Source organism: Rhodococcus sp. TAF43, assembly GCF_052113525.1.
Classification (GTDB): Bacteria; Actinomycetota; Actinomycetes; order Mycobacteriales; family Mycobacteriaceae; genus Prescottella.
In genome coordinates this window covers 1-115,343 of record NZ_JBFRDL010000006.1, presented here as the reverse complement: position 1 = coordinate 115,343, position 115,343 = coordinate 1, and the positions used below count along the sequence as shown (strand labels likewise).

General features: G+C 69.1%; 103 protein-coding genes, 1 tRNA gene and 1 pseudogene (1 of these 105 running past the window's edge). 70 read left to right on the top strand and 35 right to left on the bottom strand.

The features are described 5' to 3' along the window. The 3 genes from AB4Z09_RS06365 to AB4Z09_RS06355 form a co-directional block, all read left to right on the top strand. Positions 1–312, top strand: the 3' end of a protein-coding gene (locus tag AB4Z09_RS06365) for a CoA transferase subunit B (protein WP_114721912.1). 336 nt of this gene lie to the left of the window's left edge; 312 of the gene's 648 nt are visible here — the last part of the coding sequence; its start codon lies beyond the left edge, outside the window; its stop codon occupies positions 310–312. A gap of 611 nt (positions 313–923) precedes the next feature. After that, complete coding sequence (locus tag AB4Z09_RS06360; RefSeq protein ID WP_442239378.1) at positions 924–1,763, top strand: hypothetical protein; 840 nt, start codon at positions 924–926, stop codon at positions 1,761–1,763. Continuing rightward, positions 1,753–2,376: a ribonuclease D gene (locus AB4Z09_RS06355; RefSeq protein WP_442239377.1), complete on the top strand. Its 624-nt coding sequence runs from the start codon at positions 1,753–1,755 to the stop codon at positions 2,374–2,376. The genes AB4Z09_RS06360 and AB4Z09_RS06355 overlap by 11 nt, the downstream gene beginning before the upstream one ends. A 535-nt stretch (positions 2,377–2,911) precedes the next feature. Here AB4Z09_RS06355 and AB4Z09_RS06350 read toward each other — a convergent pair. From AB4Z09_RS06350 to cofD, 3 genes are all read right to left on the bottom strand, one after another. After that, positions 2,912–3,469 (bottom strand): NUDIX hydrolase, encoded by a 558-nt coding sequence (locus AB4Z09_RS06350; protein ID WP_442239376.1) that lies wholly within the window; start codon positions 3,467–3,469, stop codon positions 2,912–2,914. After that, positions 3,470–4,816 (bottom strand): coenzyme F420-0:L-glutamate ligase, encoded by a 1,347-nt coding sequence (locus AB4Z09_RS06345; RefSeq protein ID WP_442239375.1) that lies wholly within the window; start codon positions 4,814–4,816, stop codon positions 3,470–3,472. A 115-nt stretch (positions 4,817–4,931) separates the two neighbouring features. Beyond that, positions 4,932–5,936 (bottom strand): 2-phospho-L-lactate transferase, encoded by a 1,005-nt coding sequence (cofD, locus tag AB4Z09_RS06340; RefSeq protein ID WP_442239374.1) that lies wholly within the window; start codon positions 5,934–5,936, stop codon positions 4,932–4,934. Positions 5,937–6,401: 465 nt separating this feature from the next. Here cofD and AB4Z09_RS06335 point away from each other — a divergent pair, with 465 nt between their 5' ends. Next, complete coding sequence (locus tag AB4Z09_RS06335) at positions 6,402–6,635, top strand: WhiB family transcriptional regulator (RefSeq protein WP_174914882.1); 234 nt, start codon at positions 6,402–6,404, stop codon at positions 6,633–6,635. 7 nt (positions 6,636–6,642) lie between these two features. Here AB4Z09_RS06335 and AB4Z09_RS06330 read toward each other — a convergent pair whose 3' ends face one another. Then, positions 6,643–7,134, bottom strand: coding sequence for a metallopeptidase family protein (locus AB4Z09_RS06330; RefSeq protein WP_442239373.1), 492 nt, complete (start codon positions 7,132–7,134; stop codon positions 6,643–6,645). 131 nt (positions 7,135–7,265) lie between these two features. Between AB4Z09_RS06330 and AB4Z09_RS06325 the strand changes: the two genes are divergently transcribed. The 18 genes from AB4Z09_RS06325 (at position 7,266) to secA (ending at position 28,130) form a co-directional block, all read left to right on the top strand. After that, complete coding sequence (locus AB4Z09_RS06325; RefSeq protein ID WP_114721917.1) at positions 7,266–7,664, top strand: DUF3499 domain-containing protein; 399 nt, start codon at positions 7,266–7,268, stop codon at positions 7,662–7,664. A gap of 209 nt (positions 7,665–7,873) precedes the next feature. After that, on the top strand, positions 7,874–9,256 hold the full coding sequence (locus AB4Z09_RS06320) for a phosphomannomutase/phosphoglucomutase (RefSeq protein ID WP_114721918.1): 1,383 nt from the start codon (positions 7,874–7,876) through the stop codon (positions 9,254–9,256). A 78-nt stretch (positions 9,257–9,334) separates the two neighbouring features. After that, on the top strand, positions 9,335–10,474 hold the full coding sequence (locus tag AB4Z09_RS06315) for a tobH protein (RefSeq protein WP_114721919.1): 1,140 nt from the start codon (positions 9,335–9,337) through the stop codon (positions 10,472–10,474). Then, on the top strand, positions 10,474–11,721 hold the full coding sequence (gene manA, locus AB4Z09_RS06310) for a mannose-6-phosphate isomerase, class I (RefSeq protein ID WP_174911961.1): 1,248 nt from the start codon (positions 10,474–10,476) through the stop codon (positions 11,719–11,721). Before AB4Z09_RS06315 ends, manA begins: the two co-directional genes overlap by 1 nt. Before the next feature lie 47 nt (positions 11,722–11,768). Next, complete coding sequence (locus AB4Z09_RS06305; RefSeq protein WP_174911958.1) at positions 11,769–12,689, top strand: cation diffusion facilitator family transporter; 921 nt, start codon at positions 11,769–11,771, stop codon at positions 12,687–12,689. Positions 12,690–12,764: 75 nt separating this feature from the next. Further along, positions 12,765–14,270, top strand: a complete 1,506-nt coding sequence (locus AB4Z09_RS06300; RefSeq protein WP_174911954.1) for an amino acid permease — start codon at positions 12,765–12,767, stop codon at positions 14,268–14,270. A gap of 108 nt (positions 14,271–14,378) precedes the next feature. Beyond that, on the top strand, positions 14,379–15,599 hold the full coding sequence (locus AB4Z09_RS06295; RefSeq protein ID WP_174911951.1) for an alkane 1-monooxygenase: 1,221 nt from the start codon (positions 14,379–14,381) through the stop codon (positions 15,597–15,599). Beyond that, positions 15,596–15,763, top strand: a complete 168-nt coding sequence (locus AB4Z09_RS06290; RefSeq protein WP_174911949.1) for a rubredoxin — start codon at positions 15,596–15,598, stop codon at positions 15,761–15,763. The genes AB4Z09_RS06295 and AB4Z09_RS06290 overlap by 4 nt, the downstream gene beginning before the upstream one ends. 2 nt (positions 15,764–15,765) lie before the next feature. Beyond that, positions 15,766–15,948, top strand: a complete 183-nt coding sequence (locus tag AB4Z09_RS06285) for a rubredoxin (protein WP_174911946.1) — start codon at positions 15,766–15,768, stop codon at positions 15,946–15,948. A gap of 75 nt (positions 15,949–16,023) precedes the next feature. Further along, positions 16,024–16,632 carry a TetR family transcriptional regulator gene (locus AB4Z09_RS06280; RefSeq protein ID WP_174911944.1) on the top strand — a complete coding sequence of 203 codons (609 nt, stop codon included), beginning with the start codon at positions 16,024–16,026 and terminating at the stop codon, positions 16,630–16,632. 78 nt (positions 16,633–16,710) lie between these two features. Further along, positions 16,711–18,189: an adenosylhomocysteinase gene (ahcY, locus tag AB4Z09_RS06275; protein ID WP_442239372.1), complete on the top strand. Its 1,479-nt coding sequence runs from the start codon at positions 16,711–16,713 to the stop codon at positions 18,187–18,189. Between the two features lie 165 nt (positions 18,190–18,354). Next, on the top strand, positions 18,355–19,017 hold the full coding sequence (locus AB4Z09_RS06270; RefSeq protein WP_174911938.1) for a dTMP kinase: 663 nt from the start codon (positions 18,355–18,357) through the stop codon (positions 19,015–19,017). Between the two features lie 96 nt (positions 19,018–19,113). Further along, a complete protein-coding gene (gene mtrA, locus AB4Z09_RS06265) occupies positions 19,114–19,791 on the top strand; it encodes an MtrAB system response regulator MtrA (protein ID WP_114721928.1) in 678 nt (225 codons plus the stop codon). Further along, a complete protein-coding gene (mtrB, locus tag AB4Z09_RS06260) occupies positions 19,788–21,596 on the top strand; it encodes an MtrAB system histidine kinase MtrB (protein ID WP_114721929.1) in 1,809 nt (602 codons plus the stop codon). The genes mtrA and mtrB overlap by 4 nt, the downstream gene beginning before the upstream one ends. After that, on the top strand, positions 21,593–23,392 hold the full coding sequence (gene lpqB, locus AB4Z09_RS06255; RefSeq protein ID WP_442239371.1) for an MtrAB system accessory lipoprotein LpqB: 1,800 nt from the start codon (positions 21,593–21,595) through the stop codon (positions 23,390–23,392). The genes mtrB and lpqB overlap by 4 nt, the downstream gene beginning before the upstream one ends. 77 nt (positions 23,393–23,469) lie before the next feature. Then, positions 23,470–24,144, top strand: coding sequence for a ComF family protein (locus tag AB4Z09_RS06250; protein ID WP_114721930.1), 675 nt, complete (start codon positions 23,470–23,472; stop codon positions 24,142–24,144). A gap of 317 nt (positions 24,145–24,461) precedes the next feature. Further along, the gene (gene hpf / locus AB4Z09_RS06245) at positions 24,462–25,139 is read left to right on the top strand and encodes a ribosome hibernation-promoting factor, HPF/YfiA family (protein ID WP_442239370.1); all 678 of its coding nucleotides are present in this window, start codon (positions 24,462–24,464) and stop codon (positions 25,137–25,139) included. A 177-nt stretch (positions 25,140–25,316) separates the two neighbouring features. Further along, positions 25,317–28,130, top strand: a complete 2,814-nt coding sequence (gene secA / locus AB4Z09_RS06240; protein WP_442239369.1) for a preprotein translocase subunit SecA — start codon at positions 25,317–25,319, stop codon at positions 28,128–28,130. Between the two features lie 8 nt (positions 28,131–28,138). On the opposite strand, the gene AB4Z09_RS06235 is transcribed toward secA, so the two are convergent. Further along, positions 28,139–28,669 carry an Rv3235 family protein gene (locus tag AB4Z09_RS06235; RefSeq protein ID WP_442239368.1) on the bottom strand — a complete coding sequence of 177 codons (531 nt, stop codon included), beginning with the start codon at positions 28,667–28,669 and terminating at the stop codon, positions 28,139–28,141. 230 nt (positions 28,670–28,899) lie between these two features. Between AB4Z09_RS06235 and AB4Z09_RS06230 the strand changes: the two genes are divergently transcribed. The 7 genes from AB4Z09_RS06230 to AB4Z09_RS06200 all read left to right on the top strand — a co-directional run bounded on the left by AB4Z09_RS06230 (position 28,900) and on the right by AB4Z09_RS06200 (position 35,871). Further along, positions 28,900–29,358 carry an HAD-IA family hydrolase gene (locus AB4Z09_RS06230; protein ID WP_442239367.1) on the top strand — a complete coding sequence of 153 codons (459 nt, stop codon included), beginning with the start codon at positions 28,900–28,902 and terminating at the stop codon, positions 29,356–29,358. A 69-nt stretch (positions 29,359–29,427) separates the two neighbouring features. Continuing rightward, on the top strand, positions 29,428–30,801 hold the full coding sequence (locus AB4Z09_RS06225) for a WS/DGAT/MGAT family O-acyltransferase (RefSeq protein WP_254623019.1): 1,374 nt from the start codon (positions 29,428–29,430) through the stop codon (positions 30,799–30,801). Positions 30,802–30,876: 75 nt separating this feature from the next. Beyond that, positions 30,877–31,389: a DUF6912 family protein gene (locus AB4Z09_RS06220; protein ID WP_174914878.1), complete on the top strand. Its 513-nt coding sequence runs from the start codon at positions 30,877–30,879 to the stop codon at positions 31,387–31,389. A gap of 118 nt (positions 31,390–31,507) precedes the next feature. Beyond that, positions 31,508–32,623 (top strand): ferredoxin reductase, encoded by a 1,116-nt coding sequence (locus AB4Z09_RS06215; protein ID WP_114721937.1) that lies wholly within the window; start codon positions 31,508–31,510, stop codon positions 32,621–32,623. A 143-nt stretch (positions 32,624–32,766) separates the two neighbouring features. Beyond that, positions 32,767–34,020, top strand: a complete 1,254-nt coding sequence (locus AB4Z09_RS06210; RefSeq protein ID WP_174911930.1) for a fatty acid desaturase family protein — start codon at positions 32,767–32,769, stop codon at positions 34,018–34,020. Between the two features lie 67 nt (positions 34,021–34,087). Beyond that, positions 34,088–35,326: a fatty acid desaturase family protein gene (locus AB4Z09_RS06205; protein WP_114721939.1), complete on the top strand. Its 1,239-nt coding sequence runs from the start codon at positions 34,088–34,090 to the stop codon at positions 35,324–35,326. Between the two features lie 155 nt (positions 35,327–35,481). Beyond that, positions 35,482–35,871 (top strand): SHOCT domain-containing protein, encoded by a 390-nt coding sequence (locus AB4Z09_RS06200; protein ID WP_174911927.1) that lies wholly within the window; start codon positions 35,482–35,484, stop codon positions 35,869–35,871. 7 nt (positions 35,872–35,878) lie between these two features. Here the strand turns inward: AB4Z09_RS06200 and rsgA (AB4Z09_RS06195) are convergent, their stop codons facing one another. Next, positions 35,879–36,934 carry a ribosome small subunit-dependent GTPase A gene (gene rsgA, locus AB4Z09_RS06195; RefSeq protein WP_441346829.1) on the bottom strand — a complete coding sequence of 352 codons (1,056 nt, stop codon included), beginning with the start codon at positions 36,932–36,934 and terminating at the stop codon, positions 35,879–35,881. Further along, positions 36,868–38,208, bottom strand: a complete 1,341-nt coding sequence (aroA, locus tag AB4Z09_RS06190; protein WP_174911924.1) for a 3-phosphoshikimate 1-carboxyvinyltransferase — start codon at positions 38,206–38,208, stop codon at positions 36,868–36,870. Before aroA ends, rsgA (AB4Z09_RS06195) begins: the two co-directional genes overlap by 67 nt. A gap of 105 nt (positions 38,209–38,313) precedes the next feature. Here aroA and AB4Z09_RS06185 point away from each other — a divergent pair, with 105 nt between their 5' ends. Then, complete coding sequence (locus AB4Z09_RS06185) at positions 38,314–39,072, top strand: SOS response-associated peptidase (RefSeq protein ID WP_114721942.1); 759 nt, start codon at positions 38,314–38,316, stop codon at positions 39,070–39,072. On the opposite strand, the gene AB4Z09_RS06180 is transcribed toward AB4Z09_RS06185, so the two are convergent. Further along, complete coding sequence (locus AB4Z09_RS06180; protein WP_441346779.1) at positions 39,059–40,078, bottom strand: LLM class flavin-dependent oxidoreductase; 1,020 nt, start codon at positions 40,076–40,078, stop codon at positions 39,059–39,061. The genes AB4Z09_RS06185 and AB4Z09_RS06180 overlap by 14 nt on opposite strands. Positions 40,079–40,147: 69 nt before the next feature. Next, positions 40,148–40,642, bottom strand: coding sequence for a Cys-tRNA(Pro) deacylase (gene ybaK / locus AB4Z09_RS06175; RefSeq protein ID WP_114721944.1), 495 nt, complete (start codon positions 40,640–40,642; stop codon positions 40,148–40,150). A 120-nt stretch (positions 40,643–40,762) separates the two neighbouring features. Between ybaK and AB4Z09_RS06170 the strand changes: the two genes are divergently transcribed. Together AB4Z09_RS06170 and rsrA are read left to right on the top strand one after the other, a co-directional pair. Then, on the top strand, positions 40,763–41,548 hold the full coding sequence (locus tag AB4Z09_RS06170; protein ID WP_397484709.1) for a sigma-70 family RNA polymerase sigma factor: 786 nt from the start codon (positions 40,763–40,765) through the stop codon (positions 41,546–41,548). After that, positions 41,545–41,844: a mycothiol system anti-sigma-R factor gene (gene rsrA, locus AB4Z09_RS06165; RefSeq protein ID WP_114721945.1), complete on the top strand. Its 300-nt coding sequence runs from the start codon at positions 41,545–41,547 to the stop codon at positions 41,842–41,844. Before AB4Z09_RS06170 ends, rsrA begins: the two co-directional genes overlap by 4 nt. Positions 41,845–41,930: 86 nt before the next feature. On the opposite strand, the gene AB4Z09_RS06160 is transcribed toward rsrA, so the two are convergent. Continuing rightward, positions 41,931–42,005, bottom strand: coding sequence for a 50S ribosomal protein bL37 (locus AB4Z09_RS06160; protein ID WP_022597109.1), 75 nt, complete (start codon positions 42,003–42,005; stop codon positions 41,931–41,933). 72 nt (positions 42,006–42,077) lie between these two features. Between AB4Z09_RS06160 and AB4Z09_RS06155 the strand changes: the two genes are divergently transcribed. Further along, a complete protein-coding gene (locus AB4Z09_RS06155; protein WP_174914874.1) occupies positions 42,078–42,329 on the top strand; it encodes a biotin/lipoyl-binding carrier protein in 252 nt (83 codons plus the stop codon). A gap of 28 nt (positions 42,330–42,357) precedes the next feature. Continuing rightward, on the top strand, positions 42,358–43,878 hold the full coding sequence (locus tag AB4Z09_RS06150) for a sensor histidine kinase (protein WP_174911916.1): 1,521 nt from the start codon (positions 42,358–42,360) through the stop codon (positions 43,876–43,878). Positions 43,879–43,989: 111 nt separating this feature from the next. On the opposite strand, the gene AB4Z09_RS06145 is transcribed toward AB4Z09_RS06150, so the two are convergent. Further along, on the bottom strand, positions 43,990–44,244 hold the full coding sequence (locus AB4Z09_RS06145; RefSeq protein WP_031937408.1) for a WhiB family transcriptional regulator: 255 nt from the start codon (positions 44,242–44,244) through the stop codon (positions 43,990–43,992). A gap of 340 nt (positions 44,245–44,584) precedes the next feature. After that, positions 44,585–45,541, bottom strand: coding sequence for a diacylglycerol/lipid kinase family protein (locus AB4Z09_RS06140; RefSeq protein ID WP_174911913.1), 957 nt, complete (start codon positions 45,539–45,541; stop codon positions 44,585–44,587). 46 nt (positions 45,542–45,587) lie between these two features. Here AB4Z09_RS06140 and AB4Z09_RS06135 point away from each other — a divergent pair, with 46 nt between their 5' ends. Then, positions 45,588–46,004 carry a hypothetical protein gene (locus tag AB4Z09_RS06135; RefSeq protein WP_114721949.1) on the top strand — a complete coding sequence of 139 codons (417 nt, stop codon included), beginning with the start codon at positions 45,588–45,590 and terminating at the stop codon, positions 46,002–46,004. 9 nt (positions 46,005–46,013) lie between these two features. Here the strand turns inward: AB4Z09_RS06135 and AB4Z09_RS06130 are convergent, their stop codons facing one another. Both AB4Z09_RS06130 and AB4Z09_RS06125 read right to left on the bottom strand, forming a co-directional pair. Continuing rightward, positions 46,014–46,508, bottom strand: a complete 495-nt coding sequence (locus AB4Z09_RS06130) for a GNAT family N-acetyltransferase (RefSeq protein WP_174914873.1) — start codon at positions 46,506–46,508, stop codon at positions 46,014–46,016. Positions 46,509–46,534: 26 nt separating this feature from the next. Next, complete coding sequence (locus tag AB4Z09_RS06125) at positions 46,535–47,149, bottom strand: acid phosphatase (RefSeq protein WP_114721950.1); 615 nt, start codon at positions 47,147–47,149, stop codon at positions 46,535–46,537. Between the two features lie 55 nt (positions 47,150–47,204). Between AB4Z09_RS06125 and AB4Z09_RS06120 the strand changes: the two genes are divergently transcribed. Beyond that, positions 47,205–48,008 (top strand): ParA family protein, encoded by an 804-nt coding sequence (locus tag AB4Z09_RS06120; protein WP_114721951.1) that lies wholly within the window; start codon positions 47,205–47,207, stop codon positions 48,006–48,008. 12 nt (positions 48,009–48,020) lie between these two features. Here AB4Z09_RS06120 and AB4Z09_RS06115 read toward each other — a convergent pair whose 3' ends face one another. Genes AB4Z09_RS06115 through AB4Z09_RS06100 form a run of 4 tightly spaced genes read right to left on the bottom strand, consistent with a single transcriptional unit; the run spans position 48,021 to position 53,057 of the window. Further along, complete coding sequence (locus AB4Z09_RS06115; protein WP_174911911.1) at positions 48,021–49,256, bottom strand: amidohydrolase; 1,236 nt, start codon at positions 49,254–49,256, stop codon at positions 48,021–48,023. Positions 49,257–49,302: 46 nt separating this feature from the next. Then, positions 49,303–50,127 carry an SDR family oxidoreductase gene (locus AB4Z09_RS06110; RefSeq protein WP_174911908.1) on the bottom strand — a complete coding sequence of 275 codons (825 nt, stop codon included), beginning with the start codon at positions 50,125–50,127 and terminating at the stop codon, positions 49,303–49,305. A gap of 50 nt (positions 50,128–50,177) precedes the next feature. After that, positions 50,178–51,392, bottom strand: coding sequence for an Rv3212 family protein (locus AB4Z09_RS06105; RefSeq protein WP_174911906.1), 1,215 nt, complete (start codon positions 51,390–51,392; stop codon positions 50,178–50,180). Between the two features lie 21 nt (positions 51,393–51,413). After that, positions 51,414–53,057, bottom strand: coding sequence for a DEAD/DEAH box helicase (locus tag AB4Z09_RS06100; RefSeq protein ID WP_442239366.1), 1,644 nt, complete (start codon positions 53,055–53,057; stop codon positions 51,414–51,416). Between the two features lie 382 nt (positions 53,058–53,439). On the opposite strand from AB4Z09_RS06100, the gene AB4Z09_RS06095 reads away from it, so the two are divergent. Beyond that, positions 53,440–54,120 (top strand): ferritin-like fold-containing protein, encoded by a 681-nt coding sequence (locus AB4Z09_RS06095; protein WP_114721956.1) that lies wholly within the window; start codon positions 53,440–53,442, stop codon positions 54,118–54,120. Positions 54,121–54,226: 106 nt separating this feature from the next. Continuing rightward, on the top strand, positions 54,227–54,460 hold the full coding sequence (locus AB4Z09_RS06090) for a DUF3107 domain-containing protein (RefSeq protein WP_174911900.1): 234 nt from the start codon (positions 54,227–54,229) through the stop codon (positions 54,458–54,460). Between the two features lie 77 nt (positions 54,461–54,537). Here AB4Z09_RS06090 and AB4Z09_RS06085 read toward each other — a convergent pair whose 3' ends face one another. After that, on the bottom strand, positions 54,538–55,209 hold the full coding sequence (locus AB4Z09_RS06085; RefSeq protein WP_114721958.1) for a TetR/AcrR family transcriptional regulator: 672 nt from the start codon (positions 55,207–55,209) through the stop codon (positions 54,538–54,540). 398 nt (positions 55,210–55,607) lie between these two features. Between AB4Z09_RS06085 and AB4Z09_RS06080 the strand changes: the two genes are divergently transcribed. The 4 genes from AB4Z09_RS06080 to AB4Z09_RS06065 all read left to right on the top strand — a co-directional run bounded on the left by AB4Z09_RS06080 (position 55,608) and on the right by AB4Z09_RS06065 (position 59,567). Next, positions 55,608–56,615, top strand: a complete 1,008-nt coding sequence (locus tag AB4Z09_RS06080; protein WP_397484714.1) for a DUF3152 domain-containing protein — start codon at positions 55,608–55,610, stop codon at positions 56,613–56,615. A gap of 28 nt (positions 56,616–56,643) precedes the next feature. Beyond that, a complete protein-coding gene (locus AB4Z09_RS06075) occupies positions 56,644–57,414 on the top strand; it encodes an HAD family hydrolase (protein WP_442239365.1) in 771 nt (256 codons plus the stop codon). A 41-nt stretch (positions 57,415–57,455) separates the two neighbouring features. Next, entirely contained in the window at positions 57,456–58,643 is a 1,188-nt protein-coding gene (gene moeZ, locus AB4Z09_RS06070) for an adenylyltransferase/sulfurtransferase MoeZ (RefSeq protein ID WP_114721960.1), read from the top strand. A gap of 69 nt (positions 58,644–58,712) precedes the next feature. Beyond that, entirely contained in the window at positions 58,713–59,567 is an 855-nt protein-coding gene (locus AB4Z09_RS06065) for a TIGR02569 family protein (protein ID WP_442239364.1), read from the top strand. On the opposite strand, the gene AB4Z09_RS06060 is transcribed toward AB4Z09_RS06065, so the two are convergent. Further along, positions 59,564–60,238, bottom strand: a complete 675-nt coding sequence (locus AB4Z09_RS06060) for a FadR/GntR family transcriptional regulator (RefSeq protein WP_442239363.1) — start codon at positions 60,236–60,238, stop codon at positions 59,564–59,566. The genes AB4Z09_RS06065 and AB4Z09_RS06060 overlap by 4 nt on opposite strands. A 146-nt stretch (positions 60,239–60,384) precedes the next feature. Between AB4Z09_RS06060 and AB4Z09_RS06055 the strand changes: the two genes are divergently transcribed. From AB4Z09_RS06055 to AB4Z09_RS06020, 8 genes are all read left to right on the top strand, one after another. Then, on the top strand, positions 60,385–61,644 hold the full coding sequence (locus tag AB4Z09_RS06055; RefSeq protein ID WP_442239362.1) for a CynX/NimT family MFS transporter: 1,260 nt from the start codon (positions 60,385–60,387) through the stop codon (positions 61,642–61,644). 132 nt (positions 61,645–61,776) lie between these two features. After that, positions 61,777–63,225, top strand: a complete 1,449-nt coding sequence (locus tag AB4Z09_RS06050) for an MFS transporter (protein ID WP_114721964.1) — start codon at positions 61,777–61,779, stop codon at positions 63,223–63,225. Beyond that, positions 63,222–65,336, top strand: coding sequence for a molybdopterin oxidoreductase family protein (locus AB4Z09_RS06045; protein WP_442239361.1), 2,115 nt, complete (start codon positions 63,222–63,224; stop codon positions 65,334–65,336). The genes AB4Z09_RS06050 and AB4Z09_RS06045 overlap by 4 nt, the downstream gene beginning before the upstream one ends. After that, positions 65,333–66,850 carry an FAD-dependent oxidoreductase gene (locus tag AB4Z09_RS06040; protein ID WP_442239360.1) on the top strand — a complete coding sequence of 506 codons (1,518 nt, stop codon included), beginning with the start codon at positions 65,333–65,335 and terminating at the stop codon, positions 66,848–66,850. The genes AB4Z09_RS06045 and AB4Z09_RS06040 overlap by 4 nt, the downstream gene beginning before the upstream one ends. Next, positions 66,847–69,372 carry a nitrite reductase large subunit NirB gene (gene nirB / locus AB4Z09_RS06035; protein WP_442239359.1) on the top strand — a complete coding sequence of 842 codons (2,526 nt, stop codon included), beginning with the start codon at positions 66,847–66,849 and terminating at the stop codon, positions 69,370–69,372. The genes AB4Z09_RS06040 and nirB overlap by 4 nt, the downstream gene beginning before the upstream one ends. 64 nt (positions 69,373–69,436) lie before the next feature. Next, positions 69,437–69,865, top strand: coding sequence for a nitrite reductase small subunit NirD (nirD, locus tag AB4Z09_RS06030; protein ID WP_442239358.1), 429 nt, complete (start codon positions 69,437–69,439; stop codon positions 69,863–69,865). Continuing rightward, positions 69,862–71,034, top strand: a complete 1,173-nt coding sequence (locus AB4Z09_RS06025; protein WP_114721968.1) for a uroporphyrinogen-III synthase — start codon at positions 69,862–69,864, stop codon at positions 71,032–71,034. Before nirD ends, AB4Z09_RS06025 begins: the two co-directional genes overlap by 4 nt. Beyond that, positions 71,031–71,732, top strand: a complete 702-nt coding sequence (locus tag AB4Z09_RS06020; protein WP_114721969.1) for a sirohydrochlorin chelatase — start codon at positions 71,031–71,033, stop codon at positions 71,730–71,732. Before AB4Z09_RS06025 ends, AB4Z09_RS06020 begins: the two co-directional genes overlap by 4 nt. Here the strand turns inward: AB4Z09_RS06020 and AB4Z09_RS06015 are convergent. Next, on the bottom strand, positions 71,686–72,492 hold the full coding sequence (locus tag AB4Z09_RS06015) for an acyl-CoA thioesterase domain-containing protein (protein ID WP_114721970.1): 807 nt from the start codon (positions 72,490–72,492) through the stop codon (positions 71,686–71,688). The genes AB4Z09_RS06020 and AB4Z09_RS06015 overlap by 47 nt on opposite strands. A 250-nt stretch (positions 72,493–72,742) precedes the next feature. Between AB4Z09_RS06015 and AB4Z09_RS06010 the strand changes: the two genes are divergently transcribed. From AB4Z09_RS06010 to AB4Z09_RS06000, 3 genes are read left to right on the top strand one after another with little or no spacing between them, the layout of a single operon-like run. Continuing rightward, positions 72,743–73,714 carry a R2-like ligand-binding oxidase gene (locus AB4Z09_RS06010; RefSeq protein WP_442239357.1) on the top strand — a complete coding sequence of 324 codons (972 nt, stop codon included), beginning with the start codon at positions 72,743–72,745 and terminating at the stop codon, positions 73,712–73,714. A gap of 55 nt (positions 73,715–73,769) precedes the next feature. Further along, entirely contained in the window at positions 73,770–74,798 is a 1,029-nt protein-coding gene (locus AB4Z09_RS06005; protein ID WP_442239356.1) for a hypothetical protein, read from the top strand. 29 nt (positions 74,799–74,827) lie between these two features. Then, entirely contained in the window at positions 74,828–75,949 is a 1,122-nt protein-coding gene (locus tag AB4Z09_RS06000) for a poly(ethylene terephthalate) hydrolase family protein (protein WP_114721972.1), read from the top strand. Positions 75,950–76,117: 168 nt separating this feature from the next. On the opposite strand, the gene AB4Z09_RS05995 is transcribed toward AB4Z09_RS06000, so the two are convergent. Both AB4Z09_RS05995 and rsgA (AB4Z09_RS05990) read right to left on the bottom strand, forming a co-directional pair. Beyond that, positions 76,118–76,633 (bottom strand): GNAT family N-acetyltransferase, encoded by a 516-nt coding sequence (locus tag AB4Z09_RS05995; protein WP_442239355.1) that lies wholly within the window; start codon positions 76,631–76,633, stop codon positions 76,118–76,120. A gap of 33 nt (positions 76,634–76,666) precedes the next feature. Next, positions 76,667–77,779, bottom strand: coding sequence for a ribosome small subunit-dependent GTPase A (rsgA, locus tag AB4Z09_RS05990; RefSeq protein WP_442239354.1), 1,113 nt, complete (start codon positions 77,777–77,779; stop codon positions 76,667–76,669). A 386-nt stretch (positions 77,780–78,165) separates the two neighbouring features. Here rsgA (AB4Z09_RS05990) and AB4Z09_RS05985 point away from each other — a divergent pair, with 386 nt between their 5' ends. The 3 genes from AB4Z09_RS05985 to AB4Z09_RS05975 all read left to right on the top strand — a co-directional run bounded on the left by AB4Z09_RS05985 (position 78,166) and on the right by AB4Z09_RS05975 (position 82,136). After that, entirely contained in the window at positions 78,166–78,516 is a 351-nt protein-coding gene (locus tag AB4Z09_RS05985; RefSeq protein WP_114721975.1) for a PLD nuclease N-terminal domain-containing protein, read from the top strand. Positions 78,517–78,797: 281 nt separating this feature from the next. Then, positions 78,798–80,468, top strand: coding sequence for an ABC-F family ATP-binding cassette domain-containing protein (locus AB4Z09_RS05980; protein WP_442239410.1), 1,671 nt, complete (start codon positions 78,798–78,800; stop codon positions 80,466–80,468). A gap of 129 nt (positions 80,469–80,597) precedes the next feature. Then, positions 80,598–82,136: an FAD-binding protein gene (locus AB4Z09_RS05975; protein WP_429519758.1), complete on the top strand. Its 1,539-nt coding sequence runs from the start codon at positions 80,598–80,600 to the stop codon at positions 82,134–82,136. 7 nt (positions 82,137–82,143) lie between these two features. On the opposite strand, the gene AB4Z09_RS05970 is transcribed toward AB4Z09_RS05975, so the two are convergent. The 3 genes from AB4Z09_RS05970 to AB4Z09_RS05960 are packed head-to-tail and all read right to left on the bottom strand — an operon-like array spanning position 82,144 to position 85,051. Continuing rightward, complete coding sequence (locus tag AB4Z09_RS05970; protein WP_254622597.1) at positions 82,144–83,922, bottom strand: NTP transferase domain-containing protein; 1,779 nt, start codon at positions 83,920–83,922, stop codon at positions 82,144–82,146. Between the two features lie 43 nt (positions 83,923–83,965). Further along, positions 83,966–84,262 carry an MGMT family protein gene (locus AB4Z09_RS05965; protein ID WP_442239353.1) on the bottom strand — a complete coding sequence of 99 codons (297 nt, stop codon included), beginning with the start codon at positions 84,260–84,262 and terminating at the stop codon, positions 83,966–83,968. 12 nt (positions 84,263–84,274) lie between these two features. Next, on the bottom strand, positions 84,275–85,051 hold the full coding sequence (locus AB4Z09_RS05960) for an alpha/beta fold hydrolase (protein ID WP_442239352.1): 777 nt from the start codon (positions 85,049–85,051) through the stop codon (positions 84,275–84,277). 56 nt (positions 85,052–85,107) lie between these two features. Here AB4Z09_RS05960 and AB4Z09_RS05955 point away from each other — a divergent pair, with 56 nt between their 5' ends. Next, positions 85,108–88,434, top strand: a complete 3,327-nt coding sequence (locus tag AB4Z09_RS05955; RefSeq protein WP_174911867.1) for an ATP-dependent helicase — start codon at positions 85,108–85,110, stop codon at positions 88,432–88,434. Further along, the gene (locus AB4Z09_RS05950) at positions 88,431–91,841 is read left to right on the top strand and encodes an ATP-dependent helicase (RefSeq protein WP_442239351.1); all 3,411 of its coding nucleotides are present in this window, start codon (positions 88,431–88,433) and stop codon (positions 91,839–91,841) included. Before AB4Z09_RS05955 ends, AB4Z09_RS05950 begins: the two co-directional genes overlap by 4 nt. Positions 91,842–91,853: 12 nt before the next feature. Here AB4Z09_RS05950 and AB4Z09_RS05945 read toward each other — a convergent pair whose 3' ends face one another. Further along, positions 91,854–92,249 carry a DoxX family protein gene (locus AB4Z09_RS05945; RefSeq protein WP_442239350.1) on the bottom strand — a complete coding sequence of 132 codons (396 nt, stop codon included), beginning with the start codon at positions 92,247–92,249 and terminating at the stop codon, positions 91,854–91,856. A 184-nt stretch (positions 92,250–92,433) separates the two neighbouring features. On the opposite strand from AB4Z09_RS05945, the gene AB4Z09_RS05940 reads away from it, so the two are divergent. Further along, positions 92,434–93,501, top strand: coding sequence for a potassium channel family protein (locus tag AB4Z09_RS05940; RefSeq protein WP_114721983.1), 1,068 nt, complete (start codon positions 92,434–92,436; stop codon positions 93,499–93,501). A 13-nt stretch (positions 93,502–93,514) separates the two neighbouring features. Continuing rightward, positions 93,515–94,480, top strand: a complete 966-nt coding sequence (gene nudC / locus AB4Z09_RS05935; RefSeq protein ID WP_441346777.1) for an NAD(+) diphosphatase — start codon at positions 93,515–93,517, stop codon at positions 94,478–94,480. Here nudC and AB4Z09_RS05930 read toward each other — a convergent pair. Continuing rightward, positions 94,477–94,701, bottom strand: coding sequence for a mycoredoxin (locus tag AB4Z09_RS05930; RefSeq protein WP_114721985.1), 225 nt, complete (start codon positions 94,699–94,701; stop codon positions 94,477–94,479). The two genes, nudC and AB4Z09_RS05930, sit on opposite strands and share 4 nt — an antisense overlap. A gap of 125 nt (positions 94,702–94,826) precedes the next feature. Here AB4Z09_RS05930 and AB4Z09_RS05925 point away from each other — a divergent pair, with 125 nt between their 5' ends. Further along, positions 94,827–96,989, top strand: coding sequence for an ATP-dependent DNA helicase UvrD2 (locus tag AB4Z09_RS05925; RefSeq protein ID WP_442239349.1), 2,163 nt, complete (start codon positions 94,827–94,829; stop codon positions 96,987–96,989). A gap of 505 nt (positions 96,990–97,494) precedes the next feature. Beyond that, the gene (locus AB4Z09_RS05920; RefSeq protein WP_397484712.1) at positions 97,495–97,830 is read left to right on the top strand and encodes a WhiB family transcriptional regulator; all 336 of its coding nucleotides are present in this window, start codon (positions 97,495–97,497) and stop codon (positions 97,828–97,830) included. Positions 97,831–97,916: 86 nt separating this feature from the next. Here the strand turns inward: AB4Z09_RS05920 and AB4Z09_RS05915 are convergent, their stop codons facing one another. Next, positions 97,917–99,278, bottom strand: a complete 1,362-nt coding sequence (locus AB4Z09_RS05915) for an ABC1 kinase family protein (RefSeq protein WP_114721987.1) — start codon at positions 99,276–99,278, stop codon at positions 97,917–97,919. Between the two features lie 7 nt (positions 99,279–99,285). Then, positions 99,286–100,179 carry a hypothetical protein gene (locus tag AB4Z09_RS05910; protein ID WP_174911856.1) on the bottom strand — a complete coding sequence of 298 codons (894 nt, stop codon included), beginning with the start codon at positions 100,177–100,179 and terminating at the stop codon, positions 99,286–99,288. A 158-nt stretch (positions 100,180–100,337) separates the two neighbouring features. Here AB4Z09_RS05910 and AB4Z09_RS05905 point away from each other — a divergent pair, with 158 nt between their 5' ends. After that, positions 100,338–100,940 carry a M48 metallopeptidase family protein gene (locus AB4Z09_RS05905; protein WP_442239348.1) on the top strand — a complete coding sequence of 201 codons (603 nt, stop codon included), beginning with the start codon at positions 100,338–100,340 and terminating at the stop codon, positions 100,938–100,940. Here AB4Z09_RS05905 and AB4Z09_RS05900 read toward each other — a convergent pair. Next, entirely contained in the window at positions 100,937–102,376 is a 1,440-nt protein-coding gene (locus AB4Z09_RS05900) for a zinc-dependent metalloprotease (protein ID WP_442239347.1), read from the bottom strand. The two genes, AB4Z09_RS05905 and AB4Z09_RS05900, sit on opposite strands and share 4 nt — an antisense overlap. 112 nt (positions 102,377–102,488) lie before the next feature. Between AB4Z09_RS05900 and AB4Z09_RS05895 the strand changes: the two genes are divergently transcribed. Further along, positions 102,489–103,532 carry a YlbL family protein gene (locus AB4Z09_RS05895; protein ID WP_442239346.1) on the top strand — a complete coding sequence of 348 codons (1,044 nt, stop codon included), beginning with the start codon at positions 102,489–102,491 and terminating at the stop codon, positions 103,530–103,532. A 64-nt stretch (positions 103,533–103,596) separates the two neighbouring features. Here AB4Z09_RS05895 and AB4Z09_RS05890 read toward each other — a convergent pair whose 3' ends face one another. Continuing rightward, the gene (locus AB4Z09_RS05890; protein ID WP_258557888.1) at positions 103,597–104,181 is read right to left on the bottom strand and encodes a PPA1309 family protein; all 585 of its coding nucleotides are present in this window, start codon (positions 104,179–104,181) and stop codon (positions 103,597–103,599) included. Positions 104,182–104,409: 228 nt separating this feature from the next. Between AB4Z09_RS05890 and AB4Z09_RS05885 the strand changes: the two genes are divergently transcribed. Then, positions 104,410–107,337 (top strand): UPF0182 family protein, encoded by a 2,928-nt coding sequence (locus AB4Z09_RS05885; RefSeq protein ID WP_442239345.1) that lies wholly within the window; start codon positions 104,410–104,412, stop codon positions 107,335–107,337. Positions 107,338–107,418: 81 nt separating this feature from the next. On the opposite strand, the gene AB4Z09_RS05880 is transcribed toward AB4Z09_RS05885, so the two are convergent. Continuing rightward, positions 107,419–107,994: a transglycosylase family protein gene (locus tag AB4Z09_RS05880; protein WP_114721993.1), complete on the bottom strand. Its 576-nt coding sequence runs from the start codon at positions 107,992–107,994 to the stop codon at positions 107,419–107,421. Between the two features lie 452 nt (positions 107,995–108,446). Here AB4Z09_RS05880 and AB4Z09_RS05875 point away from each other — a divergent pair. Then, positions 108,447–108,523 (top strand) — tRNA-Met (locus AB4Z09_RS05875). Positions 108,524–108,583: 60 nt separating this feature from the next. Here AB4Z09_RS05875 and AB4Z09_RS05870 read toward each other — a convergent pair. Next, positions 108,584–110,227 carry an acyl-CoA synthetase gene (locus tag AB4Z09_RS05870; protein WP_442239344.1) on the bottom strand — a complete coding sequence of 548 codons (1,644 nt, stop codon included), beginning with the start codon at positions 110,225–110,227 and terminating at the stop codon, positions 108,584–108,586. 140 nt (positions 110,228–110,367) lie between these two features. On the opposite strand from AB4Z09_RS05870, the gene AB4Z09_RS05865 reads away from it, so the two are divergent. The 4 genes from AB4Z09_RS05865 to AB4Z09_RS05850 all read left to right on the top strand — a co-directional run bounded on the left by AB4Z09_RS05865 (position 110,368) and on the right by AB4Z09_RS05850 (position 114,084). Then, positions 110,368–110,904, top strand: a complete 537-nt coding sequence (locus AB4Z09_RS05865) for a hypothetical protein (RefSeq protein ID WP_442239343.1) — start codon at positions 110,368–110,370, stop codon at positions 110,902–110,904. Positions 110,905–111,084: 180 nt separating this feature from the next. Then, on the top strand, positions 111,085–112,569 hold the full coding sequence (locus AB4Z09_RS05860; RefSeq protein ID WP_174911836.1) for a PepSY-associated TM helix domain-containing protein: 1,485 nt from the start codon (positions 111,085–111,087) through the stop codon (positions 112,567–112,569). Further along, positions 112,566–113,042 (top strand): Rv2732c family membrane protein, encoded by a 477-nt coding sequence (locus tag AB4Z09_RS05855; RefSeq protein ID WP_114721997.1) that lies wholly within the window; start codon positions 112,566–112,568, stop codon positions 113,040–113,042. Before AB4Z09_RS05860 ends, AB4Z09_RS05855 begins: the two co-directional genes overlap by 4 nt. Before the next feature lie 133 nt (positions 113,043–113,175). Then, positions 113,176–114,084, top strand: a complete 909-nt coding sequence (locus AB4Z09_RS05850) for a TIGR03564 family F420-dependent LLM class oxidoreductase (protein WP_442239342.1) — start codon at positions 113,176–113,178, stop codon at positions 114,082–114,084. 258 nt (positions 114,085–114,342) lie between these two features. Here the strand turns inward: AB4Z09_RS05850 and AB4Z09_RS05845 are convergent. Then, positions 114,343–115,343, bottom strand: a pseudogene (locus AB4Z09_RS05845) (thioesterase domain-containing protein); the annotation flags it as partial.

Below are 115,343 nucleotides of genomic sequence, written 5' to 3'. Positions count from 1 at the left end.
GTCAGCGCCAAGGGTGATCTCGCCAACTGGATGATCCCCGGCCACATGGTCAAGGGCATGGGCGGCGCGATGGACCTCGTCCACGGCGCCAAGCGCGTCATCGTGATGATGGAGCACGTGTCCAAGAAGGGCGAGTCGAAGATCCTCGACGAATGCACCCTGCCGCTCACCGGCAAGGCGTGCGTGCAGCGGATCATCACCGACATGGCCGTCCTCGACGTCACCGACGAGGGCCTGCGCCTGGTCGAGACCGCCCCCGGCATCAGCGTCGACGAAGTCGTCGCCGCGACCGCCGCGAAGCTGCTGGTCTGAGAACACGCCACCCCGGATCGAGCCGGCCGCACGCCCCAGCGGGCTGCGGCCGGCTCACCCGTTTTCGGGGCCCGTCGGTCGGCTACGCCTCACCGTGAGCACGACCGCAGCGGCGACGACGGCAGCCGCAGCCACGAGCACCGCGACGGGCGGCGGTGAGAGGACCGCCGCGAGCGGGTGATCAGCGTCGTCCGGGGCATCGTTCGGTCGGTCGAACGAACGTTCGACCGGTGACGGCGTTGTTGCTGGAACGGCCCCACTGTGGAACCAGTGACCGAGGTTCAGATTGGGGCTGAGTTACGTGCGGCTGGCGAGCGTGTCGCTCTGGCGATGCAGGCGTGCTTTAGGGCGCTGAGATGCCAAAGCTGCAGAGGGGATTCTGTGATGACGTTGTGCAAGAAGGGACGCTGGCTGGCGATACTCGATGACGAGGACCGGGTCGCATTCGCCCAACAAATTGCTGGTGGTGCGGTAGCGAGGTTGCACGAGGTGTGTGTGCAGGCAGGGTTCGAGGGCGGGTTGACATCCACGAAGAATCACGCGAAGGGCCGGTGCTGCTGTGAGCAACGCTGACCCCTAACCTGTCGTACCCCTGCCTTAGGGTGTACGCCATGGAACTGAGGCGGGGGAAGAGTGCAAGTAAGGGTGACTCAACCACAGAGAATGCGACCACCAGTAAGACCTGGGCCATTGGGCTTGCGGTCGCACTCGGAGGCGTACTTCTACTGTGGATTTCAAGTACATCTTGGCTCGACGAATTGCCCGCGCTCGAAACCACGATTACCCAACTCGGCGGCCTATTGGTCACGACAGGTGTCCTGGCAGTCATTTGGGAACTGATCGGTAAGCGCGAAATCATGGACGAGATCCTTGAGAAAACGAAGGTGTCATCAGATGTCCACTCGGCCGGCATTCAACGTGCAACCACCGACTGGACAGAGCCTCCGTGGGAGACGCTCTTCAAAGAAGCCCGAACGCTCTCGATCTTCATTTCATATGGCAGCGGTTGGCGGAGCGCCCACTGGCCGAAACTTCGGGAGTTCACGCAAGACAAGAGCAAAGTCCTTCGTGTGTATCTGCCGGACCCTGACGATGCCCTGACGATGGAAATCCTCGCTAGCCGATACAACTACTCGCTCGACATGATCCGGTCGAAAGTGACTGAAGCGGCGCAGGTTTTCGCCAGCCTGTCGGCCAAGGACTCGGCTGACATCAGGGTTCACTACAGGGCTGGCGACCACACCTACGCCTGCTACAAGTTCGACGAGAAGATCATCGCCACTCTCTACTCGAACGCTCGCGAACGCGGCGAAGTTCCGGTGATGCTCGTGAGTAGCGGAACGTTCTACGACTTCTTCGCTAAAGACCTTGACGCAATCGAGCGCCAAAGCATCGAGATTCCGCTTGGCGACATAACAAAAACAGGAGAGGCGAACAAAGTTGAGTCCTAAGACGGCGGTCGTAGAGGGTGATATCTCGCCAGGATTCGAGACAATCGTTCGCGAATCCCGGCAGGTAGCATGGGACATTGAAACGAGCGGCCTCGATTGGTCTACCGAACGAATCGCCACATGCCAACTACACGTCCCTGGCGTCGGAACTGAGATCATCCGCGTTGGGAGCAGCGTTCCGGACAGGTTGCGGGACGTGCTTATCTCTGAGCATGTTGCAAAGATCTTCCACCACGCCCCATTCGACCTCAGATTCATGAGGCATCACTGGAACGCCTCCGCGCGGAACGTGTTCTGCACGAAGATCCTTTCAAAGATCGTTCGACCCGACGTCGATCCCCGGCAACACAGCTTGAAGCCTGTGCTCAAGGAGTTCCTCGGTGTCGAGATCGACAAGGCGCAACGGACCTCGGACTGGTGTGCTGACGAGTTGAGTGCGGAGCAACTGGAGTACGCGGCACGGGACGTCGAGTACCTAGTGCCGCTGCTTCACCAGCTCATGGATGAGGCCAGGGCGCGTGGTGTGGCGGATATCGCTGAACGCACCTTCGATTATCTACCCACACGGATAGAGACAGACATTCGAGGATGTGGTGACGTTTTCGCGTACTAACACAATCAACTGAAGAACCAACAGAAGCGGTGGGAGCACTCAGGCGCCCCGCCGCTTCTTGTTTCTCGAAGAACTTCAGTGAGGGGCTGAACGTGGGCAAACTAGCGGTACTCATCAACGGCACAGCCCCTACACGCAGGACGGGCGAGCGCGCACCATCCAGGGAAGGCGAGCATGCATCCGACAGCCGGGAGGGGATACGAGATGCGCGCAGGCATGATCCTTCCCTGGTCAGCTTTGCTGCACTCCCGTGCGTTTACACGCGTTGCCCCAATGACGGCGAGAAGGTTACGACGTACCGGTGCGGAGGCCGCGAAGAGGGTGACCGTGAGCGGCATCAGCGCACCGGTGACGTGCCGGAGTGGTGGTGTAGAGGGTCCTAACGTGTAGGGCGGAGGCGTCGGGCCCGGGATCGGGTGACCACAGCCTGGTGAGGGCAGCGGTGAGCAGTGCGATACCGGTGTGCGACATCGGTGGGGTGGTTCCGAGGGCTAGACCGCGACAACGCCGCTGTTCGTCTTTCGTCGGCCCGCGCTCAGCGCGCGGCGGCAAGCCGGACCAGGTGGTCGATCGTCTCCTTCTCGGCCCCCTCGGGCAGGTCGTCCACCGGCCACCACCGCAGATCCTGCGACTCGTCGCTGATCACGGCCGGCACCGCCGAGGCGGGCCCGGGCGCCCGGACCAGGAACCGCAGGTCCAGGTGGCGCGTCGGAACACCCAGCGAGCACGTGATGGGGTGCGTGTGCGCCGACAGCAACCGCGGATCGATCCGTAGCCCCTCGATCCCCGACTCCTCGCGTGCCTCCCGCAGCGCCGAGTCGACGACGGTGCCGTCCCCGGGCTCGCAGTGCCCGCCCAGCTGGATCCACCGGCCCACCCTCGGGTGCAACGTCAGCAGGACGTGGGAGCCGTCCTCGTCCAACACCAGCGACGAGGCCGTGATGTGCCCGGGCACATGCGAACGCAGACAACCGTCGGGTGCGGAATCGAGGAACGCGAGCATCGTGTGCCGCAGCGACTCCGCATCGTCGGAATCGGTGTCCCAGTTCCAGAGTGAGTCCACCGCCGACGCGTGCAGTGACTGTGCCGACATCTACAGCTCCAGCAGCGCGTCGCCGGGCGCGACGGGGTCGCGCGGCGTGAGCGCCTCGAGGGGATGTCCGACGGCGATCGCACCCAGCGGCTGCCAGTCGTCCGGCAGACCGAGCTCGGTCCGGACCGTGTCGGCCGCGAAGATCGTCGACCCGATCCAGCAGCTCCCGACGCCGCGGGTCGCGAGCGAGACGAGCAGACCCTGCACGGCCGCGCCGACCGCGACGGTGAACATCGTCGACTCGGCCCGGGTGCGCCACTCATCCGGGTAGTCGTGCGCACCGTCCGGCACACAGAACGGGATCACGACCTCGGGGGCGCGGAAGAGGATGCCGCCCCGGCCCACTCGACGCTCGATCCGCTCGGCGCTCATCCCGTCGGCGGCGAGGTCGTCCCGCCAGCGCTGCTGCATGGCGTCGAGCACACGCTTGCGGGTCTCGGGTGTGCGCAGCCACACGAACCGCACCGGACGCGTGTGATGCGGCGCGGGCGCCGTGAGTGCCTCGGCGATCGACTCGCGCAGCACCTCGGGGTCCACCGGCTCGTCGGAGAACGCGCGCACCGACCGTCGCAGCAGCAGTGCCTCGCGGCGGCCCTGTTCCATCGACTCCGCAGTGCCGAGCCAGAACAGGTCCTCCGGACCGCGGCGGATCAGCTTGTCGGCGACGGAACCGTCGTCGTCGAGCCTGATCCCACGGACCACCGCGACCGGCATGCCGCCGAGCTTGCCTTTCACGAGGTCGCCCGCGGCCGCGATCTCGTCGGCCACCGCGACCTCGGTGACCATCAATTCGTTGCCCTGACCGTCGACCGCGCCGGCATACGCGTGCAGGACCGGGACTCCCGACGCGCCGATCGCGACGTCGATCTGGCCGATCCGCCACGCGCGACCCATCGTGTCCGTCACGACCACCGCGACGTCGACACCGAGGCGGTCCCGGATCTGCTCGCGCAGCCTCCGGGCACTTCCGTCCGGATCCTCCGGCAGCAGGGCGAGTTCCGCGCCGTCGACGTTCGATCCGTCGATCCCCGACGCGGCCTGCACGATGCCCAACCGGTTCTCGGTGATGAGCGTGCGTCCCTTGCGGGCCACCACCCGCACCGCCTCCTGGTCGACCAGACGTCGACGCGCGGCGTCTCGTTCCTCGGGGTCGGTGGGCGACGCGACGATCCGGCCCTCGACCTTCGAGAAGACCTTGCTCGTGACGACGAGGACATCGCCGTCGGCCAGCCACGGTGCCGCGCCGACGATCGCCGCGGCCAGGTCGTCGCCCGGACGGAACTCGGGCAGCCCGGGGACCGGCAGGATCTCGATCGCGCGCCCCGCCCCGTGATCACGCACCGTCACGAGTTCACTACCGCGACATTCGTCGTTCACAAGTTCACTACCGCGACATTCGTCGTTCACAAGTTCACTACCCGACATTCGTCGTTCACAAGTTCACTACCGCGACACTCGTCGTTCACAAGTTCACTCCGGCCAGGTCGAATGCGGCACGGACCATCTCGGCGGTCGCATCGGGATCGGTCATGAGCAGCGGGACGCTGCGCACCTCGACACCGGGCACGTCGGCCTCGTCGGTGGAGTGGATCAGCCAGCCGTCGAGGATGCCCGTGCCGGACCGCGCGCCGTAGTGGCGGCCGATCGCCTCCGCCGAGGTCTCGACTCCGATCACCTCGAGGCACTCATCGGCCATGCCGCGCAACGGCTTTCCACCGATGATGGGGGAGAGGCCGACAACCTTGGCCTTCGTGGTCCGCAGCGCGCCGCGGATGCCGGGCACCGCCAGGATGGCGCCGATGCTGACGACCGGATTCGACGGTGCGAGCAGCACGACGTCCGCGGACTCGATCGCCTCGAGGACTCCGGGAGCCGGTTTCGCCTGTTCCGCACCGACATACGCAAAACTGTGCGTGGGAACCTGTGCGCGGTAACGGACCCACCACTCCTGGAAGTGGATCGCTCGCTGCTGCTCGCCGGTGGGGTTTTCGGGATCGGTTACGACGACATGTGTTTCGCTGCGATCGTCCGACACGGGTAACAGGGCCACGCCGGGCTTCCAGCGGTTGCACAGGGCCTCGGTGACCGCCGAGAGCGGGTAGCCGGCGCGCAGCRTCTGACTGCGGATGAGGTGTGTCGCGATGTCCCGGTCGCCCAGGCCGAACCAATCCGGCTGCGCACCGTACGCCGCGAGTTCCTCTTTCGCATTCCAAGTTTCGCCGATGTGGCCCCATCCGCGCTCGGGATCGATGCCGCCGCCGAGGGTGTACATGCAGGTGTCGAGGTCCGGGCAGATGCGCAGGCCGTGCATCCACACGTCGTCTCCGACATTGACCACCGCGGTGATCCGATGGTCGTTCGCAGGGCCGGAGTTCGCGTCTCCGGTGTCGAGGCCGCCGAGCAGACTTCGAACTCCCTGGAGGAAACGGGCCCCTCCGACGCCGCCAACCAATACAGTCACGTTCACAACTCGAAGCCTATGCGGTCCCGCCGCGTGCTGGTCGACGCCGTCTCATCGGCCGGGTTGTACCACGCTGTGCGACGGGCGGCGGATGGTAAACGACTTTTCGGTTTCAGCTTGACCCGACACGCCAGGGCATGTCTAATCACATGTATGTCATTCCAAGTTCGAGGGGCGAGTTCACTTGGAGCGGCCCTCGACTCGAACCATCGTTCGGGCGGTTGTCAGGACGGGTGTCGGGGTGGGAACGACAGCACGGAATTCGAGATCAATCGACATTTTCTGCGCTAATACAGGTGAGGAGGCGGAGCGATGCCCTATCAGCAATACGAGTTCGAAACTCCTCTGAGCGTGGTCGGCGACGAACCGCGGACCGATTCCGAAGCGGGCGCAGCAGTAGGCGTCAGCTACGACGAGTTCGAGCTCGGAGTGACAGTGCCGCAGCTCAGTCTGATCCCAGGTTTCGACGAGATGTTCGACTCCATCGAGGATCAGTGGCAGGACCGCGCGCTGTGCGCGCAGACCGATCCCGAGGCGTTCTTCCCTGAGAAGGGTGGATCCACCCGCGAGGCCAAGCGCATCTGCATGGGGTGCGAGGTGCGCGGGGAATGCCTCGAGTACGCGCTCGCCAATGACGAGCGATTCGGCATCTGGGGTGGGCTCTCCGAGCGGGAGCGCCGGCGCCTCAAGCGCGGAATCGTCTAGTTCGTCACTACTCGTCGGCCTCCGGGAGTTCGGGGTCGACAACGTCGGGGTCGACCCCGAGATACGTCGACACCTGCTCCACGAGCACGTCGTGAACCAGATCCTCGAGGTCGTGAGGATCCTTGGCGCGCAACTCGATCGGGCGCCGGAACAGCACGATACGTGCCCGCGTCGCGGTCCCGTGACGATCGATGCCGGCCGGAATGAGCCGCGACAGCGGCACCGGACCGTCCGCCACCACCTCCGGCGGCCAGTTCACCGAATCCGGATCGATCGCGCGTATCCGTGGCACGTCGTCCACCGCAATGTCGAGCTTCGTCAAGCGATCGTGCCAACGCGCGTCGATGGGCTCGAACGCGCCCAGAACCAGCTGATCGAACTTCTCTGCGCGCGTCCGCGCCGCCGGTAGATCCGGCGGAAACAATGGACCGCGGATTCCGCGACCTCGCCGCGCGACCGAACGTGACGTCAGCGGGCGGGGACGACGAGCTCTGGCCATGAAGGGGACATTACAGCGGTGCCCCGACATCCCCACCGCGTCACGTTCCGGCCCGCCCTCCGCATCACGTCTCGGTCGCGTCGGTGTGTCCGAGTAGGCCAACCGGACACATGGGGTTAGTCTCCTTCCTTGTGAGATCACTGCGTCGATGCTGCCGGCCTGGGTGCAAGAACCCTGCTGTCGCGACCTTGACGTACGTCTACTCCGATTCGACCGCTGTGGTCGGCCCGTTGGCCACCGTCGCCGAGCCCCATTCGTGGGATCTGTGCGAGACCCACGCATCGCGGATAACCGCCCCCAAGGGCTGGGAACTCGTGCGGTACGAGGGCGGATTCTCCTCCAGCACACCCGACGAGGACGACCTCACCGCGCTTGCGGAAGCGGTCCGGGAGGCCGGCCTCGGCGAGCGTCCCCGCAACGACGGATCCGCATCCGATTCGCGCTCCGGCGCAGCCTCTCCGTCGGCACCGCCCACCGCCCGCACCGGGCGTCGCGGGCACCTCCGGGTCTTACCCGACCCCGCGAACTGATCGGTTCCATCGGGGCTTCGGCCCGTGCCTGATCTGTCCTTTTCCTRCTCGACCTCGGCCGACGTATCCGGACATCTCGCTCAGGAAGCGCGGTTGGCCTGCTCCCCACTAGGCTCTGTGGGACGGCCAAGTCGAACCAACTCGGTCGGCGAACAAACCTCAGTGGACGAACTATGTGTCGCATCTACGAAAAGCAGGAGTAACCAGAAGTGGCTCGATCTGTCGAATCCGTGAATGCCGTGATCAAGGCCTACGACGTCCGTGGCGTCGTGGGAGAACAGATCGATACAGACTTCGTGCGTGACGTGGGCGCCTCGTTCGCCCGACTGGTGCGTGACGAGCAGTCCGGTGCCGAGGCCGTGACCCGGGTAGCGATCGGCCACGACATGCGTGAGTCGTCACCCGAACTGTCCCGTGCCTTCGCGGAGGGCGTCGTCGCGCAGGGCCTCGACGTGATCCACATCGGCCTGGCGTCCACCGACCAGCTGTACTTCGCGTCCGGAATCCTCGACTGCCCGGGTGCGATGTTCACCGCGAGCCACAACCCCGCCAAGTACAACGGCATCAAGCTGTGCCGCGCCGGTGCCAAGCCCGTCGGCCAGGACACCGGCCTCGGCGTGATCACGCGCGAGGTCGCCGAGGGCGTCCCCGCGTACGACGGTCCGGTCGGACAGGTCTCCGAGGAGGAGCTCCTCGACCAGTACGCCAGTTTTGTCCGCGGCCTGGTCGACCTTGCCGAGCTGCGGCCGCTGAAGATCGCCGTCGACGCCGGCAACGGCATGGGCGGACACACCGTCCCGGCCGTCTTCGGGCCGATGCCCGTCACCGTGCTTCCGCTGTACTTCGAGCTCGACGGCAGCTTCCCCAACCACGAGGCCAACCCCCTCGATCCCGCCAACCTGGTGGATCTGCAGGAACACGTGCGTGCCACGGGCGCGGACATCGGTCTGGCCTTCGACGGCGACGCCGACCGCTGCTTCGTCGTCGACGAGAAGGGCAACCCGGTCTCGCCGTCCGCGGTGACCGCGCTCGTCGCCGACCGCGAGCTCGCGAAGGAGCCCGGGGCCACGGTGATCCACAACCTGATCACGTCCCGTTTCGTGCCGGAACTGGTCGAGAAGCTCGGCGGCACCGCCGTGCGCACCCGCGTCGGTCACTCCTTCATCAAGCAGCAGATGGCCGAGACGGGTGCGGTGTTCGGCGGCGAGCACTCCGCCCACTACTACTTCCGTGACTTCTGGGGCGCCGATTCGGGCATGCTGGCGGCCCTGCACGTACTGGCGGCCCTCGGCGAACAGGATCGTCCGCTGTCGGAGCTGATGCAGTCGTACGAGGCCTACGCCGCGTCCGGGGAGATCAACTCGACGGTCGCCGACGCCGCCGAACGGACGGCCGCCGTCGTCGACCTCTTCGCGGACCGGACCGTCTCCGTCGATCGCCTGGACGGCGTCACGGTCGACCTCGGCGACGGGGCATGGTTCAACCTGCGCGCGTCCAACACCGAGCCGCTGCTGCGCCTCAACGTCGAGGCGCGCACGTCGGCCGATGTCGACGCTCTCGTTGCCGAGATCCTCGGAGCAGTCCGCGCCTAGTCATCGAATTGCTGGGATACTCGAGGCACCTGATCTCGTCGGGGAACAGGGACTCGGGGAAAGGGAGGTGAGTTCGTGATGACAGCTCCGTCGTCTCTGCTCGATCTCGATGACGCCGATGCTCTGCTGGCCGCCGACGTCGACGGCGTGCTCCGTTTCGCCGCGCTCGGCGGCGCTCAGATTCGTGCCACCCAAGCCGCCGTCGAGGAGGACGGGCTGGTCAGGCTGCGCGGCCTGCAGCCGCGCAGCATCGTGTTCGTCACCGGTGACGGAAGTGCGTCGCGGGCCGCCGAGATCGTCGTGGCGGCCCTCGGCGGCCGGACCGGCATGCCGCTGGTCGTCAGCGTCGGTGCGCCGCCGTGGGTCGGGCCACTCGACGTCCTGGTCGTCGCCGGTGACGACGCCGGCGATCCACGGCTCGTCGAGTCCGTGGACAGTGCGTTGCGCCGAGGCGCGGAAGTGGTCGTCGCCGCACCCGACGAGGGCCCCCTCCGTGCCGCCGGCGCGGGTCGTGCGACGGTCCTCCCGCCGCGGATCGCGGTTCCGGATCATCATGGCCTGCTGCGGTACCTCGCAGCGTTCCTCGCGGTGCTGATCGCGGTCGAGGGGGAACGGACCGCCAAGGTGTGCCCCGACCTGGGTCGGCTCGCGGACGCGGTCGACGAGGAGGCACTCCGCGACCACCCCCGCAACGAGGTCTTCCACAATCCGGCCAAATCCCTGGCGGCGCGCATGCAGGGCCGCCGGGTGGTCTTCAGCGGCGACACCCGCGCCACCACCCACCTCGCGCGCCACGGGAGCGAGACCCTGCTCCGCATGGGTGCGGGCGTGGCCGCGGCTGCGGAGCTGGCCGACGTCGTCTCCGGGGTGCGGAAGTTCTCGGCGGCGAATCCGGCTGCACCGGCCGGATACGACCCGTTCTTCCACGACGATCAGCTCGACGGCCCGCCACCGGGCGCGCCGCTGCGGGTGCTGGTGTTCGCCGCGGAGGCGAATCGGCCGCTCGTCGAGCGTCGCGTCGCGGCACTACCGGATGTCGACCTCGTCGTCGCGGAATCGGAAGCGGCGACGGCCGGTCCCCGATACGACGCGCCGCCCGGATCACCGGCCGATTCCCCGGCGGTGTCCGCGACTCGGACGGAGATCGAGCAGATAGCAGTACTCGTCGGTCGGCTCGAGATGAGCGCGGCCTACCTACGTTTGATCGGTGGTAACTAGTGCGCCAACTCGAAGGTGCGCTCCGGTCCTACGCCTGGGGGTCACGGACCGCGCTCGCGGAACTGTGCGGACGTCCGAGCCCCAGCGCACATCCGGAGGCAGAACTGTGGCTGGGAGCGCATCCCGGTGATCCCGCGCGAGTGATCGAGGACGGCGACAGCCGTTCCTTGCGCGACGTCGTCGACGACAACCCGGCCCGGGAACTGGGCGAGCGGAGCATCGCTGCGTTCGGGGAGCGGCTGCCCTTCCTGCTCAAGGTGCTCGCCGCCGACGAGCCGTTGTCCTTGCAGGCTCACCCGAGCGCCGAGCAGGCCCGCGAGGGCTTCGCGCGCGAGGAGGCGTCCGGTATCCCCGTCGACTCGGCGGAACGGAACTACCGCGACGCGAGCCACAAGCCCGAACTCGTCGTGGCGCTCACCCGGTTCGAGGCGCTCGCCGGCTTCCGTGATCCGCACCGGACGGTGCGCCTGCTGAGCGCCCTGAACGTGCCGGAGCTCGAGCCCTACGCGGGTCTGCTCGCCGGGCAGCCCGACCCGGACGGCCTGCGGGCCCTGTTCACGACGTGGATCACGTTGCCGCCGCACGCGCTCGCGGCTCTGCTGCCGGCGGTGCTCGACGGGTGCGTCGCGTACCTGTCGGCCACGGGGTCGGGGACGGCGGAGTTCGCACAGGAGGCGCGGACGGCGCTGGAGCTGAGCGAGGGCTATCCCGGGGACGCGGGGGTCATGGCGTCCCTGCTGCTCAACCGGGTGACCCTCGAGCCGGGGCAGGGACTCTTCCTGGACGCCGGCAACCTCCACGCCTACCTGCACGGGACCGCGGTGGAGATCATGGCGAACTCCGACAACGTGCTGCGCGGTGGCCTCACGCCCAAGCACGTCGACGTCCCGGAACTGTTGCGGGTGTTGGATTTCGAGTCGGTGGACGTTCCCGTTCTGACGTCGGTCGCGACCGGCCGGGTGGGGGAGTCGACGTACCGGACGCCGGCCCCGGAGTTCGTACTGTCCCGGATCGACCTCGATGCGTCGGGGGCGGGTCCGGACGCGGCCACCATGTTCGAACCGGACGGTCCGCAGATCCTGCTGTGCACGTCGGGTGCCGCGAAACTGGAGTGCGATTCGCAGTCGCTGATGCTCGAGCGGGGTGCAGCCGCGTGGATCTCCGCGTCGGACAACGCGGTTCACATTCAGGCATGTGCCGACGACACCCAGATCTTCCGTGCTGCCGTCGGCGATGTGACCCACTGAGTGCCCGTAGCGTGTGATCCACTCGAATTCGACGAGAGGAGAAGCCGGTGTCGGCTCACGGGGGCAAGAGGGCGATCCTCGCGGCACTGACCGCGAATGCGGGAATCGCGGTCGCCAAGTTCACTGGCTTCCTCATCACGGGGTCGTCCTCGATGCTGGCCGAATCGGTTCACTCGGTCGCCGATACGTCCAATCAGGGGCTGCTGCTGTTCGGTCAGAACCGTGCCGAGAAGCAGGCCGACCAGCTCCACCAGTTCGGCTACGGGCGCAACCGGTACTTCTACTCGTTCGTCGTGGCGCTCGTGCTGTTCACCCTCGGTTCGCTGTTCGCGATCTACGAGGGCATCCACAAGATCCAGCAACCGGAGGGCCTGTCGTCGCCGATGGTGGCGATCGTGATCCTGCTGGTCGCGATCGGACTCGAGTCGTACAGCTTCCTCACCGCGGTCAAGGAATCCCGCCCGCTGAAGGGGAAGGCGACCTGGTGGGGTTTCATCCGCACGTCGCGCACCCCCGAACTGCCGGTCGTACTGCTCGAGGACTCCGGTGCCCTCATCGGTCTGGTTCTCGCGCTCGGCGGCGTCGGGTTGACGATGGCCACCGGCGATCCGGTGTGGGACGGCGTCGGCACCCTCTGCATCGGTGCCCTGCTGGGCATCATCGCGATCGTGCTCATAGTCGAGATGAAGAGCCTGCTGATCGGTGAGGGCGCGACGCAGGACGAGGAGAACCGGATCCTGTCAGCGCTCGTCGACGGTGTCCGGATCGATCGTGTGATCCACTGCCGGACCCAGTATCTGGGGCCCGAGGAGATCCTGGTCGCGGCCAAGGTCGCGATCACGCCGGGCGCCGACATCGAGGACGTCGCGACCGCGATCGACGAGGCCGAAGCACGGGTACGGGCCGCGGTTCCGGCCGCTCGCCTGATCTATCTCGAACCCGACCTGTACCGCGCCACCGCGGGATAGCCGATCCGGAAACCGTGCTGCGGTCCGCGTCCGGGCATAGGCTGACGACCATCCCTACCTCCCGAGGAGTACGTGATGGTGACACCCGACCGGAAGGCGGCGAAGCCCCGCTCCGGGCTGTTTCGGACCAAGTCGATCGAACAGTCGATTCTCGAGACCGACGAACCGGAGACCAAACTCCGCAAGGACCTGACCGCGTGGGACCTGACGGTGTTCGGAGTCGCGGTCGTGATCGGCGCCGGCATCTTCACCTTGACGGCCCGCACCGCCGGCAACGTTGCGGGACCCTCGGTGTCGCTCGCGTTCGCCTTCGCCGCAGTCTCGTGCGCACTGGCCGCGCTGTGTTACGCCGAGTTCGCGTCGACCGTGCCCGTCGCGGGCAGTGCATATACCTTCTCGTACGCGACATTCGGTGAGTTCGTCGCGTGGATCATCGGCTGGGATCTCATCCTCGAGTTCGCGCTCGCGGCCTCGGTGGTTGCGAAGGGCTGGTCGCTGTATCTCGGTGAGGTCCTCGGAAGTGCCACGCCGATCGTGCATGTCGGGTCGCTGAAGATCGACTGGGGTGCGGTCCTGATCGTCGCGGTCATCACGGTGCTGTTGGCGACGGGCACGAAGTTGTCGTCGCGGGTCTCGGCGGTGATCACCGCGATCAAGGTGGCGGTCGTGCTCTTCGTGGTGGTGGTCGGGGCCTTCTTCATCAAGGCCTCCAACTACTCGCCCTACATTCCGCCGTCCGAGTCCGGCTCCACCGGGGAGGGCATCCACCAGTCGCTGTTCTCGTACGTCACGGGCGCCGGTGGCAGCACGTTCGGTTGGTACGGCCTGCTCGCCGCCGCCAGTCTGGTGTTCTTCGCGTTCATCGGTTTCGACGTGGTCGCGACCACCGCGGAGGAGACCAAGGATCCGCAGACCGCCTTGCCGCGAGGCATTCTCGGCTCGCTCGCGATCGTGACGGTGCTGTACGTGGCGGTCTCGCTCGTGCTCACCGGGATGGTGAACTACACCGAACTGGCGGGCGACAACTCCACGCTCGCGACGGCGTTCGCACTCAACGGAATGGACTGGGCCAAGAACCTCATCTCGTTCGGCGCGCTGGCGGGCCTCACGACGGTGGTGATGGTCCTGATGCTGGGGCAGACACGCGTGTTGTTCGCGATGTCCCGCGACGGCCTGATGCCCCGGTCGCTCGCGCCCACCGGCAAGCACGGGACGCCGGTGCGGATCACGGTGCTCGTCGGCGTCATCGTCGGACTCCTCGCGGCCTTCTTCCCGATCGGCACGCTCGAGGAGATGGTGAACATCGGCACGCTGTTCGCGTTCGTGTTGGTGTCGATCGGCGTCGTGGTGCTGCGGCGGACCCGTCCCGACCTGCCGCGCGGATTCCGGGTGCCCCTCGTGCCGCTGGTCCCGATCCTCGCGGTCATCGCGTGCGTGTGGCTCATGGTGAATCTGTCGGTAGAGACGTGGCTGCGGTTCGTCGTCTGGATGGCGATCGGCGTGGTCGTGTACTTCGCCTACAGTCGCCGGCACTCGATGCTGAGCATCCGTGCCCGTGCGGCGAAAAGCGACACCACCTGATCGTTTTACAAATCGACGTGATTGTCTAGACGTCATACGTATCGACGCGTATCGTCCATTTCATGGTGATCCTGCTCATAGTGGGCGGGCTCGTGGAAGGGGACGTCGATGGCGACGCATGCGACCGCGGACGCTGGGGTCTGGCGGGACAAGAAGCGTTATCTGTGGCTACTGGGGCTCATCCCGCCCACCGCGATCTTCCTGGCGCTGGGCTTGGTGTGGCTGACGAACCGGGTGGGTCTGGAGGCGGTGGCGCCCATCTGGTGGTGGATCGGTCCGCTGCTGGTGTACGTGCTACTGCCGATCCTCGACCTGGCCTTCGGTGCGGACGGGCAGAACCCGCCGGACGAGGTGATGGAGCAACTCGAGAACGACCGGTACTACCGCTGGTGTACCTACGCCTACATCCCGCTGCAGATCGTGACGGTGGTGGTCGCCTGTTACCTGTGGTCGGCCGACGATCTGAGCTGGCTCGGTATCGACGGCGGGCTGGGGCTGGTGTCGAAGATCGGCCTGGCCATCAGTGTCGGGTGTGTGGCCGGCATCGGAATCAACACCGCGCACGAGCTGGGGCACAAGAAGGACGATCTCGAGCGGTGGCTGTCGAAGATCACCCTCGCGCAGTCCTTCTACGGACACTTCTACATCGAGCACAACCGTGGCCATCACGTCCGGGTCGCAACGCCGGAGGATCCCGCGAGTTCCCGCCTGGGCGAAAGCTTCTGGGCCTTCCTGCCGCGCAGCGTTTGGGGGAGTCTGCGGTCGTCCTGGGCGCTGGAGAAGGTTCGTTTGGAACGGCTCGGCAAGGGGCCGTGGACGATTCGCAACGACGTCCTCAACGCCTGGTTGATGTCGGTCGTGCTCTTCGGCGCGATGATCGCGATCTTCGGTTGGGAGGTGGCCCCGTTCCTGTTGCTGCAGGCGGTGTTCGGATTCTCCCTGCTCGAGACGGTGAACTATCTCGAGCACTACGGCCTGCTCCGGCAGCGCACCGACAGTGGACGTTACGAGCGCTGCACGCCGGCGCACAGCTGGAACAGCGATCACATCTGCACCAACATCTTCCTCTACCACCTGCAGCGGCACAGCGATCACCACGCGAACCCGACACGGCGCTATCAGACGTTGCGCAGCATGGACATTGCGCCGAACCTGCCCAGCGGGTACGCGAGCATGATCATGCTCGCGTACGTGCCGCCGCTGTGGCGGGCGGTGATGGATCGCCGCGTGCTCGCGCACTACGACGGCGACGTCACGCGGGTCAACCTGCAGCCGGCCAAGCGTGAGAAGTTGCTGGCGCGGCACGGAGCGGGCGGAGGCCGGGCATGAGTGCGTTTCGGTGTCCCGTGTGCGGGTTCGTGTTCGACGAGTCCGTCGGCGCCCCGCGGGAGGGATTCCCGGCCGGCACGGCGTGGGATTCGGTGCCGGACGATTGGTGCTGCCCCGACTGCGGTGTCCGCGAGAAGATCGATTTCGAGCCCGTAGGAGGGTGATCGTGAACGAGTACAAGCTCTACCAGTGCGCACAGTGCGGATTCGAGTACGACGAGGCGGAGGGCTGGCCCGACGAGGGCATCGCCCCCGGCACGCGCTGGGGGGACATCCCCGACGACTGGCGTTGCCCGGACTGCGGGGCGGCGAAGGAGGACTTCTTCATGGTCGAGGTCGAGCGGAGCTGAGCCGTGTGCCGGTCGAGCGGAGCTGAGCCGTGTGCCGGTCGAGCGCAGCCGAGCAGTGTCACTAGGGTCGGTGGCATGACCGAGTCGCAACCCCGCGTGCCCTATCAGGAGGCCTCGCGGCTGCTGCTGCGCGAGTCGATCCTCGGCGCCGTCCACGACCTGCTGCTCGAGCGGGACTGGTCGAAGGTGACGATGACCGATGTCGCCGCGGTCGCCGGGATCAGTCGGCAGACGCTGTACAACGAGTTCGGGTCGCGTCAGGGGCTCGCGGAGGGGTATGCGCTGCAATTGGTCGACCGGTTCGTCGATGCGGTGGCGTCGGCGGTGTACGCGCACGTCGGGGATGCCCGCGCGGCCCTCGTGGACGGGTTCGCCGCGTTCTTCCAGGCGAGCGCCGAGGACCCGCTGGTGTGCTCGTTGCGGACCGGTGCCGCCAAACCGGACCTGCTGCGGATCGTCACGACCGACAGCGCCCCGCTCATCGAGCGGGCGTCGGGGCGTCTGGCGGAGACGTTCCGGCGGAGTTGGATTCAGGCGTCCGAGGCCGATTCGGTGATCTTGGCGCGGGGTGTCGTACGAGTCGCGCTGAGTTACGTTTCGATGCCTCCCGCGTCCGATGGTGACGATGCGCGTGACCTTGCCGCGCTGCTGGCCCCGTTCGTGGACGTCGTCGCACACGTGTGACGGGGTACGGCACGTCCCCGGGTGGGATCGGTACCCGATAACCTGGGTGTCATTCCAGACAGCGAACAGGAGAGACACATGACGTCCTCAGTTTCAGCGGCGCCCGTGGCCGAGCACCGTAACGGTATCGATTTCAAGGTGGCGGATCTGTCGCTCGCCGAGTTCGGACGCAAGGAGATCCGGCTGGCCGAGCACGAGATGCCGGGTCTGATGGCACTGCGTCGTGAGTACGCAGACGTGTTGCCGCTCAAGGGCGCTCGCGTGTCCGGCTCGCTGCACATGACCATCCAGACCGCGGTCCTGATCGAGACGCTGGTCGCTCTCGGTGCTGAAGTTCGATGGGCGTCGTGCAACATCTTCTCGACGCAGGATCACGCGGCCGCGGCCGTCGTCGTCGGCCCGCACGGCACCGTCGAGGAGCCCAAGGGCGTCCCCGTGTTCGCATGGAAGGGCGAGACCCTCGAGGAGTACTGGTGGGCGGCTGAGCAGATGCTCACATGGCCCGGTACCACCGCCAACATGATCCTCGACGACGGTGGTGACGCGACGATGCTGGTGCTGCGCGGTGCACAGTACGAGAAGGCCGGCGTCGTCCCGCCCACCGACGACGAGCACGACTCGGACGAGTACAAGGTGTTCCTGGCGCTGCTGCGCAAGTCGCTCGAGGCCGACGGCGGCAAGTGGACGGCCATCGCGGAGAACGTCAAGGGCGTCACCGAGGAGACCACCACCGGCGTGCTGCGGCTGTACCAGTTCGCCGCCGCGGGTGAGCTGGCGTTCCCGGCCATCAACGTCAACGACTCGGTCACCAAGAGCAAGTTCGACAACAAGTACGGCACCCGCCACTCGCTGCTCGACGGCATCAACCGCGGCACCGACGTGCTGATCGGTGGCAAGGCTGCGCTGGTGTGCGGCTACGGCGACGTCGGCAAGGGCTGCGCCGAGGCGCTGCGCGGCCAGGGCGCCCGCGTCACGGTCACCGAGGTCGACCCGATCAACGCCCTCCAGGCGCTGATGGACGGCTTCAACGTCAAGACCGTCGAGGAGTTCATCGGCGAGGCCGACATCGTGATCACCGCGACCGGCAACAAGGACATCATCTCCTTCGAGCACATGAAGCAGATGAAGCACCAGGCCATCCTCGGCAACATCGGTCACTTCGACAACGAGATCGACATGGCCGGCCTCGAGCGCGCCGCCGACGTCACCCGCGTCAACATCAAGCCGCAGGTCGACGAGTTCACCTTCGCCGACGGCCACAGCATCATCGTGCTGTCCGAGGGGCGCCTGCTGAACCTGGGCAACGCCACCGGCCACCCGTCGTTCGTGATGTCGAACTCGTTCGCGAACCAGACGATCGCGCAGATCGAGCTGTGGACCAAGCCGGACGAGTACGACAACGAGGTCTACCGCCTGCCCAAGCACCTCGACGAGAAGGTCGCGAAGATCCACGTCGAGGCGCTCGGTGGCTCGATCACCAAGCTGACCAAGGATCAGGCCGAGTACATCGGCGTCGACGTCGAGGGCCCGTWCAAGCCGGAGCACTACCGCTACTGACCCGAGTCGTAGGACCGCGTCGGTCGCACTGACGACGGTGGCCGGGGATCGTGACACGATCCCCGGCCACTGCTGTTCGCCCCGGATGATCCGGACAGCGCTGTGACGGCCCTCGCAGGGCCGGATCCGCGGGCGCGGCCGCGGGCACCGATAGGCTCGGCGATCGTGGGAACTCTGATCGCCCTGGAAGGGCTCGACGGTGCCGGCAAGCGGACACTGGTCGGAAAGGTCGTCACGCTGCTCGAGCAGGACGGTCTGACGGTCGCAACGCTGGATTTCCCGCGCTACGGTGCGTCGATCCATGCCGATCTCGCGTCGGAGGCGCTCAAGGGGGAGCACGGCGACCTGAGCGAGTCGGTCCACGCGATGGCGGTGATGTTCGCGCTCGACCGTGCCGGTGCCGCACCGCAACTGCGGGATCTGGTCGCCCGCCACGACGTGGTGATCCTGGACCGCTACGTCGCCTCCAACGCGGCGTACGGCGCGGCCCGGCTACACCAGCACGGGGACGGCGAGTTCGTCACCTGGATCGAAGAGCTCGAGTTCGACCGATTGGGTCTGCCACGGCCGGACCTGCAGATGTACCTCGACGTGCCCGTGGCGCTCGCGGAGGAACGGGCGCGTCGGCGCGAGGCCGCGGACAGTTCGCGCGCGCTGGACGCCTACGAGAAGGACAGCGGCCTGCAGGCTCGCACGGGGGAGGTGTACCGGGAGCTGGCCGCCGCGGACTGGAACTCGCCGTGGTTGTCCGTCGCGCCCGATGTGGATCCGGGCACTCTCGCCGATAAACTGGCACTCTTGCATAAGCGGCGCGGCGCGGCCCAGTAATACCGGGCGGTCCGTGACGGCAACATTGAGCGGCACGCCGCGGCAGTGAACGCGCCTTTCCGCATTTAGCAGCCTCAGAGATGTAACGATAGGGATATGAAGCCAAGGATTCTGGTTGTCGACGATGACACGGCGCTCGCCGAGATGCTCACCATCGTGCTCCGCGGTGAGGGATTCGAACCCTTCGTGGTCGGTGACGGCAGCCAGGCGTTGTCGGCCGTTCGTGAGACCCGACCGGATCTGGTGCTCCTCGACCTCATGCTGCCGGGCATGAACGGTATCGACGTGTGCCGGGTGCTGCGGGCCGAATCGGGTGTCCCGATCGTCATGCTCACCGCCAAGACGGACACGGTCGACGTCGTCCTGGGCCTCGAGTCCGGCGCGGACGACTACATCATGAAGCCGTTCAAGCCGAAGGAACTGGTTGCCCGGGTGCGCGCTCGCCTGCGCCGCACGGAGGAGGAGCCGGCCGAGGTCCTGAGCATCGGCGACATCATGATCGATGTGCCGGCGCACAAGGTGACCCGCGACAACGCGCTCATCTCGCTCACGCCGCTCGAGTTCGACCTGCTGGTCGCCCTCGCACGCAAGCCGCGGCAGGTGTTCACCCGTGAGGTCCTGCTCGAGCAGGTCTGGGGATACCGTCACGCGGCGGACACCCGACTGGTGAACGTGCACGTGCAGCGTCTGCGCGCCAAGGTCGAGAAGGATCCCGAGAATCCCGAGGTGGTGCTTACCGTCAGGGGGGTCGGCTACAAGGCCGGACCGCCGTGATCGGTGCCCGCCGGAACCGGCGGCGAGCCAGCCGGGCTTTCTCGCCGCTGATCCGCTGGTGTCGAGCGTGCGGCAACTGGCTTGCCCACGCATGGCGCCGGTCTTTGCAGCTCCGCGTCGTCGTGTCGACGTTGTCGCTGTCGCTGATCGTGATCACGATTCTGGGTGTGGTGTTGACCAGCCAGATCACCGATCGGCTCCTCGAGGCGAAGATCACCGCCGCCACCGAGGAACTCGATCGTGCGCGCAGCACGGTCGAGGCGCAGCTCTCCGGCGCCGACGACAGCGGCTCGCTCCAGGTGCGGCTCGACGCTGCCCGCCTGGCGCTCACGAACCGCCAGCCCGACGGTGGTCAGACGTCCGGATCCGCAGGTACCTTCGATCCGGTGCTCATCGTGCCAGGGGACGGCCCACGGGAACCGACCACGAGCGGGCCGGCGAACCAGATCCCGGCGAGCCTGCGCGACTTCGTTCGCGCCAACCAGATCAGCTACCAGTTCGCGACGGTGTCCGACCCCAACGGGTACTCGGGTCCGGCGCTGATCATCGGCAGCCCCACGGCGTCGGACATCTCGACTCTCGAGCTGTACCTCGTGTTCCCCCTCGCCAGCGAGGACCGCAGCCTGTCCCTGGTGCGGGGCACGATGCTGATCGGTGGTGCGGTGCTGGCGGTGCTGCTCGCCGCGATCTCCATGCTCGTCGCACGCCAGGTCGTCATGCCGATCCGGTCGGCGTCCCGGATCGCGGTGCGGTTCGCGGACGGCCGGCTCAAGGAACGCATGCCGGTTCGCGGCGAGGACGACATGGCCCGGCTCGCGATGTCGTTCAACGAGATGGCCGAGAGTCTGTCGAAGCAGATCACGCAGCTCGAGGAGTTCGGCAATCTGCAGAAACGGTTCACGTCGGACGTGAGCCACGAGCTGCGCACCCCGCTCACCACGGTCCGGATGGCCGCGGACCTGATCCACGACAGCAGCGACGAGCTCGACCCCATCCTGAAGCGGTCGTCCGAGCTGCTCGTCGCGGAGCTGGACCGGTTCGAGAGCCTGCTCGGGGACCTGCTCGAGATCTCCCGGCACGACGCCGGTGTCGCGGAGCTGGCGGCCGAACAACTGGACCTGCGGATGTGTGCGCGTGCGGCGGTCTCGACCGTTCGCCACCTCGCGAAGGAGACCTCGACGGAACTGATCGTGGATCTGCCGGACGAGGCAGTGATCGCGGAGGTCGATCCGCGCCGTGTGGAGCGCATCCTGCGGAACCTGCTCGCGAACGCGATCGACCACGGCGAGGGCAAGCCCGTCCTGTTGCGGTTGCGGGCCGACGACGACGCGGCCGCCTTCATCGTCCGCGACCAGGGTGTGGGACTGCGCCCTGGGGAGGAGAAGTTGGTGTTCAACCGGTTCTGGCGGTCGGACCCGTCCCGCGTCCGGCGTTCCGGCGGAACCGGGCTGGGCCTGGCGATCAGCGTGGAGGACGCGAACCTGCACAACGGCACGCTCGAGGCGTGGGGCGAACCCGGCGAGGGCGCGTGCTTCCGCCTGACGTTGCCGCGTGTGCGCGGGCGCAAGGTCACCCGGAGCCCGCTCCCGCTGAAGCCGTCGACCAAGAAGCTCGTCCAGGGACAACCGCTGCCTCCGACCAAGCCCGAACCTGAGCCCGCGGCCGCGTCGTCGGCCGGTGACGAGATGGCGCCCGCCGGGTCGGGCGCTGCCCAGTCGGCGACGCAGCCGGTTGAGCGGCCTCCCCGGCAGCTGGACCCGGACGAGTCCCCGACGGTGCCCCGGGTGCGGGAGCGTGAGTCGTGACCGGCATTCGGGTGCGCCACGGCAGGCGCTCCCGGACGCTAGTGGCCGCGGCGTCGCTGGCCGCGCTGCTGCTCGGCACGGCGGGCTGTGCGAATCTGCCGGACTCGTCGACACCGCAGGCGATCGGGACCATCGAGCGTGCGCCGGTCAGTACGAGCGTGGAGGCCCCGGCGCCCGGACGCGAGCCGGATCTGCTGTTGCGGGATTTCGTCAAAGCCAGCACCGACCCGGCCAATCGGCATCTTGCCGCCCGGCAGTACCTGACCAAGGACATGTCGGCGCGGTGGGACGATGCCGCGAGCGCGACGATCGTCGACAAGATCGATCTCATCCTCGAGTCACGCACCGCCGACCGCGCGGTCTACACGATTCGCGCCAACCGGGTGGGCCAGCTCGAACCGGGCGGTTTGTACCAGGCGCAGGAGGGCACGTTCGAGGCCAAGTTCAGCTGGGCCAAGGTGGACGGTGAATGGCGGATCGACGATCTGCCCAACGGCGTGATCATGGACCGTCCCCAGTTCCTCAATTCGTATCAGCGCAAATCGTTGTACTTCCTCGATCCGACGGCTCAGACGGTCGTCCCCGACCCTCGCTGGATCGCGGCGAGCCCGGACCAGATGGTCACGCAGCTGATCGGTCTCCTCATCGACGGTCCCAAACCGTCGCTGGCCGGTGCGGTGCGAAACGAACTGGGTTCGGGGGTCTCCGTGCTCGGCACCATCACCAAGGCCGACGGCCGAGCCTCCCAGGTCGGGGTGGGGCTGGGCGGTGTGAGCGTCGACTTCCAGGGCCTCGGGCGGATGAACACGCAGTCGCGCGAACTCCTTGCCGCGCAGGTGGTCTGGACGTTGGCAAACGCCGACGTCTCCGGTCCGTACGTCCTGTTGGCCGACGGCCAGCCGCTCGACGAGCGGTACCCCGAAGGATGGACGACGGCGGACGTGGCGTCGCTCAATCCGCTCGCGACGACCAGCGCGACCGTCGGCCTCCACGCGCTGCGCGGCGGCGGGCTGGCCTCCGTGAACGACGGGGTCGTCGCGCCGGTCCCCGGGTACTTCGGTGCGTCGGACAATCTCCGGTCGATCGCGTTGTCGCGGGACGGCACGCTCACGGCCGCGGTGGCCGAGACACGCCGGCCGGCGCCGGAGCCGCAGACCGCGCTGGTCGTGGGGACCTACGACGGAAACGTGGCGACCGCGCTCGAGGCGCAGTCGATCACCCGGCCGTCGTGGGCGTTCGACGGCTCCACCGTGTGGGCCGCCGTCAACGGCTCGACCGTCGTGCGGGTGGTTCGCGAGACCGGAACGGGAAAGCTCACGACGATGAACGTCGAGACCGGCGCGATCAATGCGATCGGCGGGCCGATCACCGAGCTGCGGCTGTCCCGCGACGGGGTCCGGGCGGCGTTGATCGTCGACGGCAAGGTCTATGTGGCGACGGTGATGCAGCAGCCGGACGGCGAGTTCTCGCTCACCAATCCACGCGCCATCGCGCACGGTCTCGGCAGTCCCGCGGTGTCGCTCGACTGGAGCACCGGGGACACGGTGGTCGTGGCCCGTTCGGGTTCGGACGTGCCGGTCGTGCAGCTGGCCGTCGACGGTTCGCGGATGGACTCGCTGCCGAGCCGCAACCTCACCTCGCCGGTGGTGGCGGTGGACGCGTCGTCGACCACCGAGTTCGTCGCGGACTCGCGAGCGGTGTTCCAGCTCAACAACAACGACCCGGCCGGCGACCGGTACTGGCGTGAGGTTCCGGGCCTGACCGGGACGAATGCGGTCCCGGTGCTGCCGGGCTGACCCCGCCGCCGTCGGTGCTCGAGGGTGTCTGCCGGTGCCTGTCGGCGCTTGTCGGGGGCACGGGGCACACTCCCGGCATGCGCGCGCTCCTCGACCTGGTCCTCCCCGCCGAGTGCGGGGGTTGCGGTGAACCCGGTTCGGGGTGGTGCGACCGGTGCAGGCGCACCCTGTCCGACGACCCGGTGGCGGTGCATCCTCGGGTGGATCCCGGCGTCCCGGTGTGGGCGCTGGGACCGTATGCGGGTCCACGGCGGCGTGCGGTGATCGCGGCGAAGGAACGGGGTCGGCGAGATCTCGCAGCCCCGCTGGGCGCTGCGCTCGCGGACGCGGTCGACACGCTGCGGCGCTGGGGCGAGTTGGATCCGCCGCAGCTGGCGCCGCTGGTGCTCGTTCCGGCCCCGACGCGGGCCCGCACGGCGCGCACCCGTGGTGGAGACCCGGTGCTGCGGTCCACGCAGGCCGCCGCGCGTCTGCTGGAGACCGGTTGCCACGTCTGTCCGGCGCTGTCGATGCGACGTGGTGTGCGTGACTCCGTCGGGCTGTCGGCGGCGCAGCGGCAGGACAATCTGGCGGGCCGGATTTGCGTGTCCGCTTCCCGTCGCGACGAGATCGTCAGGCTCGGTTGCATGGGTGCCGAGGTCGTTCTCGTGGACGACGTCGTCACCACCGGGGCAACCTCGGCGGAGGCGGTTCGGGTTCTCGAATCGGAAGGTGTGCAGGTCGGGGCGGTATTGGTTGTCGCCGCGGCCTGATCGGACAATTCCGGCGGCGATCCCGGGCGGATATCGCGACGGCTTCCGGAGGCTTGCGCGGTCCGTCCGAGTCCTTCCGGGGGCTTCTCTGGGCGCGACGAATTCGCGGGATCGGGACAGATGTCACAGACGACACACCGGTGAAATATGGCTGAACAGTGGCACACGGAGCGGTTACGTACTAGCGTCGCGTTCACACCCGAAGTCACAGGTGGGAGGTGATATTTCACGTTCTGAGCCGGGTGGTTCCCCGCCCGGTCGAGATCGAACTCGCCGGTCTCCATCAATGTGAGCCGGCCGTTTATCGGGAGGTACGAGTGACGACCCCTACGCAAGCCTCGGTTTTCGTCGACGAAGACACCGCAAACGCGGAGGCTCCAAGTACTACGGGCGCGAACAACGCCGAAATCGTCGTCAAAGGACGCAACGTGGAAGTGCCGGATCATTTCCGGGTCTACGTTTCCGAGAAGCTCGCACGACTCGAGCGTTTCGATCCCACCATCTTCCACTTCGACGTGGAACTCCAGCACGAACGTAATCGCCGACAGGCGAAGAGTTGCCAGCGAGTCGAGATCACGGCTCGCGGCAAGGGCCCTGTCGCCCGCGCCGAAGCGAGCGCGGACAGTTTCTACGCGGCATTCGAATCCGTGACTGCCAAACTGGAAAGTCGATTGCGTCGAACCAAGGATCGCCGCAAGGTCCACTACGGAGAGAAGACTCCCGTCTCCGTCGCGCAGGCTACAGCCGCGCTGGCACAGGACGACTCGCTGGCGATCGATCGCGATTTGTCCCTGGACGGCGAGGCTCCGCCCGGTCCGGGTCAGATCGTGCGCACGAAGGTCCACTCCGCCGAGCCGATGACCGTCGACGACGCGCTGTACGAGATGGAGCTGGTCGGGCACGACTTCTATCTGTTCCACKACAAGGAGACCGATCGGCCTTCTGTCGTGTATCGACGCCACGCGTTCGACTACGGGTTGATACGTCTGGCGTGACGTCGCGGACGGTCGGTCTACTCGCCCGACCGTGATTGCGCATACCATGGGATCCGGCTGGGGTCACCCGACCTCGGCCGGATTCCGTTTGTCATTACCTGACACCGAGGATTGAGGACAAAGAGGACCGTGCCGTCACTGTCGCTATCGAAGCTGCTCCGTGTAGGTGAAGGTCGCATGGTCAAGCGGCTCAAGCACATCGCCGACCATGTCTCCTCCCTCTCTCCCGAGGTCGAGAAGCTGTCCGACGAACAACTCCGGGCCAAGACCGACGAATTCCGGAAGCGTTACGCCGACGGCGAGACGCTCGACGAGATGCTGCCCGAGGCATTCTCCGTGGCCCGGGAGGCCGCGAGCCGCGTGCTCGGCCAGCGCCACTTCGACGTCCAGGTCATGGGTGGCGCGGCGCTGCACTTCGGCAACGTCGCCGAGATGAAGACCGGCGAGGGCAAGACCCTGACCTGTGTGCTGCCGGCGTACCTCAATGCGATCTCCAGTGACGGCGTGCACGTCGTCACCGTCAACGACTACCTCGCCAAGCGCGACTCGGAGTGGATGGGCCGTGTCCACCGCTTCCTGGGTCTCGAGGTCGACGTGATCCTGTCCGGGATGACTCCCGCGCAGCGTCGCAAGGCGTACGCCGCCGACATCACCTACGGCACCAACAACGAGTTCGGTTTCGACTACCTGCGCGACAACATGACGCACAGCCTCGACGACCTTGTCCAGCGTGGCCACAACTTCGCCGTCGTCGACGAGGTCGACTCGATCCTCATCGACGAGGCCCGCACCCCGCTCATCATCTCGGGTCCGGCCGACGCGTCCAGCAAGTGGTACAGCGAGTTCGCGCGGATCGCGCCGCTGCTCAAGAAGGACGTCCACTACGAGGTCGACATCCGCAAGCGCACCATCGGCGTGCACGAGGCCGGTGTGGAGTTCGTCGAGGACCAGCTCGGTATCGACAACCTGTACGAGGCCGCGAACTCGCCGCTGGTGAGCTACCTCAACAACGCCATCAAGGCGAAGGAGCTCTACCAGCGGGACAAGGACTACATCGTCCGCGACGGCGAGGTCATCATCGTCGACGAGTTCACCGGCCGTGTGCTGGTGGGCCGCCGCTACAACGAGGGCATGCACCAGGCGMTCGARGCCAAGGAGAAGGTCGAGATCAAGGCCGAGAACCAGACCCTCGCCWCGATCACGYTSCAGAACTACTTCCGCCTGTACGACCGGCTGTCGGGCATGACCGGTACGGCCGAGACCGAGGCCGCCGAGCTGCACCAGACCTACGGCCTGGGCGTCATCCCGATCCCGACCAACCGTCCGCTGATCCGTGTCGACAACGGCGACCTGATCTACAAGAGCGAAGAGGCCAAGTTCGACGCCGTCGTCGACGATGTCGTCGAGCGGCACCAGAACGGCCAGCCGGTCCTGATCGGTACCACCAGCGTCGAGCGCTCGGAATACCTGTCGAAGCAGTTCACCAAGCGCGGCGTGGTCCACAGCGTGCTCAACGCCAAGTTCCACGAGCAGGAGGCGACGATCGTCGCCGAGGCCGGACGCTCCGGCGCCGTGACCGTGGCGACCAACATGGCGGGTCGTGGCACCGACGTCGTGCTGGGCGGCAACCCCGACATCATCGCCGACCTGGTGCTGCGCAAGCAGGGCCTCGACCCGGTGCACAACCCGGACGAGTACGAGGCGGCGTGGGAGGGCGTCCTCGACAAGGTCAAGGCCGAGGTCAAGGCGGACGCGGAGAAGGTTCGCGCCGCCGGCGGCCTGTACGTGCTCGGCACCGAGCGGCACGAGTCGCGTCGTATCGACAACCAGCTGCGTGGTCGTTCCGGCCGTCAGGGCGATCCCGGTGAGTCGCGCTTCTACCTGTCGCTCGGCGACGAACTGATGCGGCGCTTCAACGGTGCGGCGCTCGAGTCGATCATGACGCGCCTGAACCTGCCCGACGACGTCCCGATCGAGGCCAAGATGGTCTCGAAGGCGATCAAGAGCGCACAGACGCAGGTCGAGCAGCAGAACTTCGAGATCCGCAAGAACGTCCTCAAGTACGACGAGGTGATGAACCAGCAGCGCACCGTCATCTACGAGGAGCGCCGCCGCATCCTCGAAGGCGAGGATCTCGAGGGCCAGGTCGAGTCGATGATCACGGACGTGGTCACCGCGTACGTCAACGGCGCCACCGCCGAGGGGTATGTCGAGGACTGGGATCTGGACCAGCTCTGGACGGCCCTGAAGACGCTGTACCCGGTCGGAATCGACTACAAGGAGCTCGTAGGCGCGGCCGAGGCCGGGGAGTCGGACCTGGGCCGGGAGGAGCTGCTCGAGGCGTTGCTGGAGGACGCCAGGGACGCGTACGCCAAGCGTGAGCAGCAGATTGACGAGATCGCCGGCGCGAACGGAATGCGTGAGCTCGAACGCCGCGTGCTGCTGTCCGTGCTGGACCGCAAGTGGCGTGAGCACCTCTACGAGATGGACTACCTCAAGGAGGGCATCGGCCTGCGCGCGATGGCGCAGCGCGATCCGCTGGTCGAGTACCAGCGCGAGGGCTACGACATGTTCATCGCGATGCTCGAAGGCCTCAAGGAAGAGTCCGTCGGGTTCCTGTTCAACCTCCAGGTGGAGGCCGGCACCCCGCAGGGCGGCGGCTCCCCGGTGAGCGTCACCGCGGCCTCGGCGGCAGCCACCGCGGGTGGCGGGCCCTCGCTCGCCAAGCAGCAGGCGCAGCCGCTCCCGTCCCAGCAGGCAGCCCAGGACGCGGCCCGTTCGGCGGCCCCGTCAGCGCTCAAGGCGAAGGGGCTCGACGAGATGCAGCCGCGTGGGCTCACCTTCTCCGGTCCCGCCGAAGACGGTAGCGCCCAGGTCAGTCGCTCTGCGGACGAGCAGGACGGGGCCCCGGGCACGCGCCGCGAGCGCCGCGAGGCCGCCCGCCAGGATTCGAAGGCGAAGAAGGCCCCGCGCTCCAAGCGCAAGCGCTGACGCTGACCTCAGGCGATTCGCAGTGACGTGATCGCCCAACCGGCCGGGTGTCTGCTGTTGCCGCGTTCGATACGCGCGGCAACAGCGAACACCCGGCCGCCGCGGTTGTAGGTGCCGAACACCTCGAACGCCTCGAACACCTCGGTCGCGGCCGTGTGGACCCGTTGCACGCGGACGCGCGCGAGGGTGGCCGTACCCAGTCGGCTGCCGACCGGGGCCGACCGCACGAGCGCGTGGACGAGATCCAGCACGGTCGGGGTGACGATCGAGCGCAGCTGGGCCGGGGCGCGGCGGCGGTCGAGGACCTCGAGGGTCAGGCGCAGCGCGCTCTCCGCGAACTGTCGCGCGTCGGGCGACGCGACCGAATCCGGTGCCGCGGACGGGGCGCGGCGTGGTGACCGGCCGTCGTGGGGTGAGCGCTGTGCGGACCGGACGGATGCGGACCGCGGCGCAGGCGAGCACGCCGAAGAGCCCGGGGCATCGGATGTCGGTGGTTCGAACTGCGGTGCACGGGACAGGAACCGGTGCGGTGCGGACATGATCTGGCCTCTCCGGTATCGCGCGGTCGCCGGGAAGCGGCGGGAGCCGATACGCAATGTCGACAGGTGCTGCTACAGGTCGACTCCGCGGAGAGGTACGGAATCTGGCGGACAGCATGGCACGTTCGATTCCGAAAAGCGAGGGGGTGCGCGCGATCGGTTTCGGTCCGACTCGTGTTGTCCGTGTCGCCTGTGTCGCCAGCGGGGGCGGCGAGTTCTAGGGTGAGCGTGTGCGCGGACTGGTGTTGGACTTCGGCGGGGTGCTGGCGGGTCCCGGCGCGGACGCGGACCTGATGGCCCGCGTCGTGGGTGACGCGCGTCGACGGGGAATCCGCACCGCGATCCTCAGCAACGATCCCGGCGGTCCGGGGGCACAGGGACTGCGCGACCTGGCGGGCCCGTTCGTGGACGAGGTCGTGCTGTCCGGTGACGTGGGAATGGCGAAGCCGAACCGGCGGATCTACGAATTGACCGCGGCTCGGCTCGGGCTCGATCCCCTCGAGTGCGTCTTCGTCGACGACCTCGTGGGGAACGTGCGCGCGGCGGCCGCGGCGGGCATGGTGGGGGTGCACCACGTCGACCCGTCGGCGGCGGTGGAAGAGATTGCGATTCTTCTCGATTCGGGAATCTGCCCGGAATCGGACGGTGGGGATCCGGCGGGCGAGGATCTCCGGGGCAGGGGGCGATAGGTGGCCAGGGCGACCAGACTGACGACGCAGGACGCGTCGTTCTACTTTCTCGACGCGAGCAACACGCCGATGCATCTGGGTTCACTCGCGATCCTCCAGCTACCCGAGTCGGGTCTCGAGTTCGAGGCCGTGCTCCGGCTGATCGAGAGTCGCCTGCACCTGGTGCCGCGGTATCGGCAGAAGGTTCGGGAGGTCGCGTTCGGGCTGGCCCGGCCGGTGTGGGTCGACGACCCGGACTTCGACATCACCTACCACGTCCGACGCTCCGCGGTGCCGTCTCCGGGAACGGACGAACAGCTGCACGACCTGGTGGCGCGACTGGTCTCGCGGCCGTTGGACACGACTCGGCCGCTGTGGGAGATGTACGTCGTCGAAGGATTGGCCGACAACCGGTGTGCGGTGTTCACGAAGTCGCATTCGGCGTTGGTCGACGGCGAGACGGCCCTCGAGATGAGTCAGGTGATCCTCGACGAGGACGCCGCGCCCGTGGTCGCGAGTGACGATCTGTGGATGCCGGAGCCGGCGCCGGGGGAGCCGGCGCTGGTCGCCGCGGCCCTCGCCCAACTCGTCTCCCGGCCCGGCGATGGGTTTGCAACCCTGCGAATGACGTTGGGGGACATGGCATCGGTAGTGGACGAGGCGGTCGACGTGGTCGGCAAGCTCGCCACCCTGGCGCGCACGGCGGCGCAGCCGGCGCCGTCGAGCCCGCTGAATGCCCCGATCTCCCGCAACCGCCGGTTCGCCGTGGCGCGCACCGATCTCGAGCGCTACCGCAAGATCCGCGCCCGCTACGGATGCTCGATCAACGACGTGGTCCTGACCGTGGTCGCGGGTGCGATGCGGAATTGGCTCCTGGCCCGCGGTGAGCCGGTATCGGAGGCCACCACCCTGCGCGTGCTGGCCCCGATGTCCATCTGCGAGGCGCGACCGGGTACCAACGGTGCGAGCGTGATCGACGTGTGCGACGACGGCGAGGTCGGTGCGCCGCACGGTCGGACGTCGTCGTTCCTGGTGGATCTGCCGGTCGGTGAGCCCAATCCGGTCGTCCGGCTCTCACACGTCGCGCACGCGACGGAGGCGTTCGGGCGGCAGAGTCGGCCGGTGACGGCCCGGACGATGATCCGGTTGTCCGGGTTCGCGCCCGCGTCCCTGCACGCCCGCGGCGCCCGGGCGGCGAGCAGCCTGTCGCAGCGGATGTTCAACCTCATGGTCACCAACGCGCCGGGACCGCAGATCCCGCTCTATCTGGCCGGGATGCGGATGGTCGAGATGTATCCCGTGTCGCCGCTGCTGAAGAATCAGACCCTGAGCATTGCGTTGACGTCGTACGACGGCCACGTCTACTACGGTTTGAATGCGGATCGCGACGCCATGGCCGACGTGGATGTGGTCGCCGCGTCGTTGCACGAGTCTCTCGAGGAGTTGGTGGAAGCCAGTGGCTGAGTCGGAATCGCGGTCGGTACGGACGCAAGTGACCGGAGGTCGGGCGTGAGGGTCTACATTCCCGCGACCATCCCGATGCTGCGGCAACTGGTTGCCGAGCGGGAGTTCTCCCCGGTGAGCCGGACCGCGTTCGCGGTCACGCCGGCACTGCGGGAGGCGTACAACTCCGGCGACGACGAGGAGCTCGCCGAGGTGGCGATGGCGGAGGCCGCGCGGGCATCGCTGCGGTTGATCGCGGCCGCCACGCCGGACGAGGACGAGCGCGAGGGCGGTGACGGCGGCGAGGCTGGCGAGGTCGCGCCCATGTCGCGCCGCGCGGTGATCGCGGCCGACGTCGACGACGTCAAGCTGCGCCCCGATCTCGACGACGCGGTGGTCCGTCTGGCCGACGTTCTCACGCTGTCCCAGGTCGCGTCGGTGCACGTCGATCTGGCGGAGGCGGAGTCCGACATCGCGAAGGCCGCGCAGGTGGTCGACGCTGCCGATCTCGGCGACCCGGACGCGGAGTTCGTGCTCGGCGACGCAGAGGATCACGAGCTCGCGTGGTACGCGACGCAGGAGTTGCCGTTCCTGCTCGAGCTACTCTGACCGGCGGCGGACCCGCCCGACGAGTCGTTAGCGCGCCTTACTACTCGGCCGTAACTTACGCCACCGTAGCCTCATGCCCTACGCTGGCCGTACGCTCGAAGTGCGAGATGGAGGTCGGATGGGACTGAAGAGCTGGATCGAGGCGCCGGCGGCAAGGGTCGCAGGCTCGAACCGGTCCGTGGCGAACGTGGTGCGCGGTGCCGTCACCCGGTTGACCACGCCGTTGCTTCCCGACGACTACCTGCACCTGGTGAACCCCTTGTGGTCCGCGCGTGAACTGCGCGGACGCATCGTCGAGGTCCGGCCCGAGACGGCCGATTCGGCGACGCTGGTGATCAAGCCGGGGTGGGGCTTCGACTTCGCATACCAGCCCGGTCAGTACGTCGGCATCGGCATCCACGTTGACGGACGGTGGCACTGGCGGTCCTACTCGCTCACGTCGGCTCCCAATGTCGACCACAAGCTGATCTCGATCACCGTGAAGGCGATGCCCGAGGGCTTCCTGTCGAGTCACCTGGTGACGGGTGTGCCGTCGGGGACGATCGTGCGCCTGGCCGCGCCGACCGGAAACTTCGCGTTGCCGGAGCCGCCGCCGGAGAAGATCCTGTTCCTCACCGCGGGCAGTGGCATCACCCCGGTGATGTCGATGCTGCGGACGATGAGCCGGCGCGGGGAACTGCCCGACGTCGTCCACATCCACTCGGCACCCACCGAGGACGCGGTCATGTTCGGCGACGAGCTCGCGGAGCTGCAGAAGGACTACCCGTCGTTCGGTTGCCACGTCCGGCACACGCGGTCCGAGGGCAAGTTCGCGCTGTCCGAGCTGGACGAGGTGTGCCCGGACTGGCGCGAGCGACAGACGTGGGCGTGTGGGCCCCTCGGGATGCTCGATGACATCGAGAAGACCTGGGAGCAGGAGGGCATCACGCCGAACCTGCACCTGGAGCGGTTCGCCGTGTCCCGGGCCGATCTGTCCGGCGAGGGCGGCACCGTCACGTTCGACCGGTCGGAGAAGTCGATCGAGGTGGACGGCGCCACCACACTGCTCGAGGCGGGCGAGAAGGCCGGCGTGCTGATGCCGTTCGGCTGCCGCATGGGTATCTGCCAGACCTGCGTGGTCCCGCTCGCATCGGGTCACGCCGTGGACCTGCGCAACGGTAAGGAACATGCCGAGGGGGAGCGCATCCAGACCTGCATCTCGGCCGCGGCCGGCGATTGCACGCTCGAGGTCTGAGGTCTCGTGTGATCCGGACGGCAGCCGGGCCGACAGGTGTCCGGTTTCCCGTATCGTTGTACCCAGTGCCTGTGCGGTACCCAGTGCCTTGCGTCGATGGCCGACGCCGGTGATCTGATCTATATATCCAACGGAGGACCTCGGTGGCCATCACGGACATCAAAGAGTTCGCCCACCTCACCGACGCCGATATCGAAGCCCTCGGGCGAGAATTGGATGCGATTCGTCGCGATGTCGAGGAGTCTCGGGGCGTACGGGATGCCCGCTACATTCGGAGCACGATCCGGCTGCAGCGTTCCCTCGAGCTGGGCGGACGGGCGGTCCTGTTCGGCAGCCGTCATCGGCCGGCCTGGGTGGTGGGGACGACGCTGCTCACGCTCGCCAAGTGCATCGAGAACATGGAACTCGGGCACAACGTCACCCACGGCCAGTGGGACTGGATGAACGATCCGGAGATCCACTCCACGACGTGGGAGTGGGACATGACGGGTCCCTCGGAACACTGGAAGCGCGCACACAACTACACCCACCACACGTACACCAACATCGTGGGCATGGACGACGACGTGGGATTCGGCATCCTCCGGATGACGCGCGACGAGAAGTGGCGCCCGATCAACCTGCTGCAGCCGATCGCGAACGTGATCCTGGCGGCGACGTTCGAGTGGGGCATTGCGCTGCACGACCTGTCGGCGCAGAAGGAACTCGAGGGCGTCGACCCCAAGCATTGGAATTCGGGACCGAACAAGCAGTTCGCGGTCAAGATCGTCCGTCAGGTCGGCAAGGATTTCGTGCTGTTCCCCGCGCTGACGGGTCGGGCGTGGAAGCACACCCTTGCCGCGAACACGACCGCGAACTTCCTGCGCAACTTGTGGGCGTACGCGGTGATCTTCTGCGGGCACTTCCCGGACGGCGCCGAGAAGTTCACCGTCGAACAGTTCGAGAACGAGACGCGGGCGCAGTGGTACCTGAGGCAGATGCTCGGCAGCGCCAACATCGACGCCGGTCCGGTGATGGCGTTCATGACCGGCAACCTGAGCTATCAGATCGAACATCACCTGTTCCCGGACCTGCCGTCCAACCGGTACTCCGAGATCGCGGTGCGGGTGCGGGCGCTGTGCAACAAGTACGACCTGCCGTACACCTCCGGTCCGCTCAGCCGTCAGTACCTCCTGGCACTGCGCACGATCCACAAGCTCGCGTTGCCGGATCGTTTCCTCAAGCGGACATCGGACGATGCACCGGAGACGTCGTCGGAGCACAAGTTCCGGCTCAGCGGCTCGCGGATCGCCGAGGCGCTGCGGGTCGACGAGGAGACCGGGCAGCACCGTGGCCTGCTGTCGGCGCTGCGTGCTCATGCCGAGGCGCGGGTGGGGCGGCGTCGCGCAAGGCGATGAAAGTGATCTACCTCACAGTCACTTCGCGTTAACCTACGGTCTCGTAACTTACGGTACGGTAGGCCTCGTGGCGATTACCGACATCAAGGAGTACGCGCATCTGACGGATGCGGACGTCGAGGCGCTCGGTCGCGAACTCGACGCGATCCGTCGCGATGTCGAGGACTCCCGTGGCGAGCGCGATGCGCGCTACATCCGTAATACCATCCGACTGCAGCGTGGACTCGAGATCGGCGGGCGCGCAGTGTTGTTCGGCAGCCGCAAGCGTCCCCTGTGGGTGCTCGGTGCCGGCATGCTGGGCGTCGCGAAGATCATCGAGAACATGGAGCTCGGGCACAACGTGATGCACGGGCAGTGGGACTGGATGAACGATCCGGAAGTCCACTCCTCGAGCTGGGAGTGGGACAACGCCGACCCGTCGGCGCACTGGAAGCAGACCCACAACTACCTGCACCACAAGTACACGAACATCCTGGGCATGGACGACGACGTGGGCTACGGCCTGCTGCGCGTCACCCGTGACCAGCGCTGGAAGCCGTTCAACTACGGCAACCTCGCGTACAACGCGATCCTCGCGCTCCTGTTCGAGTACGGCATCGCGATCCAGCTGCTCGAGCTCGGGAAGGTCGCGGCCGGACGCGACGACCGCGAGCTCACCAAGCGGAACGCGAAAGAGGTCGGCGCCAAGATCGCCAAGCAGGCCGTCAAGGACTACGTGATCTACCCGGCCCTCACCGGGAAGGCATGGAAGACGACCCTCACCGCGAACCTCACGGCCGGCGTCATCCGCAACCTGTGGACCAACGCGGTGATCTTCTGCGGGCACTTCCCTGACGGCGCCGAGAAGTTCACGAAGGCCGACGTCGACAAGGAGACGAAGGCCGAGTGGTACCTGCGGCAGATGCTCGGCAGCGCCAACATCTCCGGCGGTCCCGTCATGGACTTCATGACCGGCAACCTCAGCTACCAGATCGAGCACCACATCTACCCGGACCTGCCGTCCAACCGGTACGCCGAGATCGCGGTCAAGGTGCGGGCGCTGTGCGAGAAGTACGACCTCCCGTACACCACCGGCCCGCTGCCGGTGCAGTACCTCAAGTCGTGGCGCACCATCGCCAAGCTGTCGCTGCCGAACAAGTACCTCAAGGACACGTCCGATGACGCGCCCGAGACGGCGTCGGAGCGCAAGTTCGGCGGCAACGCCGTCCCCACCGTCGACCCGCTCACCGGTCGCCGTCGCGGACTGCACTCGGCCATCAAGGCGTCGAGGAAGCGTCGCGGCCTGCGCGCGCTGCTGTCGCGCTAGAGATCGCTCTCCGACCCGGACTACCGCTGTGGCCCGCACCGAATCGGTGCGGGCCACAGCGGTATTGTGGACCGTTTCCTGGACCGTGGGTCACCCGCGGTGGGAGAGTGGTGACGGAGAGCCTGTTCGACATCGTCTCGTGAACGGAGCGGACAATGGACTCATTCTGGGACTACTTCTGGCTGGTCTTCGCATGTTTCGCGTTCGCGGCGTACCTGATGGTTCTCTTCATGATCTTCGCCGACCTGTTTCGGGACCATCGCATGTCGGGATGGACGAAGGCGCTGTGGGTATTCCTGCTGTTCGTCCTGCCGGTCATCGCGGCCTGCGTGTACCTGATCGTTCGGGGCCCGGCCATGGCGGAGCGCGCGGCAGTGGCCGAACGGCAGTACCTGCAGGCCGAGACCGAGTACATCAGGGATGTGGCCGGGACATCGACGGACGAGCAGCTGGCCACGGCGCGGTCGCTCCTCGACTCCGGGGCCATCACCGAGGACGAGTACCGCGTCCTCGCGGCGCGGGCGCAGGGGGCGTCGGCGTCGTAGGCGCTTCTCAAGCCCAGGACTCGTTCGTCATCAGCGCGACGAGCAGGTGGCGCACCGCCTCGACGCGGCCCGCGGACTTGCCGGTGAGCTTGTCCAGCGTGCATTCGGGGTCGGCCGGGGGACCCAGGTGGGTGCAGCCGCGAGGGCAGTCCTCGGCGGCGGCCGCGAGATCGGTGAACGCGCTGACGACGTTCTCGGGGGAGATGTGCGCGAGGCCGAACGACCGGATGCCGGGGGTGTCGACCACCCAGCCGCCGCTGGGCAGGGGCAGCGCCACCGACTGCGTCGACGTGTGCCGGCCCTTGCCGACGCCGGACACGACGCCCGTCGCCCGATCCGCGTCCGGGACGAGGCGATTGACCATGGTCGACTTCCCGACGCCGGAGTGACCGATGAGCGCCGTCACCTTGCCCGTGAGGATCTCCGTCACCGGTTCGATCGGATCGTCCCGCCCGGCCACGACGACCGGGATGTCCAGGTCGGCGAACGTCGCGGCGAACTCGTCGGGCGTGGCCAGGTCGCTCTTGGTGAGGCACAGGATCGGTTTCAGGCCGCCGACGTACGCGGCGACGAGAGCCCGCTCGACGAAACCGGTGCGCGGCGGCGGATCGGCCAGCGCGACAACGATCAGCAGCTGCGCCGCGTTCGCGACGACGATCCGCTCGTACGGGTCGGTGTCGTCGGCAGTGCGCCGCAGGACGGTCTTGCGTTCGGCCACGCGCACGATGCGGGCGAGGGTGTCCGGCTTGCCCGACAGGTCGCCGACGACGCTCACCTGATCGCCGACGACGATCGGCGTGCGGCCCAGTTCGCGGGCCCGCATCGTGACCACCGGCCGGTCCGGATCGCCGTCGAGCACGCATCCCCACCGGCCGCGGTCGACGGAGACCACCATGGCTTCCTCGGCGCTGGCGTGCTCCGGCCGGGTCTTGGTCCGCGGGCGGGTGCCCTTGCCCGGGCGGATCCGGACGTCGGACTCGTCGTACTGCCGGCGGCTCAGGACAGTGCTCCCTGCTCGGCGGACCCCGACGTCGATTGTGCCGCGTCCAGCATTGCGGCCCAGAGGTTCTCGAAGCCGGGCAGGGTCTTCGCGGTGGTGCCCACGTCCTCGATACGGACGTCGTCGACCACGAGTCCGACGATCGCGCCTGCCGTGGCCATCCGGTGGTCCGCGTACGAATGCCACTGGGCGCCGTGCAGCGGCCGGGGCTCGATGCGCAGGCCGTCGTCGGTCTCGGTGACCGCACCGCCGAGCTTGTTGATCTCGGTGGCCAGCGCGGCCAGTCGGTCCGTCTCGTGGCCACGCAGGTGCGCGATGCCGCGCAGCACCGACGGGCCGTCCGCGAGCGCGGCGAGGGCCGCGACCGTGGGGGTGAGTTCGCCGATGTCGTGCAGGTCGATGTCGATGCCGCGCAACGACTTCGGGCCGGTCACGGTGAGGACGCCGGCGGTGCCTTCCGAGAGGCTCACCTCAGCGCCCATGTCGGTGAGGATGCCGCGGATCGCGTCACCCGGCTGGGTGGTGCGCGACGGCCACAACGGCACCCGCACGGTGCCGCCGGTGACGGCGGCCGCGGCGAGGAACGGCGTCGCGTTGGACAGGTCGGGCTCGATCACCCAGTCCACCGGATCGACCGTGCCCGGCAGTACCTTCCACGTGTGGGCGTCGCCGCTCTCGCCGGGCGTCAGCACGGTCACGCCGGCCTCACACAGCATCTCGACGGTCATGTCGATGTGCGGCATCGACGGCAGCGGACCGCCCTGGTGGCGGACGGTGACGCCCTCGTCGAAGCGGGCAGCCGACAGCAGCAGGCCGGACACGAACTGCGACGAACCGGACGCGTCGATCGTGACCGTGCCGCCGCGCAGACCGCTGTGGCCCTGGACGGTGAACGGCAACGCGTCCCCGTCGATGTCGGCACCCAGGCCGCGCAGGGCGTCGAGGATGGTGCCGAGCGGCCGCGTGCGGGCCTGCTCGTCCCCGTCGATCGCGACCGTGCCGGCGGCGAGCGCGGCGACCGGGGGCAGGAACCGCATCACGGTGCCGGCGAGGCCGCAGTCGATGCTGCCGCCGGTCATCGGACCGGGGACGACACGCAGGGTGGTGCCGGTCGCGGCGTCGGGCGTCGCGGTGATCGACACGCCGAGGGCCTGCAGGCCCTGGATCATCAGATCGGTGTCGCGGCTGCGCAGCGCGCCGGTGATCGTGGAGGGCCCGGACGCGAGCGCCGCGAGAATGAGGGCGCGGTTGGTGATCGACTTGGATCCGGGCAGCGTCACGGACGCATCCACGGGGGCTTCGGCACGGGGCGCTGTCCACAGGCTCTCACGACTCACCCGTCCATCTTCGCCTATGGGTGGGCGGCGCGTGGCAACCGTGCCAGCATGGGGAGCGGACGGTCACACCCGACAGGGTCGACGGCGACGAGGAGTGCGGCAGACATGTGCGGCAGGTACGCGACGACGGCGAACCCGGCGACGCTCGCGGTGGAGCTCGACGCGATCAACGAGACCGGGGAGTCGGACGGCCCCGAGTCCGCCGACTACAATGTTGCGCCCACGACGCAGGTGCTCACCGTCGTCGCCCGACACGACCGCGAGGACCCCGACAGTCCGGCGACCCGGAGGATCCGGCGCATGCGCTGGGGTCTGGTCCCGTCGTACGCGACCGAGCCGGGTAAGGGCGCACCGTTGTTCAACGCCCGCTCCGAGACCGTCGCGACGAAGGCCGCGTTCAAGACGTCGCTGCGGTTCAAACGCTGCCTGGTCCCGATGGACGGCTGGTACGAGTGGCAGACCGAGCCCACGCCGGACGGGAAGGCCGTGAAGGTGCCGTACTACATGGCCCGCGGCGACGGGCAGCGGCTGTTCATGGCGGGGCTGTGGGCGGTGTGGCACGACCCGAAGGCCCCGAAGTCGCCGCCGCTGCTGAGCACCACGATCCTCACGACCGATTCCGTCGACCAGCTCGCGAACGTCCACGACCGGATGCCGCTGATCCTGCCGCCCGATCGCTGGGACGCCTGGCTCGATCCGGACAGCCTCGGTCACCCCGACCTGATCGCGCCCAGCCTCGAGTCCGTCGCGGCCGTCGAGATCCGTCGGGTCTCGACCAAGGTCAACAGCGTCCGCAACAACGGTCCGGACCTGCTCGACCCCGACACCGGCGACCGGGCGGGGGAGCAGATCAGCCTGCTGTGATGGGCTGCCGCGATGCGAGATCGGTGACGTCGGCGACCAGTTCCAGTGAGCGCATCCAGGCATCGCGCTCGCTGGCCGAGGAGACCACCATCAGCTCGTCCGCGCCGGTCTGTTCGGCGAACCGGCCCAGGTAGTCGTGCACGGTGGCCGGGGTGCCGACGGCGGAGTAACGCACCATCGCGAGCACCTGCTGACCGGCGGGCGACTCGAGGATCATGTCGGCCTCCTCCGGCGTGAACGTGCGGCCGCGGCCGACGAACAGCCCGACCCGCTTGCGCTTGGTCTCGAGGAACAGCCGCTGCGCCTCCTCGTCGGTGTCCGCGGCGATCACGTTGACGGCCGCGATCACGTGCGGCTGCGCGAGTTGCGCCGACGGCCTGAATTCGCGTCGGTAGATCGCGATCGCGTCCATCAGGGCGTTGGGCGCGAAGTGCGACGCGAACGCGTACGGCAGGCCCAGTGCGGCGGCCAGCCGGGCGCCGAACAGCGAGGATCCCAGGATGTAGAGCGGCACCTCCGTGCCCTTGCCGGGCGTCGCCTCGATGCCGGGCACCCGTGACGGCCCGGTCAGGTAGCCCTGCAGCTCGAGCACGTCCTGCGGGAACGACTCCGCCGAACCGGGGTCGCGGCGCAGCGCCCGCATGGTCTGCTGGTCGCTGCCCGGCGCGCGGCCCAGGCCCAGGTCGATGCGGCCGGGGTGCAGCTCGGCGAGCGTGCCGAACTGCTCGGCGATGGTCAGCGGCGCATGGTTGGGCAGCATGATGCCGCCCGCACCGAGCCTGATCCGCTCGGTGTGCGCAGCGACGTGCGCGATCAGCACGCTCGTCGCCGACGACGCGATCGATGGCATGTTGTGGTGCTCGGCGTACCAGATGCGGCTGTAGCCCCACCGCTCCGCGTTCCGCGCCATCTCGACGCTGGCCCGGAAGCTGTCTCCCGCAGTCTCGCCCGTGCCGATCTGGGCCAGGTCGAGGATCGAGAGGGGAATGGAGAGAGGGACCGTCACGGGGACACCGGCTTTCATTCGTGGAGACACGTCATAGGTGGAACAACGGTGCGAGGCCGTCTCATTCCGTCAGCCGGCCGTTATCTCCGCGACCACCGCACCCGACAACCGCACCAGATCCTGCGGCGCCACCTCGATCTCGAGGCCACGGCGGCCCGCACTGCACAGCACCCGATCCCACGTCAGCGCCGACGCGTCGATCACCGTCGGCAGCCGCTTGCGCTGGCCGAGCGGGGAGATGCCGCCGAGGACGTAGCCGGTGGAGCGTTCGGCGTCGGCCTGCGGCGCCATGACGGCCTTGCCCGCGCCCACCGCTGCCGCGGCCGCCTTCAACGACAGCTTCGACGGCACGGGCAGCACTGCGACCGCGAGTTTTCCGGACTCGGTCTTGACGACCAGCGTCTTGAAGATCTGCGCGGGCTCCACCCCGAGATGATCGGCGAGCGAATCGACGGCCTCGTCGCCGAACGACGCGGCGCGGGCGTCGTGGTCGTAGCTGTGGATCCGGTGCGCGACCTTCTCCTTGTCGAGCAGCTTGGTTGCGGGGGTCGAAGTTCCGGCCATGGCGACAACTCTAGGACTCCGCGTCTCGCGCTATCTCGCCGCGATCACGACTCGGGAACACACTGCGTCCCCGCGCTGTTGAAACCTGCCGAGAAGCTGCATCAGCGAAGGGAGTGGCCGGTGGCGGTGTTGTGCGCGGAGCGGGCTCGTTCGGAGACCGCGACGAAGTCGGCGCGTCCGGGAATCGCGGCAGGGTTGGCGGTAGCCTTGACCCCTACGGCAAGCGAAGGGATCAGCGTGCTCGACGATCACGACCCCGAGAACGAACCCGACACCCCGACCGACCCCGCGGGTGACGGTCCAGAGTCCGATGCCGCGCTGGTCGAGCGGTTCGAGCGTGACGCGCTCCCGCTCCTCGATCAGCTGTACGGCGCCGCGCTGCGGATGACGCGCAACCCGGCCGACGCGGAGGACCTGGTACAGGAGACCTACATCAAGGCCTACTCGGCGTTCCGTTCCTTCAAGGCCGGAACGAACCTCAAGGCCTGGCTGTACCGGATCCTCACCAACACCTACATCAACTCCTACCGCAAGAAGCAGCGTCAGCCGGCGCAGTACCCGACCGACGAGATCACCGACTGGCAGCTCGCCGCGACGGCCGAACACACGTCGACGGGTCTGCGGTCGGCGGAGGTCGAGGCACTCGACGCGCTGCCCGACGACGACATCAAGGCGGCACTGCAGGAGCTCCCCGAGGAGTTCCGCATGGCGGTGTACTACGCCGACGTCGAGGGATTCCCGTACAAGGAGATCGCGGAGATCATGGGCACGCCGATCGGCACCGTGATGTCGCGCCTGCACCGTGGGCGCAAGCAGTTGCGCGGCCTCCTCGCGGACGTCGCTCGCGAACGTGGATTCAACCGCGCCGAGCGCAGCGGAACAGCGGAGCAGGAGGTTACTCGGTGACCGGGGAGAACGAATTCGAGCAGTTGGATTGCTCGGCGGTGATCGCGGATGTGTGGTTGCTGCTCGACAGCGAGTGCGACGAGAACTCGCGCGAGAGGATCCAGCGGCATCTGGAGAACTGCGGTGCGTGTTTCGAGGCGTACGGCATCGAGGAGAAGGTCAAGAGCCTGATCGGCCGCAAGTGTGGGGGCGAGCACGCCCCGGACGGGCTGCGGGAGCGGCTCTCGTTCGAGATCCGGCGCACCGTGATCATCACCGGGACCGAACTCGTCGGCGACCGCGAGTCGGACGACTAGACGAACGACCCGGGCCGGTGCCCGGAACGGATCAGGGGCCGGCAAGCGGTGTGCTTGCCGGCCCCTGATTCGTCTGTCAACGCGTCTCAGGCGTTGGGACGCTTGCCGTGATTGGCGGCGTTGCCCTTGCGGCTGCGCTTCTTACGACCACGCTTACCCATGAGTAGCTCCTTCTGTGTTCGAACTCGAGTTCGTCCTAGTGTTTCACGTGTGATTGGCTGTGGTTCCATTGGCTGGTCCGCGACCGTCCACGAACAGTGAGGTGCCAGGTGGCAGAAGATGTGCGCGCCGAAATGGTTTCGACCGTCTACCAGGTCGTTGTCAGTGCAGGCGAAGAGGTGACCGAGGGCGACACCCTCGTGATTCTCGAGTCCATGAAGATGGAAATCCCCGTTCTGGCCGAGGTGGCCGGCAAGGTGACGTCCGTCGATGTGAAGGTCGGCGATGTCATCCAGCAGGGCGACCTGATCGCCACCATCAGCTGAACCCGAGAGACGATTCGGAGCCTGGCACATGTCGACACTGAGCGACCTGCTCGCCGAGCACACCGATCTTCCCGGCAGCGCGGTCGATCACCTGCAGCAGGTTGTGGGCGAATGGCAGCTACTCGCGGATCTGTCCTTCGCCGACGTCCTGCTGTGGGTGGCGACCGAGCGGCCCGACGACCAGACCAGCTCGGTGGGCGCCGATCCCGGCACCGTCGTGTGCGTCGCGCAGTGCCGCCCCACGACCGCGTCGACGGCCTTCCCGGACGATGCCGTCGGATCCGTGGTCTCCGAGTCCGAACATCCCCAGGTCCTCAAGGCGCTCGTCGACGGCGAGATCGTCACCGAGGTCGACCACTCGTGGCGCGGCGGCACCCCGTTGCGTCGGGAGGCGGTTCCGGTGCGCTGTGGCGGCGAGGTCATCGCGGTCCTGAGCCGGGACACCAATCTTGCGCAGCAGCGCGCCCAGAGTCCCCTCGAGATCGCGTACCTGGACTGCGCCGCAGACCTGTGCCAGATGATCAGTGAGGGGACGTTCCCCAATCCCGAGACGCGCTCGGACACCAACTCGAGCCCCCGCGCGGGAGACGGCTTCATTCGTCTCGACCCCGAGGGGCGGGTCGTGTACGCGAGCCCGAACGCGCTCTCCGCGTACCACCGCATGGGGTTGAACAGCGACCTGATGGGTCAGGACCTGGCGTCCACGACCCACTCGCTCATCACCGACCCCTTCGAGTCGCAGGAAGTGGCCGACTACATCAGCGGAACACTCGCCGGCCGCCTCGGACACCGGATGGAGATCGAGGCCCGCGGCGCGACCGTGTTGCTGCGGGCTCTGGTCCTCAAGCCGCACGGCAAGGTGGTGGGTGCCGCCGTCGTGATCCGCGACGTCACCGAGGTCAAGCGCCGCGATCGCGCCCTGCTCAGCAAGGACGCGACGATCCGCGAGATCCATCATCGCGTGAAGAACAATTTGCAGACCGTCGCCGCGCTGCTGCGCCTGCAGGCCCGCCGCACCGACAACGAGGAGGCGCGACAGGCGCTCAGCGAGTCGGTCCGGCGCGTGACGTCGATCGCGTTGGTCCACGAGACGCTGTCGATGTCGGTCGACGAGGAAGTCGACCTCGACGAGGTCGTCGATCGCCTCGTGCCGATCCTCGCCGACGTCGCGTCGGTCAACATGCCGATCAAGATCCAGCGCGAGGGCAGTCTCGGCGTATTCTCCGCCGAGCGCGCGACCCCGCTGGTGATGGTGTTGACCGAATTGGTGCAGAACGCGATCGAGCACGCCTTCGAGCCCGGCGAGTCCGGCACGGTGTACCTGCGTGCGGATCGTTCGGCCCGCTGGCTCGACGTCGTCATCCACGACGACGGTCGGGGCCTGCCCGACGGTTTCAGCCTGGAGAAGTCCGATCGGCTGGGACTGCAGATCGTGCGGACGCTGGTCGACGCCGAACTCGGTGGATCGCTGGGGCTGCATCCGTGCCCGGGCGGCGGCACCGACGCCGTGCTCCGGGTGCCACTGGGTCGGCGGGCGCACCGCCTCTGACGTTTCGCAGTCTCCGACTGTCTGTGTCTCCGACCGTCTGGTACTACGTTCGGACCACGAAAGACGAAGGCCCGGCACCTGGTAGGTGCCGGGCCTTCGTCTCGGTCGAGACTAGACTGCGGTGCGCGCGCGGGTGCGGGCGTTGCGGCGCTTGAGTGCGCGACGCTCGTCCTCGCTCATGCCGCCCCAGACGCCCGCGTCCTGGCCGGACTCGAGGGCCCAGGACAGGCACTCCGCGGTCACGGGGCACCGGTTGCACACCACCTTGGCATCAGCGATCTGCGCGAGAGCCGGGCCACTGTTTCCCACCGGGAAGAACAGTTCGGGATCCTCGTCGCGACAGATTGCGTTGTGGCGCCAGTCCATCCTTCTACTCCTTAACTGGGTGCGCCATGCACCGTAATGTATTTACAAGTTCATGGGTGCTTACTTGGTTGTTTCAGCACTGTTACTTGTGAATGCTTTCACGAACGCGGGGGAAGTCAATAGATATCGACTGCACCGTGGGGAAGCTCACTCGGTTAGGCTGCCCTGCCCGGCTCCGCATCCTTTGTACACCCACCTGGGGCTTTGTGCACCCCATCAGGACATTTCAGTCCCCGATCGTGACTGATCGAGCGTTGGATCAGGCTCAATTGGGCGTTCGAATCAGTGGGATCGGCGGGATCGGGCCCTCCGGGGGTATCGCCGGCGGGTGGCGGTGGAGTCAGTGCGCCTGCGGTGCGATGACGTCGAGCGCATCGGGGACCGCGACGAATGTCACGTCGCTTCGCATGCCGATATAGTCGCCGTCCATTTGGAGGCCGATCGGTGTAGTTGCGCGGATACGGATTTGCGCCACATCATCGAATCGAATCAATGAATGTGATTTCGGCGATAATCCGGCCGAAAGTAGTTGACGAACGACGCGAAGACTGGCAAAGACCCCCGTCGTCCGCATCGCGAAGAGCCCGAGACCCGCTTCGAAGCTCGTTCCCGGGTTCGTGTGCACCTCGCGCTTGTTCAGATAGGTCCACGGAGTCGAGTTCGACACGAACGCATAGTGCACGCCGTCGATCGGCTCCTGATCGGGAAGTTCGACCGTGAGCGTCGGCTCCTCACGCTTGGCGCGGAAGAACGCGCGGACGGCGTGCCGAACGTAGCGTCCCGGCGTCACGGCCTGTCCGTTCGTGCGGCCGTTGTCCACCGCTTCGCACACCTGGGCGTCGAGGCCCATTCCCGCGTTGAACGTGAACCAGCGGTTGTCRCAGTGCCCTAGACCGATCGTTCGCCGCGCGCGCAGAGCGAGCAGATCGATCAGTTGGTTCGTCGCATCCACGGGGTCCGGCGCGATTCCGAGCGACCGGGCGAACACATTGGCCGAGCCGCCCGGGACGACGGCGATCAGCGGAATGGGACCGATGGGAACGGACCGCATCGTCCGGGGATGGGGCGCGCCGAGTAGGCCGTTGACGACCTCGTTCACGGTGCCGTCGCCGCCGTGCACGATGATCAGCGCGATGCCGTCGGTGCGGGCCTGCGCCGCCAGTTCCGCGGCATGACCGCGGTGCGTGGTGTGGGCGACGGTCAGCCGCACCCGGCTCGACAGCGCGTGCGCGAGGAGGTCGCGCCCCGCGGGCGTGGTCGAGGTGGCGTTGGGATTGACGATCAGCAGCGCACGCACGGGGCATCAGCCTAGCCGGGTTCTGCCCGTGTTCTAGGCTGGCTGCGTGTCGAACCAGCCTGCTCCCGCTCCGACTCCCACCACGGTCCGTGGGGCCGGCGCCCTGGTGACCCTCGAGGGCGGTGCCGCAGTCGGTGTCGCGATCGTCCTGGTCGTCCGTGGCCTGTTGGGCGCCGACCAGAGCATGACCAGTGGATACGGCACGGCCGCGTGGTTCGCGATTCTCGGTGGGGCCGTCCTGGCGGCGGGTATCGGGCTGCTCGGCGGTCACCGCTGGGGACGCACGATCGGTGTCATGGCGCAGCTGCTGTTGCTGCCCGTCACGTGGTACGTGTTCACCTCGCACCGGGTGGTCTGGGGAATCCTGTTGGGTGCGGTGGTGCTCGCCGCTCTGGTGCTGCTGTTCTGGAACAGCACGTCGCGGTGGGTGGCCGAGGGATACGGCGCGCCCGACGAGTACTAGGCCCGGCCGCTACGGCGCCTGAGTCGCCAGCGCGGCCAGCGCCTCGCCGCTGAGCCGGTACGTGGTCCACTCGTCCTGCGCCACCGCACCCAGCGCCTCGTAGAACCCGATCGACGGTGTGTTCCAGTTCAGCACCGACCAGGCCAGCCGCGTATAGCCCTTGGCCACGCATTCGTCGGCGAGCGTCGCCAGCAGCGCCTTTCCGTACCCCGCGCCACGGTGTTCGGGGGTGACGTACAGGTCCTCCAGATAGATCCCGTGCACGCCGTCCCAGGTCGAGAAGTTGCGGAACCACAGCGCCGTCCCGACGATCGTGGGGGCCTGCGCATCGTCGCCCGGAACCTCGACGACGTGCGAGAAGACCGCGGGCTCGGGTCCGAAGAGGGCCGTCTCGATCTGCTCCGGAATCACCGTGCACTCGTGCCGGGCCTTCTCGTACTCGGCGAGTTCGTAGATCAGCCCGGTGATCGCCGCGACGTCGTCGGGGGTGGCCCGACGGATCACGGCCAGTCCGACGTTCGTTCGTGCGTTCACTGCATGCCTTCTCTCGGGGTGACGTTGTGGGTGAGGATCGTTCGGAAGCCGTGTTCGTAGCCGAGCACGGTGCGCGCCGCGGGGGAGAGGGTGAACCGTCGTCCCTCGGCGACCGGCTGTTCGACCCACCGGGCGATCAGCGCGCGGAAGAAGTGGCCGTGCCCCACCAGCAGCACGTCGCGGTCCGCGAGCGCGGCCTCGCACGTGCTCACCACCATGTCGGCGCGGGACATGACCATTTCGTGGGTTTCGCCGCCCGGGCACGGGTGGGTCCACACCGTCCAGTGCGGGATTCGTTCGCGGATCTCGGGCGTGGTGAGGCCCTCGAGTTCGCCGTAGTCCCATTCGGTGAGGGCGTCCCACCGGCGGTCCTCGGTGAGCCCCGCCAGGGCCGCCGTGACGTGCGCCCGTCGGCGCGGGCTCGTGATAACCAGGGGGTCGCGCAGTTGCAGGGCGGCGAGTTGCGGTCCGGCCTCGCGGGCCTGCTCCGCGCCGCGTTCGGTCAGCGGAACCTCGGTCGTGCTCGTGTGCCGGCCGAGGCGGGCCCACTCCGTCTCACCGTGTCGCAACAGGACGAGCCGGCGGTCGGGTGAGGTCATGGGTCCAATCATGCCGGGTGCGGCCGAACCCTCGCGTTCGGGCCTCGAGTAGGCAAGGATCTAGGCCGTGACGACGGTACTGGCTGTAGCGAATCAAAAGGGTGGGGTAGCCAAGACCACGACGGTTGCTTCACTGGGGGCGGCGCTCGTGGACCTCGGTCAGCGGGTGCTGGTCGTGGACCTCGATCCGCAGGGGTGTCTGACATTCTCGTTGGGGCACAACCCCGATCGGCTCGAGACCTCGGTGCACGACGTGCTCACGGGGGACGCGTCGGTGCGCGATGTGCTGCTCGAGACGGACGACGGCGTGATGCTGCTGCCCGCGACGATCGACCTCGCGGGTGCGGAGGCGCTGCTGTTGATGCGGCCGGGGCGCGAATTCGCGCTCAAACGGGCCCTCGCGCCGATCCTCGACGACTTCGACGTGGTCATCATCGACTGCCCGCCGTCGCTGGGCGTACTCACCCTCAACGGGCTCACGGCCGCCCGGTCGGTGCTCGTGCCGCTGCAGTGCGAGACGCTCGCGCACCGCGGTGTCGGACAGTTGCTGCGCACGGTCTCCGAGGTCCAGCAGATCACCAACCCCGACCTCGTACTGCTGGGCGCGCTGCCGACGCTGTACGACGCCCGCACCACGCACAGTCGGGACGTGCTCTCCGACGTCTCGGACCGCTACGACCTTCCGGTGCTCGCGCCGCCCATCCCGCGGACAGTCCGATTCGCGGAGGCATCGGCGTCGGGCTCGACGGTGCTCGCGGGCCGAAAGAACAAGGGTGCGGAGGCGTATCGCGAACTGGCGCATCATCTTTCGGCGCACTGGTCCGGGGGCGCCGAGTTGGTGACGTTCTCGCCGTACGAGGGGACTGCCTGACCCGCTGCCGGGTCAGTCCAGCCAGTCCCGGGCGGCAGTCACGAGGGCCGAGACGCCCATCGTGATCGTCGGTTCGATCACCGGTGCGTAGTACGGCGAGTGGTTGGGCGGCAGGACAGGGGTGGTGCCCGCCGCGGCGGCCTTCGCGAAGATCGCGGGGTCCGCGCCGCCGAGAATCCAGTAACAGATCGGGGCGCCCGACGCGGTCGCGAAGACGCCGACGTCCTCGCTCGCCGCCCCCGCGCCGGGATCGGTCACCTTGTCGTCGCCGAACCGGCGGCGGAAGGCGGCCGTCGTTCGGGCGACGGCGTCGCCATCGTTGACCAGGACGGGAAACGAATCGATCGGGGAGATCTCGGGCTTCTTCGGCGCGTTCGACGCCGCCGCCTCCGCCTCGACGATCCGGGTGATCGAGTCGAGGACCCGGGTGCGTACGTCCGGGTCGTATGTGCGGATGTTGAGTTTCAGTTCGGCGTCGTCGGGAATCACGTTCGCCTTGGTGCCGGCCTGGAGCGAACCGACCGTGACCACGACCGTGTCGGTCGGCGCCACCGTGCGCGAGACCACGGTCTGCAGGCGCAGGACCGTTGCGGCCGCCATGACAACCGGGTCGACGGACTCTTGGGGCATCGACCCGTGTGAGCCGGTGCCGTGTAGCAGGACCCGCAGCGAGTCCGCGCCGGCGAACGCGGGGCCCGGGTGGGCCGCGAGCATCCCGGCGGGCAGGGGTGCGATGTGCTGGCCGAGCACGACGTCAGGGGTGCCGAACCGCTCGAACAGGCTGTCGTCGACCATCGCCTGCGACCCGGAGCCGAGTTCCTCGGCGGGCTGGAACACCGCCATTACCGTGCCGGACCACGAATCCTGTTCGTTCACCAGCACTTCCAGTGCCCCGAGCAGGCAGGTCACGTGCATGTCGTGTCCGCACGCGTGCGCGACGGGGACCTCCCGGCCGTCGGGGTCGGTCGCGCGGACCGTGCTGGCGTAGGGCAGTCCGGTCTTCTCCTCGACCGGCAGCGCATCCATGTCGGCCCGCAGCAAGGCGGTGGGGCCGTCGCCGTTGCGGATCATGCCCACGACCCCGGTCCCGCCGACCCCGGTCGTGGTGTCGATGCCCAATTCGCCGAGCTTCGTCGCGATCCGGTCCGCGGTCCGGGTCTCCGCAAACGACAGTTCCGGGTGCCGGTGCAGGTCGCGGTAGAAGTCTGCCAGCCACGGCGCGGTGTGGGAGGTGTCGGGTCCGGTCATCACGCAACCTCGCTCGGTCGGGGACGGTGCCGACCACCAGCGTAGGTCAGCGCGCGAAGTGGCGGGTCAGATCCTCGGGTGTCGGCTCCCAGACCGCCGGCCAATCGGCCTGCCGCAGTAGCGCGTCCGTGCCGCCGTCGGCGAACAGGACGCTGCCGCACAGCAGGGACGCGGTGTCGCCCACCAGGAATGAGATCAGGGCGGCGATCTCCTCGGGGCGCCCGCGACGTCCGATCGGGACCGGATAGAAGTCCAGGGCCTTCGCCAGTTCCGGGTCGAGGTCGGGACCGGACGTCATCGGGGTGTCGATCATGCCCGGAGCGACGGCGTTGAGACGGATGCCCGAGCCGATCCACTCCGGCGTCACCGCCTGGCGCCGCACCCACCGTGCCAACGCGAGCTTCGATGCCGGGTAGGCGGGGATGGCGCCCACCTCGTCGCCGAGCGCGACGGCCTCGTCCTCGGCCCCGGCCAGGCAGGACGCCACGATGTGCTCGGGGATGCCGGGTTGCGTGCTGGTGCTGCTCGACGAGATCGCGACGGCGTACGACCGCTCGGCGCGCGCGAGGACCGGACGCAGCTCGTTCAGGAAGTCGACGACACCGAAGTAGTTGACCGCCACCAACTCTCCGCCGGTGTAGGACGACAGCGGGCCGCGGCCCGCGCAGCACACCGCGGCGTCGAGGACCCCGCCGGTGGCCTCGACGACAGCTGCCGCGGCCTGCGTCCGCCCGTCGCGGGTGGACAGGTCCGCGGTGATCTCGGTGCCCGCCAGATCCACCCCGACGACGTCGTGTCCGGAGGTGCGCAGGAGGTTGACCGTGGCGGCGCCGATGCCCGAGGCCGCGCCGGTGACGACGATGTTCGACATCCCGGAATTAGAACATGTTGCACCCGAGGGGGTGCGGGAATCGGTGGGGGTCAGCGGAGCGCGACGACCTCGCCGCCGCGTTGTTCCAGGACGACGTCGCCGACGACAGCGGTCGCGATGGGGACGGCGTCGCTGTCGCGGGTCACCGGAATCCGCCGCTGCTCCACACCGGTGGCCGGATCGAGCACCGCGATCCCCCCGGGCACGGGGACCAGGAGCGAACCCGCCATGATCGCGCCGGGACCCAGCGCCCCGGGAAACGTCCAGCGGGGCGCGAGTTCGCTGGTGGACAGGGCGATCAGTTCCGAGCCCGTCCACCACGTGAACACCGAACCGTTGCGCGCGGCCGTGGCATGTGGGCTCACCTCACCGGTGACAGGGTAGGACGCGACTTCGTTTCCGGTGCCGTCGTGAACGGCGTAGCGGGGGCCGCTGACCGGGCCGGCAGGCAGATACACCGCGGTGTGATCGCCCGACGCCGCGATGAGGCGGGCGCCCGGCGAGTCGGAGCCGGGCCCGGTGAGCAGGATCGTCCCGAACTCCTGGGGCTCCTGATTGTCCTTGGGGGCTGCGTCGAGGACGCTGAGCCGGTCGGCGGCCTCGCCCGGGCAGTCCATCAGCACCGAGACCCGGGTACCGCCGGCCGCGGCGGAGCGCAGTTCGCAGCCGGGGTGCGGCTGCTTGCCGGGATTGATGGGCGCGTCGACCCGTCCGAACTCGAGGGTGCGCACCAGGTCCGAGCGCCACAGTTCCATCCGCTCGGAGCCTCGGGAGACGACGTAGGTGCCGTCGTAGGACAGCGTCACCTCGTCGTCGGCATCGCTCGAGCGCTGTGCCTTCCGTTCGCCGGTCGCCCCGTCGAGCTGGGTGACCTGGCTGCAGCCACGCTGATCGCGATAGACCGCGACCACGGTGTTCCATGCGCCGATCGCACCGCACAGTGGCATGTCCCGCTGGTACCGCCACAGCTCGGCGCCGGTCAGCCGGTCGCGGCCGGTGACGGTCCCGCCGTCCGCGGTCGCGACGACTCCGGCCGAGACGAGGGGAGCGGTGGTCTCGGGGCTGTCCGCTCGCCAGATCTCGTCGAGCGACTCCGGCGGCGACAGGGCCGTATCGACCTCTGCCGCAGGGGTATCCGAGGTGATGGAGGTGGTACCCCGAGCGTCGCTCCGGATCCAGATCACCGCCGCGGCGATCGCGACGACGATCGCGATGATCGCGGCGACGGCGACGTCCAGACGAGTACGACGCTCGGGTGCCAGCACAGGTGGCAGACTACCTCGGGCCTACTCGGCTGCTGCCGAGACGCTCACCGGCTCCGCGCCGGTCTGGCCGTCGGTTCCTGCGGACGTGCGGCGACGACGACGACGACGGGGTGCGGCGGCGTCGTCGGACGCCGGTCCCGCGGTGGGCGCACTCGTCGACGCGGTCTCGTTGCCCTCGGTCGACTTCTCGGCGGCCGCTGCGGAACCGTCGGTGGCCTTGCCGGCGCGCGTACGGCGACGGCTGCGGGTGCGCTTGGGGGCATCCGACTTCTCGGACTTCTCACCGTCGGCGGCCGCACGCGCGGGCTTCTCGGCCGACTCGGCGCGCTCGGCCCGCGGCTTGCGGATCGTGCCCTTGGCGTCAGTCGGGATCCCCAGCTCCTCGTACAGGTGCGGGGAGCTCGAGTAGGTCTCGACGGGCTCGGCGACACCGAGATCGAGTGCCTTGTCGATCAGCTGCCAGCGGGGGATGTCGTCCCAGTCCACCAGCGTGATCGCGGTACCGGTGCGGCCCGCGCGCCCGGTGCGGCCGATGCGGTGCACGTAGGTCTTCTCGTCCTCGGGGCACTGGTAGTTGATGACGTGGGTGACGTCGTCGATGTCGATACCGCGGGCCGCGACATCGGTCGCGACGAGCACGTCCACCTTGCCGCTGCGGAAGGCCTTGAGGGCCTTCTCGCGGGCGATCTGGCCGAGGTCGCCGTGGACGGCGCCGACGTTGAAGCCGCGCTCGTTCAGGTCGTCCGCGACCTTCTGCGCGGTGCGCTTGGTGCGAGTGAAGATCATCGTCGCGCCGCGGCCCTCGGCCTGCAGCACGCGGGCGACCATCTCGGCCTTGTCCAGCGCGTGGGCGCGGTAGATGTGCTGACTGGTGCGCTCGTGCACCGCGGACGACTCCGGCTCCTCGGCGCGGATGTGCGTGGGCTGGGTGAGGAACGTGCGGGCGAGCGTGATGATCGGACCCGGCATGGTGGCCGAGAACAGCATGGTCTGACGCTTGTCCGGGACCATACCGAGGATGCGCTCGATGTCGGGGAGGAAGCCCAGGTCGAGCATCTCGTCGGCCTCGTCGAGGACCAGGACGCCGACCTTGCCGAGAATCAGGTGGCCCTGGTTGGCGAGGTCCAGCAGACGGCCCGGGGTGCCGACGATGACGTCGACGCCCTTGCGGAGCGCGTCGATCTGCTGCTCATAGGGGCGACCGCCGTAGATCGAGAGGACCTGGAGCGGCTTCTTGCCGGCCTTGAGGTACTTGGCCGCGTTCTCGAGGTCCTGGGTGACCTGGATGCACAGCTCGCGCGTCGGCACGATCACGAGCGCGCGGGGGGTGCCGTCGAGGGGGGTGGTGCCGGAATCGGTGGTGGCCACCCGGTGCAGCAGCGGGACGCCGAAGCCGAAGGTCTTACCCATACCGGTGCGGGCCTGACCGATGAGGTCGTCGCCGGCGAGGGCGAGGGGGAGCGTGAGCTCCTGGATGGCGAAGGTGCGCTCGATGCCGATCTCGGCGAGCGCCTTGACGATCTCGTCCCGGACGCCGAGCTCGCCGAAGGTCGGCGGGGTGTGCGTCTCGTCCAGCTGCGCGGACAGGGTGGTCTCGGTTGCGTCGTCTTCGTGGTCGATCGTGATCTTGCTCAGGGAACTGGCCTTCCTCGTATCGGCACGCACGCACGAGGTAAGGGGCCAGGCCGTAAGTCGGCCGATGTCGGTGCCCTCTTGTATCGGTGCCCCGGCCGTGTTGCAGGCCCTCGTCTCAGCGCGGAGATCGGTGTCGATCTCGGCGAGACGCGGCGGGCGCCGTCGATCAGGTGCGCGCACATTATCTACAGGAGTCCGTGTCCGAGCCGCGTGCGAATCAGTCCGGATCGCGTACGAAATCGAGTTCGGATCGTCGGCCCCGAAACGCGGAACTGCGGCGGAAATAACGGTCTCCCGTGGCAATTGTAGCGGCCGGGGCGAAGGAACCCCGCACATGCATGGCGCAGATCACGATTCTCGGCGTGTCCCGTCAGGGAAGCTGAGCCGGACGCACGGATTAGGCTGTGGCGTCATGGGAGCCGATTCGTCCACGTCGTCCGTGCCGACCATTGCCGCCGATCACCCCGGTGTGGGCGAACTGTTCGCGGTTCTCGCCTACGGTGAGATCTCCGCGTTCTACCGACTTGCGGAGGACGCCCAGATGGCGCCCACGCTGCAGGGGCGGGTGGCCTTCGCGAGCATGGCCGCGGCCGAGATGGCACACTTCGAGACCCTCCAGGCGGCGCTGACCGATCGCGGCCTCGAGATCTACGCGGCGATGGATCCGTTCGTGCGCGCCCTCGACGCATACCACGCGTCGACCGACCCGTCGACGTGGCTGGAGTCGCTGGTCAAGGCATATGTCGGTGACGGTATCGCCGCCGACTTCTACCGTGAGATCGCGCACTCCCTCGACCCCGCGGTCGGCGGCATCGTCCGCGAGGTCCTCGCCGAGGTGGGGCACTCCGAGTTCGTCGTGCAGGAAGTGCGGGCGGCGGTCACGGCGAGCAAGACCGAGAAGGATCGCCTGATGCTGTGGGGTCGGCGGTTGCTCGGCGAGGCGATCACGCAGGCACAGTTCGTGCTGGCCCAGCGCGAGGAACTGACCGACCTGGTGATGAACGCGACCGGCAGCCTCAACGGTGTGGCCGCGCTGTTCGACAACATGCAGGCCAAGCATTCCGAGCGCATGGCGGTGCTGGGCCTGCACTGAGGCGACTGTTCGCTGACAGCACAGCGCCGCAGCGGGCTGGACCGGTCGGTGCTGCACTAATCTGGCCGAGACAGCTGAAAGCGCTCGGAGAGTTCGGAGGTTGACCGTGGAGGTCAAGATCGGTGTAACTGACAGCCCGCGTGAGCTCGTCGTCAACAGCGCCCAGTCGCCCGACGAGGTGGAGGCGCTCGTGAAGGACGCGGTCGCCGGCAAGGCTGACGGTGTTCTCGCGCTCGTCGACGACAAGGGACGCAAGTTCCTGGTGCAGGCGGGACGGATCACCTACGTGGAGATCGGCCCGTCGGACAGTCGCAAGGTCGGCTTCGCGGCTACGAGCTAGAACCGAGACACACACGAAGGGCGCGCAGTCATCTCGACTGCGCGCCCTTCGTGTGTGATCGGAAGTGCCGGTCCCGGTTACTTGGACTCGGCGTGCAGCGGCACGTGCGACAGACCGCCCCACGCGAGCGCGACCGTCGTGTCGACGGCCTCCTCCTTCGGAATGGGGCGCGCGGCCTCGAGCCAGTACCGGGCCGTGAACTGGCTGGTCCCGACCAGGCCGACCGCCAGGATGCGGGCCCGGTAGGGGTCGAGCCCGGAGTCGTGCGCCACCAGGTCGAACACCGCATCGACACATGCCTCGGTGGCCTGCTCGACGCGGCGTGCCACCTGCGGCTCGCCCATCAGGTCGGACTCGAAGACCAGGCGGAAGCCCTGGGAGTCGTTGTCGACGAAATCGAAGAACGCCTGGACCGCCGCGCGCACTCGCTGCTTGTTGTCCGTCGTGGACCGCAGCGCCTGGCGCACACCCGAGATGAGACTGTCGACGTAGCTTTGCAGCACCGCGACGTACAGCTCGAGCTTGCCCGGGAAGTGCTGGTACAGCACCGGCTTGCTCACTCCGGCACACTCGGCGATCTCGTCCATCCCGGCGGCGTGATAGCCACGGCTGACGAAGACCTCGCTGGCGGCCGCGAGCAACTGAAGGCGCCGCGCATCCCGGGGTAGGCGGGTGCTGCGGCGGGTGCCCTGACCGTTTGCGGTCGTGGCGGCGCGATCGGAGTGTGTCCGATCCGCGAGTTCAGTCATGTCGCTCCCAATCTGCACAAAGAGCCCAGTTCGTTCGGTGTCCGACTTCACGAACGCCTCGGGGCAAGATAAATCATTTGAACGATACCCGGACGGTTCTCGGCCGCATTCGCTGTACTGAGTTGTCGTACCGAGTCGTCGTCCACGGTGACTGACGGTCACTCGGCGGTGCGTCGATGGACCCTGATCGGCCGGCGACAGGCCATCGGCGGCGCTCCTGGTGATGAGTATTCCAGGATCCCACGCCGAGCACCGCGGCGCGAGGGGAGCCCGCGGATTCAGGCGCACCGGGTGAACCGCTCGGCGGACTGTGAGATTCTGGCTGGGTGACTGACCGAGGAGGACCGCGCCTGGGGGGCACAGTTCCCGAGGTGTCCGACGACCCGACGTCCGGCGACATCAGGAACGGCGACAGCAGGAACAACGGATTCGATCCCGGTCGGGTGCCCGATCCGCACGAGCCGCTTCGGGCTCTGTGGGATCCGACACGCCGGAACATCGGGCGCCCCCGCGTGCCACGCCCGGATCGTGCAGCGAGGAAGCAGAGCCGACTCGGCAAGTTCGTGTCGATGTACGGGTGGCGGGCATACGCAATCCCGGTGTTGCTGATCGTGACCGTGCTGGTCGTCGTGGACGCGGTCCGCGGCTTCGGAGACTCGGGTTCGAGCGCGTCGACCGACCCCGGATTCGGTGAGCTCAGCCACGAGGACGGCACGGACATCATCGGTGTCCCGCCGCTCGCCGACGGCAACTTCGCCGACACCGTGCCCGCCGGTGCGCTGCCCGACGGTGGTCCGTTCACCGCAACGGCCGCCGGCACGTGGCACGTGGTGCCCGGGACCACCGGACAGGTCGGTCAGGGCGCCGAGCGGGTCTTCACGTACACCGTGGAGGTGGAGGACGGGATCGACACCGCCGGATTCGGCGGCGACGAGTCGTTCGGCCGGATGGTGGACCAGACCCTCGGTAACCCCAAGAGCTGGACCAAGGACCCCCGTTTCGCGTTCCGCAGGGTCGATCAGGGAGACGTCGACTTCCGCATCTCGCTGACATCGCAGATGTCGATCCGTGAGGCGTGCGGATACGACATCCAACTCGAGGTGTCCTGCTACAACCCGGGCATCGAACGGGTCGTTCTCAACGAGCCGCGCTGGGTGCGCGGCGCGATCGGATTCCAGGGCGACATCGGCTCGTACCGGCAATACCAGATCAACCACGAGGTGGGGCACGCGATCGGGTACCGGGAGCATCAGCCGTGCGAGACCGACGGCGGATTGGCGCCGGTGATGATGCAGCAGACGTTCGGCACCGCGAACAACGACATCGCCGCGCTCGATCCCGAGGGCGTCGTCCCGATGGACGGCAAGGTGTGCCGGTTCAATCCCTGGCCGTACCCGCGAGTCTGAGCAAGGATCCGAGAAGGAGGGGCCGGCTGTGTCTGTCGCATCGTCCTCGAGCCCGCCCGTCGTCCACATCGGTGACACCGCCTGCTCCGGGTTCCTGTTCGACATGGACGGCGTCGTCACCGACACCGCGCGGGTCCACGCCCGGGCCTGGACCCGGCTGTTCGACGAGTTCCTCGACGAACGCGGCAAGGGCGAGGCGCACTTCACCGCGGACGACTACGTCAACTACGTCGACGGCCGGCCGCGGGTCGACGGGGTCGCGTCGTTCCTCGCGTCGCGGTCGATCGACATCCCGCACGGCGACCCGTCGGATCCACCGGAGGCACACACCGTGTGCGGGCTCGCGGCCCGCAAGGATGCGCTGTTCCTGCACGAACTCGACGAGAACGGCGTGGATGCCTTCCCGGGGACCGTGACACTGATCGAACGGTTGCGCGCCGCGCACGTCCCCGTTGCGCTGGTGACGGCGAGCCGCAACGCGAATCGGGTGCTGACGGCGGCGGGACTGGCCGACAGCTTCGACGCCCGCGTCGACGGCATCGACGTCGACCGGCTGTCCCTGGCCGGCAAGCCCGACCCCGCGACGTATCTCGAGGGCGCGAGGCGGCTGGGTCTGGCGCCGTCGCAGTGCGTCGTGCTCGAGGATGCTCTCTCGGGCGTCGAGGCGGGCCGCCGCGGGTCGTTCGGGGTGGTCGTCGGCGTCGACCGGACGCATCACGCCGCCGCGCTGCGCGAGGCGGGAGCCGACGTCGTGGTCGCGGATCCGATCGACCTCGAGGTGCGGTTCCCGACGGCCTAGGCTGGATGCGAGCGTTGAACGGTCGATGTCAGGAGTGTGCGGTGCCCGCGAGTAGTCAGCTTCCCCCACTGGTCGAACCCGCAGGGGAGTTGAGCCGCGACGAGGTCGCGCGGTACAGCCGACACCTGATCATCCCGAACGTGGGGACTAGCGGGCAGAAGCGGCTCAAGAACGCCCGCGTACTCGTGATCGGCGCCGGCGGGTTGGGCTCGCCCACACTGATGTACCTCGCCGCGGCCGGTGTCGGCACGATCGGCATCGTCGACTTCGACGTCGTCGACGAGTCCAATCTGCAGCGCCAGGTCATCCACGGCACCGCCGACATCGGACGGTCCAAGGCGCAGAGCGCGCGGGAGAAGATCCGGGAGATCAATCCGCACGTCGACGTGCGCCTGCACGAGTTCCGGCTCGAGGCGTCCAACGCGGTCGAGTTGTTCGGCGAGTACGACCTGATCCTCGACGGCGCCGACAACTTCGCCACCCGCTACCTCGTCAACGATGCTGCCGTCCTGGCCGGCCGACCGTACGTGTGGGGCTCGATCTACCGCTTCGAGGGGCAGGTGTCGCTGTTCTGGGACGCCGCGCCCGACGGCTACGGCGTCACCGGCATCACGCTGCGCGACCTCTACCCGGAGGCGCCGCCGCCGGGGACGGTGCCGTCGTGCGCGGAGGGCGGCGTGCTCGGTGTGCTGTGCGCGTCGATCGGATCGATCATGGCGACCGAGGCGATCAAGCTGATCACCGGCATCGGCGATTCGCTGCTGGGTCGGTTGATGATCTACGACGCGCTGGCGATGAATTACCGCACCGTGAAGCTGAGCCGCGACCCCGACCGGGTGCCGGTCACCGAACTGATCGACTATGACGCGTTCTGCGGTGTGGAGGCCGTCACCGACGCCGATCGGGAGTCCACGATCACGCCGATCGAACTGCGGGAGCTGATCGACTCGGGTGCCGACATCGCGATCGTCGACGTGCGGGAACCGGTGGAGTGGGACATCGTGCACCTGCCCGGTGCGACGCTGATCCCCAAGGGGCGCATCTTGTCCGGCGAGGCCCTCGCGGATCTGCCGCAGGACAAGCGCATCGTGCTGCACTGCAAGACCGGTATCCGATCGGCCGAGGCCCTCGCCGCGATCCGCAAGGCGGGTTTCGCCGACGCGGTGCATCTGCAGGGCGGCGTCATCGCGTGGGCGCAGCAGGTCGATCCGTCGCTTCCCGTCTACTGAGTCGGGTTGTCGAGTCCGTACCGGAGCGCCTCACCGATCCGACCGGTATCCGGCGGTAGCCTCAGGGCCGTGAGCTCTGCGCAACCTCCCCAGCACGTCTGTTCGACCTTCGGTCTCCGCGAGGTCGAACCGGTGGCCCTGGGCGCGGATTGGGAGGGCGGCTGGCGGTTGGGCGACGTCGTGCTCACCCCGGTCGCCGATCACGCCCGCGCGGCATGGTCCGCGAAGGTACGCGAAACCCTGGCCGTGGACGCGGTCCGGCTCGCCCGGCCGGTGCGCGCCACGGATGGCCGTTACGTCGTATCCGGTTGGCGGGCGGACACCTTCATCGTCGGGACCCCCGAGCCGCGCCACGACGAGGTGGTCTCGCTGTCGCTGCGCCTGCACGCGGCGACGGCGCAGTTGGAGCGCCCCCGATTCCTCGCGCAGCCGCCCGTCGCGCCGTGGGCCGATGTCGACGTCTTCGTCGCCGCCGACCGGGCCGCGTGGGAGACGGTGCCGCTGCGGTCGGCCAGGGCGGCGGGTGCGCTCGAGGACCTGTCGCCCGACGGTCAGCGCAGCGTGGAGTTGATCGGGCAGCTCGCTTCGCTGCGCAAGCCGGTGCGGTCCCCGGATCAGCTGGTGCACGGAGACCTGTTCGGCACCGTCCTGTTCGCGGGCAGCGCCGCGCCGGGCGTCACCGATATCACGCCGTACTGGCGTCCCGCGCCGTGGGCGGCCGGGGTGGCCGTCGTCGACGCGCTGTCGTGGGGCGGCGCCGACGAGGGCCTGATCGGACGCTGGGAAGACCTGCCGGAGTGGCCGCAGATGCTGCTGCGGGCGTTGCTGTTCCGGCTGTCGGTGCACACGTTGCACCCGCGGTCCACGCCCGATGCGCTGCCCGGCCTGATGCGTACCGCCGAACTGGTGCGCCTGATCCTCTAGCGTTCGTTCGCGTACCCGGCGAGCAGTTCGTCGAAGAAGCAGCGGGCGGCCCCGACGGCGCGGTCGGCGTCGCCGGCGATCACGGCCTCGACCAGCGAACTGTGCTCGTCGTGGAAGGCGGCCCCGGTGGCGGACACGTGCTTGAGGACCGTCGCCTCGATCGCGGGCAACAGTGAGTCGTAGAACTCGAGGTAGACGCGGTTGTGGCTGGCCGCGACGATGCCCCGGTGCAGCGCGATGTCGGCGGCAATCGCGGTGTGCAGGTCGGCCGACTCCCACGCCGTGATCCGGTCGTCGAGCAGGCCGCGCAGGGTCTCGATGTCGGAGTCGTCGCGGCGTTGCGCGGCCAGGCCGGCCGCGGTCACGTCGAGCGACTGGCGGAGCTCGAGGACGTCGCGTTCGTGGGCTCCGGCGAAGTACTTGCCGAGGGTGCCGCTGACCTCGGAGTCGGCGAGCACGAAGGTCCCCGAACCCTGGCGCCGTTCGAGCAGTCCCGAATGGACGAGGGCCTGAACGGCCTCGCGCACCGTGTTGCGACCGGTCCCGGTCAGCTCGGACAGCTCGGGCTCGGTGGGGATGCGCGTCCCGACCGGCCAGTTACCGGACCGGATCTCGTCACGGAGCTGTTCGGTCACCTGGGCGATCAGGGTGCTGCGGCGGACGGGTTGCACGGCGCTCCTGCGGGGTAGGCGGTCGTCTCACGAATTATGCTTTGCACACTTTCGTCCGGTCATCCTATGATTTCTCGGGTCGAGTGCAAAGGCCGTTCGGTCCGGGCACTCCCCATTCACCATCTCCCACGGGAACGAGGCAGTAGATGACCGCGTCCGCGACGTCCACACCCATACGAGGACCGCAGCCCCTGCTCGCGGGCCGGGTACTGGTTTTCGCGGCCATCGCGATGTCGGCGCTGACGCTGCGTCTGGCGGTCACGTCGTTCACGCCGCTCGCGTCGCAGATCAGTGACGACCTCGGTTTCTCGTCCACCGTCGTCGGCGTATTCGGCATGGTGCCCACGGCGATGTTCGCCGTGTTCGGTCTGCTCACCCCGGCAATCGCGCGCCGACTCGGGCTCGAATGGACAGCGCTGCTGGCGATGATGATGGCCGGCGTCGGCATGCTCACCCGCGCGATGGTCGGCGACACGTGGTCGCTGCTCGCGCTGTCGGCGCTCGCGCTCGGCGGCATGGGCATCGGCAACGTCGTGATCCCGCCGCTGGTCAAGCGGTACTTCAGCGATCGTCTGGCGCTCATGAGCTCGATCTACATCACGGGCGTGCAGATCGGCACGATCCTGCCGGCGACGGTCGCGGTGCCGCTCGCGGACGCGTTCGACTGGCGCATCTCGCTCGGTGTGTGGTCGCTGCTCGGGTTCGCGGCCGCCGCGCCGTGGCTGATGATCCTCGCCCGCGGCCGCAAGAAGACCTCTGCAGACACAGCCGCCGCGACCACCGCCGCGACGCTGTCGGCGGAGCATGCGCCCGGCCGGCCGTGGCGCTCGCCGGTGGGCTGGGGCATGGCCGGCATGTTCGGCATGACCTCGCTCATCACGTACTCGATGTTCACGTGGATCCCCGAGATCCTCACCGAGGCGGGAGCGAGCGAGTCGTTCGGCGGCAGCATGGTCGCACTGTTCTCGCTGATGGGTCTGATCGCGGCGTTCGGCGCGCCCACCGTGTGCGCGCGGATGCGGAACCCGTTCCCGATCGTCGTGGGCTGCGCGGTCTGCTACGCGATCGGCTTCACCGGGCTGTTCCTGGCGCCGATGTCGGTGCCGATCCTGTGGGTGATCATCATCGGGCTCGGGCCCAGCACGTTCCCGATGTCGCTGACGCTGATCAACCTGCGCACCCGCACCCACACCGGGTCGGCCGCGCTGTCCGGCTTCACGCAGGGCATCGGCTACACCGTCGCGTGCATCGGGCCGCTGCTGTTCGGCGTGCTGCACGAGTCCACCGGCGGGTGGGGTGCACCGTTCGCGCTGCTCGGCGTCGCCGTCGTCGTCGTCCTGATCTCCGCGTGGGCGGCGTGCAAGCCGCGCATGCTCGAGGACAGCTGGGGCGGCAAGACCGCCTGACCTGCAGGTCCGTAGACCTCACTGCCCGGATCTGCGCGGGTGAGCGAGAGTTGACGGACGGGTCATCGGGGGCATCACCGCGGCAACATCGGCCTCCTACCTTGGGGTTTCCCACACAGGTAGGAGGCCCAGGTGACCACACTCTCCGATCGGTCCACAGCACCGGATGCGCACGCGCCGGTGGTGCAGGGGCACTACATCGCGCGCTGGGACGCCGAGGACGTCGACGCGTGGGAGGCCGGCGGCAAGGACATCGCCCGCCGCAATCTCGTGTGGTCGGTGGTCGCCGAGCACGTCGGCTTCTCCGTCTGGTCGATCTGGTCGGTGATGGTGCTGTTCATGCCCACCGACGTGTTCGGCATCGACGCGGCCGGCAAGTTCTTCCTGGTCGCGGTCCCGACCCTCGTCGGCTCGGTGTTGCGGATTCCGTACACCGTCGCCACCGCCCGGTTCGGCGGCCGTAACTGGACGGTGTTCAGCGCGCTGGTGCTGCTGATCCCGACCGTGCTGACGCTGTGGTTCGTGATGCATCCCGGCACGTCGTACACGACGTTCCTGCTGGTGGCCGCCACCGCGGGCGTCGGCGGCGGCAACTTCGCGTCGTCGATGGCGAACATCAACGCCTTCTACCCGCAGCGGCTCAAGGGCTGGGCGCTGGGACTGAACGCGGGTGGCGGCAACATCGGTGTACCGGTGATCCAGTTGGTGGGTCTGCTGGTGATCGCGACCGCCGGAAATACCGCCCCGTATCTCGTGTGCGCGGTGTACCTCGTGCTGATCGCGGTGGCCGCGGTCGGCGCCGCCCTGTTCATGGACAACCTCGGCAACCAGAAAGCGGACCTGCGCTCGATGGCGCAGGCACTGCGGATCCGCGAGTCGTGGATCGTCAGCTTCCTCTACATCGGCACCTTCGGATCGTTCATCGGTTTCAGCTTCGCGTTCGGTCAGGTGCTGCAGATCAACTTCCTCGCCGGTGGCGCCAGTCCCGCGCAGGCCGCGCTGCACGCCGCGCAGATCGCGTTCCTCGGGCCGCTGCTCGGGTCGATCGCCCGCCCGATCGGCGGCAGGCTGGCCGACCGCATCGGCGGGGGCAGGATCACGCTGTACACGTTCGTGACCATGGTGTTCGCGACGGCGGTGCTGGTCGCGGCCGGGACCGTCGACGACAGCACGCCCGGTGCCGCGGGCGCCGGCGCGATGACGGCGCTGGTGATCGGGTTCGTGGTGCTGTTCGTGCTCTCGGGCCTCGGCAACGGCTCGGTGTACAAGATGATCCCGTCGATCTTCGAGGCGCGCTCCCGCGAACTCGCCGGGCTGGACCAACCGGCCCGGGCAGCATGGTCGCGCAACATGTCCGGCGCCCTGATCGGGTTCGCGGGTGCCGTCGGTGGTCTCGGCGGCGTCGGCATCAACCTGGTGCTGCGGGCGTCGTACAGCAGTCCCGCGAAGTCGGCGACGATGGCCTTCTGGGTGTTCCTCGGCTTCTACGTGGTGTGCGCGATCGTCACGTGGTTCGTGTTCCTGCGCCGCCCGTCGGTTTCGGAAGCGACTGCCGGACAGCCGATTGCGGTGTCGTCATGACGGCCACCCTCGCCGCCGCGACGGCGACGCACTGCCCGTACTGCGGTCTGCAGTGCGCGATGACGCTCACGCGCGAGGCCGGGAGCGTGACGGTCGCCGGACGCCAGTTCCCGACCAACCGGGGCGGGCTGTGCCAGAAGGGGTGGACCAGCGCCGAACTGCTGCGCCACCCCGACCGGTTGACGACTCCGCTGGTGCGCGACGCGGGCACGCTGCGACGGGCGACGTGGCCGGAGGCGCTGGACCGGGTCGTGGACGGCTTCCGTTCCGCACAGGACGCGGGCGGACGGGACGCGGTCGGGATCTTCGGCGGTGGCGGGCTCACCAACGAGAAGGCGTACATGCTCGGCAAGTTCGCGCGCGTCGCGCTCGGCACGTCGAACATCGACTACAACGGCCGGTTCTGCATGTCGTCGGCGGCCGCGGCGGGGATCCGCGCGTTCGGGCTCGACCGCGGACTGCCGTTCCCGGTCTCGGATCTGACGTCGGCGAAGGCGATCCTGCTCGCCGGCGGCAACGTCGCCGAGACGATGCCGCCCCTGGTCGGGCACCTCACGGCCGCCGCCGACTCCGGCGGGCTGATCGTCGCCGACCCCCGCCGCACCGCCACGGTGGAACGCGCGCTGGCCGGCGGGGGACTGCACCTGCAACTCGCGCCCGGCACGGATCTGCCGCTGGCCCTGGGCATGCTGCACCTCGCGGTCACGGAAGGCCACCTCGACCGGGAGTACGTCGAGGCGCGAACCGACGGGTTCGGCGACTCATGGCTCGCGGCGGCACAGTGGTGGCCCGAGCGCACCGAACGCGTCACCGGCGTGCCCGTCGCGTCGCTGCGCCGGGCGGTGGAGATCCTGTCGCGCTCCCGCCGCAACGACACCGGCGCCTACGTCCTCACCGCCCGCGGCGCCGAGCAGCACGCGACCGGCACCGACACCGTCTCGGCGTGGATCGCGCTCGCACTCACGCTGGGCCTGCCGGGACGCCGCGGCAGCGGCTACGGCGCCGTCACCGGGCAGGGCAACGGGCAGGGCGGCCGCGAACACGGGCAGAAGGCCGACCAGCTGCCCGGGTACCGCAAGATCACCGATCCCGTTGCCCGCGAACATGTTGCGCGGGTGTGGGGAATCGACCCGGCGGACCTACCCGGACCGGGGCGCAGCGCGTACGAGCTGCTCGACGCCCTCGGCCGCCCCGACGGTCCCCGCGCCCTGATGGTGCACGGCGCCAACCTCGCGGTGTCGGCGCCGCGGGCCGGCCATGTCGTCGACCGCCTGCGCTCGCTGGACCTGCTGGTGGTGTGCGACTTCCTGCTGTCGGAGACCGCCGCGATGGCCGACGTGGTGCTGCCGGTCCTGCAGTGGGCCGAGGAGGAGGGCACCATGACCAGCTTCGAGGGCCGGGTGCTGCGCCGTCGTCGCGCAACGACCCCGCCGGACGGGGCGCGCGGTGAGCTCGAGGTGTGGCGGGAGTTGGCCGTTCGGCTCGGGCAACCCGCGTCCCGGTTCCCGACCTCGCCGGAGGTGGTGTTCGACGAACTGCGCCGCGCGTCGGCGGGCGGTGTCGCCGACTACGCGGGTGTCACGTACGCGCGGCTGGATGCGGGCGAGGCGCTGCACTGGCCGTGCCCCGACGTCGCGCATCCGGGGACGCCGCGGCTGTTCCTGGACCGGTTCGCGACCGACGACGGGCGCGCGCGGTTCACCGCCGTCGAGCATCGCGGTCCCGCCGAGCCGACGGATACCGAGTTTCCGCTGCTCGCGACGACGGGACGGGTTCTGGCGCACTACCAGTCGGGCGCGCAGACCCGGCGGGTGGCCGAACTCGCGGCGGCCGCGGGACCGATGTTCGTCCAGGTCCATCCCGACACCGCGGCCCGCGTCGGACTGCGCGACGGCGACGCTGCGACGGTGGTGGCCCGGCGCGGTCGGGTGGCGGCGTCGGTCCGGTGCGACGAGTCGATGCGGCTGGACACCGTCTTCCTGCCGTTCCACTTCGCGGGCGACGCGCGGGCAAACCTGCTGACGAATCCGGCCCTCGACCCGACGAGCCGGATGCCGGAGTTCAAGGTGTGCGCGGTCCGCCTCGAGGCAGGGGCGGGGGTTCGGGCGTGACCCGGCGCGTGGTGATCGTCGGCAACGGCATGGCGGGTGCGCGCCTGGCCGAGGAGTTGCGCCGCCACGAACGCGACCCCGCGCGTCTCGAGGTCGTGGTGTTCGGCGCGGAGCCGCGCGCCGCGTACAACCGGATCCTGCTGTCGAACGTGTTGGCGGGCAGCATCACCGCGCGCGACACCCGGCTGCGGCCGGACGACTGGTGGGCGCGCAACCACGTCGACGTGCGAATCGGGGTGCGGGTGGAGGCGATCGACACCGGGTCGCGGGTGGTGCGCGGCGGCGACGGCACAGTGCTCGGCTACGACGAGGTGGTCCTCGCGACGGGCAGCACATCGTTCGTGCCGCCGGTCGAGGGGCTGGACGTCGCCGCCGCCGGGGTGGTCGCGTTCCGAACCGTCGAGGACTGCGACCGGATCGCCGACGCAGCGGCGCCGGGGTGCCGGGCGGTGGTGCTCGGCGGCGGCCTGCTGGGTCTCGAGGCGGCCCGGGGGCTGCTGCTGCGCGGCGCCGACGTCACCGTCGTGCACCCCAAGGCGGTGCCGATGGAACGGCAGATGGATGCGGGTGGCGGCACGGTCCTGACCCGTGTGCTGACCGGCCTGGGCATGCGGCTGCTGCTGAACCGGCGCGCGAAGACGCTGCGCGGCACCGGCACTGAACGCCTGCTCGTCCTCGACGACGGCACCGAACTGCCGGCCGATCTGATGGTGCTCACGGCGGGGATCCGGCCCGACACCGCGTTGGCGCGCGATGCCGGTGTCGTCGTCGACCACGGCGTCGTCGTCGACGACGGACTGCGCACCAGCGCCCCGCACGTGTGGGCGATCGGGGAGTGCGCGCAGCATCGCGGCGAGGTGTACGGGCTGGTGCAGCCCGGCTGGGAGCAGGCCGCGGTGGTGGCCGACCGGATCACCGGCGCCGATCCGGAATCCGAGTACCGGGGCAGCGAGACGGTGACCCGGCTCAAGGCCCACGACATCGACCTCGCGTCGATGGGGGACGTGGGTGCCGACCTGCACAGCGAGAACCACGAGGTGCTCACCGTCGCCGACCCGGCGCGCGGACGCTACGCCAAGGTCGTGGTGCGCGACGAGCGGATCGTCGGCGCGGTCCTGCTCGGCAGCCCCGACGTGGTCGGCACCGTCACCCAACTGTTCGACGCCGGACTGCCGGTGCCGCACGACCGCATGGTGCTGCTGACCGGCCGCGGCGCCGCGGCCACCGAATCGGTGAGCCCCGCCGGGATGCCGGGCGGCGCGGTGATCTGCCGCTGCAACTCGGTGACCAAATCGAATCTCACGGTCGCGTGGCGGTCCGGGGCGCGGTCGCCGGCCGCGCTGGCGACCGCGACCCGCGCGACGACGGGGTGCGGCGGATGCAGTGCCGCGGTGGAGGGCATCTGCGAGTGGCTGCGGAGCAGTGACCCCCAGGCAGGGGATCCCCACAACGACGACGACGACGAGACCCACGACGAACGAGAAACACCGTCCCGGAAGGAAGGTGCGGCATGAACGAACGGACCGCGATCGTGATCGGACACGGCATGGTGGGCCACCGCTTCGTGGAGGCGCTGCGGGCGCGCGACGAGGCCGACGCCTGGTCGGTGACCGTGCTGTGTGAGGAGGCCCTGCCGGCGTACGACCGGGTGGCGCTGTCGTCGTACGTCGGCTCCTGGGATGCGAAGGAACTCGCCCTGGCGGGCAACGACTTCGCCGGCGATCCCGCCGTGGACCTGCGGGTGGGGGTGCGGGCGGACGCGATCGACCGGGACGCGCGCACCGTGACGACGTCGACGGGCGAGACGTTGGCCTACGACGCGTTGGTGCTGGCGACGGGTTCGTACCCGTTCGTCCCGCCGGTGTCCGGACACGATCACGACCTGTGCTTCGTCTACCGCACCCCCGGCGACCTCGACGGCATCCGGGCCCGCGCGGAGGCCGCCGGGCCGGGCGCCGTCGGCGTCGTGGTCGGCGGCGGCCTGCTCGGGCTCGAGGCCGCGAACGCGCTGCGCCAGTTGGGGATGTCGCCGCACGTCGTGGAGCACAACGCCCGGCTGATGCCGTTGCAGGTCGACGAGGGCGGTGGTGCGGTGCTGGCCCGCCTCGTGACCGACCTCGGGCTCACACTGCACACCGGAACGGGAATCGGTTCGATCACCGACGGATCGGACGGCGTCCGGGTGGAGCTGTCCGACGGGTCGGTGATCGACGCCGCGCTGCTGGTGTTCTCGGCGGGTGTCCGCCCGCAGGATCGGCTGGCCCGCGACGCCGGTCTCGACATCGCCGAACGCGGCGGCATCCTCACCGACAGCGGTTGCGTCACATCCGATCCCGCGGTATTCGCGGTGGGAGAGTGCGCCGCAGTGGAGGGACGCTGCTACGGCCTGGTCGCACCCGGCTACACGACGGCCGAGGTGGTGGCCGACCGCCTGCTCGGCGGCGATGCGGTGTTCCCCGGCGCAGACCTGTCCACCAAGCTCAAGCTGCTCGGTGTGGACGTCGCGAGCTTCGGCGACGTGCACGCCGTCACACCGGGCGCCCTCGAGGTGGTGCTCAGCGACGCCGCGAAGGGGACGTACGCCAAGCTCGTCGTCTCCGACGACGCGAGGACCCTGCTCGGCGGGATCCTGGTCGGCGACGCGTCGGCGTACGGCTCGCTGCGTCCGCTGGTCGGCCGGGAACTGCCCGGCGACCCGGCCGCGCTGATCTCGCCGGCCGGTGAGAAGCCCGGCGCGGGAACACTTCCCGATGACGCCCAGGTGTGCTCGTGCAACGCCGTGACCAAGGGGGAGATCTGTGCGGCGATCACCGACGGGGCGTGCGACGTCGCGGCGGTGAAGTCGTGCACCGGCGCCGGGACCACGTGCGGCGGGTGCCTGCCGACGGTGAAGGCACTGCTCGCGTCGTCCGGCGTGGAGCTGTCGAAGGCGCTGTGCGAGCACTTCACCCAGTCGCGGGCCGAGCTGTTCGAGATCGTCCGCGCCACCGGTACCCGCACGTTCTCCGGGCTGATCGGGCAGTACGGCACCGGAACGGGTTGCGACATCTGCAAACCCGTCGTCGCGTCGATCCTGGCGTCGACGTCGTCGGAGCACGTACTGGGCGGCGAGCAGGCGTCGCTGCAGGACACCAACGACCACTTCCTCGCCAACATCCAGCGCAACGGTACCTATTCTGTGGTGCCGCGGATGCCGGGAGGGGAGTGCACGCCGGAACAGCTCATCACGATCGGTGAGATCGCGCGGGACTACGGTCTGTATCTCAAGGTGACGGGCGGTCAGCGCATCGACCTGTTCGGCGCGCGGGTGGAGCAGCTACCGGAGATCTGGCGCCGGCTCGTGGACGTCGGTATGGAATCCGGTCAGGCGTACGGCAAGTCGCTGCGCACYGTGAAGAGCTGCGTCGGGTCCACGTGGTGCCGGTACGGCGTCCAGGACTCGGTGGGCATGGCGGTGCGGCTCGAGAACCGCTACCGCGGGCTGCGGGCGCCGCACAAGATCAAGTTCGGGGTGTCGGGGTGTGCGCGCGAGTGCGCCGAGGCGCGCGGCAAGGACGTCGGCGTCATCGCGACCGAGAGCGGCTGGAACCTCTACGTCGGCGGCAACGGCGGGCAGACCCCGCGGCAGGCGCAGCTGTTGGCCGGTGGGCTCGACGACGCCACCCTGATCCGGTACATCGACCGTTACCTCATGTTCTACGTCCGCACCGCCGACCGGCTGCAGCGGACCGCGCCGTGGATCGAGTCGCTCGAGGGCGGCCTCGAACACCTGGCCGCGGTGGTGTGCGACGACGGCCTCGGCATCGCCGACGAACTCGAGGACGCGATGGCCCGGCACGTCGCCGGCTACCGCGACGAGTGGGCGGGCGTGCTCGACGATCCCGAGAAGCTGTCGCGGTTCGTCTCCTTCGTCAACGCCCCCGAGGTGCCCGATCCGACCGTGGCGTTCGACGACTCCGGCCCGCGCAGGATCCCGGTCCTGATCGGCATTCCGGACGTTCCGGACGGGAGGCGGGAAAGCTCCTCGCGCCGGTAATCGCCGGGTAACCCCGAAGAAACAACCCGACCGTTCAATGAGCAACAGCACAGGGAGGACTGCGATGACGGTGATGGAAAGCTGGGTGTCCGGCACGACCGACACCCACGAGACGGCCTTCGTCACGGAGGAGCGGCACTGGACGTCGGCGTGCGCGCGGGGGCACCTGACCCCCGGCCGCGGCGTGGCCGTGCTGCTGCGGGGCGGTGCGCAGGCGGCGCTGTTCCTGCTGGCGGACGGGAGCCTGCGGGCGGTGGGCAACATCGATCCGTTCGGGCGGGCCGCGGTGATGTCCCGCGGCCTGGTGGGGGACCGCGGTGGCGAGCCGACGGTGGCGTCTCCACTGCTCAAACAGGTGTTCTCGCTCAACGACGGGCGCTGCCTCGACGACGACGGGGTCCGGTTGCCCGTGTACCCGGTGCGGGTGGTTCGCGGTCGCGGCGACGACGTCGTGCAGGTGTGTGTGATCCCGACGAGGGAAGGTTCACCGTGACGGCAGGGGTCCCGCCGACCGGCGACGAACTGCGTGGATTCACGGTCGGGATCACCGCGTCGCGGCGGGCCGACGAGTTCGCGACACTGCTGACGCGGCGCGGGGCCGACGTCGTGCACGCGCCCGCGATCCGGATCATCCCGCTCGCCGACGACGCCGAACTGGCGCGGGTGACGGATGCGGTCGTCGGCGATCCTCCGGACGTCGTGGTCGCGACGACCGGCATCGGGTTCCGCGGCTGGATGGGGGCGGCCGAGGGCTGGGGCCGGGCCGAGCAGTTGCTCATCGCGCTGGGGGCCAGCCGCATCATCGCCCGCGGCCCCAAGGCGAAGGGCGCCGTCCGGGCGGCCGACCTGCGTGAGGAGTGGTCGCCGGAGTCGGAATCGTCGGCCGAGGTGCTCGAGTATCTGCTCGCGGAGGGCGTGGCCGGGCGGCGCATCGCGGTCCAGTTGCACGGCGCGACGACGGAGTGGGAACCGATCCCGGACTTCTGTGCCGCGCTGCGGTCGGCCGGAGCCGACGTCATCGCGGTGCCCGTGTACCGCTGGACACCGCCCGACGACTGCACCGCGCTGGACCGGATGATCGACTGCGCCGCGACGGGCGGACTCGACGCCCTGAGCTTCACCAGTGCGCCCGCCGTGGCCTCGATCCTGGGGCGGGCCAAGGAGACCGGGATGCTCGAGCCGCTGTTGCGGGCGCTCGGTGGCGGTGTCGCGGCGGTGTGCGTGGGTCCGGTGACGGCGGCACCGCTCGCCTCGTTGGGGGTGCCGACCACCGCTCCGGGCCGGTCGCGGCTGGGGTCGCTGGCCCGGCACATCGCGGAGGAACTGCCGCGGCGGGCCGGCCGGCTTCGTGCGGGCGGGCACGAGATCAGCGTGCGGGGTAACTGCGTCGTCGTCGACGGTGAGGTCCGGCAACTGCCACCCGCGGGCATGGTGTTGATGCGCCGCCTGGCCGAACGGCCCGGGTTGGTGGTCTCTCGTGCGGATCTGCTGGCGGCGCTGCCCGGTGGCAGCGACGACACGCACGCGGTGGAGACGGCGATCGCGCGGTTGCGCGGCCATCTCGGTGCGCCCAAGGCCGTGCAGACGATCGTCAAGCGTGGGTATCGGTTGGCGCTGGATCCGGCCGACTACGACCGACTGCTCGAGCCGAGCCGACCGTGACCGGCCCCGCCTTCGTGTTGGTCGCGCACGGCACCCGCAGTCGGGTCGGGGTCGACACCGTCGCGGAACTCGCTGCCGCGGTGGCCGATCGGATCGGGCCGGTGCGCACCGCGTTCGTCGACGTGGTGGGGCCCTCGCCGGCCGAGGTGCTGCGCGACGTCCACGGTCCCGCGGTGCTGGTCCCGGCGTTCCTGGCGTCGGGCTACCACGTCCACACCGACGTGCCGCGCCTCGTCGCCGAGAGTCGGCACCCCGGTGTGACCGTCACGAAGGCGCTCGGCCCCCACCCGGTCCTTGCGAAGGTCCTGGAGCTACGCGTACGCGAATCCGGTTGGCGGCCAGGAGACGCCATCGTGCTGGCCGCCGCCGGTTCGTCGGATCCGCGGGCCCGCCACGACGTCCGGCGAGCCGCCGCGATGCTCTCGGTTCGGGTGCGCCGCGAGGTCCCCGTCGCCTACATCGCGACCAGGTCGCCGACAGTGCCCGAGGTCGTCGAGCGCCTGCGATCGGAGGGGGAGCGTCGGGTGTTCGTCGCGTCCTACCTGCTCGCGCCGGGTCTGTTCCATGCCCGACTTCACCAGGCCGGCGCCGACGGTGTCGCCGCGCCGCTGGGTGCGGACCCGGCGATCGTCGACCTGATCGCGGAGCGGTTCAGCGCGCGAAGCCCAGTTGGCGTTGCGCGTTCGACAGTGCACTGACGATGCAGGTACCGATCGGCCCGAGCCGGTCGAACATCGTGGTGCTGCCGATGGAGATGCCGTCGACGCTGATGTGATTGTCGGCCTCGAGGCCGATCTCCGGTCCCTCGGGCAGCCGTGACAGCGCCAACGTGAGGTCGGCGTTGATGAAGCCGATTCCCTCGGTTCCCCAGTTGGTCATCAGGCTCGTCGTCTCGCCGACCATCGCGGCACGCACGAACGGTGACGGCTCCTCGCCCGCGACCACGGGAACCTGGTACTGCCATATGCGCTTCCGGCTCGCCCCCTCGTGATCTCCCAGCGACGGTGACCAGCCGGCGGGGTGGTCGTCGCTTCCGATCCACGGATGTGACGGCGCCTGCAGCGGTTCGAGGAGGCTGAGCGGCGGCGGCTGCGGGCTCTCGGGCCGGGTCCACAGTTCCCCCGGCGGCTGGACGCCGCGGCGCAGGAAGACCACCGTTGCCCGTGCGACGGGCTCACCCTTCTGCAGCAGTTCGCCGTCGGCGACGCGGATACGGTTGCCGGTCCGCACGCTGCGGGTCACGACGTCGATCCGCTCGGCGCGCGCGGGCCGGAACAGGTCGACCGTGAGCCGGGCCGGAACGAATCCCTCTGCGCCGTGATCGTTCTCGATGTCGCGGGCGAGCAGTCCGGTGAGTGCGGGCCCGTTGATCATGTCGGACGACCATTTGCTGATCCCCAGTGGCAGCGGCGAGAAACCGTCCCCGTCGCGGGTGAGGAAAGCGATCGATTCGTTCATGGGTGCGCCCACTCCTTCTTCGGTATGTGCCTTCCTGGAACATACGACAAGGGAAGTGACGGGCGGCACATCGGCGTACCCGGGGGACGCACGGATCTTGCGCAGTGGTGTGCAGGAACCGCCCCGATTCCGCGGGTACCGGACTACGGTGAAGAACGACCGGGCACGCTCGGCCGACCGACACTTCCAGGTCCAGGACTCGGAGCGTGCGAGGCGGACGTCGGCGCAGGCCGGGAAGAAGGTTCTTCAGATGACCGCGACATCAGTCGACAGGCAGGGCTTCAGTTCACTCCGCCAGGGCGGACTCAACTGGGACGCGTTTCCCCTCAGGCTGTTCGTGAAGGGCAACGCCAAGTTCTGGAATCCCACCGACCTCGACTTCACGCAGGACGCCGAGGACTGGCTGGAACTCAACAGCGAACAGCAGCGCAGCGCGACGTACCTGTGCGCGCAGTTCATCGCCGGCGAGGAAGCCGTCACCGAGGACATCCAGCCGTTCATGAGGGCGATGGCCGCCGAGGGACGCTTCGGCGACGAGATGTACCTGACGCAGTTCTGCTTCGAGGAGGCCAAGCACACCCAGGTGTTCCGGCTGTGGATGGACGCGGTGGGGCTCACCGGCGACCTGCATCCCTTCGTCGCGGAGAACCCCTTCTACCGCACGCTGTTCTACGAGGAACTGCCCCGATCGCTGCGGGCCCTCGAGACCGATCCGAGTCCGGCGAACCAGATCCGGGCGTCCGTCACCTACAACCACGTCATCGAGGGCAGCCTCGCGCTCACCGGCTACTACGCGTGGCAGAAGGTATGTACCAAGCGCGGAATCCTGCCGGGCATGCAGGAGTTGATCAAACGGATCGGCGACGACGAACGCCGGCACATGGCGTGGGGCACCTTCACCTGCCGTCGGCACGTGGCCGCCGACGACCGCAACTGGGATCTGGTGCAGGAGCGGATGGGGGAGTTGCTCCCGCACGCACTCGGCATGATCCAGTGGGTCAACGACCAGTTCGAGGAGCAGCCGTTCGGCCTCGACCCCGACGAGTTCGTCGCGTACGCCGCGGACCGCGCGCAGCGGCGCCTCGGAGCGATCGAATCCGCCCGGGGCCGCTCGGTCGAGGAGATCGACCTCGACTACTCGCCCGAGACCCTCGAGGACAAGTTCGGGGCGGAGGACGCGGCGGCGATCACCGATGCCGCGGCGGAGGCCGCGACCGCGTGAGCTGAATCTCCATCTCAGAGATCGCTTAATCGGCGCGACTACCGTTCGCGGACCTATGAGCGAACACGAAAATGCCCGCCGCAGGCTCTCGGCTCGGCAGGTTGCGATGATCTTCGGTCTCCTCGTCGTTGCCGTGGTCGGCGCCGTCATCTACTTCACCGCGACGGCCGACGACCCCGGCTCGACCGCCGACCCCGGGTCCGCCGAGCAGGCGCCGCAGGCGGATCCGGGCGCGGACGCGCTGGCGCAGGCTTGGCGCAGCCTGCAGCAGACGAGCCTGCCGCTGTCGCTGCTCAGCGGCGGCGTGAGCCAGTTGGTCGACGGCGGCCGCCAACTCGACGACGGTGCCAACCAACTCTCGGTCGGGCTGGGGCAGGCGCGCGACGGGGCTGGTCAACTCTCGAGCGGGTTGACTGAACTCAGCGGCGGCGTCGGGCTTCTCGGCGACGGCGCGCAGCAGATCAGCGGCGGTGTCGACGAGGTGGTCGACCGCCTGAGCGGGCTGGGGGAGATCCAGGGTCAGGTCACCGGCTCGCTGCGCCAGGTCGCGGCGGCCTTGTCGGCGTCCCCGGACCCGGTGGCGCAGGGCGCGTCCGCCCGGGTCACCGACCTGGTCGCGCAACTCGACGCCGAAGGGATGGGGCCGGACACCCTCGCACAGCTCACGATGCTCGAGGACGGGGCACGTCAGCTGTCGTACGAACTCAACGATCCGTCGGCTCAGTTCGTCAGCGGTGTGGGCCAGATCGCGGACGGCGCGCGGCAGCTCAGTGACGGGCTGGTTCTCCTCGACGACGGCGGCAAGGCCCTCGCCGACGGAACCGGCCAGCTGGTGGACGGCACCGGACCGATCACCGGTGTGGTCCAGGGGCTCTCGACGAACGTCTCGGACGCGTCGAAGGCGCTGCCGTCGGCCCAGGCGCCGACGTCGGGCGCCGACGCCGAGCCCCAGGCCGCGGTGGAGGCCGACGAGGCCGGCTTACCTGCGTGGCTCTATGTCGTTGTGGTGCTTGTGGTTCTACTCGGAGCCGCCATTGCGTGGGGCTCCTTCGTCCTGGGTCGTCGATCAGTTGCGAAGCCGTGAGTCACGTGGGGTGAAACGCGCATGGCAGCATGGTCGTGATCGAGATGGTCGTGATCAAGATGGTCGTGATCAGCCACCATCGCAGGAAGGCACTCATGCGTCACACCGTCGCCCGCATGCTCGGTACGGGCCTCACGGCTGCTGCCCTCGTCCTCACACCGGCCCTCGCTGCGCCGTTCGCCGCCGCTTCGGGCACGGGCTCGCTGGGCCTCACGCCGATGGGTGTGGTCCCCGCTTCCGAGTCGGCGATCCAGCAGCAGTTCGGCGTTGCGGGCCCACATCCTGTTACCCAGACCCGTAACCCGCAGGACTGCGCGGGCCTGACCGAGCTGTACGTGCGCGTCGTCCGCCTCGGCTTCGACGTGCAGGACGAGATGAAGTGTTTCGGCACCTTCCCCGACTCCGGTCTGGGCAGCCCCGTCGGTGTGGAGTTCTACTACCCCGACGACATTGCCGAACTCGGCGCGGTGCCGCTCGTGTTGTGGACGCCCGGCATCCTGGTCGAACCGGGGATCTACGACTCCACCGCCCGGCACCTGGCGAGCCACGGCTACGTCGTCGCGGTCAACTACTCGCTCGTCAACTGGTTCGGCCTCACACACGAGATGGGCGCGCAGGCCGCGGCGGCGGCGAACGCCGACGAGGCCGGCCCGCTGTACGGCCACATCGACCTGACCCGCACGGTCGTCGCGGGCCATTCCGCCGGCGGTGGCTCCGCGCTGATCTCCGGCGGGCGCCTGCAAGAGGTCGGCACGCAGTTCGACCCGGACTTCCGTGTCGTCGGTGCCCTTGCGGTCGAGCCCGGTCCCGCGACGCTCGGCATCGGGGTGCCGCCGTCGACGGTGCCGACGCTGATCGTCACCGGCAGCGCGGATTTCATCGTTCACCCGGCAGGCTGGCCGTCGCTCGTGCAGTATCCGCAGGTGCAAGCGCCCGCGTGGCTGACAACGGTGCGTGGCGCGAGTCACGGCAAGCCCATGGACGGCCCCGCCAACTCCGTGTTCCCGGCCCTCGAAGTCGCTTTCCTCGACTACGTGACGAAGGACTCGGCCGCGGCGAAGGAGATCTTCCTCGGTACCGACTACGCCCTCGCCACCGACGGTGCGCTCGTGAACACCGAGCGCAATACCCAGGCCGACGCGCTGCGGTAGATCGGTGTTCTTGCACTGCTGCTCGTGGTGGCGGTGGTCGCTCGCGTTTCCTTCGTCCGGGGCCGTCGCCACGCGCCGGGGAGTGTGYGGAGTACGTTCCCAGGTTCCGCCGGCCCCGAGGGGCGCGGCCGGAGCCGCACCCCTCGGGGAATCGTGCCGGTTCTTCGGTCAGATGTCGCCGAACGCTGCGGCGTACCGGATGGTGCCGCTCGGGATCCGGCGTCCGTCGAGGGCGAGCACCATGAGTGCGTCGTCGGGGACGTCGACGTTCATCCCGACGCCGTGCTCGGACGCGCGGGCGAACCCGAACCTCGGGTAGTACGTCGGATGCCCGAGGACGGTGACGAAGTGCTCACCGCGCGCCTTCGCGGCCTCGAGGACGGCGCGGATGGCGGCGGAACCGGCGCCGGTTCGCTGATACGCCGGGAGCACCGAACACGGTGCCAGACACAGTGCAGGGGTATCGCCGATGTGGCAGCGAGTGAGCAGGGCATGCCCGACGGCGTTGCCACCCTCGTCGAGAGTGAGCATCGACAACCCGTCGATCCATGCCGGTTCCTCGCGCAACGCGTCGACGAGGTCGGCTTCCTCGGCGGTCTCGAAGGCAGCGAGGGTGATCTGTCTGACAGTCTGGATGTCCTCGTCGGTTTCCGGACGTGTCGTCCAGTGTGAGCGAGTGTTCATGTCGTACTTCCATTTCTGTGGTTCGGGTGGATGTCAGCGCTGCCGGTCGCGGAACCGGTAGAGGGCCCGAATGTCGCGGGTGATGGCCTTGTCGGTCGCGGTGCGCTTGCCGGCCTGTCGTGCGTCGGAACGGGAGGCCGCCCACTGGGTCTCGCGCAGCATTCTGCGGTAGCGGTCGAGTCGGCCGAAGTCGAGTCGACCGTCCGTCACCGCGTCCTGCACGGCGCATCTCGGTTCGGTGCGGTGCTCGCAGTCCCGGAATGCGCAGCCCTGGGCGAGCTCCTCGATGTCGGCGAACACGTGCCGGGCGCCGTCGGTGACGTCGTGCAGGCCGATGCCCCGCAGTCCTGGAGTGTCGATGATCACGCCCCCGCCCGGAAGCGGAAGCAGTTCCCGGTGCACCGTGGTGTGCCGTCCCTTGCCGTCCGTCGCGCGGACCTCGCTCGTCTCCATCCGGTCGGTGCCGAGCAGAGCGTTCGCCAGCGAGGACTTCCCGGCGCCGGACGGTCCGAGCAGCACCGTGGTTCCCGACAACGACCGGACCAGGCCCTCGATGCCCGCACCGGTGTGGACACTGACGGTGACGATGTCGACGCCGGGCGCCACGGTGGACATTTCGGCGGCCGCCACTTCCGGATCACATTCGGCGGCATCGGCTTTCGTCAGCACGATCACCGGCGTCGTGCCGGCATCCCAGGCGAGGGCCAGTAACCGCTCGATCCGGCCGGGTTTGATCGGTGCCGCGAGCGAGGCGACGACGCCGACGGTGTCGATGTTGGCGGCAAGGACCTGTCGATGTGACGTTCGATCCGCCGACGCACGTGCGATCGAGCTGCGCCGGGGGAGTAGTGCCACCAACTCGGGCCGTGGACCCGGACGGAGCGCTGCCCAGTCGCCCGTGCACACCGTGTGCTCGGAGTCGGGAGTAACGACCGCAGTGCTGTCGGCGCGAACCGCGCCTGCCTCGGTCAGTGTGTCGCAGCGACCACGGTCGACGCGGGTGACACGGGCCGGGACCAGTCCGTGTTCGGCGTGCCCGGTGAACATGGCGGCGAACCTGCCGTCCCAGCCGAGTGCGGCGAGGTCGAACTCGGGAGTGGAGGTGGATCGTGGTGAAGACGGTGATGAAGACGGTGATGAAGACATGGTGAGACCCTTCGGGATTCGGGCCCTGTCGGACGACGCGCTTCACCCTCGGAACGCACACGTGCGCACCGTCGACGAGAAGGGGAGTCGTCTCAGACCGGGACCCGGGACGTGAGGATGGTCCGGGCACTGCCCGCGGCAGTGGTCTTCACCGCAATCATCGACTCACCTCCCTGTCTCACTCGCTTCAGAACGTTCGGCGACCACTCTAACGGCGCCGCGCGGCCCTTGCCACTGTGTTTCGAGGTGCCACGGGGAGGGCGTCGCGCCCGGAATGTCCGCGTCCGATAGTTTGCGATACGTACCTTCGGGTTGGTTTCATCGTCGGGCACGTATGGTCGGGGACTTCACTGTGGTCGGGGATGACTGGGGAGGGTCGGCGTCGGATGCCGTATCTGGGTTTGATCGTGATGGTCCTGTGGATCGTGTGTCTCGTCGACGTGATCGTCGCCGAGGAGACCGCGGTGCGGAACATCCCGAAGGTCGGTTGGGCGATCATCGTGCTGTTGCTGCCGCTGATCGGTTCGGTGCTGTGGCTCGTTGCCGGACGGCCGGACGGCGGGTACGCGCCGCGCCGGGCCGGGGCGTCGTCGGGGTTCCCCGAATACGACCGTCCGGGCCGGCAGGTGGCGCAGCGGTCGGAGGACGACGAGGAGTTCCTGCGCCGCTGCCGCGAGCGCGCGGAGGAGCAGCGTCGGATCGGTCGTCAGCAGCGGGAGGGTCTCTCCGACGGCTGACCTCCGCGGGATCCTGGTCGGGGTTGCGCTGTCCACGCTCGGCTGTGCCCGAAAACTCGTTGGCACCGTGTCAGCGCCTCGGTTAGGGTTCCCCGCATGCATGCAGGCACTGTGTCGATGAAGCCGTGGTCGCTCCGCTGACGGCGGCGACGACCCGAATTCCGACGACTTCTTCCACGCCGCCGTCCGAGTAGACATGCCGGGCGGTAATTCGTGCTGCCCCGGCTCCTTCCTCGAGCTGCGGAGTATCAGTGTCTGTTTCCCACACGGGCCGAAGAGGCCTGTCCACACCCGACCACACACATGACCACCTCTCGTCCACGGATCACCTACCCGCGGGCGCACATGCACACCTGCGAGCAACCTCGGTCCGTGTCGCGCTCGGGTCGCGTCCGGTTCTGGCGGACGTCTCCGTCACGGTGTCCTCCCGATCGCGCCTTGCGGTCGTCGGTGAGAACGGGCGCGGCAAGACCACGCTGCTGCACGTTCTCGCCGGAATCCTGCAACCCGACAGCGGAACCGTCAGTCGGGCCGGCACCGTCGGTATCGCTCAGCAGGCCATACCTTTTCGGGAGGGCGAGACCGTCGGCGCACTCGTCGCCGATTCGGTGGAGCCCGCGGTGCGGGCACTGCGGGAACTCGACGCCGCGACGATCCTGCTCGCCGACGGAGCGCCGGGAGCCGACGACGCCTACGCGTCGACGTTGGAAGCCGCGACCCGGCTCGACGCCTGGGACGCGCAGCGGCGAGTGGACATCGCGCTGTCGGCGCTCGACGCGTGCACCGACCGGGAGCGCCCGTTGGCGACGCTCTCGGTGGGGCAACGCTATCGAGTTCGCCTGGCGTGCCTGCTCGGGGCCGCACCGGACATACTGCTGCTCGACGAGCCGACAAATCACCTCGACCGGGGCGGATTGGACTTCCTCACCGACCGCCTACGTGCCCACTCCGGCGGGCTGGCCGTCGTCAGTCACGACCGCGCGCTCCTGCGCGACGTCGCCGAGGAGGTCCTCGACCTGGATCCGAGCCAGGACGGCCGTCCGCAACTCTTCGCGGGAGGCCGTGCGGGGTGGCAGGAGGGTCGTCGTCGCGCCCGCGAGCGATGGAAACGCGAGTACGAGGACCAACTCGCCGAGCGGGCGCGCCTGCAGGACGCCGTCGCCGACGCCCGCGATCGGCTGAGCACCGGATGGCGACCCGACAAGGGCCACGGCAAGCACCAGCGCCAGTCCCGGGCGCCGGGCCTGGTCCGGGCGCTTCACCGCCGCCGGTCCGACCTCGATGCGCACACCGTCACCGTGCCCGAACCGCCACTGCGGCTGCGGTTCCCGGACCTGACCGTCCGACCCGGCGCACCTCTGCTGCGGTGTGACGACGTCACCGTGGCGGGTCGGCTGGATTCCCCCGTCACGCTCTCGCTGGATGCGGGGGAACGACTCCTGGTGACTGGCCGCAACGGTGCGGGCAAGTCCACACTGCTCGACGTGCTCGCGGGTGTGCTGGAGCCGTCCACCGGCAGCGTCCACCGCCGAGCCGCCGCCCGGATCGCGCTGATCGGCCAGGAAGTGCCCGACTGGGAGTCCGAGTTGACCGCGCAGGAACTCTACGACCGCCACATCCGGGGGCTCGGGCACGACGTCGAACCGATACCGCTGACGTCGACGGGCCTGCTGGAGAATCAGGCACGCCGGACGCCCGTGGGGCGACTGTCGCAGGGACAGCAGCGCAGGCTCCATCTCGCGATGCAGCTCGCCGGGCGCCCCATGCTGCTCATCTGCGACGAACCCACGAACCACCTGTCCGGGTCTCTGGTCGACGACCTCACCGCCGCACTGTCGGACACGCCGGCCGTCGTCGTCGCCACTCACGACCGGCAGATGCTCGCCGACCTCGCGCATTGGCCGCACCTGGCCCTGTCCGCCGACGCCGATGCCGACAAGGAGCCCACCTGAGGGTTCCCTGTGTGATTACCGTCCAGCGGAACATGACCTACACCACAACGCCTTTCGGGATTAGCGTGTCGGTCCACCGGCCGGGCTGTGGTCCGGAATCGGATCGACGCTCGAGCAGGAGGATCCTGAATGGTGGATTGGAACGAAGAGACCGACGTTGTCGTGATCGGGTCGGGTGGCGGCCTCGCCGGCGCCTACACCGCTGCGCGCGAGGGTCTTTCGGTCAAGGTCATCGAGGCGACGGACAAGTTCGGTGGCACTACCGCCTACTCCGGCGCCGGCCTGTACTACCCGAACAACGCCGTTCTCAAGCGTGCGGGTGACGACGACACCCCCGAGGACGCCCGCGAGTACTTCCGTGCCGTGGTCGGTGACACCGCTCCGGTTGAACTGCAGGACGCGTACCTGGACAACGGTCCCGCGCTGATCGACTACCTCGAAGAGGACGCCGGCGGCTACTTCGAGTTCATGGCCTACCCGTGGCCCGACTACTTCCACGACGCGCCCAAGTCGCGCCCCGGCGGCCGCCACATCATGCCGGCGCTGCTGGATCCGGCCCGCCTCGGCACGCTGCGCGACGTGCTGCGTCCGCAGCCGGGGCCGGACCGTCTGGGTATGCCGCTGCCCGAGGGCGACATGTTCGGCGGGCAGTCGCTGATCGGCCGCTTCCTGATGGCGCTCACCGACCAGGGTGTGGACCTGCAGCTGGGCACCTCGTTCGAGGAGTTCGTGGTGGAGGACGGCGCCGTCGTCGGTGTCATCGTCGACCACGCGGGCAAGCGTGAGACGATCCGCGCGCGTCGGGGTGTGATCGTCGCCGCCGGTGGTTTCGAGCGCAACGACGCGATGCGCTCGAAGTACGGCGTCCCGGGTGTCGGTCGCGACACGATGGGTCCGGAGGCCAACCTGGGCAAGCCGATCCAGGCCGGGATCGAGATCGGCGCGGACATCGCGTCGATGAGCGAGGCATGGTGGTCGCCGGGTCTGACGCATCCTGAGGGCAACTCGGCGTTCTCGCTGTGCTTCACGTCGGGCATCTTCGTCAACCAGGAGGGCGTCCGGTTCACCAACGAGGGTGCGCCGTACGATCGCGCCGGCCGCGACATCATCGAGCAGATGGAAGCCGGCACGACGACGCTGCCGTTCTGGATGATCTACGACAACCGCACCGGCGGTATTCCGCCGATCGATTCGTGCACTCAGCCGATGGTCGAGCCGGAGAAGTACTACGAGGCCGGCCTGTGGAAGACGGCCGACACGATCGCCGAGCTCGCCGAGCAGATCGGTGTTCCGGCCGACGCGCTGGTCGCCACCGTCGAGCGGTTCAACAAGCTCGCGGCGAACGGCGTCGACGAGGACTTCGGTCGCGGCAACGAGCCGTACGACCGCGCATTCAACGAGGACGGCAACGCGCTGGTGCCGCTCGAGCAGGGCCCGTTCTACGCGGCCACGTTCGGCATCTCCGACCTGGGCACCAAGGGCGGCCTGGTCACCGACACGACCGCGCGCGTCCTCGACACGAGCGGCAACCCGATCCCGGGTCTGTACGCGTCGGGCAACTCGATGGCCCCCGCGAGCGGCAACGCCTACCCCGGCGGCGGTAACCCGGTGGGCGCCAGCATGCTGTTCAGCCACCTCGCGGCCAAGGACATGGTCGCAAACCGCTGACAGTGAATCACTGAGGGAGCGGCAGCAACTCGACGGTCTGAGCGTCGAGCGGGCCGGGCGGGAGGAGCGCGAGCGCCTCCCGCCCGATCAGCCCGGCCAGGTGTGCGGTGCGGACGACCGTGTCGGCGCGCCACGTGCCGTCCGACTGTCGCACGACGGGCACGATCCGGGTGACTCCAACTCCGGCGGCCGCGGCGTCTGGGGCGTTGACCACCGTGCCGGTCGCCGGCGCCGACGGTGCGCGTGCGGTGAGCCCGTCGACGACCGCGGGCAGCATCATCAGCAGCGTCGATACCGCCGCTACCGGGTTGCCCGGCAGTCCCAGCACGACGCGACCGTCCGGCAGCAGCGCCGTCACCTGCGATCCGCCGGGTCGGCACTTCACCCGGGCCACCACGATCCGGGCGCCCGCGCGGAGCAGGGCACCCCGCAGCTGATCGGCGGCGCCGCCGCCCGTCGCGCCCACCACCACGATCACGTCGGTGTCGCGGGCGTCGCGCAGCAGCGCGTCGAATCCGTCCGCGGTGTCCCGCAGATGGGTATCCGCCACAGTGCGAACACCGCAGTGGGCCAGCACGTCCGGTAGCACCGGTCCGAGGGAGTCGCGGGTCTGCCCGTCGCGGAGCGGACCGTCGCGTCGGATCTCGTCACCGGTCACCACGACGTGTGCCCGGACCGGCCCGCGCACCGCACCCGCGGTGACCTCCGCGCTCGCCGCCGCGGACACGACGGCCGGACCGATCGCGGTACCGGCGTTCGCGAGGTGGTGCCCGGGTTGCCAGTCCTCACCGCGGCGGCGGGTGTCGTCGCGCACCGGTGTGCCCGGTCGTCGCACCACGAGTTTGCCGACGGAATCCGGTGCGACGTCTACGAATTCGTCACGGATCACGCAGGTCGCTCCACTCGGGACCTGGGCGCCGGTCGCGATCCGCACGGCATCCCCGTCACCCAGGTCCAGGGCGGTGGGCTCGCCGGCGTAGCGGATCTCGGTCCGCAGCCGCCACGGTCCCGGACCGGCCACCGCGTACCCGTCCATCGCGGAGACGTCGAAACGCGGCAGTGCCTCGGCGGCCACCAGCGGGGCGGCGAGGACGGCCCCGAGGGACTCGAACAACGGTGCTTGACGGACGGGCAAGGGCGAGAGCAACTCTCGGACGGCTGCCCGTGCCTCCGTGACGGTCATCGGGGCGGGCACGTGGGCGGCCCGGGCGCGCTCGACGTCGGCGGGGGTGTCGCAGTCGGTGACGCCGGTGCATTCGACCGTGACGCGGCGGTCCGGCACGAGGGCCCTCATCGGCTGGTTCTCCCGGCCCGCGAGGGCGTCGAGGCGCGCGGTGAGCGACGCGCGGCGCCACACGCCGAGGAGGAACTGCATCCGGCCCGACTCGTCCACCGCGAACGACGCCTCCGCGTCCGGGCGGTCGAGCAGAGCCGACACCAGCGTGCGCACCGTTGCCCGGTCCAGGCTCGGCAGGTCCGCGGCGAGGACGAGGACCAGGCCGTCGGTCGACCCGGGGAGCGCCGACAGTCCGGCGGACAGCGCGGCCACCGGTCCGGACCCGGCCGGGGTCTCCTGTGTCTGCACGACGGTCGGCGGCAGGTCGTCGCGACGGGGCCCGACCACAACGGTCCGGTCGCAGTCGGCGGCGGCGGCGAGCGCGGTGTCCAGCAGGCGGCGACCGCCGACGGTGATCGCGGGCTTGTCGACACCGCCCATGCGGGTGGCACGTCCGCCGGCGAGGACGATCGCGTCCGTGGGCTCGCCGGGCAGGCCGAGGGAGGTCATGGCCCAATGCTGCCGCATCGACGACGTGTGTGTGGATCGGTGGTCAGAACCTGTGCCGTGCCGCCGCGAGATCGACTCGTCCGTCCCGGATCGGGACACCCTCGAGCTCGAGCTTCGCCAGCTGACGGTGCGCGAGGTGCGGTGCGGGTCGGCCCGAGGCGCCCAGCACCCGGTGCCACGACAGGTCGGAGGAGTCGGTACGCATGATCCATCCGACCGTTCGCGGGCTGGAAAGTCCTGCAGCGGAGGCGATGTCGCCGTACGTGGCCACCCTGCCCGGCAGGATCGACGCGACCAGTTCACGGACGCGCTCGATCTGTTCGTCGGTGGTGGCGGCCATGCAGGACGGTCCCTACAGCAGCTTGCGGACGAATGTCGCGACCTCGTCCGGCTTGGCGTGCGCGACCATGTGGTCGCAATCCAGGTCGGCGAGCGTGAGGTCGGCACCGAGGTGCTCGGACAGCGCGCCGCGGAACTCCGCGGTCACGTACGGCGGCTGCACGCGCAGCGCCTGCACCAGCACGGTCGGGATGCCGCGTGGCGGGAGGACGAAGTCGCGGGCCATCTCGCCCCACGACGCGACGACCGCGGGCACCGACATGCGCCAGCCGAAGCGGCCGTTGTCGAGTTCGACGAGGTGCTCGTCGAGGTCGCCGTCGAGCACGTCGGCGGGCACGTCGGCCCAGGCGCCGTGCCGCTTCTCGGCCCGGGCCTCGGCGACGTCGGTGTAGTCGGGGTGCGCCACGACCAGTTCCGCGATGCGGCTCATCGTCTCGGGGTCCAGGCCCAGCGCCGGGTCCAACAGGACCAGTCCCCGGATCCGCTCCGGCGCGGCCTGCGCGAGGTGCAGCGCGATCGCGCCGCCGTAGGAGTGGGCGACCACGACCACCGGGCCGGTCGCGTGCTCGTCGAGCACCGCGAGGAGGTCGTCGACATGCGTGTCGAGGCCCCACGGCGGCGTGTACGACGAGCGGCCGTGCCCGCGCAGGTCGGGGGCGATGATGCGGGTGTCGCTGAGCTGGCCGGACCCGAGGGCCTCCCACCGGCGGCCGTGCCCGGTGAGGCCGTGGATTGCGAGCACCTCCGACGCTCCCGGGGTACCGAACAGGTAGGTGTGGAGACCGCGCATGGCGTCCACTATGCCGGATGTGGTCGATGTCGGACCCGTCTGGTGAGATTCCTTTCATGACCGAACCGGGCACCCGCACCCGACAGTCGGCGGCCCCGGCCGCGCGGCTCGTCGGCCGCTCGGCCACGGCGCCGGCGGTCCGGACGTGGGGGCCCGACGCGGCGCGGGTGCTGACCGGCGCTCCGCCCGGGCGCGGATGGCACCCGTGGCAGATCCTGGGCGGGCCGGGCACCGGGAAGACGTCGCTGATCGTGGACGCCGCGGTGGCCCGGATCGCGGCCGGCGCCGACCCGGAATCGGTGCTGGTGCTGACGCAGTCGCGGCGCGCCGCCACCGCGGTCCGCGAGCAGATCACCGCCGGGCTGCTCGCGGCGGAAGCGGAGACCGGCACGGATGCCGGCCCGCGCGCGACGCGGGAACCGCTGGTGCGGACGGTGCACTCGTACGCGTTCGCGGTGCTGCGACTGCAGGCCGCGGCGCACGGCAACCCGCCGCCCCGGCTCATCACCGGAGCCGAGCAGGACGCGGTGCTGCGCGAGTTGCTGCGCGGTGACATCGCCGACGGCGGCGACATGTGGCCGGAGCGGTTGCGGCCCGCGCTCGGCATGACGGGTTTCGCGGTGGAGCTGCGGAACCTGATGCTGCGGGCCAACGAGCGGGGGCTGGGCCCGGAGGATCTCATCGAGCTGGGCCGGGCGCATGCGAAGCCCGAGTGGGTGGCCGCCGGGCGGTTCGCGATGCACTACGAGCAGGGCATGCTGCTGCGCGGTGCGGTGGGCATGGAGGCGCCCGAGGCCACCGCACCCGCCCTCGACGCCGCCGAACTGATCAGCGCGGCCCTCACCGCGTTCGCGACCGACCGCGATCTGCTGCAGCGGGAACGGGTGCGGGTGCGGCACCTGCTGGTCGACGACGCGCATCACCTGGACCCGCAGGCCGCGCAGTTGGTGCGGCTCATCGGCACCGGAACCGCGATGACCGCGGTGGTGGGCGATCCGGACCAGTCGATCTTCGCCTTCCGCGGCGCCGACCCGCGGTTCCTCACCGAACTCGCGGACCGCGGCGATCCGGCGCAGGTCGTCCTCGACGTCAACTTCCGCGCGGCGCCCGCGGTCGCGGCCGTGTCCGCGCGGGTCGCCGCGCGCCTGCCCGGCAATCCGCCGCATCGCGGGGCGAGTGTGCCCGCGGCCGGCCCCGAATACGACGAGGCACCCGGCCGGGTCGTGGTGCGGGTGCTGACCACGCCGGCCAAGGAGGCGGCGCTCGTCGCGGACACCCTGCGCCGGGCACACCTCGTGGACGGAGTGCCGTGGTCGCAGATGGCGATCATCGCGCGCTCGGTGCCCCGGGTGCTGCCGCCGCTGCGGCGTGCGCTGCTCGCCGCCGGGGTGCCCGTGACGACYGCGGCCAGCGAGCTGCCGCTGGCCCGCCGGCACGGTGTGGCCGGGCTGCTGTCGGTGATGCGCGCACTGGTCGGCGGCGAGTTCACCGGCGAGGACGCGCTGGCCCTGCTGACCGGCCCCATCGGCGGTGCCGAGCCGGTGAGCCTGCGGCGCCTGCGCCGCGGACTGCGGCGCGTGGAACTCGCGTCGGGTGGCGACCGGGACTCGGCGGAGCTGTTGCGGCAGATCATCGTCGACGGTCCCGACGCGGAGGGTGTCGCGCACCTGCTCCGAGGGCTCACCGACGTCGAATCGCTGTCCCTGCGAAGGGTATTGAAGGTGCTGCGCCGTGCCCGGGTGCCGCTGCAGCGCGGCCGTGGCATCGAGGAAGTGCTGTGGGCGGCATGGCAGGCGACGGGGCTCGAGCGCCGCTGGGCCGCGGCGTCGGCGTTCGGCGGACCCATCGGCGCGCAGGCCGACCGTGATCTCGACGCGGTGGTCGCACTGTTCGACGCGGCCGCCAACTACGTCGACCGGCTGCCGCGGGCGCAGCTGTCGGGGTTCGTGGACTACCTGGTGGAGCAGGCGATTCCCGGCTCGCCGCGGTCGCGGGCCGTCGCGGAACAGGAGACCGTGACCGTCCTCAGCGCGCACTCCGCGGCGGGTCGGCAGTGGCAGGTGGTCGCGGTCGTCGGTGTACAGGAGGGGCTGTGGCCCAGCCTCGGTGCCAGGGGCACGCTGCTCGGCACGGAGGAGTTGATCGACCTCACCAGCGGCGTGGGGGAGATCGACAGGACGCTCTCGCGAACCGCGCCGTTGCTGGCGGAGGAACGTCGCCTGTTCCTGGTGGCGTGCAGCCGCGCGCGCAGTTCGCTGCTGGTGACGGCGGTGGACTCGTCGAGTGGGGACGCCGACCTGGTCCGCTCCCGCTTCGTCGACGATCTGCTCCGCGGCGACGAGAACGACGACGACGCGGACGTGCCGCCCGTCGCGCAGGACACCCCGCGCGTTCTCGCGCTGCCGGCGCTCGTGGCCGAACTGCGCAGCGTCGTGTGCGATCCCGACATCGCCGAGACCGACCCGCAGCGGCAGCGGCGGGCGGCGCACCAACTCGCGCGGCTCGCACAGGCCGGGGTCCGCGGGGCGCACCCGGACCAGTGGTACGGCACCGCGGACCCGAGTTCGGATGCCGGACTGTGGGATCCGGAGGACGGGCCCGTGCCGTTGTCGCCGTCCACGATCGAGCTGCTCAACAACTGTCCGCTGCGCTGGATGCTGGAGCGGCACGGCGGCAGCGACGGCGACACCACGCACGCGATCGCCGGCACGCTCGTCCACACGTTGGTGCAGGCGCTCGCCGGGCACATCCCGCCGGACCAGGTGGATCGCGCCCTGGAATCGGCCTGGGACTCGGTGGACCTCGGTTCGCAGTGGTATTCGCGGCGGGAGCTCGAACGCACCCGGGGCATGCTCGACGCCTTCGCGAACTGGTTGCGCAGTACGCGTTCCGAGCTCACCGAGGTTGGCGTCGAGGTCGCGGTGGACGGGGTGCTCGAGCCGCGGGTCGAGGGCGACCCACAGGTGCGGATTCGCGGGCGCATCGACCGGCTCGAGCGTGACCCCGACGGCCGCCCGGTGATCATCGACGTCAAGACCGCGAAGGCCGCGGTCACGAAGGACCAGGCGCAGCAGCACGCGCAGCTCGCGGCGTACCAGGTGGCGGCCGCTCACGGCGCGGTCGAGGGCGAACCGGCGTCACGGCCGGGCGGCGCACGTCTGGTGTTCGTCGCGAAGCCGCACAAGAAGGAAGGTGCCACCCAGCGCGTCCAGGAGCCGCTGGACGACGAGGGGCTCGCGTTGTGGGAGAACACGATCCACGCAGCCGCCGCGGCCACGCGCGGGCCCACGTTCCTGGCGCGGATCAACGACAGTTGCAGGCATTGCCCGGTGCTCTCGAGCTGCCCGGCGCACGACGAGGGACGGCAGGTGACGTCGGAGTGAGTACGGCAGCAAGTGCACCGGAGAACGGGCGCCGCGTCAGCCCCGCCGTGCTGGCGGAGGCGCTCGGACAGTTCCCGCCCACCGACGAGCAGGCCGCCGTCATCGAGGCGCCGCTCGGTCCCACCCTGGTGGTCGCCGGGGCCGGTGCGGGGAAGACGGAGACCATGGCGGCCCGGGTGGTGTGGCTGGTCGCCAACGGTCTGGTCGAGCCCGAGCAGGTGCTGGGTCTGACGTTCACCCGCAAGGCCGCACAGCAGCTCACCAGCCGGATCCGGCAGCGGCTCGCGAAGCTCGCCGGCTCCACGCTGGTCCGTGACCTCGACCCCAGCGGCGGTCTGCGGTCCCGGATCCTGGGCAGCGAACCCGAGGTCAGCACGTACCACTCGTATGCCGGACGGCTGCTGTCCGAGCACGGCCTGCTGCTGCCGATCGAACCGTCCGCGACGCTGCTGTCGGAGACCGAGCTGTGGCAGCTGGCGTACCGGGTGGTGAGCGCGTGGGACGGCGACCTCGACACCGACCGCAACCCGGCGTCCATCACCGAGTCGGTGCTGGCGCTGTCGGGCCAGTTGGCCGAGCACCTCGTCGAACCGGACGATCTGCGGGAGGTACACACCGAACTCGACAAGCTGATCCACACGCTGCCGGCCGGTCCGAAACAGCGTGGGGGACCGTCGAAGACGCTGCTCGACATCCTCGAGGTGCAGCACCAGCGCCTGGACCTGCTGCCGCTGGTGCGGCGGCTCGCGGACACGCTGCGCCGCGAGGGCGCGCTGGACTTCGGCAGCCAGATGTCGCTCGCGGCGCGGGTCGCGTCCGAGCACCCCGAGGTGGGGCGCAGCGAGCGCGACCGCTTCCGGGTGGTGCTGCTCGACGAGTACCAGGACACCGGCCACGCGCAGCGGGTGCTGCTGTCGTCGCTGTTCGGCGGCGGCGAGGACGCCGGTCTGGCGCTCACCGCGGTGGGCGACCCGATGCAGTCCATCTACGGTTGGCGCGGTGCCTCCGCCGCCAACCTGCCGCGGTTCGCCACCGACTTCCCCCTCGCCGACGGTACCCCGGCACCCAAGCTCGAGCTGCTCACCAGCTGGCGCAACCCGCCGGAGGCGCTCACGCTCGCGAACATGGTGTCGGATCCGTTGCGCGACAGGGGTGTCGAGGTCAGCATGCTGCGCGCCCGCCCGGGCGCGGTACCCGGCGATGTGCGCCTCGCGCTGCTCGACACGGTCGAGACGGAACGGTCGTGGGTGGCCGACCGCATCGCCGAGCAGTACGAGGCGGCCCGGGCGGACGGCGGGAAGCCGCCCACCGCGGCTGTCCTGGTGCGCCGCAACGCCGACGCCGCACCGATCGCGGACGAACTGCGGGCCCGCGGACTGGCGGTGGAGGTGGTGGGCCTCGGTGGTCTGCTGCACACCCCGGAGGTCGCGGACGTCGTGGCGATGCTGCGGCTCGTGGCCGACCCGATGGCCGGCAGTGCCGCGGTGCGCGTCCTCACCGGCGCGCGCTGGCAGATCGGCGCCGCCGACCTGCGGGCGCTGTGGAAGCGGGCCGGCGAACTGGGCATCCGCACCGGCTTCGGCACCGCGGGCGCCGTCACCGACAGCGCCGCCCTGGACGAGGCCCTCGGCAGCGCGCTGCCGGGGGAGCAGGCCGAGCAGGCGGGACTGGCCGACGCCCTCGCCGATCCCGGCCCCGCCGGCCGGTACTCGGAGGCCGGCTACGTGCGGATCTGCGCGGTCGCGGCCGAGTTGGCGTCGCTGCGCGAGCGGCTCGGCCAGCCCCTCACCGAACTGGTCGCCGAGGTGGAACGGGTGATCGGCATCGGGATCGAGGCGCAGGCCCGGACCCGGTCGTCGGAGGTGGGCGGCGCCGGCCGCGAGCACCTCGACGCGTTCGCCGACGTCGTGTCCGGCTACGCGAACCGCACGTCGGCGACGCTGACCGGTCTGCTGTCGTTCCTGGCCGCCGCCGAACACGTCGAGAACGGGCTCGCTCCCGGCGAGATCGAGGTGGCGCCGGACCGCGTGCAGATCCTCACGGTGCACTCCGCGAAGGGGCTCGAGTGGGAGGTGGTGGCCGTGCCACACCTCACCGCGGGCGTGTTCCCGTCTACGCAGGCGTCGGCCACGTGGCTCGGCTCGGTGGCCGAGCTGCCGCCGGCGCTGCGCGGCGACCGTGCCTTCGACGGTGAATCCGCCGACGGGGTACCGGTTCTCGGACTCGAGGACCTGTACAACCGCAAGGACCTCGAGGACGCGATCACCGGCCACAAGAAGGCACTGGGCACGCGGCGGCTCGACGAGGACCGCCGCCTGTTCTATGTCGCGCTCACCCGCACCGAGCGGGCGCTGTTCGTGTCCGGGCACCATTGGACCGAGACCGGCTCCGAACCGAAGGGGCCCTCGCCGTTCCTGCTCGAGCTCGAGGAACTCGTGTCCGAGGCCGCGAGCGCGCCGGGCGAGTCGCTCGGCGTGATCGACGTGTGGGCCCCCGCCCCCGACGACGGCAGCGAGAACCCGCTGACCGCCACGCCTCGGACCGCGATGTGGCCGCGGGACCCACTGGGCCGGCGACGCGCCGACGTCGAGCGCGGTGCCGACTCGGTGCGCGCGGCCCTCGCGGATCTCGACAAGCCCGGACCGGCGGAGTCCGAGTCGGCGCCCGATCCACTCGACGACCCCGACAACTGGGCCGCCGACGTGGACGCGCTGCTCGCCGAGCGCAACGCGCGGGTGTCGGGCACGGCGGACGTCGAGCTGCCCGCACAGCTGTCGGTGAGCCAGCTCGTGGATCTCGCGGCGGACCCGGACGAGCTGGCCGCGCGGCTACGTCGGCCGCTGCCGTTCCCGCCGAACCCGTTGGCACGGCGCGGAACCGCGTTCCACGCGTGGGTGGAACAGCGGTTCGGTGCCACGCGGCTCCTCGACTTCGACGAGCTGCCCGGCGCCGCCGACACCGGGGTGGGTACCGAGACGGAACTGGCGCTGCTGCAGGACGCGTTCCTGCGGTCGCCGTGGGCCGACCGGAACCCCGTCGAGGTGGAGGTGCCGTTCGAGACGTCGGTCGCCGGGACGGTGCTGCGCGGCCGCATCGACGCGGTGTTCGCCGACCCGGACGGCGGCTGGACCGTCATCGACTGGAAGACCGGTGCGGAGCCGTCGGCCGCGAACGAGAAGGCCGTCGTGATGCAGCTCGCGGCCTACCGGCTGGCCTGGGCGGAACTGATGGCGGCGCGACAGGCGCAGGTCACGGGCCGCCCGGCCGACCTGCCGCTCGACAAGGTGCGGGCAGCGTTCCACTACGTGCGCACGGGGCGAACCATCGCACCGGAGAACCTGCCCGACGCCGACGAACTGGCGCGGCTGATCAGGACGGCGGGCGCGGAGAAGGAACTCGAACAGTGAGAGCCCGCCCGGTCACCGGGCGTTGCGGCGGGCCTTCAACGCCTGCGTGACCAGCGGGATCTGCAGGGGGAGCCGGGCCACCGCGGCGGCCTTCGCGGGCGCCGAGACACGGTCCGACCGCACCCAGCTGACGGCCATCTGCACGTTCGCGGGGAACACCGCGACGAACAGGGCGGCGGCGAGTGCGCCGCCGAGCCGGCGCGTCCGCGGCACCGCGAGCGCGGCGGCGGTCGCGAGTTCGGCCACGCCGGAGACGTAGGTGTAGGTGCGCGCCCGGCCCGGCAGCGCCGCGGGCACGATCGCGTCGAACGGCTGGGGCTTCGCGAAATGGAGGATCCCCGAGCCGAACAGGAGCGCGGCCAGGCGGATGGCGGGGGCTTGACCCGAACGGTCCCGGTTCGACGGCATACCGACACCCTGCCCGACCGGGCGCCGACCCGCCACCGCACGTTCGGGATTGCTCGGGATTGGCCGGGTTCTGGTGTGTCTTGCTGGGTTTTGCTTGGTTTTTGGCTGGCATTCCGCAATCCCGGCAACCGCGGCTAGGCTGCGATCCGATGTTCGACACCCAGAAGGCGATAGGAACGAGTGGATGCCCGGTAGGTTGAGTGCGCGTTTCCGGAACTCGGACACGCTGACGGATCGGCCGGACTTTGCACTCGTCGGCGTCCTCAAGGTGCCGGAGATGCAGACCAGTCCGGCCCGCGCCATCGCGCGCCGCGTGTCGTACGCCCTCGCAGCGCTGGCGCTCGCGGTGGTGGTGGTCTACATCGACCGGGACGGCTACAAGGACGCGCAGGAAAACCCCCTGTCGCTGCTGGACTGCATCTACTACGCGACGGTGTCCCTGTCCACCACGGGATACGGCGACATCACCCCGATCACCCCGGAAGCACGACTGATCAACGTCCTGGTCATCACGCCGCTCCGGATCTTCTTCCTCATCGTGCTGGTCGGTACCACCCTCTCGGCGCTCACCGAGAGTTCCCGCCAGACATTCAAGATTCAGCGTTGGAGGCATCGCGTGCGCAACCACACCGTCGTCGTCGGATTCGGCACCAAGGGCCGCACCGCCATCGACGCGATGCTCGGTGACGGCATCGTGCCGTCGGACATCGTGGTCGTCGACACCGATCAGGCCGTTCTGGACACCGCCGCCGGTCTCGGGCTGGTGACCGTGCACGGCTCCGCCACCAAGTCGGACGTCCTGCGGCTCGCCGGGGTGCAGAACGCCGCGTCGATCATCGTGGCCGCGAACCGCGACGACACCGCGGTGCTCGTCACGCTCACCGCCCGCGAGTTGGCGCCGAAGGCGAAGATCGTCGCGGCCATCCGCGAGACCGACAACGCCCACCTGCTGCGCCAGTCCGGTGCCGACTCGGTGGTGGTCTCGTCGGAGACGGCCGGCCGGTTGCTCGGTATCGCCCGCACCACCCCGAGTGTGGTGGAAATGGTCGAGGACCTGCTCACGCCCGAGGCCGGGTTCGCGATCGCCGAGCGCGAGGTCGAGCCCGAGGAGGTCGGCGGCTCGCCGCGGCACCTGTCGGACATCGTGCTCGGCGTGGTGCGCGACGGCCGCCTGCTGCGGGTCGGTTCGCCCGAGGTGGACGCCGTCGAGGCCGACGACCTTCTGCTCTACATCCGGCGCGTCGCCAACTGATCGTCCGGGTCGGATGCGGGTCGGATGCGGGTTGCTCGCGGGGCACCGCAGTAGGGTCTTTGCCGTGCCCGACTTCACACTGACCGAAACACCCCTGCTGTCCCGCGCGGCCGTCGACCGAGCCGAGGAATTGCGTTCGGACACCGACGCTTTGCGTGCCGACTGGGCGGATGCGTTGCTGCTGCGGGTGAACCACCGCGGCCAGTTCCGGGTGGCCGACGGCGACATGGTCCTGGAACCGGCGACCTCACTGGCGGCGGAACCGGTCGCGGGTGCAGTGTTCCTGGGACTGCGCGGTGACCGCCACGTGTGGGCGGTCCGCGTTCCGGCGATGACCGGTGAGCTGGGGGATCTGCGGATGCTCGGGCACCGTCTCGACCATTCCAGTGCCGGCCTGGCCACCACCGCTGTCGCGTTGCTGAACTGGCACGACCACGCCGGATTCAGTGCCATCGACGGCGCACCGACCACCCCGACGATGTCGGGATGGTCGCGGATCAGCAGCAGCACCGGGCACGAGGAGTTCCCGCGGACCGATCCCGCCGTGATCTGCCTCGTCCACGACGGCGCGGACCGGGTGCTGCTGGCACGCCAGCCCAGCTGGCCGCCGCGGATGTTCTCGGTCCTGGCAGGGTTCGTCGAGGCCGGGGAGTCGCTCGAGACGTGCGTGATCCGCGAGATCCGCGAAGAAGTCGGCGTCGAGGTTCACGACGTCCGCTACCTGGGCAGCCAGCCCTGGCCGTTCCCTCGGTCGGTGATGATCGGTTTCGCGGCCGTCGGCGACCCCGCCGCCGCGTTGACGTTCGCGGACGGCGAGATCGCCGAGGCCCACTGGTTCACCCGCGACCAGGTCCGGGCCGCGCTCGGTGCGGGCGACTGGGCATCCGGTGCCCGCGAGGCGTCCGATGCCGAACTGCTGCTGCCCGGGTCGATCTCGATCGCCCGGGTGATGGTCGAGTCCTGGGCGAAAGCCGACTAGAGCCCGAGGGCCTTCTTGACCTGCGAGAGCGACGGGTTGGTGTCGGTGCTGCCGTCCGCGTACTTGACGGTGGGGACGACGTGGTTGCCGCCGTTGACGCTGCCGACGAAGTCGGCGGACGCGGGATCGTGCTCGATGTCGATCTCGGTGTACGAGATGCCGTTCTCGTCGAGCTGCTTCTTGAGGCGACGGCAGTATCCACACCAGGTGGTCGAGTACATGGTCAGGGCGGGAGCTTCGGTAGTCACGGCGCCTATAACACCACGGTCGGTTCGGACTGTTCCCGTGCGGGCGCACGTCACATCCGAGCGGGTGAGATCGGCCCCTGTCGGTGCGCCCTGAGAGTATGGACGGCATGTCAGCGGATGCCTTCCCGGAAACTCGGCCCGACGAGGGTCTGGATCCGCAGCAGTCGGCCGCGGTCCTCGCGCCGCGCGGCCCGGTCTGCGTCCTCGCGGGAGCCGGCACCGGCAAGACCCGGACCATCACGCGGCGGATCGCGCATCTCGTCGCGGGCGGGCACGTGTCGGCGGGGCAGGTACTGGCGGTGACGTTCACTGCGCGTGCGGCCGGGGAGATGCGCGGACGCCTGCGCGCCCTCGGCATCGGGGGCGGGGGCCCGCAGGTGCAGGCCCGCACATTCCACGCTGCGGCCCTGCGCCAGCTCAAGTACTTCTGGCCGCAGGTGATCGGCGACACCGACTGGCAGCTCCTGGACCGCAAGTTCCAGATCGTCGGGCAGGCCGCGAGCCGGGCGGGACTGTCCACCAGCACCGAATCGATCCGCGACCTCGCGAGCGAGATCGAGTGGGCCAAGGGCTCGTTGGTGGCACCCGAGGACTACGCGGCGGCCGCCGCGCGTGCCCGACGCGACATTCCGGCCGACGCCGCCAAGGTCGCCTCGGTCTACACCGGCTACGAGGAACTCAAGGCCCGCAACTACGACGGCATGCTGCTCGACTTCGACGACCTGCTGCTGCACACCGCCGCCGCGCTCGAGGAGCACTCCGCGGTCGCGCAGGAGTTCCGGGACCGATACCGCTGCTTCGTCGTCGACGAGTACCAGGACGTGACACCGCTGCAGCAGCGCGTGCTCGACGCGTGGCTCGGCGACCGTGACGACCTCACCGTCGTCGGTGACGCGAACCAGACCATCTACTCCTTCACCGGCGCCACCCCGAAGTACCTGCTGGACTTCTCGCGTCGGTTCCCGGACGCCACCGTCGTCCGCCTCGAACGGGACTACCGGTCCACGCCGGAGGTCGTCGCGCTCGCCAACGGGGTCATCGGCGCCGCGCGCGGACGCATCGCCGGAACCCGGCTCCAACTGATCGGGCAGCGGCCGTCGGGGCCGGAGCCCACGTTCGCCGAGTACGACGACGAGCCCGCCGAGGCCGCCGCGGTGGCACGGCAGATCAAGAAGCTCATCGAGAAGGGTGTCGAGCCGGCGGAGATCGCGGTGCTGTACCGGATCAACGCGCAGTCGGAGGTTCACGAGCAGGCGCTCACCGAGCTGGGAATCCCCTACCAGGTGCGCGGCGGCGAAGGATTCTTCACCCGCCAGGAGGTGCGTCAGGCGATCAGTGCGCTCCGTCAGGTGGCGGGCCGCGACGATCTGCCCGACGGCGCCGATACCGGCGAATCGCTGGTGACCCTGGTGCGGGCGGTACTCGTCCCGTTGGGTCTCACCGACGAGGAACCCGCCGGTGTGCAGGCGCGGGAGCGGTGGGGATCGCTCACCGCGCTGGTGGCGCTCACCGAGGAACAGCTCGCGCACGACCCGCAGCTCACGCTCGGTGGGCTGCTGACCGAGCTTGCGGCGCGCGCCGAGTCCCGGCACCCACCGGTCGTGCAGGGCGTGACGCTGGCCTCGCTGCACGCCGCGAAGGGCCTCGAATGGGACGCGGTGTTCCTGGTCGGGCTCACCGAGGGCACCCTGCCGATCGCGCACGTCCTCGGCGACTCCAAGTCGCCCGACGACGAGGCCGGGGTGGAGGAGGAGCGGCGCCTGCTCTACGTGGGTGTGACGCGCCCGCGGGAGCATCTGGCGTTGTCGTGGGCGCTGGCCCGCAACGAGGGCGGACGCAAGTCGCGCCGGCGCTCGCGGTTCCTGCACGGACTGATCCCGGACGACTCTCCGGCCTCGAAGGTCGCCGCCCCGCCGCCGTCCCGCAAGCAGCGTCCGCGCTGCCGGGTGTGCGGCAAGCAGCTGATGGGGACCACGTCCACCATGCTGGGACGCTGCGAGGCGTGCCCGTCGAACCTGGACTTCGAGCTGTTCGAGGCGCTCAAGGACTGGCGCCGGGAGAAGTCGCGCGAGCTGAAGGTTCCCGCGTACGTGGTGTTCAGCGACAACACGCTGACGGCGATCGCCGAGCAGCAGCCGAAGGACGATCAGGCCCTCGTCGCGATCCCTGGGATCGGGGCCAAGAAGCTCGAACGGTTCGGCGAGGAGGTCCTCGCGGTGGTCCGCGGCGAGCGCCCGGCGCCGGCGCTGGATCTGACATGACGGCTACGTCGCGGTAAAACCGCAGGTCAAAAATAACTTGTGTGGTCTGTTCGGGTTGCATACTCTGGACTGCACGCCACGGGGAGACTCGTGTGCGGTGACAATGTCGGCAACGAGATGAAAGGGAGGTGGCAACGATGAACGACTGGAACGCAACTGCGGCACGTGCATCGGTGCCCGCATTCGCATGCGCATACCTCCCCGCAGCCGAAGAGGCCGCCGCGAGGTACGCGGCGAGCGCACCGCACGCCATCCGTCTGCGCGCAGCAGAGATCCGCGCAGCAGCACGTGCAGCAGCAGCCCCCGCATCCGTGTCCAGGAGCAGGCACCGAACTCTCGTTCGGTAGGCACTCCCGCCCTTCCTCCCGAGGCCACGGATCGCACAGCGAACCGTGGCCTTCGTGTTTCGAGCTTCATCGCTCCAGGCCTTCGCCCGCGGTTCGCGAAACCCCGACAGCCGGCACCAGCCGCGAACGAAATACGCGAACGAAACAGAGGAGAAGACGTGTCTACCGTGACATGCCGAGTACAGACCGAGAACAGCACCGTTTCGAACGGATTGTCAGTCGTCGGCTCGGCACTCCGGGAGCAGTTGCCCTGCCGAGTCGGGAACCCCGACCTGTGGTTCGCCGAGACACCCGCCGACCTGGAGCAGGCCAAGTCGCTGTGCGCGCAGTGCCCGATCCGCAGCCGGTGCCTGAGCGCGGCGCTCGACCGTGCCGAGCCGTGGGGTGTCTGGGGCGGTGAGATCTTCGATCAGGGAGTCGTCATCGCACGCAAGAGGCCACGAGGTCGGCCACGGAAGAGCCCGACGCCCGGGAAGACCCTGGTGTGTGCCTGACAGCGAGCAACGACCGTGCCCGTGGGCATCCATCTCCGGATGCCCACGGGCACGGTCGGAGGCGCAGCAGTCTCGGGTATCGGGGCCTACGCGCCGTCGAGGCTCTCGGTGAGATCGTCGACAGGGGCGTTTCCAGGATCGTCGGTGAACCCGGGCAGCCATCGGGTGAGGATCGCCATGTACGGCGCGTAGGCGTCCAGCTGTGCGCAGATGCCGACGGAGCCGAGTAGCACCCGGAAGATCATCACGTACTCGGCCGGCAGGTTGAGCGCCCGGGCGGTGCGGAACTGTGCACTCGAGAAGTCCGTCGCGGTTCCGGCGGCCTTCTGCAGCCAGGCGCGGGTGAAGTGGAACGACTCGGTGCGGATCGGGTCGGTGAACGGGCGCAGGTAGTCGGCGATCTCCTGATCGGTGACGGTGCGTCCGGGTAGCACGAAACCGTTGTCGCGCAACAGTTCCGTGAGTTCGTCGAACTGCTCGTTCAGTGACAGGCGCACCATCCGGCCCAGCACCGGCGGCAGCCCTTCCGGCATCGGCGCGGTGGCGCCGAAGTCGATGATCCCGAGACGTCCGTCGTCGTGCAGCATGAAGTTGCCGGGGTGCGGATCGCAGTGCAGCAGTCCGACGCGGGCGGGGGAGACGAAGTGGAACTCCGCGAGCAGCGCGCCCGCGGTGTTGCGCTGCTCGGTGGTGCCGCTGCTGATGATCGCCGACAGCGGGGTCGCGGCCATCCACTCGGTGACGACCACCTTCGGCGCGCTGGCCACCACGTGCGGCACCACGAACTTCGGGTCGCCGTCGAACACCTTCGCGAACGCGCGCTGGTTGTCGGCCTCGATGCGGTAGTCCAGTTCCTCCTCGGTGCGGGCGCTGAGCTCGTCGAGGACCGGCTTGATGTCGGTACCCGGCATCACCGAGGTGAACAGGCCCGCGAACCGGGACAGCGTCTTCAGGTCGGCGCGCAGGGCCTCGTCGGCACCCGGGTACTGGACCTTGACCGCCACCTCGCGACCGTCCGACCACACGGCGCGGTGGACCTGGCCGATGCTGGCGGACGCGGTGGGGGTGTCGTCGAACTCGGCGAACCGCTCGCGCCACTTGGTGCCCAGTTGCTGGTCCAGCACCCGGTGCACCTGCTTCGCGGGCAGCGGGGGCGCCTCGGCCTGCAGCTTGGTGAGTGCCTCGCGGTACGGCTCCGCGAACTCCTCGGGGATCGCGGCCTCCATCACGCTGAGCGCCTGCCCGAGCTTCATCGCGCCGCCCTTGAGCTCGCCGAGCACCGTGAACAGCTGCTCGGCGGCCTTCGCGGTCAGCTGCGCGTCGATCTCGTCCTTGTCGCCTCCGGCGAGCCTTCGGCCGAAGCCCATCGCGGCCCGTCCGGCGATACCCAGCGGAATGCTCGCGAGCTTGGCGGTGCGGGCGGAGCTTCTGCGGGGAATGTCGGGCACCAGACCATCATGGCCGAAGATTCGGGGGTTCGTCCAAGAACATTGCCGAACGTGAGCATCCACACCGCGGGTTCCGTGGCCACGGCCGGACCGAGAATCGGTGGCTGACCAGGTCGATCTCCAGGGTCGCGTCGAGGCTCGCGGGCACCGGGTGGGACGCGCCCGACAGCGCGAGCTCCAGCTGCCCGAGGGCGACGGCGGCGGTGGCCATGACGGTTGCCGGGCTCGCGTGCCCGACCCGGCCCAGCAGTTGCGCCGCCACGTGCGGCCATTCCTCGTCGGCGGCGCAGCGGGTGAGGTCGGCGCACCGCAGGCAGCTGGTGCTGCCCGGCAGGACCAGAGGCCCCACCACGCCCCGGCCGTCGCGCAGCCGCACCTGCAGGTGCGGGATGCGGGCGTCGAGGAGCGCCTCCACCAGGCGCGGGTCGGCGATGAGATCGTCGGTGAGGACCACACACGTGCAGTTCCACCGCGTGACGTCGGTGTCGGCGGTGAAGTGGGTGGATCGGGACACCCGGGCCCGGCCCGACCCCAGGCCGGTGGCGATCGTGTCCGCGAGCGGGCCGCGCCCGTGGACGCGGATGGCCGGGGGCGCGTCCTCACGGGGGACCGAGGCCCGGAGCAGCCCGGCGTCGTCGAGCTCTGCGAGCAGCATCGACATGTCGGTGGGCGTGATGCCGTGCTCGACGGCGCGCCACACGACGTTGGGGCGGGAGGTGCGGCCGTCGAGCAGGTGGAGCACGGCGACGAGCGCCGACGGCTCGACCGATTCGGGTGGGGTGAGGATCAGCGCGGTGTCGGGGTCCCAGCCGATCTGGATGCGGCCGCTGGGACGGATCACGATGGGCAGCCGCGGATCGAGTGCGGGTCGGCTGGTGCGCGCGACGGATACGCGTGTCATGTGGGGGACGATCTCACCTCCGGGCCCGCCGAACACCCGCACGGGACGCGTTGTCCACAGGTCTGCACGCAGGTTGACGTGGGGTTTCGGGTGCCGGCGCGGATTCGTCCGAAATGCGCCGACGGCGGTGTCGGAGCGGGCCGCTAGCGTGGTGCCCCGTGACTGGGCCAGCGAGTATCGACGGCGACCTGCCGGAGGTCGAGATCCGGCGCAGCGCCCGCCGACGACGGACGGTGAGCGCGCGCCGCGAGGGCGACAAGGTGGTCGTGCTGRTGCCGACCGGGCTGTCGAAGAGGGCCGAGGCCGACCTGGTCGCGGAGATGCTCGGAAAGCTCGAGCGCGCCGACCGCCGTGCCGCGGCGCGGGCCGAACGCAGCGACGTCGAGCTGACCGAGCGGTGCGCCCGGCTGTCCGCGCGGTGGCTGGGCGGCGCCGCGGCCCCGGTCTCGGTGCGCTGGGTGCCGTCGATGAAGACCCGGTGGGCGTCGTGCACGCCCACCGACGGCACCATCCGGGTCAGCGAGTTGCTGCGGACGGTGCCGTCGTACGTCCTGGACTATGTGCTGGTCCACGAACTGGTACACCTGTACGTGGCGGGCGGGCACAACGACCGGTTCTGGAGCGAGGTGCGCCGCTACCCGCGTACGGAGCGCGCGATGGGCTACCTGGAGGCGTACGCCGTCGTCACCCGGCAGCCGGGTCTGGTGGACGTCGTCGACGACTGCGCAGCCGCCGACGACATCGCGAGCCCTACAGGTTAGGAGTCGCCCTCGGTATCGGTGGTGCCGGTGCCGCTCTCACGGTTCTTCTCTTCCCGCTCACGGGCCTCGGTCTGCTCGAGCTGCGCGATAGGGTCGTGGAAGGTGCCCGAGTCGCCGCCGAGGATCCGGTCGACGAACGCGGCGGGGTTGTCGAGGTCCGAGGAGTCGGGCAACAGGTCCGGGTGCGCCCACACGCCGTCGCGGGCGTCGACGCCGGTGTCGGCAGTGAGTCGACGCCACAGCTGCGCGGCCTCGCGCACCTTGCGGGGCCGCAGTTCGAGTCCGACCAGGGTTGCGAACGTCTGCTCGGCCGGCCCGCCGGTGGCGCGGCGACGGCGCAGGGTCTCGGTGAGGGCGGCGACGCCGGGGAGCCGTTCCCCGAGAGCCTCGGTGACGACGGTCTCCACCCAGCCCTCGACCAGCGCGAGCAGCGTCTYGAGACGTTCGAGTGCCTGCTTCTGCTCGGGCGTGGTCTGCGGCTCGAAGGCGCCCTGCTGCAGGATCTTCTCGATCTGCGACGGGTCGGTCAGCGCGGACGGGTCGAGGCCCTGTGCGGCCTCCTCGATCGCGGAGAAGTCCATCTTGATGCCGCGCGCGTAGTCCTCGACGGTGGCGAGCAGACGCTGCCGCAGCCACGGCACGTGCGCGTAGAGGCGCTGGTAGGCGGCCTCGCGGGCGGCGATGAAGACGAGCACCTCGCGGTGCGGCTGCTCGAGACCCTCGCTGAACGCCTCGATCGCGGCGGGTAGCAGCGCGCCGGTCCCTGCGGGGCCGAGGGGCAACCCGATGTCCGTGGAGGTGAGAACCTCCTTCGACAGCTGGCCCAGTGCCTGACCGAGCTGCGAGCCGAACGTGAGTCCGCCCATCTGGGTGAGCATCCCGGCCATCGGGCCGATCATGTTGCGGGCTTCCTCGGGCAGACCCTGGACCCACATGCCGGAGACCTGCTCGGCGACGGGGTCGCACAGGCGCTTCCACGTGTCGAGGGTGCCGTCGAGCCAGTCGTTGGGCGTCCATGCGACGGTCCGGGTGGCGCCGGCCGGCAGCGTCGTGGCGCCGTCCAGCCAGAGCTCGGCGAGGCGGGAGGCGTCGGCGACGGCCGACGCGGTGCCCTCGGTGATGGGGGTGATCGTGCCCATCTGCTGGCGCGCGAGGTTCTTCGCGATGTCGTAGTTGACGGGACCGGTCTGGCCGGTGCCCATCGCGCTGCCCATGCCGCTGAGCATCTGGCCGAACTGGCTGAGCATCTGGCCGAGCGCGGCCGGATCGAAACCACCACCGCCGGGTCCGCCGGCGGCGCCGAAGGCGCTCGGATCGAAGCCGAACGGCATCCCTCCCGGTCCACCCTGACCCCCGCCTTGTTCGCGGCCCGTCGGATCCTTCTTGTGGTCCGGGTCGTCGTCGGAGTTGGAGAAGCCAAAGGGCAGATCGCTCATAGTTCAACGGTACAAGGCGCGACCGCGCATGGCCCGTACGGAGATCACGCTCACGGCGAACACCGCCGAGGGTTCCGAGGGTCGTCACCGCAGGCGCTCTATCCTGGGCCTGGTGAACCGACGGATCGTAACCCTGCTGGCAGCGTTGACCCCGGTCGTGGCGCTGGGAGTCCTCGGGACGACGGTGAAGGTGCCGTTCGTCGCGCTCGGTCCCGGCCCGACGTTCAACACGCTCGGCGAGGTGGACGACGAACCGGTGGTCGACATCGAGGGCACCGCGGTGGACCCCACCAGCGGAAACCTCAACATGACGACGGTCGCGGTGCGCGACAAGCTCACGTTGTTCGACGCGCTCGGCCTGTGGGCGAGCGGACGTCAGGGGCTGGTGCCGCGCGAGGAGGTGTACCCGCCGCAGAAGTCGAAGGACGAGGTGCAGGAGGAGAACGCCGCGCAGTTCGCCAACTCCGAGAACGCCGCCGAACTGGCGGCGCTGCGGTACCTGAACCTGCCGGTCGCGGTGGAGATCGGGACGGTCGGCCCGAACGGGCCGGCCGCCGGTGTGCTGCGTGAGGGCGACGTGGTGCTGCGCGTCGGCGCTACCCCGGTCGACACCGTGCAGGGACTGCAGGACGCGGTCGGCGCCGCCGGGCCCGGAACCACCGTCGACATCACGTACGTGCGCGACGGAGTGGAGACCACGACGCCGGTCACGCTCGGGTCCAAGCCGCAGGCCGACGGAGCTTCCGCCGAGGACGCGAACCGCGGCTATCTCGGCGTCGGTGCCAAGGAGGTGCCGAACGTGCCGTTCACGATCGACTTCAACCTCGCCGACATCGGTGGCCCCTCGGCCGGTCTGATGTTCAGCCTCGCCGTCGTCGACAAGCTCAGCCCCGGCGAACTCAACGGCGGCAAGTTCGTCGCCGGTACCGGCACGATCGACCCCGACGGCGACGTGGGACCGATCGGCGGCATCCCGTACAAGCTGACCGCGGCCGAGGAGGCGGGCGCGACGACGTTCCTGGTCCCCGCCAAGAACTGCGACGAGGCTCTCGCGAACAAGCCGGACGGGCTGACGCTGGTGAAGGTCGAGACCCTGAGCGGTGCCATCGACGCCCTCGCCGCGATCAACACCGGCGGCACCGCCCCGAGCTGCTGAGTGGCCCGGCGGCGCGGCTCGGGCGGCCTGGACTGTCCAGCCCGTTCAGGCCGCTCGATCCTCGTTAATCCTCGGTGGCGTCGAGCGTCGCGTACAGCGCGCCGACCAGGTTCGGTGCCAGGTTGTCGTAGGTGAGCAGCTCGATGCCCTCGTACGGGTCGCTGTCCTCGTCCGGGCGCATCTGGAGCAGCGCCAGCGACGGACCGTCGCGCAGGACAGCGGCGATCAGCCGGGCCTCGCGGCGCTCCGGATGGGATTCGGCGGCTGCCCGCGCGGCCGCGTCGGCGGCGTGCCGGTCGGCGAGTAGCGGCGTGAGCGCATCGTCGAGGTCGGACTCGGCGTCGGGCGGCAGGACGATGATCTCCTGGACCAGGGCGCAGCCGACCACCTCCGACGGCCAGCTGGTCGTGGCGAGGAACTCGTCGAGTGCGGGGGAGCCGCCTTCGACGTCGTCGGGCAGTGCGGCCTGCTCGATCGGCGTCAGTTCGGCGCCGTCGGCGAGCTGATCGAGCAGCGCGGGCTCGGCCGCGGCGACCAGTGCGGTGGGGACGATCGCGAACATCGTGGGCGGCTGACCCCAGCCGCCGGCGTCGACGAACTCCACCACTTCCTGCACACATCGGCTCAAAGACTCGCTGGACAGGCTCACATTCGCGCCGTTCCCGGGGAAGTGATCCCCGTAGAACCCGCCATCGCTATCGATCACGTCCTTATCCTTGCACCATGGCGTAACGGAGGCGCGGCTCGGTCGCTGGCGCGACATGGCCGGTCGGTTACGTAGAGTGGGACGAAACGGTCACTCCCAGGTGACGCTGGACGGTGCCATTGGCTGCGGCGCGAAGGCGTCGCCGGATTGTTGGGAGAGTGGCAAGTGGGCATGCGGCCCCCCGCCGGTTTACCTTCGTTGTCGAAACGCACACGTGTGCTGCTGGTTCTGGCGTTGGTCGCCGCAGCACTGTTGCTGGTCGGCCCTCGATTCATCGACATCTATACCGACTGGCTGTGGTTCGGTGAGGTCGACTTCCGGACTGTGTTCAGCAAGGTACTGATCACCCGGATCGCGTTGTTCCTGATCGTCGGGCTGGTCGTCGGCGCGATCGTGTGGCTGGCGTTGCTGCTGGCCTACCGGTCCCGGCCGATGTTCCTGCCCTCGCCGGGCGCGAACGATCCCGTGGCGCGGTACCGCACTGCGGTGATGACCCGCCAGAAGCTGTTCGGGATCGGCATTCCGGTCGTGATCGGCCTGTTCGCGGGTCTGGTCGGGCAGGCGAGCTGGTCGACCGTGCAGATGTTCTTCAACGGCTCCTCGTTCGGGATCACCGACCCGCAGTTCGGCAAGGACATCGGGTTCTACGCGTTCGACCTGCCGTTCTACCAGTTCGTCCTGAACTGGTTGTTCGTTGCGGTGGTCATCGCGTTCTTCGCGAGCCTGGTGACGCACTACATCTTCGGCGGGCTGCGGCTCAGCGGCCGTCAGGGCGCGCTGACGCGGTCGGCGCGGGTGCAGTTGGCGGTCCTCGCGGGCACCTTCGTGCTGCTCAAGGCGGTGTCGTACTGGTTCGACCGGTACGCGCTGCTCTCCAGTAGTCGTAAGGAGCCCACGTTCACCGGTGCCGGTTACACCGACATCAACGCGGTCCTGCCGGCCAAACTGATCCTGATGGCGATCGCGATCATCTGTGCCATCGCGTTCTTCGCGGCGATCTTCCTGCGCGACCTGCGCATCCCGGCGATGGCAGTGGTGTTGCTGGTGTTCTCGTCGATCCTGGTCGGTGCGGTGTACCCGCTGATCGTCGAGCAGTTCTCGGTCAAGCCGAACGCGGCCGACAAGGAACGCGCGTACATCGAACGGAACATCGCGGCCACCCGGCAGGCGTACGGGATCACCGACGAGACCGTCGAATACGTGCCCTACCCGGGCTCGACGAAGAAGCAGCCCAAGGACGTGCCGGCGGACGTCACGACGATCGCGAACACGCGTCTGCTCGACCCCAACGTCCTCTCGCCCACGTTCACCGCGCAGCAGCAGTTGAAGAACTTCTACGGATTCCCGAAGTCCCTCAACATCGACCGCTACGAGATGAACGGTGAGCTGCGTGACTTCGTGGTCGCGGCGCGTGAGCTGTCCCCGTCGAGTCTGCAGGGCAACCAGACAGACTGGATCAACAAGCACACCGTCTACACGCACGGCAACGGCTTCGTCGCGGCCTACGCCAACCAGGTGACGGCGGTCAGCGGTGACACCCAGAACAACACCGGCGGCTACCCGATCTACAGCGTCAGCGACCTGGAGACCAAGCCGGCGGACCCGGCGCTCGAGGTCGAGAACCCTCGCACCTATTACGGCCCGGTCATCGCGTCGTCGGATGCGGACTACGCGATCGTCGGTGGCGCGCCCGGCAGCGCGCCGCGCGAATACGACACCGACTCGCAGAAGTACACCTACACCGGTGAGGGCGGCGTCGGGATCGGTAACTGGTTCAACCGGCTTGCCTTCGCTGCCAAGTACACCGAGCGCAACATCCTGTTCTCCGGTGCCATCGGGTCGGATTCGAAGATCATCTACAACCGCGACCCGGCGGAGCGCGTCAACAAGGTGGCGCCGTGGCTCACCACGGACGGCACCGTGTACCCGGCCGTGGTGAACGGGCGCATGCAGTGGATCGTCGACGGGTACACCACGCTCGACAACTACCCGTACGCGCAGCGTTCGTCGCTCGAGGGATTGGTGCAGGACAGCACCAACCAGGCAACGGGACGGATGCTGCCGAAGAAGGAGGTCTCGTACATCCGGAATTCGGTGAAGGCGACCGTCGACGCGTACGACGGCACCGTCACGCTGTACCAGGTGGACGACCAGGACCCGGTGCTCAAGGCGTGGATGGGGGTGTTCCCGGACTCGGTGCAGCCCAAGTCCGCGGTCACCGACGACCTGCGTGCGCACTTCCGCTACCCCGAGGATCTGTTCAAGGTCCAGCGCGAGATGCTCGCGAAGTACCACGTGGACGATCCGGGCGAGTTCTTCAGTAACAACGCGTTCTGGTCGGTGCCCAGTGATCCGACGGTGGATACCGACAAGAACCAGCCGCCGTACTACGTGCTGTCCGGCAACCCGGATACCGCGAAGCCGCAGTTCGTGCTGACCAGCCCGATGGTGGGCTACCAGCGTGAGTTGCTGTCCGCCTATATCTCGGTGCAGTCGGACCCGGAGAACTACGGCAAGTTCCGGGTGTTGCAGTTGCCGACGAACACCCAGACACAGGGCCCACAGCAGGCGCAGTCGGCGATGACGTCGGATCCGCGAGTGGCGAGCGAACTGTCGCTGCTCAAGCAGTCCAACAAGCTCATCTACGGCAACCTGCTGACGCTGCCGATCGCGGACGGCGGCATCCTGTACGTCGAACCGCTGTACACGCAGCGCAACTCGGCCAATGCCTTCCCGCAGTTGGCGCGCGTCCTGGTCAGTTTCACCGACACGACGGGCATCCGGGTCGGCTACGCGCCGACGCTGGCGGAGGCCCTGGATCAGGTGTTCGGCTCCGGGACCGGGAACGTGGCCACGGCGCCGAGCGGCGAACAGGGTCCGTCCCAGCCGGAACAGAACGGGCAGACTGCCCCGACCACGCCGACGCCGGCACCGCCGCAGGGCGGCCAGGCCCCGAACAAGGAGGCCGCGGTCGCGGAACTGGATGCGGCGCTGAAGAATCTGCAGACTGCGCAGCAGGGCGGCGACTTCAAGGCCTACGGTGACGCGCTCGACCGGCTGCAGAAGGCTGTTCAGGACTACCAGACGGCCGGTCGCTGATCGGTAGATCCCGACCCGAGACGAGCTGAAGGGACCCTTCGTGCGCTGCGAGCGCGCGAAGGGTCCCTTCAGCTTGCGGGCCTAGTTGGTGAGCGCGGCCTTCACGTCGGCGATGGTGCTGCCGTGCTGATCGAGGAGCTGCTGGAACTGGTCGGCGTAGCCGTGCTGGGCGGCGGTGTCGCCGGCGACCTGCAGGGCCTGGTCCACGTATCCGGCGGCGGCGACGCGCCACTCCGCGGGCACCTGGCCGACGACGGCGGGGGCCGGGACGGGCTCGGCGATCGGTGCGGGTGCGGGTGCCGGAGCGGGCTCGGGGGCGGCCTCGGTCAGGTACTGGCCGCAGGTGGGCCAGGCGCCGGGGCCCTGCGAGGCGAGGGTGTTCTCGGCGACGCGGATCTGCTCTTCCTTGGACGCGTTGTGCGGTGAGCCGGTGCCGCCGTTGGCGGTCCAGGTGCTCTGCGAGAACTGCAGGCCGCCGGAGTAGCCGTTGCCGGTGTGGATGGCCCAGTTGCCGCCGCTCTCGCACTGCGCGACGCCGTCCCAGTTGTGGGTGGCGGCGGAGGCGGTGCCGGTCGACAGGCCGAACGGGACGGCGACGAGGGCGCCGGTCATGGCGGCCCAGCCGAGGGCGCGCTTACTGAAGCTGACGTTGGTCATGCGGGGTGGATCCTCTCCTGCGCCGACGCGAGCGGCCTGCGGGCGACGTGGTCGTCTTCCCGGGCGTGCGATCTTTCGCGTCCCTGCCCCTCGAAGGGTTTGGTTGTGTCCGATCCCGCGGGGGCAGAGCTGGCAGCGGCGGGTCGGTCCTCCACTCGAACATCACGAGCTGATCACGAACGTACGTCAGTGATCCGCGGCCGGTCACCTCGATGAAACGGGCCGGTCGACCCGTTTCCCGGCCGGCGGTCGGCGCGTTTCCGCAGGTCGTGACGGCCCGTTGCCGTATCGCGGCCGGAGCGTTACATGCGCGTTATGTGAGATGGATTACCGGGTTTTCGTGAACTGCGTCACGACCGCGGGTGCAATCTCGGATTGCCGGACACTCGATTCGGTCCTGCCGCAGGCGATTTGCCTTCCGTTCCCCGGCTCGTGTAACTTCGTTCATGCAACGCGGGGTGGAGCAGCTCGGTAGCTCGCTGGGCTCATAACCCAGAGGTCGCAGGTTCAAATCCTGTCCCCGCTACCAATGAAGAACCCCCGTCCGGATTCTGGACGGGGGTTCTTCGCTTTTGTGTGTCCCGGAGTGTTACTCGGGCTCGACTTCCATCTCGATCAGCACCCGGCGCAGAAGCTTGCCGGTGGCGTTGCGGGGCAACTCCTCGATGAAGACGACGTCGCGCGGCACCTTGTAGCGGGCCAGGTTCGACTTCACGTGCGTGCGGATCTCGCTCGCGTCCCGCGCCGACGACGCCGCGGGCACGACGAACGCGCGCAGGCGGTGGCCGAACTCGTCGTCCTCGACGCCGATCACCGCGGCCTCGAGGACGTCGGGGCGTTCGGTGATGAGGTTCTCCACCTCGAGCGGGTACACGTTTTCGCCGCCGGAGACGATCATGTCGTCGTCGCGGCCGTCGACGAACAGCAGGCCGTCGCGGTCGAAGTGCCCGACGTCTCCGGTGGAGAGCATGCCGTCGATGCGCTGCTTGTCGCGGCCGTCGGTGTAGCCCTCGAAGCTCAGTCCGCTCTTGGCGAAGATGCGGCCGACGACGTCGGGTTCGGTGATCTTGTTGCCGTCGTCGTCGATCAGCGCGATGTGGCAGGTGGCCGGCACGCGTCCGGCGGTGCCGGGCGCGCGCTCGAGGTCGTCGGGGGTGGCGATGGTGACGGCGGCGACCTCGGTGGAGCCGTAGAAGTTGTAGAGCACCTTCCCGAACGCCTGTTGGGTGCGGATGGACAGGTCGGGGGCGATGGCCGAACCGGCCGCGAAGATCACCTTCAGTGAGGAGGTGTCGTACTTCGAGAGCACCTCAGGGCCGAGATCGATGATCCGCTGCAGCATGGTCGGCACCAGCACCATGGTGTCGGCGTGGTGTTCGGCGAGCAGGCGGACGGTGGTCTCGGGGTCGAAGCGACGCTGCATGACGACGGTGTTCTCGAGTGCCAGGCCCAGGCCCAGTTGCGAGATGCCGGTGCCGTGGAATGCGGGCGCGGTCATCAGCATGGTCTGCTTGGGGCGCAACGGGATTCGATCGAGGAACTGTGCGGTGACGAACGGTGACGTGCGCCCGCGGGGCGCGCCCTTGGGGGTGCCCGTTGTTCCGCTGGTGAGCAGGATGAAGACGCCGTGGTCCTTCGGCGCGGGCACCGGTTCGGTGGACTGCCCGGCGATGAGGGCGTCGAGGGCGCGCAGCGGTGTCTCGGCCGGGGGAGTGGGCGGCGCCTGGTCCACCCACGACAGGAACGGGGTGACGTCGGAGGGCAGCGCGTCGGCGATGTCGGCGAACTCGCTGTCGAAGACGAAGTGGTGCACGCCCTCCCTCGCCGCGACGTCGACCAGTTGGGGGCGGGCGAAGCCGGTGTTCATCATGACCAGACGCACCCCGCTCTTCGCCGCGGCGAGCATCGTGAGGATGAGGCCGCGGTGGTTGCGGCACATGGCGCCGACGCAGGAGCCGACGCCGATGCCCTCGGCCTGCCATGCCCGAACCAGCGCGTTGGACTGTTCCTCGAGTTGCCGGTACGTGAGTGGACCGCGTTCGTCGATGATCGCGACGCGACCGTGGCCCTGGGCGGCGTGGGCGTGGACGGATCCCGCGAACGGCCCGTACTTGCTGACGGCCAACAGCACTCCGACGCCCTCGTCGACGCGTGGGAACGGGATGAGGCCGGAGCGCGCCATCACCCGCACCGCGCTGAGTGTGTCGGTGATCTTCGTCAGTGCGTCCTGCATGGTTACCCCCAAAGAGCGACGTCGGTCTACCTGTGGGCAGCCCCAGCCTAATGGTGATGCACATCACAGTGGGGTGATTGGTCCGGTGCGCTGCTCCCGACGTGTGTACTAGCCGCTGTAGTAGGCGCTAATCTCTCGGGGTGAATTCCCGGACCGATGGTGTCGCGCGCACGCGCGGCATGTTCGTCGGATCGGCGTCCGGCGCGGTCAGTATCGCCGCGCACGGACTCGGCGGCGGGGTCGCCGTCCCCAGTGAGCAGGCAGTGGTGCTACTCCTGGCCGGCAGCGCCGTGGTGGGTGCGATCACCGCGTCGGCACGAACCGTGGGGCATCCGTTGCTGTTCCTCGGTGCTGTGCTCGCGGCCGGTCAGGGCATCGGGCACCTCACGCTCACTCTGGCATCCGACCACGGTCACGGTCTGCACCTGACGCCGCAGATGCTCGCCGCGCACGCGGCGGCCACGGTGGTCGGCGCGATGCTGATCCGGGCCGCCGAGCGCGCGCTGCTGGGCGTGATCACGTCGGTGCTGCGCATCGTCGTCGCGGTGCTGTCGGCGCCGCCCGTCCCGGACGTCCGACGGTGGACGCCCACCGTCGTCCGTCGTCTCGACCCCACGATCGGTTGGATCACCCGGTCGGCCGGCGGCACACGGGGACCTCCGGCTCTTTCCCGGTAGCCGCCGCGCGCACCCTCGCGTGCCCGCGTCGGCTCTCACCTTCACCGCTGTCCACGCCCGGTCACCTCTCGTGCCGGGCGTGATCGGCGTGTCTTTCTCGGCGCCACCTCCGGAGACCCGCGTGAACCGCGTGGTCCGCGTGCGCCGAACCGAAACCTCTTCAGGGAAAGAGCCTTTGTGATGAATGCTCCCGAGAGCGTGGGGATCACCCCTGCGCATCTTCCGAACGATCCGTCCGCCGAGTCCGACTCGAAGGACTCGTCGCCGCCGGGTGCGCTGCGCCGGCTGGTCCTGCGGCTGCACTTCTACGCCGGCATCCTGGTGGCGCCGTTCCTGATCGTCGCCGCCGTCAGCGGTGGTCTGTACGCCGTCGCTCCCACTCTCGAGCAGTTCGTCTACCGCGACTACCTGCACGTCGAGACGACCGGACCGGCCGCACCGGTCAGCGACCAAGTCGAGGCGGCCCGGGCGCAGCGGCCCGATCTGGCGGTGTCGGCGGTCCGCCCGGCCGTCGAGTCAGGGGACACCACCCGGGTGTTGTTCACCGATCCCACGCTGGGCGAGTCGGAGCGGCTGGCGGTCTTCGTGGATCCGGTCACCGCGCGGCCGGTCGGCGAACTAGTCGTCTACGGCAGCAGTAGCGCCCTGCCGATGCGGACGTGGATCTCGCAGCTGCACCGGCACCTGCACCTCGGTGAGCCGGGTCGCATCTACAGCGAACTGGCGGCGTCGTGGCTGTGGGTGATCGCCCTCGGCGGGGTCTACCTGTGGGTGCGGCGGTACCGGACGGCGCGGGCGCGAGCCGGCGCGGCCACACCCCGGCTGTGGACGGTGAAACACGGTGCACGCGGCCGCAATCGCGCACTCGGCTGGCACGGCGCGATCGGGTTGTGGATCGCGGTGGGCCTGGTGTTCCTGTCCGCGACCGGTCTGACCTGGTCGAAGTACGCCGGTGAGCACGTCACCGACCTGCGCACCTCGCTCGGTTGGACCACTCCGTCGGTGTCGAAGAAGCTGGGCGCCACCGACACTGCGCCGGCAGGTGGGCACGACGGCCATGGCGGGCACGAGGCCCCCGCTGCGGGGAGCGGCATGCTGGACGCCAACGTCGGACGGCTCGACGACGTGCTCGCGGTCGCCGCGGGCGCGGGCGTGACGGGCGCGGTGGAGGCGTCCATCCCGTCCGCGCCGGACACCGCGTTCACCGTCGCGCAGACGCGGCAGCCGTGGCAGTTCGCCACCGACGTGGTGGCCGTCGATGGTGCCACCGGCCAGATCACCGACACCTCCCGGTTCGCTGACTGGCCCTTGGCCGCGAAGCTCACCTTCTGGGGCATCGGGGTGCACATGGGCATCCTGTTCGGGCTGCTGAATCAGATCGTGCTGGTGGCGTTGGCGGCGGCGCTGCTCGTGATGATCGTGCTCGGGTACACGATGTGGTGGCGGCGCCGACCGACGCGAGGTGCGCAGCGGTGGGGTCGGCCGCCGACCCGTGGCGCCGTCCGCGGCCTGCATCCGGCAGCCGCGGCCGCGCTGGTGGCGTGCACCGTACTCGTCGGATGGTTCGTGCCGCTGCTGGGGCTGAGCCTGATCGGATTCGTGGCCGTCGATATCGTCGTCGTCGTGTTTCAACGCAGACGAGCATCGACCGGCGTGACCGAATGAGCGAGGATCTGTCGCTGCTGCGGCGTGAGTTGTCCATGATCGAGGCGCGGGTCGCGCGCGAGGTCGATCCGCGCGGGCGCGGACCGTTCATCGCGGCCGCCGTGATGATCCTGCTGATTGCGCTCGCCGCGCCGCAGGTCGACGGATTGCGGGCGTGGAACGTGCTCGCCGGCGGGCATGACGAGGTCGCGGCGCTGGCTCGGCTGTTCACCTGGTTCGTGGTGGTGTTCGGGATCGGGGTGTCCGCGCTGGCGGCGTGGACCCGTCGCTGGGTCTTCGCGTGGGTCGCGATGGCCGGCGTGACGGTCGGGACCGCCCTGGGGGTGTTGATGTACTGGTCGCAGCACAGCGTCCGCGACGCCCACACCGGCAGCCTCGGCTACGGCCTGCTCGTCGAGTGGGCAGCGATGGCGGTGCTGGCGGTGCTGTGGATTCCGGTGGTGGCCGGACGGAGCAACCTGCTGGAGCGGTGAGTGAAAAGCGCGGACCCCGTCGCCGTCGGGCGGCGGGGTCCGCGCTTTCGTTGTGCCGGAACCACTCCTGATCGGACCTCGAGCTGGGACACTGCAGCTGCGGACCCGGCGTCGGAAGGCGAGGTGATCGGTGATGGAAATCGGTCGGATGGTGTGGCCATCGGTGCGGCTCGACGAGGTGGTCGAGCGGGTGGCGCGGGTGGAGGCCGACGGGCTGGCGGCGGCGTGGGTGCCGCAGATCTTCGGGTGGGATGCGCTGACCGTCCTGGCGCTGGCGGGGGAACGGACATCGTCGATCCGGTTGGGGACCGCGGTACTGCCCACGCATCCGACGCATCCGCTGCTGCTGGCCGCGTCGGCGCTGACGACGCAGGCCGCGGTCGGTGGGCGGCTGCAGCTCGGCCTCGGGGTCTCGCACCGCTTCATCGTCGAGGACGTGTGGGGTTTGAGCTTCGAGCGTCCGGTGCAGTGGGCACGCGACTATCTGGCGGCGCTGATCCCGTCACTGCGCGGGGAACGGACGCAGTTCGACGGTGTCCGGCTCCGGGCCGAGTTGCCGCGCCCGCTGGACACTTTCGACACTCCGGCGCCGCCGGTGTTGCTCGCGGCGCTCGGCCCGGCGATGCTGCGACTGGCCGGCGAACACGCCGACGGGACGGTGACGCTGATGACCGGGATCCGCACCGTGGCCGAGCACATCGTGCCGACCATCAGCGTGGCCGCGGCCGCCGCGGGCCGACCCGCGCCGCGGATCGTGGTGGGCCTGCCGATCTGTGTGACTGCCGACGTCGATGCGGCGCGGCAGCGGTGCCGGGAGGGGTTCGCCGCCTACACGAACACCCCGTCGTACCGGGCGATGCTCGACAAGGAGGGCGCCGCTGATCCGGCCGACGTCGCGCTGATCGGTTCGCGCGGTGAGGTTTCCGATCGGTTGCGTGCCTTCCACGACGCCGGGGCGACCGAGTTCATGGCGTGGGTCTTCGGGGACGACAACGAACAGGCGGAAACAGGGTCGTGTCTACGGGAGTACGTCGGCGCGTAGGACCGGATCGACTGCGCACGGCTCGTGCCCTCGGTATGTTCCGGTGATCCGTGATCACCCCGACTGTGTCTGTCTGAAAGGAACTCTCGCATGATCGTCAATCTTCTGACCGGTTCGGTGGGCTCGATGGAGTCCTTCATGGGCTTCACGTACATGGGGTCCGCGCTGTTCGGGACCGAGGGGTCGTAACTCCCGCCCGAACGGCAGAGATCCCCCGCCGCCCAGGCGGCGGGGGATCGAAACACCAACCGGGCGTGGCTACTCCGACTCGGCCGATCTGCTGCCGGCCGGCTCAGGGCGGGGCGACTGCGTGCCCGCGATGGCCGCGAGTTTCTTGCTCAGGTCCGCACCGACCTTCGCTATGTACGGTTCGTCGACGATCTGGATGTGGTCGCAGTCGACGTGGACGATCTCGAGACTCTGCACGGCCTCGCCTCAGCCGCCGTCGGGTCGCCGCGTCCGGAAGGCGGGCTCGAGTGCGATCTGGTCGTCGAGATAGGTGTTGGCCATGTAGAGCACCACGTCGCCGTCGTAGGTTTCGAAGTCGGTGCTGGGAACGGCCCGGTTGTCGAGCCACGACGTGCGCTGGTGTTCGATGATGCCGCTGGGGATCGTGGTGCCGCTCAGCTTGAGCAGGTCCATGAGGATCCCGATCTGTTCCTCGTCGCTGCCGGCGGCGGCCAGCTTGTCGTAGGGCAACGGCGCGTCGAGGTTGTAGGTCTTCTTCGCGAACGCGGCGTAGCGCTGCCAGCGGGCCCGGATCTCGTCGGGAGTGTTCTCGACCTTCTCGCCGGGCATGACGGTGTCGATCAGTCCGACGATCCGCACGTCGGCGCCATCCTGTCGAAGCTGTTTCGCCACGGCATACGCCAGTGCTCCGCCGAAGGACCAGCCGTACAGCACGTACGGGCCGTCGCCCTGCATCTGCCTGAGGAGTGGCGCATACACCTTGGCGCGCTCCTCGAGCGGGCCCTCGACCCGCTCCAGGCCGAAAATCGGGGTGTCCGCGGGCAGACGCTTGAGCAGCGGCTCGTACGCCACCGTCGAACCACCCGCCGGATGGAACACGAACACCGGCACCGCATCCGAACCCTCGGCGCGAGGACGCAGCGTGCGCACCAGACCGTCGATCTTCAGACCGTCCTCGAGATGCTGACGCACCGTCTCGGCCAACTGCTCGATGGTCTCGGCGTCGAGGACGTCGTCGACGGTGATCTCGCCACCGGACCGCTCGCTCAGACGGGCCGCCAACTTCTCGG

Excerpts from the sequence above, each read along its gene's own strand:
- AB4Z09_RS05855 (WP_114721997.1), top strand. The coding sequence starts at position 112,566 with ATGAGCGAGGATCTGTCGCTGCTGCGGCGTGAGTTGTCCATGATCGAG.
- AB4Z09_RS05870 (WP_442239344.1), bottom strand. The coding sequence starts at position 110,227 with ATGCAGGACGCACTGACGAAGATCACCGACACACTCAGCGCGGTGCGG.
- AB4Z09_RS06200 (WP_174911927.1), top strand. The coding sequence starts at position 35,482 with ATGGACTCATTCTGGGACTACTTCTGGCTGGTCTTCGCATGTTTCGCG.
- AB4Z09_RS06010 (WP_442239357.1), top strand. The coding sequence starts at position 72,743 with ATGACCGCGACATCAGTCGACAGGCAGGGCTTCAGTTCACTCCGCCAG.
- AB4Z09_RS05850 (WP_442239342.1), top strand. The coding sequence starts at position 113,176 with ATGGAAATCGGTCGGATGGTGTGGCCATCGGTGCGGCTCGACGAGGTG.
- AB4Z09_RS06185 (WP_114721942.1), top strand. The coding sequence starts at position 38,314 with ATGTGCGGCAGGTACGCGACGACGGCGAACCCGGCGACGCTCGCGGTG.
- AB4Z09_RS06095 (WP_114721956.1), top strand. The coding sequence starts at position 53,440 with ATGGGAGCCGATTCGTCCACGTCGTCCGTGCCGACCATTGCCGCCGAT.
- AB4Z09_RS06290 (WP_174911949.1), top strand. The coding sequence starts at position 15,596 with ATGAGTGCGTTTCGGTGTCCCGTGTGCGGGTTCGTGTTCGACGAGTCC.
- AB4Z09_RS06015 (WP_114721970.1), bottom strand. The coding sequence starts at position 72,492 with ATGAACGAATCGATCGCTTTCCTCACCCGCGACGGGGACGGTTTCTCG.
- AB4Z09_RS06150 (WP_174911916.1), top strand. The coding sequence starts at position 42,358 with ATGTCGACACTGAGCGACCTGCTCGCCGAGCACACCGATCTTCCCGGC.
- AB4Z09_RS06350 (WP_442239376.1), bottom strand. The coding sequence starts at position 3,469 with ATGTCGGCACAGTCACTGCACGCGTCGGCGGTGGACTCACTCTGGAAC.
- AB4Z09_RS05940 (WP_114721983.1), top strand. The coding sequence starts at position 92,434 with ATGCCCGGTAGGTTGAGTGCGCGTTTCCGGAACTCGGACACGCTGACG.
- AB4Z09_RS05960 (WP_442239352.1), bottom strand. The coding sequence starts at position 85,051 with ATGCGCGGTCTCCACACCTACCTGTTCGGTACCCCGGGAGCGTCGGAG.
- AB4Z09_RS06220 (WP_174914878.1), top strand. The coding sequence starts at position 30,877 with ATGCTGCGGCAACTGGTTGCCGAGCGGGAGTTCTCCCCGGTGAGCCGG.
- AB4Z09_RS05985 (WP_114721975.1), top strand. The coding sequence starts at position 78,166 with ATGCCGTATCTGGGTTTGATCGTGATGGTCCTGTGGATCGTGTGTCTC.
- AB4Z09_RS05975 (WP_429519758.1), top strand. The coding sequence starts at position 80,598 with ATGGTGGATTGGAACGAAGAGACCGACGTTGTCGTGATCGGGTCGGGT.
- AB4Z09_RS06300 (WP_174911954.1), top strand. The coding sequence starts at position 12,765 with ATGGTGACACCCGACCGGAAGGCGGCGAAGCCCCGCTCCGGGCTGTTT.
- AB4Z09_RS05970 (WP_254622597.1), bottom strand. The coding sequence starts at position 83,922 with ATGACCTCCCTCGGCCTGCCCGGCGAGCCCACGGACGCGATCGTCCTC.
- AB4Z09_RS05945 (WP_442239350.1), bottom strand. The coding sequence starts at position 92,249 with ATGCCGTCGAACCGGGACCGTTCGGGTCAAGCCCCCGCCATCCGCCTG.
- AB4Z09_RS06055 (WP_442239362.1), top strand. The coding sequence starts at position 60,385 with ATGACCGCGTCCGCGACGTCCACACCCATACGAGGACCGCAGCCCCTG.
- AB4Z09_RS06215 (WP_114721937.1), top strand. The coding sequence starts at position 31,508 with ATGGGACTGAAGAGCTGGATCGAGGCGCCGGCGGCAAGGGTCGCAGGC.
- AB4Z09_RS06250 (WP_114721930.1), top strand. The coding sequence starts at position 23,470 with ATGCGCGCGCTCCTCGACCTGGTCCTCCCCGCCGAGTGCGGGGGTTGC.
- AB4Z09_RS06045 (WP_442239361.1), top strand. The coding sequence starts at position 63,222 with ATGACGGCCACCCTCGCCGCCGCGACGGCGACGCACTGCCCGTACTGC.
- mtrA (WP_114721928.1), top strand. The coding sequence starts at position 19,114 with ATGAAGCCAAGGATTCTGGTTGTCGACGATGACACGGCGCTCGCCGAG.
- AB4Z09_RS05910 (WP_174911856.1), bottom strand. The coding sequence starts at position 100,179 with ATGACACGCGTATCCGTCGCGCGCACCAGCCGACCCGCACTCGATCCG.
- AB4Z09_RS06235 (WP_442239368.1), bottom strand. The coding sequence starts at position 28,669 with ATGTCCGCACCGCACCGGTTCCTGTCCCGTGCACCGCAGTTCGAACCA.
- ybaK (WP_114721944.1), bottom strand. The coding sequence starts at position 40,642 with ATGGCCGGAACTTCGACCCCCGCAACCAAGCTGCTCGACAAGGAGAAG.
- AB4Z09_RS06360 (WP_442239378.1), top strand. The coding sequence starts at position 924 with ATGGAACTGAGGCGGGGGAAGAGTGCAAGTAAGGGTGACTCAACCACA.
- AB4Z09_RS06225 (WP_254623019.1), top strand. The coding sequence starts at position 29,428 with ATGCATCTGGGTTCACTCGCGATCCTCCAGCTACCCGAGTCGGGTCTC.
- AB4Z09_RS06000 (WP_114721972.1), top strand. The coding sequence starts at position 74,828 with ATGGTCGTGATCGAGATGGTCGTGATCAAGATGGTCGTGATCAGCCAC.
- AB4Z09_RS06295 (WP_174911951.1), top strand. The coding sequence starts at position 14,379 with ATGGCGACGCATGCGACCGCGGACGCTGGGGTCTGGCGGGACAAGAAG.
- AB4Z09_RS05885 (WP_442239345.1), top strand. The coding sequence starts at position 104,410 with ATGCGGCCCCCCGCCGGTTTACCTTCGTTGTCGAAACGCACACGTGTG.
- AB4Z09_RS06110 (WP_174911908.1), bottom strand. The coding sequence starts at position 50,127 with ATGTCGAACATCGTCGTCACCGGCGCGGCCTCGGGCATCGGCGCCGCC.
- AB4Z09_RS06125 (WP_114721950.1), bottom strand. The coding sequence starts at position 47,149 with ATGATTGGACCCATGACCTCACCCGACCGCCGGCTCGTCCTGTTGCGA.
- AB4Z09_RS06335 (WP_174914882.1), top strand. The coding sequence starts at position 6,402 with ATGTTCGACTCCATCGAGGATCAGTGGCAGGACCGCGCGCTGTGCGCG.
- AB4Z09_RS06085 (WP_114721958.1), bottom strand. The coding sequence starts at position 55,209 with ATGACTGAACTCGCGGATCGGACACACTCCGATCGCGCCGCCACGACC.
- AB4Z09_RS05995 (WP_442239355.1), bottom strand. The coding sequence starts at position 76,633 with ATGAACACTCGCTCACACTGGACGACACGTCCGGAAACCGACGAGGAC.
- AB4Z09_RS05930 (WP_114721985.1), bottom strand. The coding sequence starts at position 94,701 with ATGTACTCGACCACCTGGTGTGGATACTGCCGTCGCCTCAAGAAGCAG.
- AB4Z09_RS06115 (WP_174911911.1), bottom strand. The coding sequence starts at position 49,256 with ATGACCGGACCCGACACCTCCCACACCGCGCCGTGGCTGGCAGACTTC.
- rsgA (WP_442239354.1), bottom strand. The coding sequence starts at position 77,779 with ATGTCTTCATCACCGTCTTCATCACCGTCTTCACCACGATCCACCTCC.
- AB4Z09_RS06005 (WP_442239356.1), top strand. The coding sequence starts at position 73,770 with ATGAGCGAACACGAAAATGCCCGCCGCAGGCTCTCGGCTCGGCAGGTT.
- AB4Z09_RS06145 (WP_031937408.1), bottom strand. The coding sequence starts at position 44,244 with ATGGACTGGCGCCACAACGCAATCTGTCGCGACGAGGATCCCGAACTG.
- nudC (WP_441346777.1), top strand. The coding sequence starts at position 93,515 with ATGCGGGTCGGATGCGGGTTGCTCGCGGGGCACCGCAGTAGGGTCTTT.
- nirD (WP_442239358.1), top strand. The coding sequence starts at position 69,437 with ATGACGGTGATGGAAAGCTGGGTGTCCGGCACGACCGACACCCACGAG.
- AB4Z09_RS06280 (WP_174911944.1), top strand. The coding sequence starts at position 16,024 with ATGACCGAGTCGCAACCCCGCGTGCCCTATCAGGAGGCCTCGCGGCTG.
- AB4Z09_RS06315 (WP_114721919.1), top strand. The coding sequence starts at position 9,335 with ATGACAGCTCCGTCGTCTCTGCTCGATCTCGATGACGCCGATGCTCTG.
- AB4Z09_RS05860 (WP_174911836.1), top strand. The coding sequence starts at position 111,085 with ATGAATGCTCCCGAGAGCGTGGGGATCACCCCTGCGCATCTTCCGAAC.
- AB4Z09_RS05880 (WP_114721993.1), bottom strand. The coding sequence starts at position 107,994 with ATGACCAACGTCAGCTTCAGTAAGCGCGCCCTCGGCTGGGCCGCCATG.
- AB4Z09_RS06330 (WP_442239373.1), bottom strand. The coding sequence starts at position 7,134 with ATGGCCAGAGCTCGTCGTCCCCGCCCGCTGACGTCACGTTCGGTCGCG.
- AB4Z09_RS05925 (WP_442239349.1), top strand. The coding sequence starts at position 94,827 with ATGGACGGCATGTCAGCGGATGCCTTCCCGGAAACTCGGCCCGACGAG.
- AB4Z09_RS05965 (WP_442239353.1), bottom strand. The coding sequence starts at position 84,262 with ATGGCCGCCACCACCGACGAACAGATCGAGCGCGTCCGTGAACTGGTC.